The organism is Gemelliphila sp. 1F1 (assembly GCF_056897515.1).
Genome location: NZ_JBXHBE010000006.1, coordinates 1 through 115,343 on the forward strand (window position 1 = coordinate 1; position 115,343 = coordinate 115,343).

Below are 115,343 nucleotides of genomic sequence, written 5' to 3' on the forward strand. Positions count from 1 at the left end.
TGCCGCAGCTTGTACTATCTCGTCTATTTTTTCTTGTTCCGTTATTTTCAAGAACTCTGATAGTGCTACCTGTGCTTTTTCTACTAGCACATTTACTTCTTCTACAGGATTTAATGTCACTTCTTTTGCTTTTGCCATATTATGACACTCCTTTTTATATAAATATTAAAATATAAGTAGAATAATACTATCAAAAAACATTAAATACTGGCCAGTAATAATTTAAATTTATAATAATATGTTTCTCTTTATTTCCATTAATAAAAATATCTATTTAACAATCAATTAAGGAACTATCTAGTGTACTTTTATTTTATAATATATTTTTAAATAAATATTTTAACTCCTATTTTTAATTGTTATATTTGAAAATATTTTATAAATAGTACAGTTCTATGTTACCGCTATCTACATTTACATTATATTATGAAAACAGTTTCTTTGTCAATAGTATTATTTGAATTTATTTTTATTTTTGTGTTTTATAAAATTTAATAAATAAACTTATACAGTTTGAAACATTGAAATATAGAGATTATTAACAGTAAAAAGTTTTAGAAATTTAGTAATAATTATAAGTCCGTTATATTATCTATTTTGAAATTGTTTTATTGATAAATTTTGTAACAGTTCTATTCTCAATTTATCTTTTTATAATAATTCTGCAAAGTATCTTCATTATTAACGATAAAACACTTTTTTATCTAATTAATTATAGATTTGTTAAAATTTAATAAATATATTATTCTTCATTTTTTATCTATAATTTATCAATTTTTCGAAGTATGATATAATATATACAAACTATTAGGAGGTTTTTATGATTTCTATAATTATACCTATTTATAACGAAGAAAAAATTTTACACGACTTTATTTATAATCTTTATTGTTTAGAACATATAAAAAATTGTGAAGTAATTTTTGTCGATGCTAACAGTAAAGACAACACATTAAATATTTTGAAAGACTTAAGTTATTTTAATTATAAATACTATATATCAAATAAAAAAGGTCGTGCTAATCAAATGAATTATGGTTCCACTATTGCTAAAGGAGATATATTATGGTTTCTCCATGCTGATAGCGTATTACAAAAAAATGCTATTACTAAAATTTTAAATAGCAATTTTGATGTAGGTTGTTTCAAAATAAATTTTAATCCTGGTGGTTTTAAAATGTTCATCAATAAAAAGATGTCAACGTATAGAGTTAAAAAGAAAAATATAGCATTTGGGGATCAAGGAATATTTATTAAAAGAAGTATATTTGAAAAAATAGGTGGTTTTAAAAATATCCCAATAATGGAAGATTATAGATTATCTGAAGACCTTACAAAAGCTGGATATAAAATACAGGTTTTAGATAGTAAAATTACTACATCTAGTAGAAGATATAAAAATAATACACTCAAAACTATGTGGCAAATGCAAAAATTACAAAAAATGTATCGTAAAGATGTATCCCCAACTAAAATTGCAAAATTATATAAAGATATACGTTAGATACATTGTAATATTTCTATAAAAATGTTAGAATATGTATAAATATTAGCGGAGGTTTTTATTATGACTGGATATTACAAAAGAATACATTTACAACAATTTGGAGAAGGAAAATTAGGAGAAGATGCTCCTGAACTATGGAAAAAATTTCTAGATTACTATGGTAGCACTATGGAAGAAGGCGAATTGACAACTAGAGAAAAATCACTTATTGCATTTGGAGTTGCTGTGGCAGAAGCCTGTCCTTATTGTATCGAAGCATATACAAATGCTCTTCTTGAAGAAGGGTGTGATCAAGATCAAATTGCAGAAGCTATGCACGTAGCCGCTTCTATGAAAGCAGGTATGACTCTTGCTATCGGTCTTCAAAGTAAAGAATTATCAGACAAGCTTAGTCATTAGAGGTAACTTATTGTGACTAATCAAATAGATAACATTCCTTCATTTTATGAAAATGTTCAAAATAAAGAATATTTAACAACGAATGAACATCCAACTATTATGCAAATTAATGTCGGTAGTCTTTGTAATATAGTTTGTAGCCATTGCCACGTTGATGGTGGTCCTCATAGAAAAAATAATATGACAAAAGAAACATTTGATCATATTATAGAAGCTTTTAAAATAGGAAAGTATAAAACTATTGATATTACTGGTGGTGCTCCGGAAATGAATCCAAATTTTAGGTGGTTCATAGAAGAAATAAGTAAATATGCTGAAACTATTATAGTTAGAACTAATTTAATAATTCTTACTGTTAAAAATTATAAGGATATCCCCGAACTATACAAAAAATTAAAAGTACAAGTTGTAGCATCACTACCTTATTACAATGAAAAAGTTGTAACAAGGCAACGCGGAAAAGGAGTATTCCCTAAATCTATTCAAGCTTTACAGAAATTAAACGAACTAGGATATGGAACAGATGAGAATTTAATATTAAATTTAGTCTACAATCCCAACGGAGCATATTTACCTCCTAAACAAGAAGTTTTAGAAAAAACATACAAGAAAAAACTATTTGACAATTTTGGAATTGTATTTAATAATCTTTTTGCTATAACTAATAATCCTATTGGTCGTTTCTCTGAATTTTTATATAAAGAAGAAATTTACGGAGATTATATTACCAAACTTTACAAAGCATACAATGAAGAAGCAGTTAAAAATGCTATGTGTAGATTTATGATTTCTGTTGGACCTGATGGCTCTCTTTATGATTGTGACTTCAATATGATAGAAAAATTAAAAATCAATAGTGATATAAACAATATAGAGAAACTTGCAAAAACTCCATTAAATTCTAGAAAAATTGTTACTGGTCTTCATTGCTACGGCTGTACTGCTGGAAGTGGTTCTTCTTGAGGTGGCGAGACAGTTTAAAACTCTTAGTTTAAGAGTAAATTATAAGATAAAAAAATTCCCATAAATATGGGAATTTTTTTATCTTATCTCCGCTCCATTAGGTACAGCATCATTAATTTCAACTACTCGTAAAATTCCATTTTTTTCTGCTGAAAGAATCATACCTTCACTTAATTCACCACAAAGTTTTACAGGTTTTAGATTCGCTACTATCGCAACTTTTTTCCCTATTAATTCTTCTGATTTGTAATATTTAGCTATTCCTGAAACTATTTGTCTTGTATGATTACCGACATCTAGCTTGAATTTCAATAGCTTAGAACTTTTCTTTATTTTCTCACATTCTAAAACTTGAGCAACTCTTAATGAACTTTCAAAAAATTTATCTATAGTTATTTCTTCTGCTAAAGGAACAAATTCATCAACTTGATCTTCACTATTTTCTAAATTTTCTAGAGCTTTTGGCGACATTTGTGATTTTATGTAGTCCACTTCTTCTTGTTTATCAAATCTTGGGAATATTGGCGTAGGTTTATCGACAACTTTGTTATTACCTTCAAATACTCCAAAATTATTAACTGTGCTGTAATTCAAATGTTTTTCTTCCAAATTAAGTTGTTTAGCAATTTCTGTCGGTGCTTTAGTCAAGAAAGGAGAAATTACTATGGCTGCAATACGTAAAGATTCTGCCAAATAATTCATAACTTTATTTAACTCATCTTGTTTACTTTCATCTTTGGCTAATATCCAAGGAGTCGTTTGGTCTATATATTTATTAGTCCTTGAGATAAATTTCCATACACTTTCTAATGCTCGTGAAAATTGCATAGTGTCCATATATTGCTCATAGTTTTGAAGCATTTCTTTGGCACTATCAATTAAATCATTATCTACCTCATCAGCAGGTTGAACAAACTTAGGTATAACACCGTTACAATATTTATTTATCATTGACACAGTTCTATTTAGTAAATTACCTAAATCATTAGATAAATCTGAATTTATTCTATCTATAAAACTTTCTGGTGTAAATATACCATCTTGACCAAATGGTACTTCTCTCATCAAGTAATATCTTACTGCATCCAAACCATATCTTTCTATTAGCATATATGGATCTACGACATTACCTTTAGATTTACTCATTTTTCCATCTTTCATAAGTAACCAACCATGACTAAACACTTGCTTTGGTAATGGTAAATCTAACGCCATAAGTAATATAGGCCAATAAATAACATGAAATCTTACTATTTCTTTTCCTACAACTTGAACATCTGCCGGCCAATATTTGTTAAATAGCTCTTCACTATCTCCCGTTTGGTATCCTAATGCTGTAATATAGTTAACTAAAGCGTCAATCCACACATAAATAACATGTTTAGGATCTGATGCTACCTTAACTCCCCAATCGAACGTTGTTCTTGTTACCGCTAAATCTTCTAATCCAGGCTTTATAAAATTGTTAAGCATTTCTGTTTTACGAGCTTCTGGCAAAATAAAATTAGGATTTTCTTCATAATATTTTACTAATCTATCTGCATACTTACTCATTCTAAAGAAGTAACAATCTTCTTTTACTAATTTAACTTCATTCCCACTAGGTGCAATACCACCAATCATTTTTCCATCTTTATCTCTAAATACTTCTGCTAATTGAGTTTCTGTAAAATATTCTTCATCACTAATTGAGTACCACCCCTCATATTGTCCTAAATAAATATCACCTTGTTTTAGTAGCTTGTCAAATATTTTTGCAACAGCCTTTTCGTGGTAATCATCAGTTGTACGAATAAACTTACTATAATTTATATCCATTGCTGACCACAATTTTTTTATATCGGCAATCATTCCGTCTACATATTCTTGTTCACTTAATCCTTGTTCTTTTGCTTTTTGCTGTATTTTTTGTCCGTGTTCATCAGAACCAGTCAAAAAGTATGTATCATATCCTTTTTCTTTTTTGTATCTAGTCATAGTATCACATGCAACAGTAGTATATGCATGACCTATATGCAATTTTCCACTAGGATAATATATAGGCGTTGTTATATAAAATGTTTTATTTGCCATTGTTATACCCCTTTTCCAATATTTAATTATAACTGTTAATATTTTACCACAAATTAGCACTATATGTATATACAAATTAAAGATTATAATAAGATAAAAAAGAACTTTATTGTATATTTTCATACAATAAAGTTCCTTGAAATTAAATCTTCGTAATTTTATCAAAAGCAAAATGCTTTATAAATTGTAAAATATTAATTAATACCAAATAAATAACAACATAATAATAAATAAACTCAATATCTACATTAGATTTAAAAATAAACGTTATAGAAACTAACAATAATAATATATTAATCGAAATTTCTACTTGTCCTATAAATGCTAGTTTAGATATTTTTGTAAGTTGAAAAATTACTAATAAAATTAAAATCACTACAATTAAATACTTTATATTGTCTGAAAAAATATTAGGAAATTTCTTTGTATTCCAAAAAGTTATGTGCCTTACTATTCCCATTTTTGCATCTTTCAAATTATTCCAATAAAGTATAGCAACAGTTAAAACAACTTCCAATGCTGTTATTATAAAATATAAATACTTATTCTTTATATGCTTCATTATTCCTCCTAATATATTTAAATTTGCAAAAAACTGCTGACTAAGTCAACAGTTTTCTATTCTATTTAAAATCATTTTTAGCGTCAGGTTTGGTAGTTTTGTCTTTGTTGATATCAACTGGTAAACTACTGTCCATTTGCCAATCATTCCATCCACCGTCATAGAAGTATGTGTTGGCTCTACCTGTTAATTGTGTCATAAACCAAGGTATTCCATTTCTCCAACCTGTTCCACAATATAATGCTATTTTGTCATTTTCTGAAATTCCTTGTGATGCCCACAAATTATAAATTTCTTGTGGATTTCTTATTGTTCCGTCTGGATCATAATAATCGTCCATATTGATTGCACTTGTTCCAGAGAATCCATATATCGCACCCTGTGGCTCTCCTGCTCGTTCTATATAATCATAACCACTAGTCTTACCTGTATACTCATCCCAAGAACGAATACTTACAAGTTTGATCCCTTCTTCTTTTGCTTTCTCAGCCATCTCCTGAGCTCTAGCTATTGTATATTCTGGATTAGCTGGCACATTCAGACCAAATTCTTTTTCTTCTGTAGGTGTATTTACTGTAGATTCTGTCTCACCACCAGCATCTTTCCAAGCTTTTAATCCCCCGTTTAAAATTCTAACATCTTTTACTCCTAGCCATTTTAATGCATAATTTACACGAAAAGCTGCAGAAGCATCGTCAGAATAAAGAACAACTGTCGTATCACTAGTAATTCCTTGTTTTAGAACATTTTCTTTTATTTTTTCAGCTGTTTGCAAATTCCAAACTGGCCCTTCTTCTATCCAATCTGTATTGAAATGATATGATCCTTTTATATGCTCTTGATTGTATGCTTTAGATTTATCAACTTCTCCCCAAGAAACTTCAAATATTTTATAGTTATCGTTAGTATAAGTTTCTGGTTTGTTGCCATTTGTTAATTGTTTTACCCAATTAGCCGACACCAATGAATTGTAATTACTATAACTTACAATATTTTCTTTATTAGTATCATTATTAGCATAATCTTTATAATCTTCAAATTTAAAAACTTCGTAACCTAATTTACTAAATTCATCAGCAACTTTTGTTAAATTTTCTTTATTAGTATCATAAAGAACTATTTTTTTACTCATATCTAATCCTTTATCACTAACATATTTTTTCAATTTATCTTTTGACACATTACCTACAAAAGTAGCGCTGTATTGAATAGCGTTTTTCAAATGCCCACCATATTTAACTTCACCATTAGTGAATCCATTAAATAAATCATCACTTCTCGTATCAACAAATTGATATTCTGAATTATTTAGTGCATTTTCAAAATCTGTTAAATTAATAGTTTTTACTTCTTTAACCTCTACTTTATCATTGTTACTAGTACTTGTATTACTAGATGTAGAACAACCTGTAACAACCAATCCCGCTGCTACCAAAATAGGTGTTAATTTTTTGAAGTTAATCATTGTTTTTTCTGTGGTAACCTACCACTTTACCTCCTAGTTTTTTACAAAATTAATTATAACATTTAAGTTATTTTTTGTAAATATATTATAGAAAAACAAAAAATACTTAGTACAAATATAAAATTTATCTGTACTAAATATTTTAAAATTTATTATTTAACTTGTGATTTCAATGCTGTTAATGTATTACGCATTAGCATAGTAATTGTCATGGGACCAACACCTCCTGGTACTGGAGAGATATATTTTACTTTATCTTTAACGTAATCAAAATCAACATCTCCTACTAACTTATCATCTTTATAGTTATTACCTACATCGATAATAAGAGCATCTCTTTTATAATCATAATCGTTATTTAAGAAATGAGCAATTCCTACACAACTAACTATAATATCTGCATTTTTTATCAAATTATTTAAATTTGTAGTTTTCGAATGTGCAATTGTTACAGTTGCATTTTCATGAATTAATAAATTTGCTATCGGCTTCCCTACTATATTAGATCTCCCTATTACTAACGCATTTTTCCCCTCTATATTTATTTCGGTAGACTTTATTAACTCAAGTATTCCCAAAGGCGTACAAGGTACTAATTGGGCTTTTCCTACAGATAATTTCCCTATATTAATTGGATGAAAACCGTCAACATCTTTTATAGGTGATATCTCTTCCAAAATTCTGTCAGAATTTATATGTTTTGGCAAAGGTAATTGAATTAATATTCCATGTACTTTCTTATCATTATTTAATTTATTAATTTCTACCAACAGTTCTTTTTCTGTTGTGGCTTCTGGCAATTCTATTTTTATTGAATTAATATCATTTTCTATACAGGCTTTATGTTTAGCATTGACATAGCTTTTAGATGCTCTATTTTCTCCTACTAAGACAACAGCTAAAGTAGGATTAATACCCAAATTTTTAAATTCATTTGCTTCTTGTTTTATTTGTTCTCTATGTTTAGCTGCTATTTTTTTCCCATCTATTATATAAGCCATATTACTACCTCCTAAAATGTATTTTTAATTTAGAGACATTTTCTGTTCCATTTAGAATCCTTTTTATATTTCCTCTATGCATATAAATTACTAAAATACACATAGCTATCAAGATAAATCTATAATTACCTATTCCATACAAAGTTATATAAATAGCTCCTAATGTAGAAATTATTATACTTCCTAAAGATACATAACCAGTTAATAACAATGTTGCAAAAAATACTATAACCAAACATAGTGCTAAATAAGGATAGAAATATACAAATAATGATGAACCTGTAGCAACTGATTTCCCACCTTTAAAATTTGCAAATATCGGAAACATATGTCCTATCATTGCAAAAGCTCCAAAAATAATTAAATAATCTACATCTCCCAAAATAATATTTGCTACTTTTATACTTAAGTATCCCTTAAAAAAATCTAAGAAGAATACTACCAAACCTGCTTTTTTTCCTAGTATTCTAATCATATTTGTAGTACCTAAATTACCACTACCTAATTTTCTAATATCTGTTTGAAAAAATATCTTTCCTATTATTAATGCAAACGGAATAGACCCTAGTAAATAAGAAAATAAAATTAATAAAATTATATTTATCATAATCGTTACCTTATAGTTACTCCATAATCAAGTAATGCTTTCTCTACTTTATTATGTATTCTATTTATATCTTCTTCTGTTAAAGTTTTATCTTTATCACTATAAGTAAGGGTAATAGCTATAGATTTCTTACCTACTGGAAGACCGATTCCTTCATAAATATCAAATAATTCAACATTATAAATAAGTTTATCTCCTAAACTAATTATTAAATTATAAATATTTTGATATTCATCTGTGCTATCTATTAACATTGCTATATCTCTATTAACTTTTGGATATTTAGATATTTCTTCATATTTAGGTTTTACTTTTTCTTCAAATATTATTTTATCAAGATCAATCTCAAAAATATATGATGTACTTATATCATTTTCTTTGCTGTAAGATGGATGTAGCTCTCCAATAAACCCTATTTCATTATTTTTATACAATACTTTGGCTGTTCTTCCAGGATGCATATTTTCAATAATATCTTTCGAGTAACTTATATCTCCCAAAATGCCTAATTTTTCAAATAATAATTCTAAATAACCTTTTGCAGAATAAAAATCAAATTTTTTCTCTTCTTTTAGCCATTTAGTTGTATATTCATCTCCTGTTAATAGAGCTGATAAATATACTTTTTCTTCAGGTTGAATATTATCATCACCACTTCCAAAAAATACTCTTCCTATCTCCAACAATTTTAAGTTATTTTGACGTCGTGCCAAATTATATTTAGCAGTATTAACTATACCCGGTATTAAGCTTTGTCTTAGTGTAGAATGATTTTCGCTCATAGGCATTAATAATTTTACATTAGGATAATTAGTAGTAGTAAATTGTTTAGATTCTATTTCTGATACTAGAGAGTAATTTATAGTATCCATAAAACCTAAATTCATATACATTTTTCTAATATCTCGTAATACTTTTTGTTTGTAAGTAAAACCGCCTCTTGTAGCTTTAGAAAATTTTGGCAATGTTGCGGGTATATTATCATAACCGTATATACGTGCAACTTCTTCTACTATATCTTGTTTTATAACTATATCCTGTCTGCGTGATGGAACATCCACTATAATATTATTTCCATCAGTTTGAACTTTAAAGCTAAGACTCTTTAAAATATTTATAATATTATCTACAGTCAAATTAATTCCTATTAAACTATTAATATAATCAGCAGTTACTATTATTTGGTTATCTTTATTTTCTACTGTACTACCTACATAACTTTCAATTTTTGATTCTGGGCATAATTCTTTTATTAATTCTACTGCTCTTTCTAAAGCTAACAATTGTAAATTTTTATCTATGCTTTTTTCAAATCTAGTTGATGAATCACTGCGTAATCCATGATAACTAGATGTTCTTCTAACAGATATAGGATTAAAGTATGCTGATTCTAAAACTATATCTACTGTATCATCATTAACTTCTGTATTTTTTCCACCCATTACTCCTGCTAATGCTACTGGACTATTACTATCAGCTATAACTAAATCATCTTTTGTTAATTTTCTTTCTACGCCATCAAGTGTTATTAATTCTTCCCCTTCATGTGCTTGACGAACTACTATTTTTTCTCCAAGTAGATTTTTATCAAAAGCGTGCATAGGTTGACCGTACTCCAATAGAACATAATTAGTAACGTCTACTATATTGTTAATAGGTCTTATTCCACTATTTATTAATCTATTTTGTAACCAAAGAGGTGATTGTTCAACTTTAATATTTTTTATTACTTGTCCGTAATATGTTGTACACTTATCGCTATTAATATCCACAGTTAATTCAGTTGTTTCATACACATTATTATCCAATGTTTCTTTAAAATTAACTGGTTTATTATACAAAGCTGAAACTTCATATACTAATCCTCTAATACTTAAAGCATCAGCTCTATTTGGTGTTATTGCAATATCAATAATACTATCATCTAAATCTAACAATTTTATTACATCTGTCCCTATTATTTGTGGTTTTTCAAATACATAAATTCCTTCTTCACTATTTTTTGGCAATAAAGATTTACTTATTCCTAATTCTCCTAATGAACAAATCATTCCATAAGATTCTACTCCACGTAACTTCGCTTTTTTAATCTTTATACCTGGCAACTTAGCTCCTACCTTAGCTACTATAACATATTGATCTTTATCTACATTTTTTGCACCACAAACTATTTGAACTATCTCATTACCTATATCTACCTTACAAACACTTAATTTTTCAGCATCAGGATGTTTTTCTTTTTCCTTTACATATCCTACTACTATATTAGATAAATTTTCATTTAATTTAATAACTTCTTCTACTTCTAGACCACCTCTAGTAATTTTGTCTGCTAGAACTTTTGGAGTATCTTCTACATTGACATATTGTTGTAACCATTTATAACTTACTAACATCTTATCCTCCTATTAATCATTTCTCGTATTGTTAAATTGTTCTAAAAATCTTACATCATTAGTATAGAAATTACGAATATCACTTATTCCATATTTTAACATAGCAATTCTTTCTGGTCCCATACCAAACGCAAATCCAGAATATTCATTAGAATCAAAACCTGCCATTTCCAAAACATTAGGATGAACCATACCAGCTCCTAATATTTCTAACCATTTTATATTATCTTCGTCATCTTCATTTCCCCAAGATATATCAACCTCTACAGATGGTTCAGTAAATGGGAAGAAACTTGGACGTAATCTTATTTTTTTGTTTTCTCCAAACAATGACTTAATTAGATATTCTAAAGTACCCTTCAAATCAGAAAATGTAATATTTTTATCTACTACTAATCCTTCAATTTGTGTGAATTGATGTGAATGAGTAGCATCATCATTATCTCGTCTAAAAACTTTCCCTGGACAAATAATTTTTATAGGACCTTCTCCATTAGCTTTTAACATTTCTCTAGCTTGAACTGGAGAAGTTTGAGTTCTCATTAACAACTCATTAGTAATATAGAAAGAATCTTGCATATCTCTTGCAGGATGATCTTTTGGCAAATTTAACATTTCAAAATTAAATTTATCTGTTTCTACTTCTGGACCTTCTGCTACCGAGTATCCTATATTAACAAACAATTCCTCTATTTCTTCAATTACTTTATTTAATGGATTCATTCCACCTAATGAATATTTTCTAGCAGGTAAAGTAACATCAATTTCTTCACTAGCCAACTTTTCGGCTGTAGCTTTTTCAATAAGAAATTGCTTTGTTTCTTCGATATTATCGTTTATATAATTTTTAATTTCATTGACTAACTTACCAAACGTTGGTCTCTCTTCTGGAACTACATCTTTAGCTCCTTTCATTATTTCTGTTAGTATCCCTTTTTTCCCAAGAAATTTAACACGTAGTTCATATAACTCTTTTTCGTTAGTTATTTCTTGAACTAATTGTTGATATTCTTTTTTTATACTCTCTAAATTCATTGTTATCTCCTTTTTAATCTATAAAATAAAAAATCCCTAGAGTGTACTAGACACTCTAGGGACGAATTAATCGTGGTACCACCCTAATTTAAGAAATCAAAATTTCTCCTTAAATTTGATTTTTAACGCAAATCATACGACTATACTCACACAATGTATTTATATAGTTACTCATAAGCTGAAAATATATAACAATTAATATAGTTTCTCTCAGTCTAGAAAACTATTCTCTGTAAAAAATTCATTATATACCGTCTTAATCACAGCACTTAAATATTTATAATTCTTCTCCGCTAAATATATATTCTAAAAAGTATTCTTTTTGAACTTTTATATATGTCCCCTTCATACCTAGAGATTTTGATTCTATTATTCCAGCACTTTCAAGTTTTCTTAAAGCATTAACTATAACAGATCTAGTTATCCCCACTCTATCTGCAATCTTGCTAGCTATTAACAGTCCTTCTGTTCCATCAAGATTTCTAAAAATGTGTTCTATTGCTTCTTTCTCAGAATAAGATAATGAATTAATAGCCATAACTACTAAATCTTTATCTCTAGCTATATTCTTCTCTTTATCTTGTTTTTCATGTAATATCTCTATTCCTACTACTGTAGACGCATATTCTGATAATACTAAATCATCTTCACTAAAATTTTCACCTATTTTCCCTATTACTAAAGTACCTAATCTCTCTCCTGCTCCTCTAACTGGCAAAATAACTGTGTAGGTACGTCCATCAAATCTCTCTTCTTCTTCTATTGGAAAAATTGATAATTCATGTCTAAAAGGAATATCGACCTTAGTTGAATAAACTTTCAAAGCTGCTGTTATATAATCTTTTGACACCTTTCCAGTTTTTATCATATCATCTAAACGTTCATTCGAATAATCAATACTAGAATCATATCCTAATATTTTTCCTTCATTATCAATTATATACACAACAGAATCAAGAATAGCACTAAGACGCATAGCCATAGCTTCAAAATCTACTTTAGAATGCCTACCTTCTTGTAGAATAGCACTTATTTTCCTAGTTTTTTGTAATAAACTTGCCATCTTGTTCTCCCATAATTTTTAATCATTCTTCCATATTATACAGTTAAATCTAGATAATGTAAACAATTTTTAGAAAATTTAACCTATATTTTCTAAAAATTCATCTAAAATATCTAGAGAACGTTCTGCATATTTAGTATATTTCTCTTTTTTATCTTTTATTCTGACATTAAGAGGTTTTATAATACCAAAATTAGCATTTATAGGTTGAAAGTTTTTGCTAGTATTGTCTACTATATAATTGGCCATTGCTCCTATCATTGTTTCTGTTGGAAAGACTATTTCCATTCCTTTATAATTATTTATTGCATTTAATGCTGCAACAATCCCTGATGCTGCACTCTCTACATAGCCCTCTACTCCTGTCATCTGCCCTGCAAAGTAAATGTTATTATTATCTTTTAATTGATAAGTTCTTTTTAACAATGATGGTGAGTTTAAGTATGTATTTCTGTGCATAACTCCATAACGAACAATGTTTGCATTTTCTAATCCAGGTATTAAACTTATAATACGCTTTTGTTCTCCCCATTTTAGATGTGTTTGGAATCCTACTATATTGTATAATGTTCCCTCTGCATTATCTTGTCTTAATTGCACAACTGCATAAGGACGTTTCCCTGTTTTTGGATCCTCTAATCCTACTGGCTTCATAGGACCAAATAACAATGTTTTTTCTCCTCTACGTGCCATTTCTTCAAATGGCATACATCCTTCAAAATAAATTTCTTTTTCGAAGTCTTTTAACGGTGCTACTTCTGCATTTAATAATTCATTATAAAACAATTCAAATTCTTCCTTTGTCATAGGACAATTTAAATATGCCGCTTCTCCTTTGTCATAACGTGACTTCAAATATACCTTTTCCATATCTAAAGAATCTTTTTCTATTATTGGGGCTGCTGCATCATAAAAGTACAGTCCTGTCTGTTTTGTATATTTTTTTATATCTTCACTCAAAGCATCTGAAGTTAACGGACCAGTTGCTACAATAACAGGATAATCTACTTTAGGAATCTGCGTAAGTTCTTTTTCTACTACTGTAATATTAGGATGATTTTTTAGTTTATCAGTAATAAGCTCAGAAAATTTATCTCTATCTACTGCCAAAGCTCCTCCAGCAGGGACTTGAGTTTCATCGGCACAAGATATTATTAAAGAATCTAATCTACGCATTTCCTCTTTCAATAATCCTACTCCATTTGTAATACTATTAGCTCTCAAAGAATTAGAGCATACTAACTCAGCAAAATTTTTCGTTTTGTGAGCTGGAGTCATTTTTGTCGGTCTCATTTCATAAAGTTCTACTTTTATTCCTCTTTTTGCTATTTGCCAAGCTGCTTCACTTCCAGCTAACCCAGCTCCAATAACTAATACTTTTTCCATTTAATTCTCCTTATTCTTTTTATAATAATGTAGAAAAATCTTCTTCTTGAGATTCTTCTATATCTTCATCTACTAATAATGTTACTGAATCTTTATTTACTAGATATGTCTTTACACTATCAATAGTTTCTAAAAGTAAATCACTATAATCATCTCTATTTTCATATTCTACTATTTTTTCTAATTTTGGTTTTGTTTTTGGCGCTTTAGGAGTAAAAATAGTACAGCAATCTTCAAATGGTAAATTAGATATCTCATAAGTACCTATTTTAGTAGCAATTTTTATTATATCTACTTTATCCATAGTAAGAAGCGGTCTTAATACAGGCAAAGTAGTAACATTATTTATACAATGCATAGATTCCAAAGTTTGACTAGCTACTTGACCTAAAGACTCTCCAGTTGCTAAAGCTAAACAGCCTTCTTTTCTTGCTATTTCTTCTGCAACTTTTAACATAAATCTACGCGTTGATGTCATCGTATAATTAGATGGAATTCTTTTTACTATTTCTGTTTGTAATTTTGTAAAATTAACTACATTTACCCTCACTGTTCCTATAACTTTACTAAGTTGTTTCGCTAAATTAAATATTTTCTCAAGCGCATCTTCTGAAGTAAATGGTGGAGATTGAAAATGTAGCATATCTACTTCTACCCCTTTTACTTGTAACATATGAGCTGCAACTGGCGAATCTATTCCGCCTGAAAGTAATAACAATGCTTTAGATGACGTGTTTACTGGAAAACCTCCCACTCCTTTTATGAAATCTGTAAAAATAAAAATACCTTCACTACGCACTTCTACATTAACAACAAAATCAGGATTTTTGACATCTACGGATAAATTTTTATAATTAGTTAAAACATATCCACCAAAAATATTATTAAGTTCATTAGTATTATACTGAAAGTTTTTATTCGGTCTTCTAGTTTGAATTTTAAACTTATAATTTTTATCTTTTTTTGCATCCAACAATTTTGAAATATGTAATTTAGCATCTTCTACATCCAATTTCGCTCTAAGAACTGGAGAGAATGTATGAATGCCTGGTATAATTTTTAGTTTATTTAATATTTCTTCAATATAATCATTACTATCAAGATTTATATACATTCTATCTCTCTTTGTTTGGATATGATAACCTTTATATTCCTTTAAATTAAGTTTAATATTCTTAGTAAGTTTTTTCAAAAATTCATTTCTATTACCTGATTTTAGTGTAAGTTCTCCGTATCTTACTATAATATGACTATATTCCACTTTCTATTACCTCTTTAAATTGTTTATATTTTTCTTCAAATACTTCAACAAATTTTTCAACTTCTTCTTTTGTAGTTAAATATGAAAAACTTATTCTTATACTCCCTTTAATATTATCTTCTGTAAGTCCTCTTGAATTTAATGCTTCATTAACATTGTATTTTTTAGATGAACAAGCACTAGTTGTTGATATCATTATATCTTCTTTACTTAAAGCATTAACTATCGCTTCTCCTTTAATTTTAGGTAAACTTATATTTATTATTGAATCTACATAATTAAATGATAAAGGCGAATTTATTGCTACATAATTTAACTTCGACAATCTATCTGTTATATATCGCTTAAAATTATTGTGATTTTTTTTGACCTCATTAATTTTTTCAGAGCATAACCTAAGTGCCTTTGCCATAGCCACTATTGATGGTAAATTAATTGTTCCACTGCGCAAATTATCCTCTTGTCCTCCACCATAGTTTATGTTACTTACTGATCTTCTTGATTTTACGTATAGTAATCCTATTCCTTTAGGTCCATGGAATTTATGCGCAGATATCGAATAGCTATCTACTTTAGATAAATCAATATTATCTTTTAGAACGCCTTGAACTCCATCAACATGAAAATGTACTTTTGGATAATCTTTTAATATTTCTACTATTTCATTTATTGGTTGAATAGCACCAAAAACATTGTTAACTTGCATAACACTTAGTAATACTGTATCTCTTGTTAATAATTCTTTTAAATGATTTAGGTCAATTTGCCCATTGGGTAATACATCGAGATAGTCAAGAATAAATCCTTGCTTTTCTAGTTCTCTAAAAGTCTCTAATACTGATGGATGCTCCAAACGTGAAGTTATTATACGATTACCAAAATCTTTTTTATGTTTAGCAGCTCCAAGAATTGCTATATTATTACTTTCTGTAGCTCCCGAAGTAAAATATATTTTATCACTAGGAATTTTAAGTATGTTACCTATTTGCTTTCTACAAGCATCTAACAATTTTGAAGCTTTCTTTCCATAAGTATTTATACTTGAGGCATTTCCGAAGTAATCATTATTAACTGCAATATACGTTTCTAAAACTTCAACAAAAGGTTTAGTAGTAGCTGCATTATCTAAATAAATCAAATTAATATCTCCTTTCAATTAATAAAAGAGTGTCTTATCTTTAAACTAAACTAATTAATTATTTATAAAAAATAACTTTTAGCATCGACACTCTCTTATAAACTGTTTATTTATCTACTTTTACAATTCATTATTAACAACATCTTTTAATATTTGATCCCACTTAGGCAAATATCTATCCATTCTAACTGCACGATTACTATCTGAACTTAAAATATTATGTGAAGATATTGCTGTGAATATTACCTTACCATCTATGCTAGCTTCATATAAAAATATTGATTTAACCCCGCTATGCTTAGAAAGTGAAACTTTTATATACATATCTTTGTTAGTTTGTTTTATATTTTCGTGAATCATTATCTTTATTTCATTATCAGCATAGTAAAATCCATATTGACCTAAAGTATCTATATCCACACCTAAACTAATTAAAAAATATTTTTTTGCTAATGTCAGCCAATCATAAATATACTTATTATCCAAATACCCTGATTCGTTAAAAAATTTATTCTTTAATTGAAACTTAATAACTTTTTCGTACATTTTATCTCTCCTTATCTATAATATTTTGTATAGAATCCATTATTACTTTCGTAATTTCATCGTGCTTGTATCCTTGTTTTTTCAAATCAGCAGTATTAATTCTATCCCCTATAACTATTTTTATTTCCGAAAATAGTCTAAAATTATTTTTAGGAATTATAGCAAACGTCAAAACATCTGCTTCTGCACGTGTTGATATTAGCGATACTCCATTATGTGATTCTCCTAATTTCAAATCTTTATCTTTTGATCTAGTTCCTTCTGGGAAAATCCCTACATTTTCTCCATTTTTTAATGCTTTTATAGATTCGTTTATACACGCTCTATCAAACGTCCCCCTTTTTACAGGTATCGATCCAGTAGATAATAAAAAATTCTTTAACAAAGGAACTTTAAACAACTCTTCTTTAGCTATGAATCTAATTCTATTGTCAAAAAATGGAACAAATAACAAAGGATCATGATTACTTAAATGATTTCCAGATAATACTATTCCGTGTGCATTCTCTAGTTTCTCTTTATTCAAAATCACTACTTTGTAAAATAACTTATAATAAATTTTCAATGTCCATTTAACAAAATTATACACTTTATTACCTCTTAATTTTCTCAATTATAATTCTTTTTATTTCTTTTACAACTTGTTCAACTGTCATATTTGTAGTATCAACTAAGATAGCATCTTTACTTTGAACTAAAGGAGCTATCTTCCTATTAGTGTCTTGATAATCTCTTTCTGCAATTACTTTTTCTAATTCTATTAAAGAAATATTCTTATCATTTGCTGACAGTTCAGTATACCTACGTCTTGCTCTCTCTTTAATTGATGCCGTCAAAAATATTTTTACATTTGCATTAGGCAAAACATAAGAACCTATATCTCTACCATCCATAATAACATTATAATCTTTTGCTAAATTTCGCTGAATATCTATCAAATAATTACGCACAGCCGGACTAGTCGCAAAAAGAGAAGTATATTTAGAAATTTCATTAGTTCTTATATTATCTGTAACATCTATATCATCTACTATAACTGACTGCTTATTATTATCAAAATTAACTTCAAATTTTGTTTTAGATAAAATATCTGCTACTTTTCTTTCGTCTAATTCAAATAAACTATTTTTTAAAAATTTATAAGTTAAAGCTCTATACATTGCTCCTGTGTCTACATAATTATATTTCAAATCAGCAGCTACTCGTTTTGTTATCGTACTCTTACCCGAACCTGCTGGACCATCAATAGCAACAGATATATACATATACAAATTAACTCCTTACAATTATTCATTCTAAATAATTATACTATACAAACATAAAAATGGCAATAAATCAATAATATTAGAAAAAATAATATTTTCTTCATATTAATCTAACATATAAAAATATCTTAAAACAAAAATACTCATTCGTTAAAATAAAAAATTAACAAATGAGTATTTTATTTATAATTATTTGTTTAAAGCTGCTTTAGCTTGTTCACATAAAGTTGTGAATGCTACTGCATCGTGAATAGCTATTTCAGAAAGCATTTTTCTGTTTATTTCAATTCCCGCAACTTTAAGACCATTCATTAAGCGGCTATATGATAGACCATTTAATCTAGCTGCTGCATTTATACGCACAATCCATAATCTTCTAAAGTTACGTTTTGTTTGACGACGATCTCTAAATGCATACATTCCTGATTTCATTACTTGTTGTTTAGCAACTTTGAATAATGTATGTTTTGAACCAAAATATCCTTTAGCTAATTTTAAAACTTTTTTACGACGACGACGAGTCACTGTTCCACCTTTTACACGTGGCATATCAAATTCCTCCTTACAAATACATAAAATAAATTATAAATTATTTTATAACTAATATATTATTTTACTAATAAAGTTCTAATACGTTTGTAGTCACCACGTGATACTAAAGACGCTTTACGTAAATGACGTTTTTGTTTAGTAGTTTTTCTTGAAAACCAGTGAGATGTATAAGCACGGCTTCTTTTTAATTTTCCGCTAGCTGTTCTTTTCACACGTTTTGCTAAACCGCGATGAGATTTCATTTTTGGCATTATCAAATTCCTCCTATATTAAACCTTTATTTTTCTTTCTTTGGTGCTAGAACTAAAAACATACTGCGCCCATCCATTTTAGGTTTTTGCTCGACAGTAGCTATATCACTAGCTTCATTAGAAAATTGATCTAAAACTTTCTGTCCAATTTCTTTGTGCGTTATTGCACGTCCTTTAAAACGAATTGATACTTTAACTTTATCTTCTTTCGATAAAAACTTTCTAGCGTTTTTAAGTTTTGTTTCAAAGTCATGTTTATCAATTGTTGGCGATAATCTAATTTCTTTTACAGTTACAATTTTTTGTTTTTTACGTGCTTCTTTCTCTTTCTTTTGTTGCTCAAATTTATACTTACCATAGTTCATTATTTTGGCAACTGGAGTTTTAGCATTTGGAGCTACCATAACTACATCAAGATTCATTCTCTCTGCTAATTGAATAGCTTCACTCTTAGATTTAACACCTAATTGTTCTCCGTTCTGACTTATTAAAAGAAATTCTTTCGCTTTAATACCCTCATTTATTTGTGCAGTATCTTTACTAATAACTAGCACCTCCTATTTATAATTTCATTAAATACTAAAAGTAAATGGACTGAATATACATACATGTACACCCAGTCCACAAATAATATAATTCATCTATTACTAACCATACAGTCTAACAACTGTAGGTGAGAAACTGGTGCTTCTACTTTTGTATTCAACTATTATATTATACAATTTAAATATTCTATTGTCAATACTTTTTCTTAATTTTCTACAACTTCAGTTACTTCTTCATCTATTATTTCAGATTCTTCTTTTTCTAAATAATCTACTTCAATATTATTATATTTTGGCATTCCTGTTCCTGCTGGAATTAATTTACCAATAATAACATTTTCTTTTAGACCCATAAGTTTATCAGTTTTACCTTTAACTGCAGCATCTGTAAGAACTCTTGTAGTTTCTTGGAATGAAGCAGCAGATAAGAAACTTTCTGTTTCTAAAGAAGCTTTTGTTATACCTAAAATTACTGGTTTCGCCGTAGCCATAGTTCCACGTTCGGCTAATATCTTAGTATTTTCATCCGTAAACTTATGAATATCAACTAACGATCCTGGTAGTAAATCTGTATCTCCAGAATTTATTATACGTACTTTTCTAAGCATTTGGCGAACCATTACTTCTATGTGTTTATCGCTAATTTCTACCCCTTGCATTCTATAAACTTTTTGCACTTCTGTTAATAGATAACTTTGCACAGCTTGTATACCTGCAACAGATAATAATTCTTTTGGTTCAATAGATCCTTCTGTTAGAACTTGACCTCGAACAACACGATCACCTTCTTTAACTAGTAATCTACTAGCACCATAATCTTGATATTCTCTTTCTTCTTCAATATCACTAACAACAAATATACGTCTAACATGATTCATATCTATATCTATCTTTGTTACGATACCATCAACTTCTGATATTAGCGCTTTACCTTTAGGATTACGTGCTTCAAATAATTCTTGAATACGAGGAAGACCTTGCGTGATATCGGCTCCTGCAACTCCTCCCGTATGGAATGTACGCATCGTTAATTGCGTCCCTGGTTCTCCGATAGATTGTGCAGCTATAGTTCCCACTGCCTCTCCTACTTCTACTTTTTCTCCAGTTGCTAAGTTTTTACCATAACATTTTTCACAAACACCATGTCTACTATTACATGTGAATGCAGAACGAATAACTACACTTTCAATTCCTGCTTGTTCTATTTCTTTTGCTTTGTCTAATGTAATAAGCTCTCCATCAGAAATTATAACGTCTCCTGTTGAAGGATTAATTACCATTTCTTTAGCATATCTTCCTTCTAAACGTTCTTGAAGTGATTCTATTTCATCAGTACCATTTTTTAGTGCCGAAACTTTAAGTCCTCGTGATGTACCACAGTCCTCCTCACGAACTATTACATCTTGAGCTACGTCAACTAAACGTCTAGTTAAGTATCCTGAATCCGCAGTTTTTAGAGCTGTATCTGCCAATCCTTTACGGGCCCCGTGTGATGAGATAAAGTACTCTAATACTGTTAACCCTTCTTTGAATGACGAACGAACAGGCATTTCCATAATACGTCCTGATGGTGAGGCCATTAATCCACGCATACCTGCAAGTTGTGTAAAGTTAGATGCATTACCACGAGCTCCAGAATCGCTCATCATATAAATAGGATTAGTTACTGGTAATGAGTCCATAAGCTGATCTTGAATAATATCTTTTGCTTTTGCCCACTGAGCAATAACATTTTGATATCTTTCTTCTTCTGTTAACAATCCTCGCTTAAATAGATTTATTATCTTATCAACATTTTTTTGTGATTCTTCTAAAATTTCATATTTATTAGGTAATACGAAAACATCACTTACCCCTACTGTAATTCCTGCACGTGATGAATACTTAAATCCTAAGTCTTTCATTCTATCTAACATCGTAGAAGTTTCTGTAATATGGAATCTATTAAATATTTCAGAAATTATTTTTGATAAGAATCCTTTTTTAAATGGTGTTACAGGCTCTAATGTAGAGATATATTCTTTCAGTCCTCCTGATGTTAAATCTTTCGATGAAATGAAATATTTATCAGGAGTCGCTATTTCTAAATTGTCTTTTGTAGGCTCATTTAAATATGGAAACTCTTCTGGTAATATATTATTAAATATTACTTTACCTATTGTAGTAACAAGTATTTTTTTGTTCTGTTCTTCTGTAAAGGTAATATTGTTAAATGATTTTGCTAAAATACCTATTCTAGTATGTAAATGTATATATCCATTTTGATATGCTATACTAGCTTCATTAGTATCTTTGAAAATCATACCTTCTCCTACCGCATTAGGTCTTTCTAAAGTTAAATAATAATTACCTAAAACCATATCCTGAGAAGGAGTAACTACTGGTTTACCATCTTTTGGATTCAAGATATTTTGAGCAGCCAACATTAACATTCTTGCTTCCGCTTGTGCTTCTTTTGATAAAGGAACGTGAACTGCCATTTGATCCCCATCGAAGTCAGCATTAAAAGCTGTAGTTACTAATGGGTGAAGTCTTATAGCTCTTCCCTCTACCAAAATAGGCTCAAATGCTTGAATACCTAATCTGTGAAGTGTAGGTGCACGGTTAAGTAGTACTGGGTGTTCTTTGATTATATCTTCTAGAATATCCCAAACGTGATCTTCCATTTTTTCTATTTGTGTTTTTGCATTTTTAATATTATTAGCTAATTCACGTTTTACTAATTCACGCATAACAAATGGTTTAAACAATTCTAAAGCCATTTCTTTAGGTAGTCCACATTGGTACATCTTCAAGTTTGGACCTACAACGATAACTGAACGTCCAGAATAGTCAACACGTTTACCTAATAAGTTTTGACGGAAACGTCCATGCTTACCTTTTAGCATATTAGATAATGATTTCAACGTTCTATTTCCTGGACCTGTTACTGGTCTACCTCTACGTCCGTTATCAATTAAAGCATCTACAGCTTCTTGTAACATACGTTTTTCATTTTGAACGATAAGTCCTGGAGCTTTTAGCTCAATTAATTTTTTCAAACGATTATTACGATTTATTACTCTACGATATAAGTCATTCAAATCACTAGTTGCAAATCGTCCACCATCTAATTGCACCATAGGTCTTAATTCAGGCGGAATAACCGGTAATGCTGTAAGGATCATCCATTCAGGTTTATTACCAGAATTTTTGAATGCTTCAAATACTTCTATACGTTTTATAATCTTAACTATCTTTTGACCAGATTTATAGTTACTTTCACTTAATTCTTTAAGCTCATTTCTAAGCTCTCTAAGTTCTTTTTCTATATCTAATTCTGCCAATAAATCTCTTATAGCTTCCGCACCCATTTTAGCAACAAACGCTGAAGCTCCAAATTTACTTCTAGTTTCTCTAACTTCTCTCTCAGAAATTATTTGTTTTTTTATTAAATCCGTTTCTCCTGGATCAACAACTATATAAGAAGCAAAATAAATTACTTCTTCTAGTTGTCTAGGTGTCAAATCTAATAATAACCCCATTCTACTAGGTATGCCTTTAAAATACCATATATGACTTACCGGAGCTGCTAGCTCTAAGTGTGCCATTCTTTCACGACGCACTTTTGCTAGTGTAACATCAACACCACATTTATCACATTTTATATTTCTATATCTTACACGCTTATACTTTCCACAAGAACACTCCCAGTCTTTTGTCGGCCCAAAGATTCTTTCACAAAACAATCCGTCATTTTCTGGTTTTAAAGTTCTATAATTTATAGTTTCTGGCTTAGTTACTTCTCCATAAGACCAACTTCTTATTTTCTCTGGAGAAGCTAAGCTAATTTTCATATATGAAAAATTATTTACATCTATCAAGAAGCCTACCTCCTTTATTTAATAACAATAACTCTTGATTAGTTCCTATTGTAAGTCTTCTTCGATTTCTTCATCGTCTATTTCTTCAACATCATCATAATCTTCACTATCACTCATTAATCTTGATAATAAATCTTCTAATCCTGACTCTTCTACACTATCTACATTTTCTGTATCTACTTGAGAATCATCTGCTACAACTTCTTCATTAATTTTCTCATCCACTGTATTTTCTGAGTTTTTAGATTGAACGTGATGCTCAACTGTATCTAAAATTTCAATTTGTGATAAGTCTACTTCATTATCTTCACTATCCATAACTCTAAAGTCCATACCTAAAGATTGTAATTCTTTCATCAATACTCTAAATGACTCAGGAACTCCAGGTCGTGGAATATTTTCGCCTTTAACTATTGCTTCATATGTTTTTATACGTCCGTTAGTATCATCAGATTTGTAAGTTAAAATTTCTTGCAATGTATAAGCAGCACCATATGCTTCTAATGCCCAAACTTCCATCTCACCAAATCTTTGTCCACCAAACTGTGCTTTACCTCCAAGAGGTTGTTGAGTTACTAATGAATAAGGTCCAATTGAACGAGCATGTAATTTATCATCGACCATGTGAGCAAGTTTGATCATATACATTACTCCTACTGAAACACGACTATCAAAAGGCTCTCCAGTTCTTCCATCATATAAAACTGTCTTGGCATCTTTTGCCATTCCAGCCTCTGCTATAGTATTCCAAACATCTTCATCAGTAGCACCATCAAATACTGGAGTCGCTATGTGAATTCCTAATTTTTTAGCAGCCATACCTAAATGAAGTTCTAATACTTGTCCTATATTCATACGTGACGGTACCCCTAAAGGATTTAGCATAACATCTACTGGTGTTCCATCTGGTAGATATGGCATATCTTCTTCTGGAAGGATGTTAGAAATAACACCTTTATTACCGTGACGACCAGCCATTTTATCTCCAACACGTATTTTACGTTTTTGAACTATAAACACTCGGACTAATTCATTAACACCATTTGCAAGTTCTGCTCCATTTTCACGTTTGAAAACTTTAACATCTGCAACTACACCGTCTGCTCCATGAGGAACTCTTAATGATGTATCGCGAACTTCTTTAGATTTTGCACCAAATATAGCATATAGTAATTTTTCTTCAGGTGTTTGTTCGGTAACTCCTTTCGGCGTTACTTTTCCTACTAATATATCACCGTCTTTTACTTCTGCTCCTATTCTTATAATTCCTCTTGAATCTAGATTTTTAAGAGCATTTTCTCCTACATTAGGTATTTCTCTAGTTATTTCTTCTGGCCCTAATTTTGTATCACGAGTCTCTATCTCATATTCTTCTAAGTGAATAGATGTATAAACATCATCTTTCACTAAACGTTCACTCATAATTACGGCATCTTCATAGTTATATCCATCCCAGTTAACAAAAGCAACTACTAAGTTTTTACCTAATGCTAACTCTCCCTTGTCCATAGAAGGTCCATCAGCCAAAATATCTTTAGCATCAACTCTTTCCCCTACTTGAACTATAGGTCTTTGATTATACGAAGTACTGTGATTAGATCTAGAAAACTTATGTACTATATATGTATCCAAGTCTCCTTTGACTTCTTCTCCATCTAAAATTTCAATTCTACGTACTTTTATTTTTGTAGCATCAACATATTCTACTATACCAGGATATTTAGCTACTACTGCTGCTCCAGAATCTCTGGCTGCCACGTGTTCCATACCAGTACCTACAAACGGAGCTTCTGTAATCATTAACGGAACAGCTTGACGTTGCATGTTTGCACCCATAAGCGCACGGTTCGAGTCATCATTTTCTAAGAACGGTATACAGGCTGTTGCAGCAGAAACTACTTGTTTTGGCGATACATCCATATAATTCATCATTTCTTTTGGCTTAGTAGTATTGTCCCCTCTATATCTACATACTACTTCATCCTCTAAGAAATAACCATTATCATCAACTTTTGAGTTTGATTGCGCTACTACATATTTATCTTCTCTATCTGCAGTTAGATACTCAACTCTATCAGTTACATAAGGACGTCCATCCTTATCAACCTCTACTTTTCTATAAGGTGTCATAATAAATCCAAATTCATTGATTTTCGCATACGAAGATAATGAGTTTATTAATCCGATATTAGGTCCCTCTGGCGTTTCAATTGGACACATACGCCCATAATGAGAGTAGTGAACGTCACGAACTTCCATTCCAGCACGTTCTCTAGTTAATCCTCCAGGTCCTAATGCTGATAATCTTCTCTTGTTTGTTAACTCACTTAATGGATTAGTTTGATCCATAAATTGCGATAATTGAGAACTTCCAAAAAATTCTTTAATTATAGCTGTGACAGGTCGTACATTTATCAGTTGTTGTGGAGTCAACTCTTCAGAATCTTGAATACTCATTCTCTCACGAACAACTCTTTCCATACGTGAAATACCAACTCTTATTTGATTTTGCAATAGTTCTCCTATACAACGTAATCTCCTATTACCTAAGTGATCAATATCGTCAGGATTTCCTATTAATTCATATTCAAATCCATCACTATTTCTTCTATTTCTAATAAGTAATAAATAGTAATTAATACTTGCTACAATATCAGCGATTGATAATGTCAATAAATCTTCGTTTGGTGACGCATTACCTATAATATGTAAAACTTGATCTGCAGTAAGCTCATCCAAGTCATACGTATTTCCTACTTTTACAAAATTAACTACTTTAAATAACTGCAATCTAAGAACATCACTACCATCTAAAGATTCATTCATATCAAACTCTTTTATATTTGCAGTTGTATTAAGTTGCTCTTGTATTTCATCTAATATTTTTCTAGTTAATTTTGTACCTTTTTCTACTAAAACTTCTCCTGTTTCTGTATCAACTATAGGTTCTACCAATACTTGATTTTCTAATCTTTCTGAAACGTTCAATTTGTTATTAAGTTTATAACGTCCTACCTTTGCCAAATCATATCTACGTGCATCAAAAAATCTTCCACACAATGTAGCTTTGGCAGTTTCAACATTTGTAGGTTCTCCCGGTCTTAATTTATCATAAATAACTTTTAACGCAGTTGCCGTATCTCTATTTTCATCTTTTTCTAGAGTATTTAATAACTCCGCATCTTCCCCAAATAAATCTACAATTTCCTCATCTGTATTAAATCCTAAAGCTCTAATCAACGTAGTTAAAGGTATTTTTCTAGTTCTGTCAATTCTTGCATAAACTAATCCTTTAATATCCTTTTCAAACTCCAACCACGCTCCTCTATTAGGAATAACAGTAGTTTTATATGCATTAGAAATATTTTTTACTTTTAATTTATCATCTTCTGTAAAGTAAACAGAAGGAGAACGAACAAGTTGAGAAACTATAACACGCTCTGCCCCATTGATAATAAAAGTACCCGTATCTGTCATAAGAGGCAGCTCACCCATAAATACTTCTTGTTCTTTTATTTCACCAGTCTCTTTATTAAGTAATCTAACTTTTACTCTTAAAGGTGCTGCATAAGTAGCATCACGTTCCTTCGATTCATCAACATCATATTTTGGTGTACCTAACTTATAATCAATAAATTCTAAACTTAATTTATCATTATTTCCTTCAATAGGTGAGACGTCCTTAAACACCTCTTTTACACCTGTTTTCAAAAACTTATCATAAGATTCTGTTTGAATTTCTATTAAGTCTGGCAGATCGATAACTTCAGAAATTTTTGCATAGTTACGTCTTTCTCTATGTTTACCAAATTTTACTTTTTGCAACTGTGTCACCCCTCAAATTTTATAAAAATAATCTCAACAAAATATAGAGAAATTACTACATTTCTTCTAGTTTTGTTAATGACTTTTCGTAATCAGATTATAAAAATAATTAAATTACTTGCAATATATCATTTTATCATTTTTTTTTGATTAAGTCAATTTTTTATTGATTTTAATATATAATATCCTTTATTTTTTGCTACAACTTCTACATTAGAAAAAAGTTCATTCATTAATTTTTTGCAACTGGCCATTCCTTGTTTTTTTTGAATAACTACCCACAACTCACCACTGACTGTCAAATTGTTATAACTTTGTCTCATCATTTTATGAACCACTTCTTTTCCGGCTCTAATCGGTGGATTAGTAAGTATTATATCAAAACTTTTTTCTACATTATCTAATGAATCATTTTCTAAAAATTCAACAGAAGATACTATATTATTCAAAACAACATTTTTTCGTGATAAAGATAAACTTCTGCCATTAATATCAATCATTGTATAATTATAATCTTTATATATACTAGCTAAATAAACTGTAACTACACCATAGCCACAACCCAAATCACAAACATCAGCTTTTTCTTTATCGCTAGAAAAATTTTCAAGCATAGTTCTCGTTCCAAAGTCAATGTTCCCTTTGGAAAATACTCCATTATCTGTATAAAAATAATATTTTTTGTTATTAATATATCCACTAATCTGACGTTCATCACTATTTGAATTTGGCTTATTAGTATAATAATGTTCCATAATATCACCTACAATTAAAAAAGTATATCTCCGTAGCTTAGCTAACTTGAGATATACTTATTTGTTATTATCATCTTATCAATATTCTCAAATAGAATATTTATGTTAATTTTACATCTATCTAATTAGTTAAAATTCAATTATTTAACTTCTACTGAAGCTCCAACTTCTTCTAATTTAGCTTTGATTTCTTCAGCTTCTTCTTTAGAAACTCCTTCTTTAAGAGTTGATGGTGCACCGTCAACTTTTTCTTTAGCTTCTTTTAATCCGTCTCCAGTGATTTCACGAACTGCTTTAATTACTTTGATTTTTTGATCTCCTGCTGATGCTAATACTACATCGAACTCAGTTTTTTCTTCTGCAGCTCCTGCTCCAGCTCCTCCAACTACAGCTACAGGTGCAGCAGCAGTTACTCCGAATTCTTCTTCAATAGCTTTTACTAAGTCGTTTAATTCTAAAACAGACATATTTTTAATTGCTTCTAAAATTTGTTCTTTAGTCATTATAAATTCCTCCGATTTTTTCTTAATTAAATTAATTTTATTTTTTATTAAGCTTCTTGTTCAGCTTTTTGGTCTGCAACAGCTTTAACTGCTAAAGCAGTATTTCTCATAGGTGCTGTTAATACAGATAGTAACATAGAAAGTAACCCTTCTTTGCTTGGTAATGTTGCAATAGCTTTAACTTCATCTAATGAAGCAACTTTACCTTCAATAACCCCTGCTTTAATTTCTAAATTTTCGTGTTCTTTAGCAAAATCATTAAGAACTCTAGCTGGAGCTACTACGTCTTCAGTTGAAAAAGCAACGGCATTAGGTCCAGTTAATACTTCATCTAAACCTTCAATTCCTGCTTGTTCCATTGCACGACGTACTAGTGAGTTTTTGTAAACTTTGAATGTTAATCCTTCTTTACGCATATTATCACGTAATTCTGTTACTTCAGCAACATTTAATCCACGATAATCTGCAATAACGATTGATGAACTTGCTTTAATTTCTTCAGCAATTTGGTTTACAAGTTCTTGTTTTCTCTCAATAGCTTTTGACATTGAATTTCCTCCTAATTAGATTTATCAATCTCAACTGTACCAAAAAATAACCCTTTTATATGTGAGAACATATAAAAGGGCATACTATAATACTCTTTAATATTGTCCTCGGTAGGATATATTAAGGATTTCTCCTCCTACTGTCTTAGGTACATCTTAACTGACTTAAACATTATATACTATTCAATTGACAATTGTCAAGAGTTATTTTTATTTTTCAAATATTTTTTCCAAATTAATAGTTTTATGTAATATCTCTGTTATTACGACACCTATTGCCATTACTATAACTTGAGATAATAACAAACTACCATAAATTGATAAAAATATATTCCAGTCAAAATCTATTTTTGCTCCATTGTCTCCAGAAAATATCGTAATTTCATAGGCTATTATAGGCATACATACTACTAAATATATAATAATGTTAATTATATGTTTCAAAATTCTATTTTTTATAAATTTAAAAATAAATACACTTATAAGTAATGCTAATCCTGTTCCTAAAGTACCAAAAAACACATCAACTAAGCCTAATGGACTAAATAAATTAGCTAGTGCTACTCCTAAAGTCAATGGTAACCAAAACAATTTATTAAACACTACAAGCTGTGTCAATGATTCACTAAATCTAAATTGAATAGGTCCGTAAGAAAAACTCAAATTAGATACAGTTAATACTACATATATAGCCGTTACCAACGCTTGAATAGTCAAAATTTTAATTTTGTTATTTCTCATTTTATCTCCTTTATTTGCTCAAGAGAAAAAACAAAAGAAGCTCTTATTAAACAATAAAATTTAATAGAGCATCCTTATCTATAGTTTTTTTTATAGATGGATCTCTCAAACATCTTATTTATTATAATATACGATAATAACATTATATTATTATTTAGTCAACTACATATTAACTCAATAATACAAAAAATAATAACCTTATCCCTAAATAGAATAAGATTATTACTTAATTATGCATGTAAATCTATAACCTCATCACACAATTCTTCTATATCCGTTCTTATATGCGATGTTAATATTACAAGTTTATCATCGCTAATATATTTTTTTATATAATCTCTTGTTTTTTGTGCAGACTTCTCATCTAAACCACTAAAACACTCATCTAATATAAGTGTTGTAGGATTTGTCATAAATGCTTGAATTAACAACATTTTTTGTTTTGTTCCTAATGAGAGATGCTTATATTTTTTATCTTTATGTTCCCACAAATTATAGAAATCTATCCAATAATCTAAGTTCACTTCATCTTTCTTATCAGATAAGTTTTTTATTATATTCAAATTTTCGAATAATGTGTAATCTTCCATAAAACTAGGATTTTCTATAATTATCCCTGCATCTTCTATAAAATTAAGAGGATCTCTTATTTTTTTACCATTTTGGAAAACATCACCCTTATCAAAAGCTATATAACCACAAATAGCTTTCATTATTAATGTCTTTCCGCTACCATTCTTACCTACTATACCGTATATTCTACCTTCCGAAAAACTCATATTAATATTATCTAAAATAGTTTTTCCACGATATTTTTTTGTTCCATTTTTTATTTCTATCATATTTTCTACTCCCTATAAATCATTTTTTGCTAGTAATTGTGTAACACATAGTATTATTAACAAAATATACAAAATTAATAAATGTGAATACGATATATACTTTACAAAAAAAATGTACAATGTAATCATTCCATATATACTCGAAAACACTACTACTCTCTTTATATTAAAAATTACACTAAAAATAATTGCTCCAAAAATCATTAAAGGCAATTTTAATAATTCTAAAAAACCTAACAGATAATTTTTATAATTGTAATCTCTACTAAAAATTACATAAGTAAATGTAATTAGCATTAAAAATGCAATAGCATTTTTAAAAAATATTTTCCCGAAAAATAATAGAGAATTTTTGTAAAAACTTAAAATATTTGTACTATTGAACTTTATTATTTTTTTAAAACTTTCAACATTTACAGAAAATACACTACTGAAAACATAGAAAAATATTAAATATAACCCAAAAAGTACCAAAACTTTATCAATTATCAATTGTTTATCTTCTACCGTATATATTACTTGCAAATAATCCATTATAAAATTATCAAAACTTTTGAATTCTTCAACAAAATATTTAGTTAATAATTCTTTTAATATTATTATAATTCCAATTATATAAGTTAATAAATATACCTGTAATCTCTTCATAATATTAAAATTCTTTCTTATGAGTAAATCTAAAGAGTAGATAAATTAAAATCATATAAATATAGGAAATAAATATTTGAATATTATTAACTGGACCAATAGCTAAAAAGCTATAAGAACTTACAAAAGTTAAATATTTAGATATATAAATATATATAAAGTCATTTGATATACTCATTATTAAAAAATATATAAATGCTATTACTATATAGTTGTATTTGTAGTCCACAAATGTCGTTAAAAATAAAACTGTTGCTACTATATAAATTATTCCTATTAAATACATTAAAAATATGTGACCAAATACAGAAGCATTGAACATTTTTAATATAGTATCTTCTATGTAGTGATAATCAAAATTAGCCAAAGGTCTAACTCGTAAGTCTCTAATATACCAACTAACAAATGTATAAATAGTTAAAGGAATTATATAAAATAAACAAGGTAAGATAGCTACTTTAAATTTTAACTTCAGTAAATATTTATTTATATTTTTCGTTTTCCCAATAAGAAATTTTAAATTTTTATTTTTAATTTTATTGTAATAGTATAATGAAATTAAAAACATTAATGGAAATAAAGTTAACGTACTTCCAATAAGTGTATTATATAATATTACAGGATCATAATAAGATCCAAAAAAATTATTTCTAGATTCCACACCATCACCAGTTAAATCTGGATCATTAACATCAAATTCAAAAAATGTTATTAATTCTTTTAAGTCATGAAGAAGAAAGTAGAGTATAACAAATACAAATATTAAAAATAATATATTTTTCTTTTTTATTAACATAGTAATTATCCTTTCAAATATTAAAGGACAATTAGAGGAAGTTTATTTTATTTAACTTTTTTCTAATTTATCTTATTTTAATAATGATCTGGCGACCAAGTTCCATATATGTCATCATATCCGTAGTTACCATTATAAAGAGCTAATTTATAATAGTATCCAGATTTACAATTTATTGTATAATAATTATCTCTAGTTCCTCCTCTAGTTAAATTCCACTCACTTCTTTTTTGGTTGTTACTATTTACAAGAATACTTTTTACGACAGAGTTTCCAGATGTACCTGCTAAGTTAACCACATACCAACCATTCCATACAGTTTTTTCAAGTAAACCTGTATATGTAGCTCTGCTATTATTAACCCATATACCATTTAAAGAACCAATATGCCTTGCATTAGCTACATCCACACTTGTTCCAAATAACCCTAATAAAAATAATGAAATTAATACTTTTTTGAAATTTTTCATATTATAATTACTCCTTTTTTATTTACTCCCTCTTAATAATTGTCCCATGCCTTAATTATATATAATTATTTTAATTAAGTATAGTCATATATCCAACAGTTTTTGATTTTTTTTACAAAAAATAAATAATAGTTTGAACGAAATAATCATTCAAACTATTATTTTATAATTTTATAAACTTTCTGTTTTGTAAGCATCTTTGCTATAAATTTTTAATACGTCAGAGCATATTTTATCAAAAATAAATGCTGATACAAATGGTATAACAAAGAATGCTAATACTACATAAGGTACTTGAGTTGATAACTCTGCTGCTTTAACAGGCCCTATCAAACCTATTATCCCAAATCCTGCACTACTCTTATCCCCTAAAACATTAAATGTCCATCCAGCTATTCCTGTAGTTGCAGCTGTCAAGAATATTGGAATTAATAATTGTGGAGTTCTTGCACAGTTAGGCATCATTAATTTAATTGCACCTAACAATATAGCCCAACTCACACCTTTTGGATTTTTAACTTTTATAGAACCTAACATAAGTACAGCCGCTGCAGACACCACTCCTAAAGCCGCTGCTCCAGCTCCTAAGTTGTTAGCGTTAGAGAACAACACTATTCCCATTGCTACTGTAGACACCGGCGTTACTATAAATAAAGAAAATGACATTGCAATTAACATACACATTAATAAAGGTTGTAGTGTAGTAAATGTCAATACACCATCAGCTAATAAAGTAGTTAGCTTTTTCATATATGGTAAAGTTAAAAGTCCAATAAATGCTGGCACTGCTCCACCTATAATAGGTAAAAATATAATAGTAAGCGAGCCAAATTTTCCACTAACTGCTCTAATAATAACTACAGCAACTAAAGAAACTAATAAGACATTAAATAAATCACCCATAGGGGTAGCTGTATATAATTTTGTTTCTGCATTATAGACTATTGAGCCACTACCTGCCAAAATTGCACTTCCTAATACGGCAGTTTCTAACGCAGAAAATTTAAGCGTCATACCGATAGCAACTCCAACTAATACAGGTACAGCAAATTGTAATAAATAAACTGCTTGACCTAACATTGCAAAAACATCAGCTAAGAAATATTTGCCTAAATATTTGAAAACTGCTGATAAAACTGCATTAGCTATTAAGCCGGCTACAATTCCTAACGCCATTCCATTTAAAACTGTGTTAAATAATTTTTTAAAACCTAGTTTTTCCTGCATATTATTCTCCTTTACATTAAAATTATTATAGTAAATATAATAACATATTTTCTGAAAAAAGCAAGATTAATTCTAAAAATTCAAAACAACATAACTATAATGCGAATTATTCCAATTCAAAAATTAGCTTTTTTTACTATAAAGTAAATAATAATAGTGTCTCAAATAATATTTATATTTGAAACACTATTGAATTAAAATATCTTTTATATTATCGGACTTTTATTCGGCGTTCCTGATTTTCTAGGATATTTTTTAGGGGTATTTTTAAGTTTTTTTATTTTTAGGATATGACGTTCTTCTCCTTCAATATAGAATAACTCATCATTTTCTAATTCTCCACCCAAAACATTGATAGCTTTCTTGGCTTCTAACTTTTCCTCATTAGATTTTTGTGCTTTTAAACTCAAAAAATAACCGTCTATCTTAACTAGTGGTAGGCATAACTCAGTCAAGACATTAAGTCTAGCTACTGCTCGGGCTGTTACTACATCAAAACTCTCTCTAAATTCTTTATTTTGTCCAAAATCTTCCGCTCTACTATGGATAAAGTTACAATTCTCTAAATTTAATTCTTCTGCCAGTAGATTCAAAAATTTTATACGTTTATTAAGAGAATCAACTATCGTTACTTTTAAATGAGGATAAATTATTTTTAATGGTATAGAGGGAAATCCCGCACCACTGCCTACATCACAAATACTTTCAATGTTTGAAAAATCAAAATAAAATGATGTAGCAACCGAGTCATAAAAGTGTTTTGTATAAAATTCATCTTCATCAGTTATCGCCGTTAAATTTATTCTCTCATTCCAATAAGAAACTAGTTGAAAATATTTTTTAAATTGATTTTTTTGATTGTCTGTCAAGTTTATTCCATTGTTCTTTAATTGTTCATAAAATTGATCTTTATTCATATTTTTACCTTGTTTTTCTTTGTTCTAAATATACTATCAAAATTGAAATATCTGCAGGATTTACTCCCGATATTCTAGATGCTTGCCCAATAGTTAATGGTGAAACTTTTTTTAATTTTTCTCTGGCTTCTAATGCTAAACTAGGAACTTCATCGTAATCTAAATCCTTAGGAATTTTCTTTTCTTCCATTTTTTTCAATTTTTCAACTTGTTGAAGTGATTTTCTAATATATCCTTCGTATTTAACCTCTATCTCTACTTGCTCTATAATATCTTTTGCTAAAGTAATTTCTTGATTAGCCAAATTTATTATATCGTAATAAGTTAATTCTGGTCTTCGTAATAAATCTATTGCCAAAATACCGTCCCTTAACTCAGCAGTATTTAGTTCTTTCATTTTTTCTACTACTTCTTTTGTTGGAGTTATACGGAAAGTTTTTAATCTAGTTATCTCTTCTTCTATAAGTTTACGTTTTTTACAAAATCTATTGTATCTATCTTCAGAAATTAAGTTATATTTATAAGCAATTTCTGAAAGTCTCATATCTGCATTATCATGTCTAAGTAAGAGTCTGTGTTCTGCTCTTGATGTTAATAATCTATAAGGTTCATTAGTACCTTTCGTTACTAAATCATCAATTAGAACACCTACATAAGCCTCATCTCTTCCTAATATTAAAGGCTCTTCTCCTAAAATTTTACAAGCCGCATTTATCCCGGCTATTATTCCTTGCCCTGCAGCTTCTTCATACCCACTAGTTCCATTTAGTTGCCCCGCAGTGTACAGTCCAGATATTAATTTAGTTTCTAATGTAGGCCACAAAGTTGTAGGATTAATTGCATCATACTCTATGGCATAACCATTTCTCATAATTGTTGCATTTTCTAATCCTGCTATGGAATGTACCATATCACGTTGAACATCATCTGGAAGAGAAGTGGATAATCCTTGAACATATATTTCTTTCGTATTTCTTCCTTCTGGCTCTAAAAATAGCTGATGGCGTTCTTTATCACTAAATCTAACATACTTGTCTTCAATACTAGGACAGTATCTAGGACCTGTTCCTTTAATTACTCCTGAATACATAGCTGATCTTCCTAAATTTTTATCAATTATATCGTGTGTTTGGCTATTCGTATATGTTAACCAACAAGGAACTTGATCTTTTACATACTCTGTAGTTTCGTAACTAAATGAATATTCTTTATCATCTCCCGGTTGAATTTCTGTTTTTGAAAAATCTACTGTGTCTGCATTAACTCTAGGAGGCGTACCCGTTTTAAATCTAACTAAATCAAACCCTAACTCTTCTAATTGTTTTGCTAAATCTATTGATGGCATTTGGTGATTAGGTCCTGAAGAATATTTTATATCACCTATTACTATTTCTCCCCTTAAATATGTTCCGGTAGTTATTACAACTGCTTTCGCTTTATATCTTGTTCCTAGCATAGTAGATATTCCAACCACTTTATTTTCTTCTATTAGTAACTCTTTTACCATAGCTTGTTCTAAATCTAAATTAGGTATGTCTTCTAGCAATTTTTTCATAGCTAGTTGATACTGTACTTTGTCTGATTGAACACGTAGAGCTCTAACTGCTGGTCCTTTGGCCGTATTAAGCATTCGCGACTGAATATTAGTCTTATCTGCAATAACTCCCATTGCACCACCTAAAGCATCAATTTCTCGAACTACTATACCTTTTGCAGGTCCTCCAACACTAGGATTACAAGGCATAAAACCTATAGTATCCAAATTAATGGTAACTAATAATGTTTTTACACCTTTTCTGCTTGCAGCAAAAGCCGCTTCTATCCCTGCATGTCCTCCTCCAATTACAATAATATCATATTCTTTTAAGAATTCAGTCATAATTCCTCCAAATATATTTTAAAATATTGTTAATTATTTATTAACTATATTAATCGTTAAACGATAATTATAAATTTCAAAATTATGCTTTCACCAAAATTTTGATTTTCTAACTATAATATATTAACATAATATATTTTTTTTATCTAATATTTCAAACAAAAAATGAATAAAAGTCTTTTCATAAAAACTTTTACTCATTTTTATACATTATAAAGCACTAAAAAAATCTTCTATAAATTTATCAATATTTTCAAAATCTTCATCACTATCAGCTTCTATCTCTATTTTTAGATTTTGAGTAGGATTTACTGCTCCTGTTTTCTTAATTTGTTCATCAAATTGATCAACGCATACACAATACTCTTCATAAAGCGTATCTCCTGTTCCAATAACACCATAAGTTTTTCCTGCTAATGAAAGTTCTGGAATAGATTCGAAAAACTCTTCCATTTCATCAGGTAAATCTCCTTCACCATAAGTGTATGTTGCAACAATAAAAGCATCAGCTTCTTCTAGAAAACTAAAATCATCTAAATCTTCAACAAAATTCATATTAATATCAAGATTTTTTTCACTTTTAAATTTATCAACGATCAACTCGCAAAGAGCTTCTGTATTCCCAGTTAAACTGGCATAAACTAATTGTATGTTCACAAATTTTCCCCCTTTTATTTTTTATCTAGTTGTCTATATATTCTTTCAAACTCTTCTTGCCAATTATTCCAATCTAATCTAATTGTTGAATTTTCTTGCAAGATGTTACGTGCTATATCTTCTACCGTTACACCTAATAAAGCTTGTTTCAAGGCTTTATTAATTTCTGCTGTTGCAGTTAAATATTCTTCGTATCTTCTATCTATTTCTTTAGCACCTTTAAATATTTTCGATACATAATCTGTTTTTAAAACAAACAAATCTATAGGTCCGTTCACCGCTTCGTATATTTCATATAAAGAAACTTTTTTGTTTTCCCTATATCTATATCCTCCACCTACACCTGTGCTAGCTTTAACTAGACCACTTACTACTAATTTTCTCATAATTTTCTTCAAATAAGTAGGTGAAATTTCTAAACGATCACTTATTTCTTTAGAATTTAAATATATTCTTCTTTCCTGAAAATATAACATTACCATTATACATATTGCTTGTTCTGTACTTTTTGTTAAATGCATTTTATTCTCCTTAATTACACAGAAAAATTAATTAATAATCTTTTTTTCTTTCTCCCCAATATTGATAATATGTACATTCTATAGAACCATTAAATAATTTTCGTCTTTTTGTAGCTTTTTTTCCATATAAATGTTCAAACATTTTATAAGAAGTTAATAAATATAAAGACCAATATTTCTTATCTTTCAATTGTTCGCCTAAAAATCTATACATTTTTTCAACTTCTTTTTTCTCACCTATACGTTCTCCATAAGGTGGATTAGCTATGATACAACCTTCTTCTTTTTTTGGTACAAAATCATAAACTGTCATTTGTTTAAATTCTATAACATCTACCAAACCAATTTCTTCAACATTATTTTTGGCTGTTTCTATCATCTTCGGATCAATATCTGATCCATAAAGTTCTAACTTTTTGTCGTAATCTATAACTTCTTCCGCTTTGTTACGTTCTTCTTCTACTAAAGTTTTTGGTATCCAATGCCATTTTTCAAAATCAAAGCGTCTGTTAATTCCCGGTGCCATATTTTGTGCCATCATTGCAGCTTCTATTAATAACGTTCCAGATCCACAGAATAAATCATAAAAAGGAATATCTCCTTTCCAATTAGTTAATTTTACCATTGCTGCGGCTAATGTTTCTTTTAATGGGGCTGTTCCTTGCTTAGCTCTATATCCTCTCTTATGCAAAGCATCACCTGATGTATCCAAAACAATCGTAGCTATATCATTAAGCATAATAATCTCTAAACGATATCTAGCACCTGTTTCTTTTAGCCAGCCACTAACATTATAAGATTTCTTCATTTTCTCTACTATTGCTTTTTTTACTATGGACTGACAATCCGAAACACTAAATAGTTTGGATTTATGACTACGTCCGTCAACAGGGAAGTTAGCATCTTCTGGCAAATATTTATCCCAATCTATATCTTTCGTCTTTTCAAATAATTCTTCAAATGTATAAGCAGGAAATTGAGCAACAACAATTTTGACACGATCTGCACAACGTAACCACAAATTAGAACGTACTATTGCACGCTTATCTCCCGAAAAATATACTCTACCATTTTCTACTTTAGTTTCATACCCTAACTCTTGTACTTCTTTTGCTACTATTGACTCTAATCCCATAGGGGTTGTCGCTACTAATCTATATTGCATTTTTTTCTCCTAACTTAACAATACTTCTCAATAATTATAAAAATAAGGCTCAATAAGAGCCTTGCTAGTTAATTTACTTTATCATAAGCCATATTCTGTTCCTATCCTTACTCTAACGAGCAACTAGAACTCTCGTAAAAATAGGTGTAATCATCTGTCTAAATAATAAATTATTTCTCATCTTTATATTCATTTCTACAAGATGAGTGCTTCTACCAAAATTTGAATTGCTCGCTCAAGGGGTTTACCGCGTTCCACTTTTTATATTTCTATAAAAACTTCGTCACTGTGGCACTTTCAAGATACATTTTTCCATATGAAAACACTTAGGAAAAATCGTCTGCCGTTACTATAAATTTAGTACCTAAACTTATTTTTTCGTTTAGCATGAACACTACTAGCATCTCAGCTAGTGCGAGTATGGACTTTCCTCACCAAAAATTAATTAGCGCGATTACTCAAAAGTAAATACTCCTAATTATAACATATAAAGTATTATTTTAAAACATTTATCTTTCCAGCTGCTATTTCTTCTAATGCTTTTCCAACTTCTTTATGTGACACATACTTTTCTAATTGATTAGATTCTGGTTCTGCGAAAATCACTCGAGCTCTTTTACTAGCTAATGAAACTAACATATACTTTGAATCTACTTTTTCTTTTAATACATCTAATTTTGGATATAACATTTATATTCTCCTTTTTATACTTCTTCTAATTCTAACAATGCTCTACGATATTTCATCTCTACTCTATCTCGTCGTAAATGTTCACTCTTAATAATAGCTTTTATTCTATCTACTGCTAATTCTACTTCATCATTTTCAACAACATAGTCGTAAAGGTGCATCATTTGAATTTCTCTTTTAGCTTTTGAAATTCTTTCTTGGATAACTTCTTCACTTTCTGTTCCACGACCTTTAAGTCTACATTCCAAATCAAAAATACTAGGTGGAGCTAAGAATATAAATAATGCTTCTGGAATTTTATTTTTTACTTGCTCTGCACCTTGCACCTCTATTTCCAAAAATATATCCTTACCTTTTTCCATAGTCTCACGAACATATTTTACAGGTGTTCCATAATAATTATCTACATATTTTGCATATTCTAGAAGTTCTCCTTGCTCAATTAATTTTTCAAACTCTTCTTTTGTTTTAAAAAAATAATCGACTCCTTCTTCTTCACCTTCTCTTTTATTACGAGATGTCATAGATATAGAATATTCAAAATCTACACTATTTTCGAATATGGCTTTTCTTACAGTACCTTTCCCTACTCCTGATGGCCCTGATAGTACAATTAATAATCCTTTCTCAATCATTGCTATGTCCTTTGTAGTTTTATTTATTTATATATATTATCATAAAACATATAAAATTTAAACCTATATATACTATAAATTTTAATAATATGTTATACTAAATTAATATTTTAAATATACTTAGAAGAAAGGAGAAAATTTATGGCTTTCGATGGATTTTTTACAAGAAAAATAATGAAAGAACTAAATGATGAATTATCTTACGGACGCATTAATAAAATAAACAATATATCAAATAATGAAATTATTTTTACCATAAGAAAAAATAGCAAAAAAAAATTACTTATTTCTATTAATCCCCAAAGATCAAGAATACATATTACAAACAATAACTACGAAAATCCAAAATATCCATCTAACTTTTGTACAGTACTTAGAAAATATTTAATAAACGGCTATATAATAGAATTTTCTCAAATAAATAATGATAGAATAATTTGGGTGAAAATTAAAAATAATGATGAATTAGGATACGAAAAAATATATTACCTAATAGTAGAATTAATGGGAAAACATTCTAATATTATTCTAACAGATAATGATAATAAAATTATTGAAGCAATTAAAAATAATTACTATATAGAATACTCTAGATCTACTATTGCAAATATTGAATATAGACTACCTCCTACAACAAAAAAATTAGATCCTTTCAAATTAGATAGTTATAATAATTTAATCTTTGATAAAAACAATTCTAAGTTTTTACTTAACAATTTTTTCGGAGTATCTAATAACCTAAATAACTATTTTTTACGTTATGACGATAGTCTATCACAATTTAAAAATTTTTGTGGTAATTTCAATGATTATTATAAACCTATATGTGTAACTAAGCAGAAAAAAGATTTTTACTTTTTTGATATCTATACAGAAGATGACAATAAAGAAACATTTGATAACTTATCTCAATTACTAGATTTCTATTACAATATAACTAATTTTGACAATGAAACAAATAAAAATACTAATAAGAAAATATATAATTTTGTAAAAAATAAAATATCCAAATTAGATAAAAAAATAGTTATTTTAGAAAATGAACTAATCAAAGCAGAAAACAATACCGAAAATGAATTAAAGGGAAACTTACTTCTTGCAAACAACTATCTATATAAAAATTATGTTCCCAGCGAAGTAACTGTGCAGAATTTCTACGATGAAAATTTAGAAAACCTAACAATAGAACTAGATTCTACATTATCTATTGAAAAAAATGCAGAGTTATACTTTAATGAACATAAAAAAAATAAGAGAACTATACAAAACTTAATACAACAAATAGAAATCAGCAAAAAAGAGTTAGAATATTTTAATAATATAAATGTTCAACTAAATAACGCAGATTTAACTGATATAGAGGAAATAATAGAGGAACTATCGACTTACGGATATATTAAAGAAAAAATAAACAAGAAAAATAAAAAAACTAAATATAGTATATTGAATATTAATGGTACTGCTATTTATATCGGAAAAAATAATATTCAAAATAATACAATTACCAATAAACTAGCAAAAAGAAGCTATTTTTGGTTTCATGCAAAAGATATTCCGGGAAGTCATGTAGTTATTTTTAATGATGATCCTAGCGAAGAACAAATAAACATAGCAGCTACTTTAGCAGCACATTTCTCTAAAAATAAAAATGAAAAATATGTATATATAGATTACACCCAGATAAAAAATGTCAAAAAAATAGCAGGAGCCAAACCGGGAATGGTTACTTATACAAATCAAACTACCATAAAAGTAGAAATAGATAATCATCAAATCCAAAATTTGATTCAACAAATAAAAAAATGATCCTGTTCTAATCTAACTATGATACATAAAATAAAAAAGTTTGTTAAGTATGAAAATACATATATTTTCTTCATACTTAACAAACTTTTATTTTATTATATAATCTAAAATATAAGCTATAGTCATTATTATCGAAACTAAAATAGTAAGTTTAGCTGTTAATACCATATACGGTGCCATTGTTTTCTTATCATTATTAGCCAAGAAACCTTTTATTATTTTCGAAGATAGTGGAACAGTTAAAAGAACTAACAAATTATATACCGATCCTATTTTAGTAACACTATAAATAACATTAAGTAAATATACTAACACAAATGATAATGCTAATGTCATTATCGCAAGTCTTCTTCCAACACTTATTGCGTAGGTATATCTTCCAGATAGCTTATCATTGTCCAAATCTCTTATACTATTAGATAACAATATGGCGCCTATCATAATAAACAGAGGTAAAGATACTAAAATAACTCCTATATTTACAAATTCTGTTTGAATATAAAACGCTATACACATTATTACAGTTCCCATAAAAAATCCTGCTGTTATTTCACCGTAAGGAGTATAAGCTATTGGATGCTTACCACCAGTATATAGATAGCCTACTAACATACAAATCAATCCTACAAATAACAAGTAATAACTAGTTATACTCGACAAATATACACCTAAAATTACTGCTAATAAATAAGATATAAATGCTCCATACAAAACTTCATTAGCTTTAAGTTTTTCATGTAATATTGATCCTGATATTCCTTGAGAATCCTTTTTATCTATTCCATTTTTAAAGTCATAATATTCATTAAATAAGTTAGTTCCTGCTTGAATAAGAATACATGCTAACAAAAATATAATAAATTTTAACCAACTAAATGATATTATATATTTTAATGAAAAGCTACTACCTACTAGAACAGGTCCTATCGAAGCTGGAAAACTATGCGGTCTGCTACATAATAAAAATTCCTTGAATTTATTCAATAAAAACACCTTCCATCTAAATTTAATTAATATCAAATTATATTATATACTATTTGACTAAAAAATACTTAATATTTATTAATAAACCTTAATATATAAATTTTGAAAAGTCAAATAAGCAATATAAATATAGTTATCTTTATATATTACTTATTTGACTTACTAAATAAATTATTAAGTACTTCTTTATATTTACTTAATATTAACAATTACATAGACGATTCCCAGTTCCCTTTAACTGCTACACCTGTTTCTCTAGCAATGCTCTCCAACATTGATACTTCATCAGAACTTAAAATAATATTTGCTGCTTGACTAGCATCAGTTACTTGTTCTTCTTTAGTAACTCCTATAATAGGGATTGTTCCTTTTGCAATGGCATGACTTATAGGTATTTGAGCAATATTAACCTCATACTTATCTGCCAGCTTTTTCATATAATTAAATAATGGATCTAATTTTGCTAATATCTCTTTAGGAAAAGCATCTCCCCTTCTTGTCCCTTTGGGAAGAGGATTATTAACTGTATACTTACCTGATAGTGCTCCCTGCTCCAAAACCATATAAGTAAATACTGAAATATTGTTGTCTTTACAATAATCTAATAATCCACTATCTTCTATAGTAGTATAGATTAAAGAGTAATGATTTTGAATAGCATGCAACTGATATCCTGCTTTCTTAAGAACATTATTAACATATTTAACTTGTTCCAAATTATGATTAGATACCCCTACCTTCTTAACTTGTCCTGTTTCTAATAATGGAATTAACTTAGAAGTCCATTTTTCAACGTTTTGTGTATTGTGAATCCAATAGATGTCAATTACATCGCGATGTAATCTTTCTTTTGAAACATCTAATAGTTCCTGCATTGCATTTTCTCCAAGACCTTCTGCCAAAAATGGAGTAAATTTAGTTGAAACAATAACGTTTTCTTGATCTTTTATAAATTCTCCTAAAATAGTTTCAGATTGACCGCTAGCGTACACACTAGCCGTATCCCACATTGTTAAGCCACTATTCATTGCACTATCAAAAACTGGCTTCAAATCATTCTGTGATAATTGATTACCAAAAATAGAATCTCCTCCAGCAACTCCACCAAATCCCCAAGACCATGTTCCTAAAGCAATGGCAGGAACTTCTAACTCTTGAATTTTCGCTTTTTTCATATAATTATTTCTCCTATCTATTTTCTAATAAATTTAACATCATGAGAAGGAACATTATCTGGAATATAACGTTCTACTTCCATCTTTAAATCATATTTTTCTCTTAAAGTTATAATTTTTGACATAATTTCAGATTGATGATGCAAATCCAATGCTTCTTGATTTTTCCAAATATCAACTAACAACACTGTTTCATTATTATATCCACAAAAATAATCGTATTTTAAATTTCCATCTTTAGCACGAATAAAGTCAGCAATACCAGTATTTTCCATCTCATCAACAAATTTTCTCGCTGAACCATTTTTTCCAGTATAATAAATATTAAAAGTTATAGTCATTATATCACCTCTTAATTTTTATTAAATAATTATAGCATAATTAATTACAAATTTATATCTAAAATAAAAATTTTTATTTTAACAAAAAAGCGACCATTTTACTGGTCGCTTAATGTAAAACTAAAAATTCTATTGTTACAAATTTAAGTAACGTAATATTATTAATTAAATTACTATATCATCTTTTGTTATGTTTGTTCCATATAGTATTCTATCTTGATAAGAAACTGAAGCAGCACTATTTTGGTCCCAAATACTATCAAACCAATTTATAAAATTATTAATATTATAATCTACTTTAACTAGTTCAACAAAAATATTGTCTATTTCTTTGGAAATTAGAGCTTCCTTATGTTTATTATTTGCTATTCTAGTTATTAAACCAAAAGTAGAATTCTTTATATTAGCCATGCCTGCTGCTCCATTATTAATTACAAGTTTATTATTTAAATTAAGAATTGCTGGTAAACAAGTGTGAGTTGTGGCTAATACATCTATTTCATTAGTTTTTAACCAATTTTCTATTTCTTTTTGTCTTTCATAATTTCTCAAATTTTCGTTAGAACATTGCCAGCCTGCCATATTTTTTTCATCACCATGGGTAATAGCAATTTTCTTATCAAAATATTCTAAACAAATTGTAGACTTTCTATTGTAAAGTTTTTTTAATATTTCTTCATTACTAATATTATTTTTTAGCAATGAGTGTATTACATTTGAACGATTAACTATACCTTCATCTACATCTTCTGGGTAATTGCAGCCACATCCTAAAGAATTATGTTTATTCAACAACTCATACTCTACATTACCAATTAACTTAATATCAGATTCTATAAAATTTTCTACGTTTAAAAAATCTTCTTCATATATATCAAACCAATGTATATCTCCATTGAATACTAATAAAGGTTGTTTAGTTTCATTATTAGCTAGTTCTTTTATTTTTATCAATGATTGATAATTACCATATAGTCCCCCGATAATATAAATAGGTCTATCTACAACTAATTCTATATCTTCTGCCCATTTTTTTGATAATAAATATTCTAGCGAACAATTTTTACCTTTAACCATTATTTATATCCTTTTTAACAAAAAAGCTAGGAACTATGTATAAAACTGTACAAAGTATTAATCCATATAAATTCACACCCAAAGTTAATGCTTGTTTCCCTGTTCCTATTGCAAGACTATTTGGGATAGCATTCAATACTAACAATACTCCTAAAACAATACCTAGCCAAAAACTTAAATGGAAACCTACTTTAGTCGGTTTAACAAAACCGTGTAATAAAAATATTGGTGCTAAACCTATTACCATAGTTCCACTAATCGTCGTTGCTTTCAAAATATCTGTTCCCATTATCATAGGTAAATTACCTAATATAGCGAACAAAATCATAGTAATTATCGCTATTAATTTAGCATTTTTTAATTTCGATTTACCTGCAACTTCTAGAAGTTCTTTGGCAGTTAATTTTCCTAAACTTGAAAAAGTAGAATCAAGCGTAGATCCCGCTGCTGAAACCATAACTACAATCATTGCAAAATAACCTGCTGTTCCCAAAGTCTTTCCTAAAGCTGCTGGAACATTACTAGATAACTCCATACCTATCAAATTGGCATGAATACCAATAAAACTAAAAATTAATATTGAGAAAAATCCTAAAATTCCCGAAACCGTAAATGCTTTTACCATCTCTTTTTCATCAGATATAAAACCTCTATCAGTAAGAACTGGATCATGAAATGGATAACTAAATAATTGGAGTATTGTTACTAATAACATATCAACTCCAGTATCTAATGCCCAAGATCCAGATGTAACAAAATCACCGATACTATGCTTTGGCAAAATTAATAATACAACCCAACCTACAAAAAATATAAATATTATAGCTTGAATAACATCTGTTACTATAGAACTTCTTAGACCACCCATTACAGAATAAACTAATGTTATAAGTGTAAAGATTATTGCTGATATAATAAATTCCTTACTACCCGATTTACCATAATAACCACCTACAACAGATGTATTACTCCAAACTTCATTAAACAAACGTATCAAAATTGCCGCTGAAAAAGCTACTGCAGCAACACGACCATAATTATTAGTTAAAAAACTAACTAACCCTTTGGCTTTATATTTTACACGTAATCTATATATAGCAAATCCAGCTAAAGGAATACATAGCCAATAAGTTGCGTAAGCCAAGCCACCTACAAATCCATACTGTGCTCCAAGATTAGCTGCATTAGTAACAGATTTAGCAAAAATCCAACTAATAAAAATACTAAGCATTAACATCATTTGTGTAGGCTTTTTTCCACTATTGCTTTCTCCTTCAAAAAAACCTTTATCTGTTACCTTTTTGGGAGATAGTATAAACATTATTAGTCCATAAACAATCAAAAATCCCCAAAATAAATAGCCAGTATATGAATTCATTAAAATTCCTCCTAATATTTTATATAATTTACCCTACTAATATTATATTATAACAAATATACAGTATTATTGTAAATATCCGTTATATCTATATTGATTGACGATAAATAATGTAATATAATTAAAATATTATTATATAATTGAGGGACAACTAATGCAAAAATCCATATTTAATAAATACATATCATTAGTAATTGTTTTAATAATATGTACTACAATATTCTATTTTTCTCACCAAAATGGTGTTGATTCTGCTAAAGTAAGTAACAATATAATAATCCGGAAATTAGGACATATAAGTGAATATGCTTTATTAAGTTTTTTTACTAGTTCATTCATATCTAACTATGCTAAAAATAAAAAACTAATTTTTACTTACAGTATTATGTTCGTAGTTTTTTTCGCAACTACTGATGAAATACATCAATTTTTTGTAATTGGGCGTAGTGCTAAATTTACAGATATCATTATTGATTCAGTAGGAGGAATTATAGGAATAATAATCTATTTAGCTATACTTAAATTATTTAATAACTTGTTATCAAAAAAATAAAAAATATTTTAATAAATATATTTCAAAATTTTATATAAACATTTACTAATTTTATTTAATTTTATAGAATATTTTATTGATTAGAATTTAGTAAAATATATGAGTTTGCCATTAATAACAAAATAAATTTCTTCAAAACAAACAAATATTTGCTTTCGAATAAATATATATTTAATTTATTTTTTTAACTTATCATTTGTAATTTGTTTAAAAAAAATGTATACTATTCTTTAATACTAAAAAAATATAGAAAGAGGTCTAAAATGTTAAAAGCTCTTATTGTTGAAGACGATAAACTGTTAGCTTCTTTATTCCAGAAATTTATTGAAGAAAAATTCATTTCTGAGATTTGTAGTAATGGTTTAGAAGCGATTGATAAGATTAAAAATGAACATTATGATTTAGTTATAGCTGACAGTATATTGCCAAAATTAAATGCTCTCGGTATTATTAGAGAACTTAAAAAAAATAATTTGTTGATTCCTATAGTAGTTATCGCATTTACAGAATTTATGGACGATAAAACAGAAATTATGGAATACCCTATGGCAGATTATTTCCTTAGAAATTATGGTAAAGAAACTTTCTTAATAATGGTTGATAACTTATTACAACGATTCAACAACAAAAAAGATAATGCTGTAATTTCATACAAAAATCTAAAAGTAGACTTAACTAATGAAGTTGCATCATTTAATGATGTTGTTTTAGAAAATATAAAAGGTAAATATCTTGATTTACTGTACTTCTTCGTTCTTAACAACAATATAATTTTGAAAAAAGAGGAGATTTTTGATAGAGTTTGGGGGGTAAATTCTGAAACGACTATCAACGCTATTGAAGTATATATTTCTGGCCTACGTAAAGAATTAAAAAAAGTTGGCTGTGACAAATATCTAAAAACTATTCGTGGTATAGGATATTCTCTTTCATAATGGAAAATTTAGAATTTGACTATCCAATAGATTACACCTTATACTCTGTTGAAGAAATAACTATTATTATAAACTTCCTTGATATTATCGAAAAATGTTATACAGAGGGTGTATCATTAGACGATTACAAAAAGGTGTATAAACAATATAAAACTATAGCTAAAGCAAAATCAGAAGAAAATAATATGTTAAGAAATTTCAAAAAAGTTTCAGGATATGATGGCTACTTAACTACTAAGGAAATGAAAAATGAAAGCCCAATTATTAGAGTGAACCTCTAGTAATTGAGCTTTTTTATTTATATTTATGTATATTATTCTAAATACAAAACAACACTTTCCTTACTACTTTTCTTTAAATCAATAATTCTTTGATTGCAGCTTCCTCTAAATTTCAAAGATAAATCTTTTAAAGCTAGAATAAAAGGTCCGTCAACTAAAACGTCGCACAAAGATAATAATTTTATTTTATCTTCATCCACCGAGTTAATTAACTGTTCATAAGTGTAACCACTATACACCCAAATGTCTTTTTTGTTTCCGAACTCTCCTCTAATTCTTTCGCATAACTTTATGGCTACTGTGGTATTTAAAAAAGGTTCTCCTCCTAAAATAGTTAATCCCTGAACATAACTTTGGCTTATATCTTCTATAATTTTATTTTCTATTTCACTATTATATTCAGCTCCTACATTAAAATTCTGAATACTTTCATTAAAGCATTCTTTACACCCGAACAAACAGCCACTAAGATAAATTGAGCATCTAACTCCTTCACCATCAACAAACTGAAATGGCTTGTAGCTAGCAAATTTATTTTTAGAATATTTTTTTGCAATCCAATTTGGCTTAGGAGATCTATAAGTTTTTAAATCACTTTTATTTGCATTTTCTATATTTTTTTTATAGTCAATATTATTTATTATAGTCTTAAAATTCTCTTCTCTTGACACAATATCTCCTCCTAATAACTATTATAATATAACACTTTATAAATAAATATTCAAACGATATCTTGACTATAAAATTAAAATTCCATATAATAACATTATATTAGGAGGTCATTATGAAAATTTTAATAACTGGTTTTGAACCTTTTGGTGATGAAAAAATTAATCCATCATCAGAAGCAATAAAATTATTACCTGCTATCATCAACAATTACAAAATTATAAAAAAAACTATTCCTACAGTTTTTGATTTATCTGCAAAAATATTGCAACAAGAAATAGCAAAACATAATCCTAATGTAGTAATTTGTGTAGGTCAAGCTGGTGGTATTAGTAGTATTAATGTTGAGCGTATAGCTATAAATATAGACGATGCTCGTATCCCTGATAACAACGGTAATTCTCCTATTGACAAAAAAATTAAATTAGATGGAGATAATGCATACTTCTCCACATTACCTATAAAAGCTATAATTACCAAATTAAAAGACAATAATATTCCTGCCACTATATCCAATAGTGCAGGAACATTTGTGTGTAATCATATAATGTATAACGCATTATATTTTGCAAACAAAGCTAAAAATAATTTTAAAGCAGGATTTATTCATATACCATTCTTACCTGAGCAAGTAATCAATAAAATAGCTCCTTCTATGAATTTAAAAGACATTGTAACTGCTCTGGAAATTATAATAAAAACTACGATAGAGTATTTAGATAAAGACGACCTGACTATTTCTTATGGAAAAGAATTTTAAAATAAAATAGTTAATCAGAAAAAGACTAATTTCTGAAATAGAAATTAGTCTTTTTTTTTATCTAGTTTTTACATAAGTTAATTTATCTTTATTTTTTTCTAAGAAATCTGATAATTCACTATCTGGAATTTGTCTCAAATAAAGATTAGATCTTATTGTTACATCTTCTTCACGGCAAGTTGATAATACTAAATATTTATCATTTGAATCAATTTTTATATTGTTATTTTTTGTAGTTGCATCTTTACTTACATCTGTTAATTGTTGAGCAAATTCAGCATCACTACTAAATGAAGTTTTATAAAATGCTGTTGTTTCTGGAACAATAATTAAAAATGCAGCTTCGTAATAATACTTTCTCTCTGGAGTTTCTACTACTACATAAGGATGTTCGTCAAAATAACTTTGTTTATCATAAAAATTCACATCATTGAACATTCTATTGTCTGCTACTTGACTACCTCGTGCATGTCCAAATAACCAAGTTAATTTATCGCTAAACATCTTATTATTATCCATATCCATAAAAACAGTTCCCATAAGTGGCTCATTTCCACCTTCGAATGTTTTGTCAAGGTAAGTTTCGTTATCTGTAGTTTGAACTACAGGCTCATCTAATTTTGTACCTGGTGCATAAATATAAGCTATTGTATCTTTATTAATACTCGATAAATTATCAAATCTTTCTTTTAAATAAGCTTTTTCTTCTGCACTTACTTTATAAGAACTTTCTGATTGATTACTACTATTATCAGAGCTGTTACTACATCCTGATAATGTAAATGTTATACCAATAGCTAAAAATAGTACTATTAGTAATGAAAAAATTTTTTTAAAATTGTTTTTTAATAAACTCATTTCATAATCTCCTATTGCTATATTATTAATTTAATTATCTAACTATTACTGCAGTTCCTGTAACTGCTACAAAAAGCATAGAACCATTTGCTCCTAAACTTTCAAAGTCTATAGTAACACCTATTACGGCATTTGCCCCTAATTTTGAAGCATTATCTTTCATTTCTTCCAAAGCAGCATTACGAGCAGCTACTAATTCTTTTTCATAACCACTACTTCTTCCACCAAAGAAATTTCTAAGTCCTGCACCAATATCTTTAACAAAATTGATACCAGAAACAACCTCTCCTGTTGCTAATCCTTTATATTCTACTATTTCCATACCTGGTACGTTGTTAGTTGTTGAAATTATCATCTTAATCCTCCTATATATTTAATTTAATCTACTATAATATCTATTACTTCTTCTAGAGTTGCTCCTAAAAAGTAAGAATTTATATCTGTATTTTCTAAAATTCTAGTTATATCTGCTTTATTATATTTTATATTGATTAATTTTTTAGCTATATCTTCCACGTCCATAACTCCAAAGAAATCTCCAAAAAACTTAATATCAGTTATAATACCATTATCTACTTGAATATTTGCCTCTATTTTTCCGGTAGATAGTCTTCTATTTCTCTTAATATTAAATTCTGGATTTTTACCATAAACCCAATCCCACGAATCATTTTTTTCTGCTTGTATTTTCTTTATATTAATTATATCTTCGTTACTAAAAGTATAATCCACCATATTATATTTATTATTCATATATTTTTTTAAAGATGTTTTAAAATCTATAACAGTCATGTCTTTATTAGGTAAATGTTCTTTAATATTAGTAACTCTTGATCTAACCGACTTTATCCCTTTTGATTCTATTTTGTCCTTAGAAACTTTCAATGCTTCAGAAAGAACACTAGTATCTACATCAAACATTAAACATCCGTGATGCATAATTCTTCCTGAACGAATATATTGTGCATTTCCACAAAATTTTCTTCCTTCAATTTCTAAATCGTTACGCCCAGTAAAATTAGCATCAACACCTAAAGAAGCCAATGCATCTATTACTGGTTGCGAGAAACTTTTAAAATCAAATGCTTCATCACTTCTACCGTTAGATATAATAGTATAATTTAAATTATTTAAGTCGTGATAAACTGCTCCCCCACCACTAACACGACGAATAATCTCTATTCCTTTATCATCACAATATTTTTGATTTATTTCTTCTGTAGTATTTTGGTTTTTTCCCACTACAATACAAGGTTTATTAATCCATAAGATAAAAACATCATCTTGTTTAGCCAATTCATTAAAAGCATAAAATTCAACCGCAGTATTAAATTTTGGATCATTACTATTAGTTTCTATGTATATCATCTACATCCCCCTATGATTTGATATTTTTATTATACTAATAAAATAATAAATTAAAATAAGATTTATTTTAATAATTATATTATAAAAATAAAATAAATTCAACGTTATTATTTAAGCTATAAAATAAGTAGTGAATATTCTACAAACAATTATATTACAAAAAACATATAATGTAAACTCGATAAATTATATATTAATTTATCGAGTTTATTTTAATATTTAGTTTTACTTACCTAATTCATATCCAGCATCAATCCAAGATATAATACCACCCGGCTGACGATAAACTTCTGTAAATCCTGCTTCTTTAGCAATAATTGCTCCTACATTACTTCGTTCGCAATCCACAAATCCACAATAAATAACTATTTTTTTATTCTTATTATCTCCTAATAATTTTAAAAATGCTTCTTTTTGTTCATTAGTTACTTCATCTAACTTTGATGGCAAAGTTGCGTTTACTGCAGTAGGTATTTTTTGTTTATTGTATAAGTCAGATGGCATAGTATCTACAACTATCATATCCTCTTTATTGTCAATCCATTTTTTTAGTTCTTCTGTGCTGACAAGTTTATATTTATTCTTCTCAACAGCTGTAACTAATTTCATTGATGCTTTTTCTATTTTTTGTTCATTACCATCTTTTGCTGTTCCTACACCTTTAGAACAAGCTGATAAAGATACTGTCAATAATCCTATAATTGTAATCATTAATAATTTTTTAAAATTTTTCATCTTTTTGCTCCTATCTTCAATCTCCCTAAGTAAAGTATAGTATGAAAAAATATATTAGTCAAACGTTTTCCAAAAACATATATAACTAAAATAAAAAAGACTTAATAGAAATTAAGTCTTTAGTAAATTTTATTTAAAATAATTAATTCCCATAGCATCCTTAACTTCATCTAAAGTTTTAGCTGCTACATCTCTTGCATCTCTACTTCCTAATTCAATCATTTTGTAAACTTCGTCTTTATCTTTTGCAAATTCTTCTCTACGTTCTCTTATTGGACGTAATATTTCTTGCATTACATCATTTAATCTTAATTTTAATTTAACATCACCTAAACCACCTTTTTGATAATGTTCTTTTAATCTAGCAACTTCCTCTTTGTTAGGATCAAATATGTCTAAATAAGTGAATACTACATTACCTTCTACCTGTCCTGGATCTTCTACTCTAATATGATTAGGATCAGTATACATCTTCATTATTTTTGCTTTTATTTCATCAGGAGAGTCAGATAAATAGATACCGTTATTCAATGATTTACTCATTTTTCCATTCCCATCAATCCCTATTAATCTTCCTTGATTTTTTTCTGGTAAAACTATCTCTGGTAACGTTAAAACTTCTTTTTGATAAATTCTATTAAAATCACGAACTATCTCTCTAGTCTGTTCCAACATAGGTTTTTGGTCTTCTCCAACAGGAACATGAGTAGCACCAAATGCAGTAATATCTGCCGCTTGACTAATAGGATAAGTTAGGAATCCTGTAGGAATACTTTCTCCAAAATCTTTACTAGCTAGTTCTTGTTTTACTGTAGGATTACGTTGCAATCTAGCCAAACTAACTAAATTCATATAATACATCGTTAATTCTGCCAATTGAGGTATTTGTGATTGAATAAATATAGTTGTTTGTTTAGGGTCTAATCCGATAGCCAAATAATCTAAAGCAACTTCCGTCACACTTTCTATAATTTTTTTTTGATTATCAGCATTATCAGTTAATGCTTGTTGATCTGCTATCATAACAAACATTTTTGTATTCTCTTCATTTTGTAGTTTTATTCTATTTTTCAAAGAACCTACATAATGCCCTAAATGTAGTTTTCCCGTTGGTCTATCACCTGTCAAAATAATCTTTTTATTCATTAGTTAACTCCTTAGTGTCTAGTTATGACAATTATACAATAATTATATAATATTTGCAATATTACTAAAACTAAAAAAGACTAGAGAAATCTCTAGTCTTATGTCTTGTAAACACTAATTATTTGATTATTTCAGTAACAACACCTGAACCTACTGTACGTCCACCTTCACGAATTGAGAAACGAGTTCCTGATTCGATAGCGATTGGTGAAATAAGCTCTACGTTGATTGATACGTTATCTCCAGGCATTACCATTTCAGTTCCTTCTGGTAATGTAACTACTCCTGTTACGTCAGTTGTACGGAAGTAGAATTGTGGACGATAGTTTGTGAAGAATGGAGTATGACGTCCACCTTCTTCTTTTGATAATACGTACACATCTGCTACGAATTGAGTATGTGGAGTAATTGTTTTAGGAGCTGCTAAAACTTGTCCACGTTCGATATCTTCACGAGCAACACCACGTAATAAAGCACCGATATTATCTCCTGCTTCAGCGTAGTCTAATAATTTACGGAACATTTCTACTCCTGTTACTGTAGTTGAAGCTGGTTCTTCTGTTAATCCAACGATTTCTACTACGTCTCCAACTTTAACTTGTCCACGCTCAACACGTCCTGTTGCAACAGTACCACGTCCAGTAATTGAGAATACGTCCTCTACTGGCATCATGAATGGTTTAGCGTTATCTCTTTCTGGAGTTGGGATGTATTCGTCAACAACATTCATTAACTCTACAACTTTATCTTCCCAAACTTCTTCTCCTTCAAGAGCTTTAAGAGCTGAACCTTTGATTACTGGTACATCATCTCCGTCGAATCCGTACTCAGAAAGTAATTCACGAACTTCCATTTCTACTAATTCTAATAACTCTTCGTCGTCTACCATATCACATTTGTTTAAGAATACAACAATTTTTGGTACTCCAACGTTACGAGATAGTAGGATGTGCTCACGAGTTTGAGCCATTGGTCCATCAGTTGCAGCTATAACTAGGATAGCTCCATCCATTTGAGCTGCACCAGTGATCATATTTTTAACGTAGTCAGCGTGTCCTGGACAGTCTACGTGTGCATAGTGACGAGAATCTGTTTCGTACTCGATGTGAGAAGTATTAATTGTAATACCACGTTCTCTTTCTTCTGGTGCGTTATCGATAGCATCGTATGATTTAGCTTCTCCTTTACCAGAACGTTTTGCTAAAACTGTAGCGATTGCTGCAGTTAAAGTAGTTTTTCCGTGGTCAACGTGACCTATTGTACCAATATTGGCATGTGTTTTACTGCGGTCAAATTTTTCTTTTGCCATTGTTTAATGTTCTCCTTGAAATAAATAGATTTTTTACAAGTTACATAGAGTACATCTATGATAACTATATTTTATAATTTTAATGCATAAATTGCAACTATAAAGAATAAATTTATTAATTATCCTTTATTTTTTTTGATAATTTCTTCTGAAATTGATTTTGGTACTTCTTCATAATGATCAAATACCATTGAATAAGTTCCACGTCCTTGAGTTGCAGAACGTAATGATGTAGCATATCCGAACATTTCAGATAGTGGTACTTGTGCACTAACTACTTGTGCATTACCACGAGCTTCCATACCTTCTACACGACCACGACGTGAAGTGATATCTCCCATAATATCTCCTAGATATTCCTCAGGCATTACTACCTCTACCTTCATAATTGGTTCTAAGATTACTGGGTTACATTTTTTAGCTGCTTCTCTAAGCGCTAAAGAAGCTGCAACTTTAAATGCCATCTCAGATGAATCGACATCGTGGTATGATCCATCGAATAATTTAGCTTTAACGTCTATTAGCTCATACCCTGCTAATACTCCATTAGCCATAGAATCTTTAAGACCTGCTTCTACTGCCGGAATATATTCACGAGGAACAACCCCTCCGACAATCGCATTTTCAAATTCAAATCCTGCACCTGGCTCATTTGGTGTAAATTCAATCCAAACGTCTCCATATTGTCCACGTCCACCTGATTGACGAGTAAACTTACCTTGAACTTGTGCTGCTGTTTTGAATGTTTCACGGTAAGATACCATTGGAGCACCTACTGTACATTCAACTTTAAATTCACGGCGCATACGGTCTACGATAATATCCAAGTGAAGCTCTCCCATACCTGCGATGATAACTTGACCAGTTTCTTCGTCAGTTCCTGCACGGAATGTTGGATCTTCTTCTTGTAATTTTTGTAGCGCTGTTGTCATCTTATCTTGATCAGCTTTAGATTTAGGTTCAACAGAAAGTTGAATAACTGGCTCTGGGAATTCCATAGATTCTAAGATAACTTCGTGTTTTTCATCACATAAAGTATCACCAGTAGTTGTATCTTTTAGACCAACTGCTGCTGCTATATCTCCAGCATAAACTTCTGATATTTCATTACGTGAGTTAGCGTGCATTTGTAGAATACGTCCTACACGTTCACGTTTACCTTTTGTTGAGTTTTTAACATAAGAACCAGATGATAAAACACCTGAATAAACACGGAAGAATGTTAATTTCCCTACATATGGGTCAGTCATTACTTTGAAAGCAAGGGCTGCAAATGGCTCATCATCAGATGCATGTTTTTCAACTTCTTCTTCTGTGTCTGGATCAATACCTTTAATTGCAGGTACATCTAATGGTGATGGTAAGTAGTCTACTACTGCATCTAGCATTGCTTGAACACCTTTATCTTTAAACGCAGAACCACAAACTACTGGATAAAATTCTACTTTACAAGTAGCACGACGAATCGCCGCTTTAATTTCATCAACAGAAAGTTCTTCTCCACCAAGATATTTTTCCATTAATTCTTCATCAGTTTCAGCAACTGCTTCAATTAATTTTTCACGATATTCTTCTGCTTTTTCTTGATATTCTGCTGGAATTTCAGCTATACGAATAGTCTCACCTTTTTGACCTTCGTTGTAGATAGCTTTCATTTCTAATAAGTCAATAACTGCTTCAAAGTTATCTTCAGCACCGATAGGTATTTGAATTGGGTGAGCATTAGCTTGAAGACGATCATGTATTGTTCCTACTGAGTAGAAGAAATCTGCTCCTGTTTTATCCATTTTGTTGATGAATACGATACGAGGAACTCCATAAGTTGTTGCTTGACGCCAAACTGTTTCAGTTTGTGGCTCAACTCCTGATTGTGCATCAAGAACCGCAACTGCTCCGTCAAGTACACGTAATGAACGTTCAACCTCAACAGTGAAGTCTACGTGTCCCGGAGTATCGATAATATTAATACGGTGATTATTCCACTCTGCAGTTGTTGCTGCTGAAGTAATTGTTATACCACGTTCTTGCTCTTGTTCCATCCAGTCCATTTGAGAAGCACCTTCGTGTGTTTCTCCTATTTTATGAATTTTACCTGTATAAAATAGAACACGTTCAGTCGTAGTAGTTTTCCCAGCATCAATGTGAGCCATAATACCGATATTACGAGTATCTTTTAAAGAAAACGCTCTAGTCATGAGTCACTTTTCTCCTTTCAATGTTATATATAATTAAGTTTATTTTGTTTACATAGTGAAAAAGTCAAGCTAATGACTAGCTTGATATATCACCAATTTTAGATTACCAACGGTAGTGAGCAAATGCTTTATTTGCCTCAGCCATTTTGTGTGTATCTTCACGTTTTTTAACAGCTGATCCTGAATTGTTAGCTGCATCTAAAATTTCATTAGCTAAACGTTGTTCCATAGTTTTCTCTCCTCTTAAACGAGCATAGTTAACTAACCAACGCAATCCTAATGTAATTCTTCTTTCTGCACGAACTTCTACTGGTACTTGGTAGTTAGAACCACCAACACGACGAGCACGTACTTCAAGAACTGGCATAATGTTATTTAATGCTTCATCAAACACTTCAATAGCATCACGACCTGACTTTTCTTTTACTATATCAAACGCAGAATATAAAATTCTTTGTGCAGTACCGCGTTTTCCATCTATCATTATTTTGTTAATCAATTTTGTAACTAATTTTGAGTTATAAATTGGATCTGGCAAAACATCACGTTTCGCAACTGGACCTTTACGTGGCATTATGTTGCCTCCTTTCGTATATTTTATCAAATTAATTTTCTGTTATTATTTTTTCTCTTTTGGTTTTTTAGCTCCGTATAGAGAACGACCTTGCATACGGTTGTTAACTCCAGCAGTATCTAACGCACCACGAATAATATGATAACGTACCCCTGGTAAGTCTTTAACACGTCCTCCACGAATAAGTACAACACTGTGTTCTTGTAAGTTGTGTCCGATACCTGGGATATATGCTGTAACTTCTATTTGATTTGATAAACGTACACGGGCATATTTACGTAAAGCTGAGTTAGGTTTTTTAGGTGTCATTGTCCCAACACGAGTACAAACTCCTCTTTTTTGTGGAGAAGAAATATTAGTTTCTTTCTTTTTTTGAGAGTTATAACCTTTGTTAAGTGCTGGTGAATCTGATTTCACTAATTTTGATTTACGAGGTTTACGAACTAATTGATTAATAGTAGGCATTCCTAGAATTCCTCCTTTCTTTATCTTTATTAACTATAAATTTCTTTTTTATTATCCCACAAATCCGGGTGGGTCATTTTTAAATAAAAAATTAAAAGCAAAAATGCTTAATTTAGAGAGCATAGAAATACTCACAAGGAATATAATATCATTTTACAAATACTTTGTCAATACTTTTATTTAAAAATTTTATCTATAATCCCCTATACAACTGTAACACTTATCCAGGTGAATCATTTTTTATCTTAGATAGCTTAAATTTATAAAAGGACAAAATAAAAACTCATCGCCTGATAAACGATGAGTTTTTTAAAAAATTATTTAGTTTCTCTGTGAAGAGTTACTTTTTTTAATCTTGGACAGTATTTTTTTAACTCAATACGGTCTGGATTATTTCTTTTGTTCTTTTTAGTAATGTAGTTTCTATCACCACATTCTGTACAAGCTAATGTTACATTTACGCGCATTAATATAACCTCCTATTTAATATCTTACAACTTTTTCATACAACGATAGATATTATACCACTTTTTATTTCAAAAATCTAGTATTTTTTTCATTTTTATTCATTCAGTTGCTTTTTCTTATTTTTTAATTCTTTTATTTTATCTAATCGTTTTTCTTTTCTTTCTTTTTTCTCTTGTCGAGAACTACTCTTAATAGGCCCTCTAGCAACATGTTCTTTACTATCATTAGTTATTAGAACTTTTTCTTCTTCTTTAATTTCTACTTCTGTTTGTTGCTCTATTTTAATCTTCAATATTCCTTCTGTTACACTATCTTCTATTTCATCAATCATATTTTCGAACATTATATGACCTTCATTCTTATATTCACGAAGTGGATCAATTTGTCCATAAGAACGTAAGAATATTCCTTTTCTTAACTGATCCATTTGATCAATATGATCTGTCCAATGCTTATCAATAGAATTTAATAGAATGTATTTCTCGAAATTATTCATAGTTTCATCGGTTAGTTGTTCACGTTTCTTTTCTAATTCTTCTTTAGCATTTTTAATAGCTAACTCTATTATCTCTTCTGCATCAGCATTATCAGAATAATTTCCTACCAATATTTGATTATTTGTCAAATATTTTTCATTTAAAGTTTTTACTACATCTCTAACATCTACTTCATCATCGTTATAAATATTATTGAATGAATATTCTACTGTTTTTGTAATTGCACTATTTATCATATCACCTACAATATCAGATACATATTCACTTTCTAAAACTTCATTTCGTTCTCCATACATAATTTCTCTTTGTTTTCTAAGAACATCATCATATTGTAAAACTTGTTTCCTAGAATCAAAGTTGTTACCCTCAACACGTTTTTGAGCACTTTCTACGGAACGACTTACCATTTTGCTTTCGAACGGAGTGTCATCATTAGCATCCATCAAACGTTTTAGTCTATCTGCTCCAAATCTTACCATAAGTTCATCTTCTAAAGATAGATAAAATCTAGAATACCCAGGATCTCCCTGACGTCCTGAACGTCCTCGAAGCTGATTATCAATACGTCTTGATTCGTGTCTTTCTGTACCAATAACGGCTAATCCTCCTAGTTCTCTAACACCTTCTCCTAATTTAATATCTGTTCCACGCCCTGCCATATTGGTAGCTATCGTTACAGATCCTAATTGTCCAGCTTGTTTTATAATTTCGGCTTCGCTTTCATTTTGTTTAGCATTAAGAACTTTATGTGGTACTCCTGCTCTATACAATAATTTTGAAATTAATTCACTTGTTTCTATGGCAACTGTACCTAAAAGAACGGGTTGCCCTTTAAGATATCTTTCTCTAACTTCTTCTACCATAGCACGATATTTTGATTCCATACTTCCGTATATTAAGTCGGGAGCATCTTCACGTACTATCGGTTTATTTGTAGGTATGGTAGTTACGTACATATTGTAAATATTTCTAAATTCTTCCTCTTCTGTTTTAGCAGTACCAGTCATACCACTAAGTTTTTTGTACATTCTAAAGTAATTTTGGAATGTTATAGTTGCCATAGTTTTGCTCTCACGCTGAACTACAACTCCTTCTTTAGCCTCTATAGCTTGATGTAATCCTTCAGAAAATCTACGTCCCGGCATTGTACGTCCTGTGAACTGATCAACTATTAATATTTCTCCATCTTCAACAACATAATCAACATCTAATTTCATTGTATAATTAGCTTTTAATGCTTGATTAATGTGATGTGTTAAATCAACATTTTTTAGATCATATAGATTATTTAGACCAAAATAACTTTCAGCTTTATCTATACCATGTTCTGATAATTGAATATTTTTCGTTTTTACATCTAAAGTATAATCTCCATCACTTCCATCTTCTTTCTCCGCACGGTGTAAAGTTTTTACAAAAGCGTTGGCTACTTGATATAAAGGTGTAGATTCTTGTCCTTCACCAGAAATAATAAGTGGTGTTCTCGCCTCATCAATAAGTACAGAATCAACCTCATCTATTACTGCATAACTTAATGGCCTCTGAACTCTTGCTTCTACTGTACGAACCATATTATCACGTAAATAGTCAAAACCTAATTCATTATTAGTAGAATATGTTATATCACATTTATAAGCTTCTCTTTTTTCTTCAGGAGAAAGGGAATTTAAGTTTAATCCTACTGTTAATCCCATATACTCATAGAATACACCCATTTCTTCTTTATCACGTTTAGATAAATATTCATTTACTGTAATAACATGAACACCTTCTCCGTATAGTGCATTCAAATAAACTGGCATAGTTGCAGTCAAAGTCTTACCTTCACCTGTACGCATCTCTGCAATGTCTCCTCTATGAAGAGCTAGTCCACCCATAATTTGAACTTTGTAAGGTTTCATACCTAGTGATCTATTCGCACCTTCTCTAGCTGCAGCCATAGCATCAACTAAAATATCATCCAGAATATCATCTTTAGATCTACCTTTTTCTCTTTGTTCCGCAATATAATTTCTAAATTCTATTGTTTTATTTTTTAATTGCTCTTCTGTTAATAGAGCATATTCTTCTTCTTTTGCAATAATTTTATCAGCTATTTTTGATAAACTTTTTAACTCTCGTCTATTTGCATCAAAAACTTTACTAAATAAACCCATATTAGTTTTCCTCTCATTTAATTACCTAATATATATTTTGTCATAATATTTCAATTATATCATCAAAGTATATATTTATCAAATTCAAAATTTTATTACTAAAAGAGTTTAGAGAAATTCCCCAAACTCTTTTATTTTAATATTTAAATCTTATTACTTCAATTTTGTAACCATCAGGATCAGTTATAAAATAATAACCTGGTTTTGTTCCTGGTAATCCTTTTAAGTCTGTGACGTTGTAACCTAACTCTACATGTTTTTTATGTAAAGCTTCAAGGTCTTCTACAGCTATTGCAATATGACCATAACCATTTCCTAATTCATATTCTCCGTGATCATAATTATAAGTTAATTCTAACTCATAACTATCGTTAGGTAATGTTAAATAAACCAACGTAAATTTATACTCTGGAAAATCTCTCTTTCTACTAACCGTAAAGTCAAAAGCTTCTGTATAAAACCTAATAGATTCTTCTAAATTCTTAACTCTATAACAAGTATGTACCATTTGTTGTTTCATCTTATTATCTCCTTTTACAAAATAGTCCATCCGATAGCCACAGAACCCAATCCTAAGTGAGTAGCTATTACTGGACCAATAACTCCGGTAGTTACTTTTATATCACTATAATTAGCTTCAAAATATTCTTTTAATTCTGCAGCTCTATCATCAGCCTCTACATGAATTACACAAACATTAATATTTTTACCTTTATTTTCAGCATAAAATTCATCAAACAATTCCAAAATTCTTGCAACAGCTTTTTTATAAGTACGTATTTTTTGATATGGAACTATTATTTTGTCCTCAAAATGCAATATAGGCTTAACTTGTAGTAAATTACCTATTAAGGCTTGTGCTCCATTTAATCTTCCACCACGATGTAAATGCGTCAAATCATCAACAACAAAATATGCTTTAGAATACTTCTTCATATCATTTAAAGCATCTATAATTTCATTTGATGATTTTCCTTGTTTTATTAATTCTAATGCTTTAATGACATAAAACGTTTCTGCTTGACACGACACTTCTGAATCAAACGAATGAACTACAATATCTGGAACCATCAACGATGCTACAGAATAAGAAGAGAATGTTCCACTTATTCCACTAGATAAAGCAATAGCAATCACATCAGTATAACCTTCTTCTTTTAGTTTTTCTAAAGTAGCAACTACTTCTCCAATTGAAGGTTGTGATGTAGTTGGAAATGTATTGTTATCGTCTGTTAAATACTCTTTGTATTCATCTAAAGTAATATCTATTAATTCTTTTCTAGTCGAATTATTTATAGTAGCACTTAAATATACAATTTTCAAATTTTTATTTTCTTTTAATTCATCGCTCATATACGAGGTAGAATCAACTAATACTGCTATTTTCTCCACTAAATCAACCTACTATTAAATAATTAATAGCTTTTCCTTTCTAAGTTTAATTAAACTTCTCAACATGATATAGTTCTAACTCAACTTTAGTTTCTCTTCCCATAAGTTCTATCATAACATCAACCTTATAGTTAGTTAAATCTATATCTGCTACTTTTCCTTCCATACCTACGAATGGTCCAGAAATAACATTAACATAGTCTCCTACACTTATATCTACTTCTGTAACACTTGCTAATCCCATTTCTTTTAAAATAAAGTTAATTTCTTCTGGTAACAATGGGCTAGGTTTACTTCCAGATCCGTGAGATCCTACAAATCCTGTAACTCCTGGTGTATTTCTAACAATAAACCAAGAATCATCAGTCATTACTAACTCTACTAATACATAACCTGGGAAAGTTTTTCTAGTAACTTCTTTTTTCTTACCTGTAGGTGTTACTACAATCTCTTTTTCCTCAGGAACAACTATTCTAAATATTTTATCTTCCATATTTAGAGTTTCTACACGCTTTTCTAAATTATCTTTTACTTTGTTTTCATAACCAGAATAAGTATGTATAACATACCATTCTTTATTTACTGTATTTTCCATTAATTTCTATCACCTTACTAGCTATTTTCTTAATATATCTTAATATATCTTAACAATGCTGTTATACCTAAATCAACTACATAAGTAAATGCCATCAAAACACCTACAGCGAAAATAACTATAGCTGTTTTTTTTAGTAATTCTGGACCTGTGGGCCAGCTTACTTTTCTCATTTCAGATACAACACCCTTTAAAAATTTAAACATTAAAGAATTACTCCTCCATAAATATATTTTTATTCAAATATACTAAATTATACACTATTACTGCTTAAATATCAAGGTATTAATTATATATATTAACAGCCAAAAATTTATTTTCAATATAAATAAGCCTTATTATAGCTGATTTACTCTAAATTACAAAAAGTCGATACACTTATTGTATCGACTTTTTCATTAAGCAATCTGCAAATTATACAGTCTATATATTAATATACTAAAAAATAAAATCAAAATAATTATTATAGTATAAAATTTATAATTTTTCATAATCTTATTTTATATCACACCTGATAATTTTTTCTCAAGAATATTTCTAACATGTTCACAAATACGAGTAAAATGTGTAATTAAATCTATATACACTACTCCAGCAGAAATCCCACAAGAACCTTCTCTCATTCTACTTGTATGACCTTTTCTCGCAGATTTTTCTAAAGAATACATTTTATTACAAATAGCTAATGCTTCACCTGCAATCACATTGTCATTTTCTTCTAAACTTTTGATTGTTAATTCAATCATCTTGACAGATTGCTTATGCATTTCTTTAACTTCATCAACTGCGTCATCAGAAAATTTAATATTTTTATTAATCTGATTTTGTACAGATGTTATTATATCTCTTGAATGATCTCCTATACGTTCAATATCTCTTGTACCATCTAATAAACCTGAGGCTTCTATACCTTCTTTTTCACTTAATTTTTCTCTAAACAATAAAGATAAATAATTTGTCATCTCTTCATCTATTGAATTTATCGCTTCTTCTATTGTAACGCCTTTATTATACAATTTTTCTTCTTTTGTTAAGAAATACTTAACAGCATTGTTAACACTCTTTTGTGATAATTCTAGCATACTTATAAACTCTTTTTTTACTTGTCCTAGTGCTACTGCCGGAGCACTAGTTATTAATGAAGTTTCCAAGTGTTGAGATCTGTACTTAATAACCTCATCTTCACCAGGAATAATTTTAGTAACAATCGCCGCTAATAACCAAATGAATGGAAATTGTAATAATGTATTCAATACATTAAAAGTACCGTGAGCAAATGCTATAGTCATCTTAGGATCTAGTCCTAAAGATGTTTCTATATATTGAATAAACATAGTATATGGATATAATGCTATAAGACATATAATAGTACCAATAACATTGAATAATACGTGTGAGGCTGCTACACGTCTAGCTGCTATTGTCGATCCTAAAACCGCCAAAACTGCTGTAATAGTTGTTCCTATATTATCCCCAAATAAAACAGGTAACGCTGCTGATAATTCCACAGCACCATCTGCATACAAATTTTGCAAAATAGCAATAGTTGCCGCAGATGATTGAATTAACATCGTTAATACTGTACCCACAGTAACACCTATTATTGGGCTATCAGCTAAATGTCCTAAAGCTGCCATAAACCAATCCATATCTTTCATCGGCCCCATTGCAGAAGACATAAGTTTTAATGAATAAAAAATACCTCCTACACCGAACAAAACTCTACCTATATTGTTAATATTTTTTCTTTTAGTAAAAAATAAACACGCTGCTCCTATAAACAATACCGGTAAAGCATAAGCAGATAAATTAAATCCTATAATAAATGACGTTACAGTTGTCCCTATATTTGCACCCATAACTATACCTATAGCTTGTTTTAAACTTAGTAATCCTGCCGCTACTAAACTTACAGTTATAACTGTAGATCCTGAACTAGATTGTATAAGCACCGTAACAAAAATACCTACTAAAACAGCTCTAAGTGGTGTTGATGTATATTTATCAAGCACACTTCTCATCTTATCCCCTGCTATTAATTGAAGACCATCTCCCATATATTTAATACTAAATAGAAAAAGACCTAGTCCTCCAAAAAAAGTAAATAAAATATTTTGCCATATCTCTGACATGACTTTTTCCTCCTAAAATATGTATAGGCATTTGCAGAATTACCACAAATACCCTTAAATTATAACAAATATAAATTATAAATACAACTATATTATAAACAATTAATATCTATAATATTCAAAATTTGAGAACTTATTTTTAAATTTTTATAAAGTTTCATTTATAATTTATTTCTTATTTTTTACACAAAAAATATAATTAGTATCTTTTTCTATATTTACTTTTTGCCAAGTATGTATATTTTTTTATAAAATCTGTTTTTGCTTCGGTATATCCACTTCTATCATACTCAAATTCTTTCCAAAGAGATAACTTTAATTTTTCATATTCTTTTGCTACATCGCTATGTTCATTCAAATAATCTCTGAAAAATAGTTCATCATTATCACCAACAATTCTAATATGAAGATGAAATACTTTATCGGCAAAACCTTGTTCTGTGTATCCTTTATTAAGAATAATTTGTTTCCCATCTTTGTTCATAAATATCCACCCATCATTTACAAGCGAATTTTTAACAATTTCTAAATATGATTCATCATTTACTTCTACTAATATATCTACAATATTTTTAGCACATATTTCTAAAATAGCTGTACTTCCAATATGAGATATTCTTTTTATAATTTCATTAGAAAACAATGATAAAATCTTTTTTCTTTCTTCATTGTACCATTTAGCCCACTCTTTGTTATGTTCAACCAAAAATATAGGGAATAGTTGCTTACTTTCTTTTAGATTAATTTCATTTAATTTTTTATTCATACTCAATAATCTCCTCTCAACAAATTTAATTTATCTATCCAATCAATATTATTATTTTTATTCTATATAATAATTTTATTCTTTACAAATATTTTTAATATTCTATTAAAAAACATCGTACACACCTTATTAGAATAGGGATAAAACATATATTTCGGAACACTTTTTATTATTTTTAGCCGTAAAACCAAGAAAAAACACCCCTTAAACATTTGTTTAAAGGGTGTTAAACTATTAACGTGAGTAGTACTCAACTATTAATTGTTCATTTATTTCTTGGTTTAATTCGCTTCTTTCTGGAACTCTTACTAATGATCCTTCTAATTTATCAGCATCGAAAGTTAGGTACTCAGGCACAAAGTTAGTTATTTCAACTGCTTCTTTAATAATTTCTAAGTTACGAGATTTTTCTCTAACTGAAATTACTTGTCCTGGTTTTACTTGATATGAAGCTATATCAACTTTCTTACCATCAACCAATAAATGTCCGTGATTTACTAGTTGACGAGCTTGACGATTAGTTCTAGCTAATCCTAGACTGTAAACTACTGAATCCAAACGAGTAGCCAATAAAGCCATAAAGTTTGTACCATGTAATCCTTGTAATTTACCAGCTTTATCAAATAATTTACGGAATTGTTTTTCGTTCATACCGTGTAAGTAACGAAGTTTTTGTTTTTCTTGTAATTGTAATCCGTATTCAGATAATTTTTTTCTTTGATTTGGACCGTGTTGTCCTGGTGCGTAAGGACGTCTTGCTAACTCCTTACCTGTTCCGCTTAAAGATATTCCTAAGCGACGTGATTTTTTCCAAGTTGAACCTGTAAAACGAGCCATTGTATGCTCCTCCTTATTTTCTTTTTGTTTTGTTGGTAAAACAAAAAGCACAAATATTCATTGTTGTATATGTTATAAAAACTGGAACTTCGTCTAGCAGCATAGACTACGAGTTGCCACATTAAAAAATGTATAACATAGAGGCAATAATAAATATTTCACTGCTATTATATTTTACACTGTTTTATATCTTATCATTATTTTTAAATTAAGTCAATAATTTTCTTTAAAATCCTTGTTTCCTTAAAATATTTTTTGTTTTATCGCTACTTTTTTCGTATACATCTGCAAATTTCTGACTCCAAATTTTAGTTTCTCTAGCTTCAGCAAAAATTTCCAAAGTTTCATTATACTCTTCTATATGTTTAAGAGTTGCTATTGGATAGGCATTATAACCTACATTTACCTCATTTTTAAACCTCGGTTTCACTCTTTCAGTAGTTAATTTTTCATCTAGCTTACCGATACTAAGTCCGCATATCGGAAAACTATATTTAGGAATATTTAACATTTCTATTATTTCCTCGGCTATAACACGCACTCCTCCACAAAAAACAGTACCATAACCCAAAGATTCTGCAGCTATTGCTGCATTCTGCATAGCGAGTGAAACATCAGTAGTAGCATTAATTAATATATCAATATTATCTACAATATCAAAATTTTTATTGTGCTTTTGGCTTGCTAAACTTTGTCTAGTTATGTCTATACAAAATATAAGAAAAACAGAACTAGTTTTTATATGAGGATTTCTCGGAGTAAGTTCAAATAATCTATCTTTTATAATTTGATCATCGACAACTATTATATTATAATGTTGACCATTCATCCAACTAGGTGCTTGCTTAGCACAAGTCAAAATACTTTCTAAATCTTGTTTAGGTAATTTATGTCCCTGAACAAAATTACGATTAGATTTATGTTCTTGCAAAGCTTTTATTATTTCATTCATTTTCTAATACTCCTATAAAATAAATTATTCATTCTTAATTACTATCTTTCAATATTAAAACCTATAACTTTTACTTTATTAACATACTTTAATTTTTCAATTTTCAATTTCAAAGTTTCTATAGTAGTAATTTTTAGATCAATATTTAAAGAAAATATAATTGTTGCTCTATTGTTTATTGGTACTGTTTGGTGAATAGTTATTACACTACACTTTTCTCCATTAACAATAGATAATATTTCACCTAAAATACCAGGAATATCATCAACATTTATTGACATAGATAAAATTGATTCCTTTTTAAAATCTTCGATGGGAAATATAGTATCTTTGTACTTATAAAACGCACTCCTGCTCAAATCATAGTTCTTAACAGCTTCTAATATAGATAAATCAGGATTTTCTTCCAAAGCTTTCTTTATTTTTAACGTTTTTTGAATAGCCTCTGAAAGAACATCTTCTCTAATAATATAATATTTTTTGTCATCAAATTTCATAATTATTTACTCCACAAATTCAAATTCGCCTTTTAATATCTTTACTGTGTCCCCGTTAGAACACCCTCTAGCTCTCAATGCTTCATCAACACCCATAGAACGCATTTGTTGTGCAAATCTTCTAACAGACGCATCTCTGTTGAAATCTGTCATCAAAAAGGCTCTTTCTATACCGGCTCCACTAACTACGTATGCACCAGTATCATCTCTTGTAATAGTAAATGTTTCATCTTTAGGTTTATGCTTATAAAGCACTCTATTTTCCATATTTTCTTCTTCTGTATCTAATTCATAAAGAAGATTAGGATCAGTATTTTCTAGTATATCACTTATCTTATAAAGCAAATTGTCAATATTTTCTCTAGTAAAGGCAGATATCTCTACTATTTCTATATTTTCATTATTTTCTGTCAAATCTTTTTTGAATTTTTCTAAATTTTCTTTAGATTCTGGCATATCCATTTTGTTAGCAACAACAACTTGTGGTCTTTCCAAAAGTCTCATATTGTATTTTTCTAACTCGTTATTAATTATCTTATAATCTTCGTAAGGATCTCTACCATCCGTCGCAGACATATCAATTATATGAACTATAACTTTCGTTCTTTCTATATGACGTAAAAATTGATGACCTAATCCTACACCTTGACTAGCTCCTTCTATTAAACCTGGTAAATCTGCCATAACAAAACTTTTATGATCTTTTGTTTCTACAACCCCTAAATTTGGAACCAATGTTGTAAAATGATATTCAGCTATTTTAGGCTTCGCTTTAGACGTTATCGATAATAATGTTGACTTTCCTACTGACGGAAATCCTACTAGTCCAACATCTGCCATTAATTTCAACTCTAATGTTAAGTTTCTTTCTTCTCCTGGTTCGCCATTTTCGGCAATTTCTGGAGCTGGATTAGATGGTGTTGCAAAGCGACAATTTCCTCGTCCTCCACGACCTCCTTTAGCAATAACAACTTCTTGATTATGCTGAGTCAAATCACCTAAAATTTCTCCTGTATCAGTATCTTTAATTACAGTACCCGGCGGAACTATTAAGTATAAATCTTTAGATTTTCGACCGTGCATTCCTTTACTCATACCATTTTCACCATTAGGCGCTACAAATTTCTTTTGATAACGATAATCCATAAAAGTACGTAATCCTTCATCTACTTTGAAAATAACATTAGCACCACGACCTCCGTCTCCTCCAGCTGGTCCACCCTTAGGAACGTACTTTTCACGACGAAATGCTACCAATCCATTTCCACCGTCTCCTGAACGGACATAAATTTTTACCTCATCTATAAACATTACATTTCTCCTATAAATTTATTTAACAATTAATATATTTTTAAAAACCAAGCACTAATATTATAACATAATATACACAGTAAAAAAAATAAACGGCATAATGGCTAAGCACTATACCGTCAATTTTACTCCACAGGCAGGACTCGAACCTGCGACCCTCTGATTAACAGTCAGATGCTACTACCAACTGAGCTACTGTGGATCAATGGAGGAGGAAAGGGGATTCGAACCCCTGCGAGCTTTTACACTCCTGTCGGTTTTCAAGACCGATCCCTTCAGCCGGACTTGGGTATTCCTCCTTAACAAAAATGGAGCGGGTGATGAGAATCGAACTCACAACATCAGTTTGGAAGACTGAGGTTTTACCACTAAACTACACCCGCTTAAATATTCAATTAACTTATTGTTTACAAAATAAATTATATTAAAAATAAAATTATATGTCAATACTTTTCTAAAAAAAATTCTCAACCTAATTAATAAAATTGTTATTCTGTTTACAATTACTATGTTACTATAAAAATATTAGAGTTACATACTTTCTTTTAGTACATAACTCTAATGTCTATAAATTTATTCAACTTCTTTAATAGTTAAAAAATCAGTTGGCACGAAATTATTCTTTCTAGAATCTCCACCTAATGTAACTAGTATATAATCACCTTGACTAGCCATATTATTTTGTTTAGAAAATTGTGGAGCTTTTTCTATCATCTCTTCCATCGTTAGTTTATTAGATTCTATATATGTATGTATTCCCCACGTCAACGATAATTTTCTTGCTATGTTACTATTTGGCACAACTGCTAAAATAGCTGCTTTAGGTCTATATTTAGCTATAAATTTAGCTGTTTGTCCTGATTTAGTATAAGTAACAATATTTTTAGCTTGAGTTTGCTCTATCAAATATCTTGATGACATACTCATAGCATGAGCTATACTCATTTCATTATTTTTCAATATACGTTTTTCTACATCTGTATCAAAATTTTGGTCTATGTAGCATACTATTCTATTTAATGTTTCTAGTACTTCTTCTACATAATATCCTGTTGCTGTTTCTTCTACAAGCAGTATAGCATCTACTCCGTCAATAGTTGCATTTGCTACATCGGATACTTCTGCACGTGTAGGTCTAGGATTATAGACCATAGATTGCAACATTTGTGTCGTTATTATTACTTGTTTGCCCGATACATTAGCTTTTTGAACTATCTCTTTTTGAATTATCGGCAAATCTTGCAAATCAAAATCCATTCCTAATTCATCACGATTAATCATTATAGCATCTGCACATTTCAAAATATCATCAATATTACAATAAGCCTCTTTTGAATCTATCTTTACTATAATCCCAGTGTTACTTTGTTTATCATTAATAAGTTGCTTAACCTTATGTATCTCATCCATATTACTAACAAAAGGACAAGCAACAAAATCAACATCTAATGATAATGAATATTCTAATTTTTCAAAATCTATTTTTATAAGTTTATATTTACTTTGAGAATAAATATGATCTAAGTCATATATTACTGCTATATTAGTATTATATTTTTCATTTAACTCTTTAATAACATCTATCCTTGATGAATTTTCTTCATTATTTCCATAATAATCATCAATTAATACTGCATCTACAAATTGTTCCTTAATAATACTTTCTATTTTGGAATCTGTACTTTGACCTAATGTTGCTATAATTTTGACTTTTCTTTGCTTCATAAATAAACCTCCCGATTTGTATGCATTTTCATTTTATCATATTATATAAAATTTTTCTAGACATTTTAACTATTAAAAAATAAAAATAGATTAATAAAATCACAACTAAAAGCAAAAACATTCTTTACTAGTTGCAATTTTATAATCTATTAACTAAATCAATATTTTCTTTTCTTTAGATTCTACAAAATTAACATAATCCCCTAGCAAACTCTCCATCTCAGAGTAAGTGTTTAGCTCATTTAATTTAGCTTTTACTTTTGCTCCGCCTTTTATACCTTTCATATAATAAGCTGCATGTTTTCTCATTTCATGAACTGCTACTTTTTCTGGCTTGATTTCCATAAGTCTTCTAAGATGTAATAAACAAACATCAATCTTTTCTCTAGGAGTAGGTTCTTCCATCAATTCTCCAGTTTCTAAATATCGAACTGTTCTATAAAGCATCCAAGGATTTCCTAAAGCTGCCCTTCCTATCATTACAGCATCGCATCCTGTCTCTTCTAATCTTCTCTTTGCAATCTCTGGAGTGGTAATATCTCCATTACCTATTACAGGTATTTTTAAATTTTCTTTAGCCAATTTAACATAGTCCCAATTAGCTTCTCCACTATACATCTGTACTTTTGTTCTTCCATGTATCGCTATCGCTGAAGCACCTGCTTTCTCACAATTAAGTGCATTCTCAAGAAGATAAATGTGATCATCATCCCAACCAATTCTCATCTTTACAGTTACGGGCTTAGATACCGCATCTACAACTCGTGATACAACATCATAAATTTTATTAGAGTCTAACAATAATTTACTGCCTGAATCACTTTTAGTAATTTTTGGAACAGGGCAGCCCATATTTATATCAATAATATCCGCTTCCGTATTTTTATCAACATATTTTGCTGCCTCTACCAAAGTTTCTGCTTCTCCTCCAAATATTTGCAAACTCAGAGGTCTTTCTCTAGGATCAATATAAAGCATATTCATAGTTTTTTGATTATTGAACAAGATCGCCTTATCACTAACCATTTCTGCACAAACAAGACCTGCACCAAATTCTTTAGCAGTAAGCCTAAACGCAGCATTACACACTCCTGCCATAGGAGCTAGTACCACTTTATTTGGAATTTCTATTTCTCTAATCTTAAACATCTTATATCCTTTCTTTACAATACATTCTTATAAACTTCTATACTTTCAGAAATGTCAGATAGCCATTCACTTAATTTTTTATTTTCATAAACTATATCACCACATACATCTATCAACGGATAAAGTACAAAATTTCTTTGTGTTATATAGGGGTGTGGAATTGTTAGCCTATTGTTATTAAAATTAAGATTTCTAAAATACAAAATATCTATATCAATAGTACGATCTCCCCAATGTTCTAATCTAATACGTCCAAGCTTCATTTCAATATCTTGAGTTATATCCAACAAACTTAGTGTATCACCATCAAATTCTATACTAACACAAATATTCAAAAAATAATTTTTTGCTACTCCTCCCCAAGCAAGTGTTTTATAAACTTTACTTACTTTCTTAACAGTTATACTGTTATTTTCGGATAACATACTTATAGCATTTTTTAGATGCTCTTCGCGTGGTTCAATACTGCTTCCTATCCCCAAAATTATCATAGTTTAAACGCCTCATAAAATTCATCTCTACTAAATACAACTTCTGTTCCGCAAGCTACAAAATTTCTCTTTACAGGTGCGTTAGGTTTATTAATTCTTAGTTTTATCTTGTTGATGCTAGAATATTGTGCAAAAATATTTCTTAGAATTTCAAATGATAATTTTTCAAGCAAATTATATTGGTTACTAGTAGCAACCTCGTATACTATTTCTGCAATATCTCCATAACTAACACTACTATCCAAATTATCCGTCAACATAGCTTCTATATAATTTAGCTCACAACTAATATCAAAAATAAATTTCTGTCCTAATTTATTTTCCTCGCTAAATACTCCATGATAAGCGTATAGCTCTAGCCCATTAACATATATAACATTCTTCATTCAAATATTCCCTCAACTATCAAATTATTTTATTATTCTATCACAAATACAAAAAAAAATACAACGACATAGCATTGTATTTTATATATAGAATTTTAATAAAATGTATTATTTAATGTAATTAATGACCTATCGTAAAAACATCGTCATCTGCTTCTTCTTTTTTATTACTTTTACTCAAAAAATTAACCTTATTAGCTATAACTGATAATTGATAGTGATTAACTCCTTTTTTATCAGTATACACATTATTTGTCAAAGTACCTATAACATTTATCATACTACCTTTATCACAATATTTTGCGGTATTTTGAGCCGTCTTACCAAATGCAGTAAATTCAATAAATTCTACTTCGTAATTTCCATCTTTATTTTTATAATGCGATTGTACAGCTATACTTGCTTTTAGATAATTTAGTCCCCCTTCACTCTCACGTAATTCTGGCTTTTTCACTAATCTTCCTATTAACATAACTTGATTCAACATAAATAATCCTCCCTTTTATTCAGTTATTATCTTAATTATATCGTTATCACAAACAATAAACAAAATACGAAAAAAATATTTTCAACACAAAAAAGGTATGAAAATAAATTTTTCACACCTTATTTATCTATTCTAAAATTAATTAACTGTCTTAATCATATTTTCAATAAATTTAACTAAACAAAATAACTAATAAAGTAATTATTGCTAAGCCACCTTGTTTTAGTAATATTTTTTTGTCAACAGTAATTGCACCATAAAGTGCAACCATTATTATATACGCCAAAAATGTTAATACTAATTCTTTAGGATTTGTTGAAATATAAGCACCATAAAGAAGACCAACACCTATCAATCCATTATAAACACCTTGATTTTTGAACAGCAAACTAGTTGATTCTCTTCTTAATTCTTCTTGCGACATATTAAAAACTTTAGATGTTGCTTTTGAAGATGTCGAAAAAGTTTCTAAATACATTATGTAGAAAAATTCTAATGCTACTAATGTCGTTAATATAGTCGATAATAAATTCATTTCTTTCTCCTTAATAGCTAAATAAACTTAGTAATTTCTTCTGCCGGAATTCTATACGTAACTCTAGATTCTTTAGCAGGTTTTCCAATAGCAATTATAATAACTGGAACATAACGTTCTTTATCTAAGCCTAAAGATTCAGCAATATTTTCGTAATCAAACCCGCCTATTGCATTCGTTTCATAACCATAAGCTCTAGCTACAAGCATAAGTTGCATAGCAAATAAACTTGAATCAATTTTTATTACTTCTCTCATATTTTCTTTAGAAAAACTATCATACATTCTTATGAAAGATGGCAATATTTGATCTTTTACTTCTTTAGGCATATATCCATTTTCTACAGCTTTATTATAAATAATATCAGCATAGACTTGTGGTTTCATATCAGCAAATATTACTACCATAGCAGAAGAAGTATCATTTTGTCTACTGTTAAAGCTAACTAATTGACGTAACTTATTTTTCCCTTCTTCACTAACCACAACAACAGGACGCCAAGGTTGAAAATTAACAGAAGAAGGTGCAGTCATAGCATCATTTAGCATACTTAACATTTCTTCCTCAGGTATTTTATATGTAGCATCAAATTCTTTAACAGATTTTCTACCAAAAACTACATCTTTAAAATCATTATTAACTATAGTCATTTTATTCTCCTATTCTATATTATTCTCAAATTTTTCTAATAACATTAATAGCTGATTTGCATCATCTTTAGTAAATTTATTTCCAAAAAATTCTTCAATTTTAGGACAATTTCTCTCATATCTTAGCATATCTTCCTTTGCTTTATCCGTTAAACTAACAAAAATTTCTCTGTTATTTTTCGGATTTCTTATACGATCTACATAACCTTTTTCTTCTAATATTTTTATATGCCTTGTAATTGCCGCTTGATCTATGTGCAAATATTCTTGCAAATCACCTTGTGCTAATTTTTCATTCTTTAATATAGCTTGTAATATCTCATATCTAGTTAAACTAACTCCGAATTTATCCTCAAAATTTTTCTTGAATTTTTGTTCAACAAGTTTTATTTTATATATTAATTTACTTATATCTTTTGTTTTCATGTTATCTCCGAATTTGATTTATCAATTATTGACTAGTCAATTATACTCCCAAAAATTTCTATTGTCAATAAATATACAAAAAAATAAATGTTATTTTCATAACATTTATTTCTCTAATACTAATTTTTCTATTGCATAACTAAAACCATCTTCATCATTAGATAACGAAATAAAGTCAGCATTTTCTTTTAACGTATTATTCGCATTCCCCATTGCAACACCACAACCTGCAAATTTTATCATACTAAGATCATTAAGACCATCGCCTATTGACAACATTTCCTTGTTTGTTATTCCTAACCTTTCACACAAGAACTCCAATGCCTTTCCTTTCGAAATATTTTTGTCATTTACTTCTATAAAGAATGGTTTGGACATTGCTACTTCATATTCATTACCTATTTCTTTAGTCAACTTATCCTTGATTTCTAATGCTTTATCTGGTTCATTTAATATTATAGCTTTTGCTGATTTTTCTACAATTTTATTTTCAATATCATCAGTTATTATCAAATCTGTTCCTAAAGCATTAGCTTCCCACAAAGCATAAGGATTATCCTTATTTGTTAAAACTTTATTATCTTGATAAGTCAAGACATTACAATTATGTTCGTACGCCTTATTTATCAAAAATTTTATGCGATCTACTTCTAACATTTTGTCATAAATAACTTCTCCTGTTAAAAGATTAGTCATCTTTGCTCCATTGTAAGATAACAAATAGTTGTCATAACTATCTAATTTTAACTCTTTTACATATTGAAACATTCCAAAATCTGGTCTTCCAGACGCCAATATAACTTTTATCCCTTTATCTATACATCTTTTTATCGTATTTCTCGTTTTTTCAGTAAGTTTTCCCTCACTATCTAGCAACGTATCATCTATATCTGTAACTACAACTTTTATCATACAATTTTCTCCTTTTTTTGTCATTAGGGGTGCAAATTTTAATCCTCCTTATTAACTTTTCTATTATATCAAAAACTATTATTTTCTTCCACATATTAAAGTAACCAGATCATATTTCTATGACCTTTTTGTTTTTATCTATATTAGGAATAAATACATTAAATCCAAAATCTTTACTTTTAATTATACACTGTATATTAATATCTATTGGAATTTGATTATCTTCATTATAAATTAATATTCCACAATACAATAATGAATAATCATTTTCTTTTTCTTCTACAAGTGTCAAACTACCGTGCACTTCAAAACAGGGCAAGTCATATCGATTTTATGTGGGTTTAATCTAGGATTTAAAACTATACGTTCTATTCATATAAAACAAAAAAGATTGACAACGATAAAACTTAGTGGTAAAATAAGATTATAAATAAACGGAGGTATATAAAATGAACTTATTAGATTTACAAAAAAAATCATCAAGTACAAAACCATTATGGGCTAGTTTGATTAGTATTTCATGTAGTAGTAAATCATCAATAGCATTATAATAAAATCCGCTGTCATTTAAGGTAGCGGATTTTAACTAATACCAGATAAGTTCAGTTTGAAAATGACTATGCATAAAACAAGCAATAAACATTTAAATAAAATAATGCAGGAAAATGAGAATTTTTTTCTTTTTTTATTTTCAGAAGTTCCATATAGTGGGTGGAAGATCCATATTTCTTGTACATTTAGAAACTATAATTTAATTTTTAATATAGTAAGTGAGTATTGTTATGAGAAGAGATTATCGTTTAAAGTAATTAAAAATATTGATTTATATTTTAAAAATGGAGATAGATCTAGTTATGGTAAATTTATAACTATATATATAAAAACAGAAGAATCATTTGTTAATCATATGGAAGAATTTTATAAAGATGTATTAAATACATTTAAAGAAGATAATTTTTATGATGCAAATCAAGAAAACCATGAAAAATCTTTTTTAGGAGGAAAAGAAGAAATATTATGTATTTTGAATATGGTAGATAAAAAATTAGCTATACAAAAAATATTTCCTTTCATATTATAAAAATGAATTATATTATAAAAAATCAAATAAATTATTTTAATGAGGCTCTTTTATTAGCAATGCATGTTTGTAATGTAGAAAAGGATAAAGACTTTGATATTTCTATTAAAGGGCGTAATATTGAAGGTTTCGGAGACAGTATAGGAAATCAATACCAAGATTTAATATATTTCTTAAAAACTATTAGACATGAAGCTAGAGGATACTTTGAAAAAAGAAGTGAGTTAGGTATATATTTTAGGAATTTTAGAGAAAGTAATTCTCCAGAAATTTTATATTTTTTAACATATTCTAAATTAGAACAAAGTATAGAAGATTATAAAAAAGAAGAGCTATTTACAAAGATTAAAGTTGAGTTTGTAAAAAATATGCTATCTATGGGTTATGATTTAACTGAAGAACTTAGTTTTGAAGAAATTGATAAATTAGTTGTTTTTACAGAAAGACAGAGGTACGCAATATATAAATTGCTACATGATATAAACGGAACTTTTGACTTATTATATAATCTTGTATTGTTTTTTGAAAAAATAATTAGAAAAAATACTAAAGGTCTAAAAAAAATATTAACAAATACCTATAAAAAACTTGAAGACACTGACTTATTTAGGTTGGATACAGAAAAAATTCTTGAGCCTATTATAAAAAGTAACAAAATAGTAAATATTGAAGTAACTTGTTTAATTCAATTTTCAGAAGTTTTTGGATTCTCTATGTTTGAAGAAGATAAAACAAAAGATATCACAGGTTATCTTTTCCTAGGGTTAGTTCCTTTTGAATTACATGGAATTACAAATACTAGTGAGGATAATAAAAATGAAATGTTTAATAAATTTACCTTACTTTCTGATACGACGAGGTTTAACATTATTGTTCTTTTATCAAAAGGTGCTATGTTTGGTAGGGAAATTTCAGAACATTTGAATATCTCAACAGGAACGATTAGTCATCACTTATCTAATTTATTACAAGAACAAATTATTACTTCAGAAGTAAAAGGAAAGAGAATTTATTATAGACTTAATACTCCTGAATTGAAACGTATGAGTCAATTTTTGAAACAGTTAGGAGAGAAATGTTATGAGAAATAAATTATTTCTAGTTATTATAAAAGAAAATTTTAAAGAAACATTTTTTGCAATATTCTTTAATATATTATTTGGATTAGCTGTTATTATTTCTTCTTATTCACTAACGATTATGTTTGATTCTTATAGTTTGGGGCAGAAAGAATTTTATAATTCAATAGTGTTGGTATCTACTCTCTTTGTTATAACTGTACTACTATCATTAGTATCAGCTTATTTTAAAGCAAGGTATATAAAGAAAAATAACGAATCATTGAAATTAAAGATGACTAAAAATGTGATTGATAAATCTCATGATTTGATTACAACTCGTGATACAGGAAAATCAATGTCTTGGTTTATCAATGATGCTGGGCAAATAGAATCACAAGCATTTGCAAATTTAATAAACTTTGTGTACACAATTACTATTGTTGTGAGTGCTCTCGTATCTATGTTCATTTTACACTGGCTTATTGCAGTAGTTTCAATATTACTTTTAGGAGTATCGTTATTACTACCAACCTTAACTCAAGCCTACATAATGAGATCACAAGAACGATATACTAAAGCTAATGAAAAATATACAGAATCAATAAGGGATAATTTAGAGGGACTTAGCGTATTTTTTATAGGAAATGCAATTTCAAAATTCTATTCAAATATGAAAGGTGTTATATTAGCCAAAGAAAAAGAATATTTTAAATTTGAAATAGCACAGGCTAAAGTGAATAGTGTTATGTTATTTGTATCATTGCTTTCTCAAATAGGATTAATTGTCTTTGTTTTATATATGGCAAGTTTAGGTATGACAACAGCAGGAAGTGTTCTAAGTGTTGCATCACTTGCAGGAAATCTTTTTAATGGAGTGCAAGGACTACTAGGTTCAATTACTACATTCAAAACAGCACATGTATTATTAAATAAATTCCAAGAAAATATTAAAAATGATAATAAATTATCGTTTGAAGGAAATGTAGAAAAATTAAACTTAAGCAATGTAAGTTTTAAATATGATGAAAATATTATATTTAATAATTTTTCTATAGAATTTTATAAAAATAAAAAGTATGCTATTGTAGGAGAATCAGGAAGTGGTAAATCAACTTTACTAAAACTTTTACTTGGATTGAATAAACCGCAATCAGGACAAATTAATATTAATGATATAGATTTGCAGAATATTGATTTGAAAACATATTATGGGAAAGTCGCATATATTGACCAATTTGTGTATTTAACAAATGGTACAGTTAAAGAAAATATTACTTTAGGTTTAGAAGTCTCAGAAAAAAGCTTGGAAAAAGTTATTAAACTAGCACATCTAGGTTCATTTATAGCTAAACAAAATTTAGGACTTGACACTCTTATAAATTCCAATGGACAAGAAATTTCTGGAGGAGAGAAACAAAGAATTGCTTTAGCACGTGCCTTGATAAGAAATGTTGATTTTATATTTGTAGATGAAACAACATCACAACTAGATAAAGAAACAAGAAATATAATTGAAAATGCAATATTGAACTTAAAGGATACAGGATTGATTTATATCAGCCATAATACTGACAGTCAAATACTTACTAAGTTTGATGAAGTTATAGATAGTTCTACGTTTAAAGGCTCTATGTCAAATTCTGGGGGTGGAATAAATTAATGATAATCTTATGCAGCAGAATTCTGCTGCATAAGATTGTTTTTAATGTTATTTTTCTTATCATAATTCGCCAATAATCTAAAAAACAACTAAAATGAATAATCTAAAATTATAAAATCTACGGTAACCATAATAAACCATTTTAAGAACCTTAACCTTATTATTAATACCTTCTAAAGAACCATTAGAAATATCATATCTAACACTATTAAGCATATACTCTTTATACTTTCTCATAGTATTAATATCTATCTATTTTTTATAAAAGTAGTACTAGTAATTATTCCTTTCTCTTTTGTTGGATATTTTCCAGTAGTAAATCTAATAAATTACACAAATGTTTTTAATTTAGAAACCTTGCTAACATATTTTTTAACGATTACTAATAATTTAACGATTTACTTTTTGAATTTTTATTACTATAAATTAATGATCATCAATCTTACATAACAGTTACAAGAACCCTTTATATAACTCTTTTCACACACTAATTTGTATTACCAACTACACGCCGATTTCTGTAACTACAACTTTTATCATACAATTTTCTCCTTGCGTGGTGCATTTAGTTTTTTCGTGGTACATACATTTTAACGGTTATGCAACCTATCCAGTCATAAACATTATTATATCAAAAAAGATTACCCTTTGCTACAAATAGTATATTAACTAATTTATAACTTTGGATAATCTTCTTTTAACTCTTATAAGATAACCTATCTAATTGAAAACCATGCCGATATCAACAATACTAAAGATGCAATTATAAATATATAGCCAACAATTTTTGATTTTTTTATAATTTTTTTTCTTCTTCAGGATTGTTTTTTATTTCTTCTGCTAATTCTTCAGTAATCCCTGCTAATATATTATAACTTTTTTTGACAAACAATAAATAAGATGTAAGCAAAAACAATAAAGCAATAAGAATTAGATTGATACTTAATACTAAATTTTCATATTTTGTATTATCATATATGTATATAAGTACAAATTGTGGGATTGTGATTATTAATACAATTATCGCATATATTTTTCTTTTCATATTTAATTTAATCCTTTCTATTAAAATAGAAAAACAATATCTAAACACGATTTATTAGATGTAAATACGCTAATAATAGCATAAATAGACCAATAAAAATAGCTATATAACCTGCAGTTTTCGCTAATTCTATTACTTTCTTTTCTTCTTCAGGATTGTTTTTTATTCTAGATGCCTTTTCTTCTGTCATACCTGCTAATAAATTATAACTTTTTTTAACAATTAGTAAATATGCTGTATATAAAAAATATATACCCAGAGTTCCTTCAGACATACCAACTACTAAATTTTCATATTTAGTATTATCATATATATGTGCTAATACACATAATATAAAAGTAATAACTAACCCCATAATTATATACGTTTTTCTTTTCATAGTATAATTTAATCCTTTCTATAAAATAGAAAGTTAATATCTAAACACGATTAATTAACTGTAAATACGCTAACAATAACATCAATAAACCAATAAGCATAGCTTTATTTACTATCATCTATATATTCATTTTTTAAAATAGAATATTGCTTAACTGAAATAAATTCTCCTTTTACAAGCCTACATTCTCTCATAGTACCTTCGTATTTCATTCCTAATTTTTCCAGTACTCTACCAGATGATGTGTTTTCAACGTGATAAATAGCCTCTATACGATTTAATCCTAATTTATGAAATCCATAATTTAAGAGTGCTTTCCCAGCTTCTACTACATATCCATTTCCCCACCAATTACTTCCTATTATATATCCTATTTCCGCAACTCTATGTCTTTCAGATAATCCTACAAAAGTTATAGTACCTATTAGTATATTTTCTTCTTTAATCACTATTCCCCAATTATATATTTTTTCAGTTTTATACTGCTCTTCTAACATTTTTAAATATTCAATAGTAACACTTATTTCAGTATGTCTATCCCAAGGCATATACATCGTTGCTAGTTCATCTGATGCCCAATTATTAAACATTTCTACTGCATCATCTACTTTTAATGGTCTTAGAATTAATCTATCTGTCTCGATTAATATTGTATCTAATTTATTCATAATCAACAACACCTTTCTTGAATATAATTATTTAATATAGGATTAAGTATATCAAAAAATTTTACTTTATTCTATTATTAGTTTAATAAATTTATACAAACAAAATTTTTCTATATAAATAAGAAACACAAGAAAAAAGTTTATAAATTAATAATTATAAATATTTCGAAAGTAATAAAAGGTATATTTATATTAGTCCCCTACTCTTAACCTCAACCAAATATAATCATCTTCGATATTATCCGAAATAGAAAAACCTAATTTCTGCCAAAAATTTATAGCTCGCTCGTTATATTGATATACTGGCAGAGAAATCATCTTAGCATCAAATTCTGTTATCAAGTAATTAATAACTAACTTAGCCGCTTGTCTTCCGTATCCTTTATTTTGGAAAGAGTCATCAATCAAAAAATTTATTATTTGATAATGATTTTCTCCTATATAAAGAGAAACAAAACCAATAACTTTATTTTGTAAATTAATTGCAAACAAACGGTAATTTTGATGGTCAAGCCAAGCCTCTGCAAAAGAGTAGCCAACATCATCAACATAATTTTTGTCTATAACAGAAACTTTTAGCGAAAAACAATCTTCTAAATTATTACTATTTATATTTTTTAATTCAATCATATATAACTCCTTAACAATATAGTAATTTTCATATTATCTACAAAAATTATATCATACAATGCACTAATTATTATTAATATGTTTTCACTAATTTATATTTATTAATAATATTTTTTAAATACTTTCCAGAAAAATTTTCTTCTGTTATATTATCACTCTCTAAAATATTTAAGACTTTTCTTAGACTGCAATACCCAGTTTTTGCAACTACTATATGATCTAAAACCTCTATACCTAACAAATTTCCTACGTTTAATAATTTATATGTAGTAGTTACATCTTCTGATGACGGCGTTGCATCGCCAGACGGATGATTATGAACACATATAATACTAGCAGCACTGTTTTTTATTGAATTTTTGAACACTTCCCTAGGATGAACCAATGACATATCCAAACTTCCTCTAAATACTTCTCTTTCCTCTATTATTCTACCTTTCACATCTAAATCTATAACCAAAAATACTTCTTGCTTTAATTCTTGTAATTTATAACGCAAATAGTTAGCTACTATTTCCGGACTATTGCAAGTAATTTTATTAGTAATATCTTCTGTAAAAATACGCCTTACAAACTCTATACTTGCCAAAATATCTATTGCCTTTACATGACCTATACCTTTATGCTTAACTAATTCATTATAAGTAACATTTCTTAAATTGTTAATACCACCAATATCTTCCAAAATATTATCTGCCAATTCTATTACATTAATATTCTTTGTACCTGTTCTTAACATAATAGCTAATAATTCTTTATTACTTAAATTAGCTGCTCCGTATTTTTTCAATTTTTCTCTAGGTCTATCTTCATATTTAAAACTCTTAATATTTCTACCTATTACCATAAACTTATCTCCTTTTGCAAAAGTACTGTAATATACGCCAAACAAATATAAGGTGCTAATGCTACTTTATATCCTTTGCTTTCCTTTTTTACTATGATTAAATAAAGAGCTACAAAGCCTGCATATACAAACGTATAAGCAAATAAATATACCCCTTCAATTAATGACAATGATAGTGATAAACTAGAAAATAACTTTATATCTCCGTAGCCTATTCCTTCTCTAGTTAATAAATAAATTATGTTAAAAAATAATGTTAATATAAAAAATATAATAATTTGTTGAATATTGAAATTGCAGAAAAAATTGATTACTAAGATTAGTAATAAAATAAGTTGTAATTTGACATTTATTTCATAAGTATTAATATCTTCTATTGCGATAAAAATTAAAATTAATACTATCCAATAATCTATATAATTTATTAAAAAAACGTGATTGTATGTAAAAATATAAACGAGAGCAACTATAACAGATGATAATTCGTATAAAAAAATGGTAATCGGTATTTTATTACTACAATACCTACATTTCCCTCGTAAAAACAGATAACTAAAAAATGGAATTAAATCAAAAAATGATAGATTAGTATGACAATTAGTACATCTACTTCTCCTAACAAAAAAATCTTTATTAATTTTACTGTCAACGATACATTTAACAAAACTTGCCATTAATACAAAAAGTATCGCATTAAAATAAATCATAATACTCCCCGCCCTTACTAATTACTAAGCTAATTATATTGTAGTATATACAAAATATATTAGTCAAATAAAAAAAGAATTAAAATAAAAAATATTTTAATCTACTACTCATACTTTTTTAAAAATAAAAAACACGAAAAATGATTTTTAAGTCATTTTTCGTGTTCTAATTAAGATGCACATAATCAAAATTTTAGTTAATTCAATACAACATACTTTTTAATAGGTTTTATAATAATAAATATTAAAATTTAATTAGAGATTGTACAAATTATTTAAACTAGTAAAATTATTTTAATTTTTTAATTAACACTTTCAAATTATTCCTTGAAGTAAATTCTTCTATCAAATCAAAACCAAATTTTTTATAAAATTTTATTAACTTTTCGTTATCAATACATTCTAACCAAACGTACCTGGCACTAACCAACTTCTTAACTTTCAATAAGGTATTATATGCTAACGTTAATATATCTTGACCAGATATATCAAACTCTAAAGCAGCTTTGGAAAAATTTCTGCCCAATTGCCCTATTAAGTAACTATTTATAATATAGCTCCCATTTTCTCTTTTATCACCCTTTTTACATAATTGTTTCTTTTTACTATTACTTAGCCTATTATATTGTTCACTATTAATATATAGTTGTTTATTAGCTAATGAAAAATATCCAATTAACACTAATTCTTTAAAAACAAGATGGGTTGTTGCAATAGCAGCTTTTTCAAAATCAATCGCTTTATAATGCAAAAAGTATTCCACATCGTTAACTTTTTTTCCGTTATCAATAGGAATACTTTTAAATGTTTGTAATAACTCTCTTACTTCGTCTTCTTCGTATGCATCCAAAAAACTTTGTAAACCTATGATTTTTAACGACATTTAATTCCTTTCATAATTGACCTTATAACACTCTTATCTTCTGTAATATCAGCCTTAATGTTTGTTGTATTAGCTTCTTTGTCGTTATTCAAGGCTTTTAACAAATTATCTACATCTTTTTTATTGAACTTTAAATCTGTAGTAAATGATTTTGTAGCCATAATAAAACCTCCAAATAAATTTTTAATAAATATCCTACCTTTATTACATAGTACTATACATTAAGAACAAAAGCAAATAATTTGATAATAAAATAAATAAAGCTGTATGAACAAAAAAAACGAGAAATGATTTTCAAATCACTTCTCGTATTATAATTAATTATTTTACTTAATAACAAATATTATTTATGTTAATTTATAAAGTTTTTATACTTCGTTCTTTAGCTTGAATTATTAATTTTAATCCTACAAAAAAGTAAATTATACAACTAATAAACAAAATTCCAAGAGTAAATATTAATATTGCCACAGAATAAACTAACAGTACAAAACCAAACAAATATAAATTTGTAGATTTTAGCTGCAAGAATATTACTATTATTAACAATAAAACAAAAACAGCTATATACAAATATGATAATTTCCCCATAACTTCAAATATGTAATTCATATCTTTAGTTGAGACATTGGCACTATCCATAGTTAATTTAGTCTGCTCTCGAATTTGATCAACTAATCTAACTCTTAAATAATCAGTACTAGCATACTCTCGAAAACTTCTTATCCAAATTATAGAAAAAATAATATAAAGAAAGTATATTGAGTTAGCTACGAATAATAAAAATTTTTCTAGTTTTGTTAAATTCATAATTATATATTCTCTTCTTTACAATTTTTACACGTACCGTATATAGCAATAGTATCATCTTGAATTTCAAAATTATACTCACTATTTACATATTGTATTAATTTATTAAAAATAACATTAGAAATTGTAGTAATATTATGACACTTAGTACAAATTAAATGATGATGCGTCCCATTATCTAACTTTTGGCGAAGATGATATTTTGATATACCATTCCCAAATGTAATCTTCTCCAAAATCTTTAAGTCATAAAATATATCCAACGTTCTATATACAGTAGCTAGCCCTATTTCGGGATTAATATTTTTTAAAATAAAATATAATTCCTCTGCACTTAGATGCTCATCTTTGTTGTCTACCAATATCTTTACTATTGTTTCTCTTTGTGGAGTAAGTTTATATGCAGATTGTTGAATAGTAGATATTATATTATCATAAATAGACATAATCGCTATCCCTTTCTCCTTAACCATTCTAAAGCTATTATAGTTTTACTATCAGTTATTATATTCTTGTCTAACATAGCATATACTTCATCTAAAGAATATCTCTTTACATTCAAAAATTCATCATCGTCAAGATCCAACTCTCCAAGACTAGAACTATCAACATTATCAACAAAATATATTGATATTAGCTCCGAACTATAACCTATTGCGACGTGCGTATCATATATTTTAGAAAAACTTTCTTTTGCAACAGAATATCCTGTTTCTTCTTTTAATTCTCTGACTGCACATTCTAAAGGATTCTCTCCTAAATCTAGCTTTCCTGCTGGAATTTCCAAAGTAGTTTGTTCAGCTGCTTTTCTGTACTGCTCTACTAACAAAACTTCCTTTTCAGATGTAACTGCAAGAACAGCAACAGCCCCGTTATGTTTCAAAATTTCTCTCTTAGACATTGTACCATCAGGAAGTTCTACATCGTGAACTTCTACATTCAAAATTTTACCTTTAAAAACAGTTTCTTTTTTTATAGTTTTTTCTTCTAAACTCATATAATACCTCTCAACTATATACTATATTCATCTAAATCACTAACTACCATAACATTACTTGGCAAATTATTTTTTATTCTATCAACAGTAACCTTATCGTATCGTGAACTAATATGCGTTAAATATATTTTATCAAAATTTTTTAATTTTACAAAATTATACACATCTAATATATTTATATGCTTATATTTTCGTGCCAAGTCATATTCGTTCTCTTCTAAATATGTACACTCTGTTATTAATATATTAGCATCCCAAATAAAATCCAATAAATCATCAAAATAACAAGTATCAGGTATTATTACAATACATTTAGAAGCCTTATCTTCGCCCAAAAATTCCTTAGACCTATACTCTACATTATTATAAACAAAAATTTCTTGCTCTTTAATACTTCGATAAAAAGGTCCAGGCTCTATCCCTATTTCTCTTAACTTATCTACCAAGAGAGTTCCTTTTTTATTTTTGAAAATTATCTTAAAACCGTAACACTTTATCGTATGTTCCAAAGAAAGAACATCTACCTTAACATCACTATTTTCAAAAATTGTCTCATTATCGTCATATTCAACATAATAAATAGGATAATTCAAACTAGAGTTAGTCATCTTAATATTAAATTCAACAAATTCTTGGATACCCTTTGGTCCATATATAGTAAGAGGTAACTCTTCCTTATTCAAAAGAAAACTTCGTGATGATAAGAAACCTATCAAGCCCAAAATATGATCACCGTGAAAATGACTAATAAATATTCTACTTATTTTCGCTGGTTTTATATTTGTACTCATAATTTTGTGCTGACTTGCTTCCCCACAATCAAACATCCAACACTCTTTTAATTCTTGCATAAAATTAAAAACTATACTTTGCGTATTTCTATATTTTGATGGTAGCCCTGCACCCGTTCCTAAGAAATGTACTCTCATTAACTATACCTATTATACTTTTAATACAATTACTTGTGCATCTTGAAGACAAGTAATAACATGCATATTATTCTTCTCTATCTCTAACATTTCAAAAGAATTCAACATTTCAACAGTATCTTCAGTAGCAACAGTAATTTTTCCTGAAATATTAAATATTATAATATCTCTATCGTTGCTATAATTATCAGTTTGATTACCACTCTTTAAATTCATATGGACTACCTGATAATTATCATTTTCTGCAACTATACCACCTAACAAAATATCTTTATCCAATGTTGTCTTTTTCATAATTAGTGCCCCTTTCTTATATACAATCCGTCTTGTTCAATCGTTATTTTTTTATTTTTAAACAAACGTCCTACTGCTTTCTTAAAGCTACCCTTACTCATACCAAACACCGCTTTTATCTCTTCTGGCGATGACTTATCTGTAAAATCACAATAACCATTATTGTTATTAATATAATCAAGTATAGTCTGACTATCATCATCTATTCTCTCGTGTGCCCTAGGCAAGAAAGAACCATTTAACTCACCATTATCTTTAACACCTATTATACGAACAGTTACCAACTCACCTAATCTAGGCTCTTTGATTCTCTCTGATTCGTGTACAAAAATCTTATATCCATCTTTTGTAAGCAAGAACGTTCCAACTTTCATAAGTCTATAAGGATAAGCTTCTACCTCTTTGTTAAACAAGTCTTTACTAGCTTCCGTATACATGCTTTGGACAATAGTTTCACTAGCCAACCTTGCATAAAGTTGCCCCTCATAATCTCTTCGTAAAGTTATAAAAAGTTCGTCCCCTTCTTTTGGCCACACACTTCGTAACTTCGGTAAATCCTCTGCAACTAACAAAATTTCTCTAGAAAATCCTATATCAAGGCCTACCCCATCATTACTAACCTTGACAACCTTACTAAATCCATAATCTCCGTACAAAACATCAGGAATATTAGGAGTTGCAAACAACTTGCCACTTCTAGACGGATATACAAACATAGAATACTCTTCGCCTGTTTGATAATCATCTATATTACTAACATCCGACTCATTACAATTAACTTCAAGACCATCCTCCGTCTCAAAAACTAATGATGAACTACGCTTTTCTACAAAAGTCAAAAAATGTACTTCTCCCGTTATAAATTTATCTTCTTTTTTCATCTATTCTCTCTTTCTTTCTAAAATAAAAAGGCTGACTTAAAAATATCAACCTCACATATATTCAAAGCATCACAGCTCAAACTAATATACAATTACTTAATTACTCTATTTTTAATCTCTTTTAATTGATTTATCCTAACTTCTTTAGGCAAAAATCTCCTTATTTCATCCTCGTTATACCCTACTTGTAACCTTTTATTATCAACAATAATAGGTCTTCTTAGCATACCTGGGTTATCTTGAATTACCTTGTATAATTCTTGTAATGACATTGTATCAATATCTATATTCAACTTTTGAAATGTTTTCGATCTAAACGATATTATATCTTCTGTACCATATTCTGTTATGGCTAATATATTTTTTATTTCTTCTATCGTTAGTGGTTCCGAGAAAATATTTCTCTCTAAAAATTCTATATTATTTTCCACAAGCCAAGCTCTCGCTTTTCTACAAGAAGTACAACTAGGCGACGTAAATAATGTAACTACCATCGACAATCACACTCCTCTATAAAAATAACTTATATTTTCATACCTACCTATACTACTACATTATACTATACTGTTATTATTTTTGCAATATGATTATAAAATATAGTTTAATAATTTTGTTAAGGTTTAACAGAAATATTGCCAAAACGCTTTAAGAAGTACGTTATTATTATAATGGAGATATAAAAGAAAAAACTTGTTTTTTATTATTTTTAATTAACATTTTATTACAGTCACATTATAACAATTAATATCTAATCTTTATATTTTTCCAAAACTGATTTCGCTATATGTTTTATATCTGGATAAATAAATCCTTCATCAAATCCTAGATATCTTAATTCTTTTAAAATATCTATTTTTTTATCACTTGGTATTGTTATAATTGATATAGTTTTAATACTATCATTAATAGAGTTATTTATATCATATTGTATTTGCTCAGTTCTTTTTCCTTTTGTGGAAATATAACCAGGTATAATAAATGCTCCTTGTTGATTTTTTATTCTCTCATTAATTTTTATAGTTTTAACGATATAGCTTTTTTTAATATCTTCGTAAATAGCATAAGGATATTTAAAAACCTCAGATTTTACCAATGCATCATTTAAAGCTATTAAAAAACTTTCTAATTCCTCACGTAATTTTTCTAACATATAATCTTGATAAATATTTATTCTAAATTCTGCATCATCATATTTCGTTTTTAAATAATTAATATAATAATCCTTTTTAAAGCATTGTTCCATAAACTCAACTATTTCTTCTTTAGCTTCCTTTTCCGTTTTTACTATAGCTACTTGTTCTTGCATGTTCTTTATATCTAATTTTTTAAATGCTTCTGTAAATTTTTCTTCACCATATTCTTCAATGTTTGCTTGAGTAATGGTTTGTTTAAAGTTTTTTTTCAACAATGAAGTTATTACCTCAGATGTATTTGTACGAGATAAACATAATGCTTGCGAAGAATTTTCAGGAATAATCTTTTTCAAATAATCAAAAATATACAAAAATCGTTCAATTTTTTCTCTATCCATAAAATTAAGAGCAGTTATCAGTGATACAGTATGCCCCGAATACCTTTTCTCACAAAACTCATTATTAGGCTCATATACATATACTTTACCATCATGTCCTTCTCCTCCTAAACATGCAAAAAATAGAGATACCAATGGAGTTAAAGTAATATCTAAAATATTTGTTACTGCTCCATAATGCTGTAAATCTGTTAATTTTAAAAAATATTTATCATACTCCCATCCTAACTTTTCAAACAAATCTAAATAATATGATTTAGTTCCATATTTTATTAAGTCTCTATAAATAAACTCTGTTGTATTATCATTTTTTTGAGACCTAAATATTCCAGGAATACGATGTGAAAATTCTTGATTTTCTCCTCTAAAATATATATTTTTATCACTATCATTTTTTAGTTTTATGCACAACTCAACAAATTATGATACTTTTTTTATTGTTTTTTGTTTTATCATTTATATTCTCCTTATATATTTTTTTTAGAATCAATTTATAATAAAAGATTATCGTTATGTCAACAAATAAATATTTATAATAAATCATTAGTTAACAAGTAACCATCTTTTATTTTAAATTTGACTGGTCTTTTGGCTGTTTGTTCAATAATTCCTTTGGATAATAATATATCTATTCCCCTCATTACCTCATTTTTACTAATATTATTAGTTTTCGTCAAGAAGTCACACAACTCTGACCTTACAACTTCTTTGTTATAGCCGAAAAGAGTTTGTTGAGCAAATACATAGACAATTTTTTGTTGTGTAGAATTTTCAAAATCATTTTTTATTTTTTTCTCTGCAATTTCTAATAACTCTTTTTTCTCTATTAATCTATCTAGCAATTTCTTCTGACCACTTAATATTACTTCCAAAAACATAGTTATAAAACCATTTAATTCTCCATAATTTTTGAAACTATTTGTCTTTTCAAAAGATAAGAAATAATTTTTGTTGTTCATTAAAATTCCTGTGGATAATGAAATTGCTGTTAATAGACTAAGTTCTTTTTCTAAATACAAACTTGTTATAAATCTAGCAGTTCTTCCATTTCCATCATAAAAAGGATGAATATACCCAAAATAGTAATGAAAGATTGCTAACTTAATTATTAAGTTTATTTCCTCTTTTCCCAGAAAATTAAGCAATTCATTTATAGCTATAATAATTTTATTTTCACCTAGGATACCTTTATGAATTACTTTTCCAGTTCCACTTTGTTTTGTCACTTCTACTTCTTCTAATCTAAATAATTTTCCGTCAATTTGGTTATCAGAAGAAATCTCATCATCTACTATAAAATCGTATATCTTTCGTATATCCCCTACACTTTCCGGTAATTTAAGTTTACCCGATAGCAAGTTTCTATAAGAGTTTATCAAACTTTTAAAACGAATTTTCTTACCACTATTTTTCTCCTTATGCTCCATAGCAGTATATATTTCTTTTCTACTACTTCTAACACCTTCTATCTCATTAGTTATATACAACTCTTCTAATAACGTATCTTCCATAAAACTATTGTACGCTATTTGAGGCAAACTATAGTTAAGATTTATTAATTTTTGATCATTTTTATAAATTTCCGCTAGAAGATTAGTATGTTTTATTTCTGGCAAATAGTATAGATGATAACTTTTTCCTTGTTTCATCGGAGTTATTTTTAGATTTAGTTTGACTACTAATTCATTGTTTATTCTATTTTTATAAATTTCTTCTATATTATTTATTTTATGATATTTGTCATATATAGATTCCATATCATTCACTCTTTCTTTTTAAATTATGTATTTTAAAAATAAATATTTATATTATTCAATTAATTATTAACAAAATGCTTATTTTAAGAATAATTATAATATTAAATAAGATATATTGCAATAAAAAACTATTATTGAACATTTTTAACAATAATATTAAATAATTCTTTATCAAACTATCCTTTCAACATCAGATTTCATCAATATTTGCACAAAATTCTAGCTGTTTATATACAATTTTTTTCTAATTTCTTCCATATAATGTAGTAGCAATTTTATTTGATAATTTTTTAGTATATTTATAAAGTAAAAAGATACTAAACATATCAAGAAACACAATAATATATATTCCATTTTTCTACTAAATATGATATACTTTAAAGTGTAAGAGGGATTTGCCCCTTACATTACTTCTTTTTTAAAGTCTTCTTTCGAGAAGGCTTTTTTTATTTGTAGCAATTTTTATATTTGCTATTCATGTTAAAAAACAAAAAAAGCAAGGTCAAAACCTTGCTAAGTAATACCAGTAGTCGGGGTCGAACCGACACGTCCAAAGGACACTGGATTTTGAGTCCAGCGCGTCTGCCAATTCCGCCATACTGGCTAAATATTACTTTAATATAATAACATATATCTTTTATAAAATCAATAATTATTAGTAAAAATATTAATCATAAATTTAACTGCTAGATATTAAGATAAGAGTGTTCTCTAAAACTTTCTAGCAACTACTATAACTTTGAAAAAATATATTAACTTTAATTTATACTTCCAAATATTAGAAATAAACAATATTATCTTAATGATATAATAACTATACCTGTAAATAATAGTTATTATATGTGTATTGGTAACGTTTCTTAATCAATGTACTTTTTTTGCTGTTCGTTTTTGATATTATTATTATTTATAAATCGCTTTAATTGTGCTTTTTGTAGCTATTTAAACATTGACAAACATTTTATTTTTTCTTATAATTTATCTTGTCTTTTTATTTTTTTGACAATATTTTTATTAAGGAGGACTTATAATGAAAGACAGTAAATTTTTTGGAATACTGCAACGTGTCGGTAGATCTTTTATGCTTCCTGTTGCTGTATTGCCTGTTGCTGGTCTTCTTCTTGGTGTTGGGGCATCATTCACTAATCAGACTACTATTACCCAATACGGATTAGAAAGTATTTTAGGATCAGGAACATTTTTGAATATAATATTAACAGTTATGAGTAATGCCGGTAGTGCAATATTCGGTACTTTACCACTTATTTTTGCAGTGGGAGTAGCTATTGGTATGGCTCAAAAAGAAAAAGAAGTTGCTGCATTGTCAGCAATGATTGCATTTTTTGTAATGCATACTTCTATCAATGCTATGTTAGTAACTCATAACAAAATACTTGCTGACGGAACTGTCGCAAAAGATGTTTTAGAGGGAACTATTACAACTACTGTTGGTATTCAATCGTTAGAAATGGGAGTATTTGGAGGTATTATTGTTGGTCTAGGTGTTGCATATTTGCACAATAAATTTTATAAAATTCAATTACCTAATGCTCTATCGTTCTTCGGCGGTAGTAGATTTATTCCGATAATTTCTACAATAGTTTTTGTTTTTGTTGGAATTCTTATGTATTATATATGGCCATCTATTCAAAATGGTATTTATGCTACTGGTGGATTAGTAACTAAAACTGGAGTATTTGGTACATTTATATTTGGTATTATCAAACGTGCTTTAATACCATTTGGATTGCATCACGTATTTTATATGCCATTCTGGCAAACTGGTCTTGGTGGAACAATGGAAGTTGCTGGAAAACTTGTTCAAGGTGGACAAAATATTTTCTTCGCTCAATTAGCTAATCCTAATACAACTCACTTTAGCGCAGATGCTACTAGATATTTCTCTGGAGAGTTTATCTTTATGATTTTTGGGTTACCGGGAGCTGCGTTAGCAATGTACCACACAGCCAAAGATAATAAGAAGAAAGTTGCTGGAGGATTATTATTATCTGCAGCGTTAACTTCTATGTTGACAGGTATTACTGAGCCAATAGAGTTTTCATTCTTATTCGTTGCTCCTATCTTATTCGTAGTACAAGTAATATTAGCTGGTGCTGCCTATATGATAGCTCACATACTAAATATAGCTGTCGGGCTAACATTCTCTGGTGGATTCCTAGATTTATTCTTATTCGGAATTTTACAAGGACATTCAAAAACTAGCTGGCTATACATTATCCCAGTAGGAATTATTTATTTCTTCTTATATTACTTCATTTTCAGATTCTTAATTACAAGATTAAATCTTAAAACTCCTGGACGTGAAGATGACAATGACGATGTAAAACTTCATTCAAAACAAGATTACTTGGATAAACAAGGTGCAAATAACATTAATACGAAAACTTCTGCTAGTGACCAAATATCACTAATAACTGAAGGTTTAGGTGGATTAGATAATCTTACTGGCATTGATGCTTGCGCAACGAGATTAAGAACAACAGTCAAAGATCCTGAATTAGTAAAAGAAGATATGTTAAAACAATCAGGTTCTCTTGGAGTTGTCAAAGTCGGTAATGGAGTTCAAGTTATTTATGGACCTAAAGTATCTGTAATAAAAACTGAACTGGAAGATTACTGGGAAAATAACAAATAGATTTAAAATAGTTGACATATAATTATGTCAGCTATTTTTTATATACTAAATACTATGATATAATTAAAAGAAAAGTGTGGAGGTAAAAAGATGAATATAGCTTGGATTGGCGTTGGTGTAATGGGAGAGAGCATAATTAATCATCTAATAAACGAAGGTCATAAATTATTTGTTTATAACAGAACTGTTGCTAAATGTAAAAATGTAGTTAAAAATGGAGCGATTTTGCTAGACAGTATTGATGAAGCACCCAAAAATGCAGATATTATTTTTACAATGGTTGGTTACCCTAAAGATGTAGAAGACGTATATTTAGGAAATAATGGTTTATTATCAACAGCAAAAAGTGGTCAAATTTTTATTGATTTAACTACATCATCTCCTGAATTAGCAGAACAAATAGCACAAAAATTAGAAAAAATTGGTGCATTTGGTTTAGATATTCCAGTTACTGGTGGGGATATTGGCGCAAAAAATGGAACATTAACTTTACTTGCAGGTGGGAATGAACAAGCACTAAATAAAGTTACACCTATTTTAAAAACATTTTCTAGTACTATTAACTATTTTGGAAAATCTGGTAATGGACAACGTGCCAAACTAGGTAATCAAGTTGCTATTGCTACTACTATGATTTCTCTTGCAGAAAGTTATACATTTGCAAAAAGTCAAGGTCTAGATATAGAAAAATTTTTAGAAACTATTTCTAAAGGAGCTGCGTCTAGCTTCTCTATGACTGCATACTATCCTAGAATATTAAAAGACGATTATAAACCAGGATTTTTTGTCCATCATTTCTTAAAAGATATGAAATTAGCTCTTGATGAATGTGAAAAATCTAATATTAAGTTACCGGGATTAGAGTTAGCATATAAGATGTACAATGAACTATCAGAAGAAACAAAACTAACTGACGGAACACAGGCTATAATTAAATACTATCAATAACATAAAGGATAATTAAAAACCAACTAGTAATTTTCAAAAAATTAATCTAGTTGGTTTTTATTTCTATATTGGAGAAAAATCCATTTTATTTATTTTCTCACACTTTTCTTTTTTTACTTTTGCTACTTTATGCTTAGGCAAAAATTTAAAAATAAATTTTAAAAATAAAATTTTGTACGGATTCCTAAAAACATACATATGACAATTTAAACTTAAATACCACCTCAATATACTTCTATCCATACTACTTCCATTTTTTATCATATTTTTAAGTTCATTTCTTAATTCATTTTCTATATTATCTGGTAGATTTCTACTATATTTTTCCAACTCTATAAATGTAATACTTTTATCGGTAATACCATACACATTATTAACTATTCTATAAGTATTAGGATAATTATTTTGTAAAGAGTCAATATCAGATTGCTTAAATCTTGCTGTGTATAAAATGTTTAAAAAAGTATGTTCCATTAGTACCTGCAAATTCCTTTTCTGCAAATATACGTATATTCCTAAAATAAAAATTAGAATAGTGAAATAAAGTGAAATATTCATTGTTTCTTACCTCTCTTTTGATTCATAACAAGCAAATTTTCCAAATGCTTAATTCTAATATTTTTTTCCTTTATATCTCTATTTTTATCGGATAATTGTAACCTATAATTTTCAAGATGATGTTTCATTTGTTGTTTAAAATTTTCTCTAGTTTGAGTTAACAAAGAATAAAAAGCGTAAACAGTTAAAACCCAAATACCCACCGCTACTAGAGCGTTTATATTATGATTTGCCAATTCTCGTAATTGATATATATTCATTTAACTACTCCCTTATTATAATTCTTTACCTAAATATTATAATATAGAGAGTTGAAAATCAATATTTTAGTTTTTTAAAAATATATATTAATCAAAAAAAGAATAATAATTTAATAATAAATAAATGAGATTAATTAAGAAAAATATTATATATTATATACCTTAAATTATTAAAAAAAATAAAAGAGCTAAAGTATACACTCTAACTCTTTTTAGAAATTAATTATTTTTTCTTTTGAAATAAGCAAATATACTCATAAATAAACCTAGTAAGCCATACATTCCAGTTTGTGTATTTTCTCCTGTATTAGACAATTTTTTTTGTTCTTTAGTTTCTGTATTGTCTTTTACTTCAGCACTATATTCTAATTTCATAAGTTTATTGATTTCTGAGTGTTGTTCTTTTGATTTCTCAAATTTAAGTTTTTCTTGTTTTTGAGTTTCTTTTGTGTTTGTATCTTTTACTTTATCTGTTTCTTGTTTCTTCAAATCTTCTTGACGTCGTTGCTCTTCTTTTTTAGCTATCTCTTGCTCTTGTTTTATTTTTTCGGCTTCTTTTAATTCTTTTTCTTTCTTATCATTATTAGAATTATGGAATTTCAACCCTATTCTTTCTATTTGTCCAACTAAATATTCTAGGAAGCCATAGCGTCTTTTTAAGTATTGATCATATTTTTTGTATTCTTCTAAAAATAATTTATCATCTTCATTTAATTTTTCTTTTAAATCAGAAATTTCTTTTTTACTATGTTCAATAGATTTAAGAATAGCTGCTAAAGTTGTCCCCAAATCTCCACCTTTTTCATCTTTCTGTTTTTCTAAATATGTTTTTAAATTATCATAATTTTTAATTAGTAATTCATATCTTTCTAATAAATTCTGTTTTAATTCATTTGAAATTTGTACTGTATTTACACGTTTAATAATAGCATCTTTATTAACAATTACCAAATCTTCTGTCTTTTATCCTTTAGCCCAATTTTCATATTCTCTACTTATAATCATATATCTTCTGCTATCTAAATAATTATAAACTTTTTCTACTCCATAATATAAATCATAACTATCTACTACATATCTATAAAACGATTCCCTATTATAAGACGAACCATTTGCTGTAACATCGATTGTGTGCCATAGGTTGTTGTAGTATGCACGTACAGTAGTATGTGGACCTGCTGCACCTGAGTGACCTGATACCATATAGGCTGGAATTCCCATTAAATTTGGCGCTCTTGATATTTCCAAACTAAAGCCAACACACATATTGATGTTTTTCGTGTTGCTAATGAAAAAATACTAGAATTTTGGGCATATTCTGAATATTTACCATAAGGAATATTATTTAAAGCATGCAATGATAACTTAACAACTTTTTCTTCATAACTATCATTTTCATCTATACCTGCAGCTTTAATGAATTCATGCATATTCTCATCATTTTTCTTATATGAGACTAAATAGCATGTTACTTTAAGCGGCTCTCCTAATTTAAAGTTTGGATAATCACATGAAAGACCTATATACTGTGTATATACCTTATGGTTATGATGAACAGGTATTTTCATATTTGCAAGTGTATGAACTTTTTTATATTTTCCTATTTCCATACCATACTTTTTGAATAGTTCATTATACTCTTCTGCAGTATTTACAACTTCATCTTCTTTATCTACAAAAACTACTCTATCTCCACTAATTTTTTCAACATTTATGGTAACAAAAGACATATTTTGAGGTAATTCAGTATATAAATCTTCTAATTTTACAGCTTTATTTTTATATTTATTTTCACTACCTAGTTTGCGCAAATAAACTGATGTAACTTTATTACCATTTTCTTTAATAACAGCTTTAATAAATTCTTCTATACTTAAAGTTGATTTTTCAAATTTAACATTAGTTACTTCTTAATTATTAAACTGTAGAATCTTCTCCGCTTTAACTTGCTCTAAAGTAAACTGTTGTAGTATCACAGAAGTTGATAAAACTACTCCTGATATAACAAATAATTTTTTTATGTTCTTTTTCATTTCAATTTATTCCCTCTATAATTATAATCTACCGAATACACTATAATTTTATACATTAACAATTTTCAATATATCCCTTTATATAGTTATTTAATAATAAGAAGTTTATATCCAACAAGCAAAATCATTTACATATAATAATAGAGAATTTGTCAATAAATGTAGAAAATATTTTTAAAATTTTTTCAATAAGAAAAGATAAAATAGTATATAAGCAATTAAAACTTCTATGCTATCCAAACATCTAATTATAAAAAAATATATTTCTTAGTACTTTTTATATCTCTATTATTTAATAAATTTTCTATATATTCCAATAATCAAAGCAAATAATAATGCTAATAATCCTGCTATGTAACTTGCTAAATTATTATTTATACCTGTTTTTGATAGTTTTTTATCAGTTTTATTACTATCCGGTTGCTCTGATTTTAGTATTGATTTTACTTCCGGTTTTTTTGGTTGTTCCGGTTTTGGCATTGGTTTTACTTCCGGTTCTTTCGGTTCCTCTGGTTTTGGCATTGGTTTTACTTCCGGTTCTTTCGGTTCCTCTGGTTTTGGCATTGGTTTTACTTCCGGTTCTTTCGGTTGTTCTGGTTTTGGCATTGGTTTTACTTCCGGTTCTTTCGGTTGTTCCGGTTTTGGCATTGGTTTTACTTCCGGTTCTTTCGGTTGCTCCGGTTTTGGCATTGGTTTTACTTCCGGCTGTTTTGTACCTACTTCTATAATTTTAGACATAGGAAGTTTTGTAACTTCATTAGATACAATTTCTTTTGATAAAATTTTATCCCCTTGCTTACGAACTTTGTAAGTTATTGTTCTTTCTCCGTACACTCCTTCCGTCTTAACACGACGAACACCTAATTCTAAATCTGGATTTTCTATTTCTTGTATAGTATAGCTAATTTTACTAACTTCTTTTTCTACACTTTCTACAATCGCAGGTGTTAACGGAGTAATTGGTACACTCTTAATAACATTTTCTTTTAAGAACTTATCTACCTCTGTACTAATATTTTCAAGAGTTTTAGGAATAAATGTTTTATAATCAAATTCTCCTGAAAGAGTAGCTTTATCCAATTCTGCTATTTTTTGTTTTAGCCTAGTTGATAGTTCTTTTGCTTTTTCATCATTTTCTGGTAATTTTTTAATAAGATTATTAGCATCCGATTTACCTTTTTCTAATGCAGATTTGTAAGAATTATACGATTCTTCGTATTTTCTTACTTCATCTTTAGCATGTTTAAATAATATTTCTGCTAAACCTTCTACACCATCAACTATACTTTGAATTTGCATTTTTATTTTTTCTAACTTGAATACTACATCATTAGATAATGGCTTCTTACTTACTTCTTCAATAAGTTTATCCATTTCTTTTAGAATTTCGTTTTTCTGTTCTTTACTTTTTTCGATGTTTTTAACAATTTGTTCTATTTGATTAAATGCATTTAATAATTCTATCTTAACATAATTATCCAAACTACTGCCCTCTTGTGTAGCATGATTATTATTTTCTGTTTGTCTGATATTTTTGTTAAAATATTCTTCTATATAATTATTGTTAGGATATTTTATTCTATACTGAGCTACCCGTCTAGTAACTTCCTCTATTTTCGCCTCATTTATAAAGTCACGTATATACTTATTTAATTTTTCAATAGTTTCTAGTCTTTCAGCTTTAGGATTATTTAATAATATTTTGTCAAATTTATTAATAATATTCTGACCTGAGTTTAAATTTTCTTCCCACAATTGATGTTGAACATTGTAATCGTTCGTTTTTGGAGCTTTGGTTAAACTATCTACAACTTTTATACTTTCTTTAGCTTTTTCTATATTAGGTTTCATTATATTTATTAGACCTTTATAGTTTTCTAAATCAGCTTCTTCTAATAATTTTTCAGCCATATCTTCATTAGTATTGTCTAGTAATCCATTATATTTACTTCTTTGATCAGCAGTCAAATATTTCATTGCTTGTATTTGCTTTCTAACCTTATCTACTGCCTCAAAAGTATTTTTATCCCTTTCAGATTCTTGTTTAACTTGTTCTAAAATGTTCTTAATCTCTTCTTTAGATGAAGCTTTTTCTAATTGCTCTATATATTTATTCTTTTCCTTTAAATATGCAGCTTTATTAACTATGTCTTTCGCTAATTCAATTTCATTTTCTAACTCTTTTCTATCCGATTGAGCAATTTCTTTATCAAAATTAGTTGAAAGTTCTTTTACTTTTGACAAATTAACTTCTTGTTCTACAAGTTGTTTATGTTTATCTTTAATTGCTTTTTCCACTTTATCAGTTTTTTCAATTTTATCTGTTAACTCTTTTTTTGCTTTTTCTAATGCATCTTGATAATTTTTTTCTAATGCAATCTTAAATTCATCAACTGTATTAAACATTTTTTGAACACCATTCTCAAAAATAAGACCATAATTAGAATATGATAATAACCTATCTTCTAATTCTTCCTTAGTAGCATTTACTTTTTTAAAAGTATCCGTCATTTCTGATCCTGGTGCATCTCCTATTGTTGCACCATAATTTCCATAACCAGCTTCTGCTAATTCTTGAATTTTTTTGTACATTGCACGATATTCATCAATCTTTGTTTGTGCCTTATCTTTAGCCATAGCTACATTATTATTTGTATTAATAGTTGTTGGTATTCCTGTTATTAATAAAGTAGATGCAATAGCTATAGAACCGACACCTAACTTCTTCTTTCTAATAGAATACTTTAACATTTTGTTTTGTTTTGAATCTTTCATTAGTTTTAGTAGAAAATTGTAAAATTTAAGAAAATAATACTTATTTCTACATTGCCTCCCTTATTTTTTATTTATCCACATGAAATAATTCAACATAATTATATTTATATTGTAATTTATTTTCCGTATGAATCACTATCTAAAATTATATAATAATGCCCAAACGTTGTCAATTTCAAATAAAGTCATATTACTTATGTTAAATCTTAATTACACAATATTTGTTTTATGTTTGAAATGAGATTTTTTATATGAAAACTACATATAATATAGTTTATTAAAAATATAGAAAATTAAATATTTCAAAAATGGATATTTTTTTTATTAATACTTTTTTTGAAAAAATTTTTCTTAAAATCCCTATTTAAAGCTTATTTAAGGTATAAAAATATTTTGCACATATATTTTTTATTTGAAATTTTATTTTTATTAGTATAAAGAAATTTCTGTATTTTGATGAAATTATTTATTAATTTTATAAATTTTTCAGAAATAGACAAATAAAATTAAAAAAAGCAACCCTCTAAGGTTGCTAGGTAATATTTAATTATTTAACATCTAAAACTTGTCTACCTTTGTACATACCAGTTTTTTTGTCAATACGGTGACCCATAACGTAGTTACCACTTTGTGCATCTAAAGTAATAGCTGGTGCAGACAATTTTTTATGAGTTCTTCTTTTTCTTTTAGCTGTTTTCGATGTTCTTCTAAAAGGAACTGCCATAGTTAATTTCCTCCAATATATTTTAAATTATGAGAATTATTTCTCTTTAAACATATCACTTAAAGCCGAAAAAGGATTATCCTTTATCTTTTCTTCAACGTAATCTTCATCAGATACTAAACTCCAACCTTCTCCGCTTGATTTTTCAACGAATTCATCTTCTAGATAGTAACTCGTTGGCGCATTAATGATTATTAGTTCATTTACTAAATTTGATATATCTACAAACACATCCATAGTATTTACGTCATAATCACTACTGTAAAGGGTAGCTTTATCAACAAATTCTTCTCTTTCTTTTATTAAGAAAGGCACATCCAAAATATTTAACGACCTACTAGAAAGTACTTTATAGAATCCAGTAATTTCTAAATTAACTATTATCTTATCCTGACCATTTCTAATCAGCGTACCTTTAACTACTATGTCATTAATTTTCTTTATTGATGTATCGAGATTGTCAATTTTAATATCTATTTCTTCTTCAAAAACAAATGTATCATTGTTATTTTTGAACAAAGAAGATCTTAACCATTTCATTAAATATCACCTCATAAACACAATAATGATTATATAATATATTATTAAAGATGTCAACATAAAAAGTTGATAGTTAATATTTTTTATTAATAAAATTCATAGAAACTTATATTATCGAAATATCAATTTTCTTTAATTTTTCTAATAATTCATCATTTTCATTAGTCTCTGGTTTTAGTTGATCTATAGCCTCTCTTATAGCCTGCATTCTAATATCCGTTTGAGAAATAATTTCTGCACAATCTATAAGTTCTTGAGATATAAGGTTATCATCATCGAGTTGAACTTTTTTGTACTTCATTTGATGTTCCAAACTAGCCCAAAAATCCATAGCTATCGTTCTAATTTGAATTTCAACTTTTACATTTTTTGTCATTTCCGCAAAAAATATCGGAACTTTAACTATAAGATGAAGACTACGATAACCATTTTTTTTCGGTTCTTTTATATAATCTTTCTTGTATAATAATTGAACGTCACTTTGTCTAGTTAATGCAGTTGCAATTTTATAGATGTCATCAATATAGTTACAAATGACCCTAACGCCAGCTATATCTTCTATATGTTCTTCTATACTTTCTCTATCGGCAGAAAGACCTTTTCTTTCTACTTTATCAAAAATACTTATTGTACTCTTAAGACGAGTTTGTATTGAACTTATAGGATTGCGCTTATGCTTTATTTTAAATTCAGAATTTAATATATCTAATTTTGTCCTAATTTCTTTTATGGCACAATCATACGCTAACATCATATCCTTATAGTCGATGACCGTATCTAAAATATCTTCAAATTTTGGAGTTAGCTTATTTTCTAAACTTAGTGCTAATTGATTTTTATCTTTATTCATAATATTTACCTCTTATCTCAAAAAGTAAAGTGGCCCTAACGCTGTTTCCAAACTATTGTTATAGCTATTATCATTAATACCAAAAATATCTTCTTCGTATTGGTCCATATTTTCTAAATCTAATAAACCACTATAAAATTTAAAATGAGCTTTAAAAGTTAAATTTTGCTCTGGAACTATATTATAAAAATCTTGTAAGGTAATCTTTTCTCCTATATTTACTACTTTCATTTCTCCGTTACCATAATTGACTATTACTGGCAAAGTTGAAGTGAAGTGAGAAAAATTGTAATGTGATTTAGGGAAGATTAGTAATTTTTTATTAGTTAATGAATTTTTTATATTATAATCTTGCTTAACTGTAAAAATATTACTAGAATTATTATTCGTTAATTCTACCGTTCCATTACCATCAGTCTCTAAAGTAATGTCATAATTTTGGGCATAAACAGCTGTAAAAATTAAATTCTTTCCTTTTTCGACAATAACATCTTGTATATCAATAGTTTTTAAAATAGAATCTTTATCTTTTTTTATAATTTTATTGTTTATCTCTATATTATAATCTATATTAGCTACCCAACCTAAGAAATCTTTATTATTTGTTTGACTAGTAGGTAGATTGATATTATTTATTTTCTTACCAACATAAACATCTTGTCCATCTGATAAAAATTTGTCAATTCCTGTACCGACAAATTTTACATTAACCCAATCTTCTTCGATTTTTTTGAAATATATTTCAACGACTGTATCTTCGGTTAGCTTTGTATTCTCTTCAATAGGTTTTCTATTAATTCTATATTGTAATTCATAGCCTTCTTTAGGAGATATTTTAGATTTCAAGTCGTCTAAAACACTATTTATCGATTGATTTTCTGGAATATCTATATCTTTATTTTCTAACTCTGACGATACCGTACCGAATCTTTTGTTATAATCATCTTGTCTAAGCATTAACTTTTTGGTTTTTACTTTGTAAATAGGCTTTATAGTAATACTATTTTCTACTGCTATATCATCTAATGAAGATACCTCTTTTTCTGTCTTTGTTTCGTTATCTATTATTTTATAACCAACGATATTATAATATCTCTTTTCGTGATTAGCAAAATTTAAGGTAGATAATTTTTCTCCTGTTTGTAAATACGACTGTTCAGTTTTTACATCAGATTCAATAGTTACTTTAGTGTTGTATTTAGCTAAGATTTTTATATCACTATTTATTGCTCCCGTATATTCTTCGATATTTTGATTACCGATAAAATAACCTAAAAAAGTATAGTTTTCTGAATTTTGTTTACGTCCTAATTCTTGATAATTTCCAATATTATTAAGTAATTCTTTTGTCGTACTTCTATTTTTTATAGCAAAACTACTATCGTTATTTTTAAAAATATTAGGATAAACAATATCCACTCTAGACCAATTTTCTTCTTGCTTTTTTAAATTAATCGATATTTTTTGAGTAAAGTAGTTAATTGGTAAAGTATTATCTAAAATGTTATTTTTATTATCATCTACTAATATAGTACTACCATCATAAGTATAATACCTATCTACATTATATTTTCTTAAATCTGCTGATGAAATATTTATTGTATCATCTACTATGTCTCTATTATTTACTAATACTTTTTCTGTATATACAACTTTATTATCTTCTAAAATTTCTAAAGTATATTCTTTTGGTGTATATACATAATTACTATTTTTACTTTCTTGTATTTTTTCTATATTACCATTTTCTAATGAATAACTTTCTATTCTAGCAAAAATTTTGCTATTATTAGTTAATTTATTCAATGTACTTTTGTCAGAAATAGTATATTCTCCATTATTATTTACATTTAATCTAACTATTTCTTCTAAAGTATCTTTGTTAATTTTGTATATTACTATGCAATTATATATATTTTTTTGCAAATTCAAATTACTAACAGTGTAACTTAATGTTGTTATATTATTTTGTGAATTAATTGTTAATTTAGGAGTAAAATTATCATCCTTATCACTAGGTATCATTATAGTTTTTGAATTATTGCTCAAAGTTTCTAATTTATTATCTCTATCATAAGTTTCATAAGATGCCTTTACGTAATTTTCAATTAAAACAAATGATAATGATAATGTCAACAATGAAATTAGCTTTTTCTTAATAGGATTCTCCTCCTTTCATGCTATATTAATTATAATGTTTTCGTTTTTTTTGGTCAATAGATTTACAGTTATTTTATATTTATTACTATAACTATACTTAAATTTAGAATATATAACTTAGTTGAAACAATTTAAATCATTTACCAAATATAAAAAAATAACGATAGAATATCACTATCGTTATTTTTTGTATTATTTCGAATAGTTAGGAGATTCTTTAGTAATTTGCACATCATGTGGGTGTGATTCAATAAGTCCCGCTCCAGTCATGCGTACGAACTGTGCTTTCTCACGTAAATCTTCTAAATTTCTAGAACCTGTATAACCCATACCTGCTCTAAGTCCTCCAACTAATTGATAAATAGTATCGCTAAGTGGTCCTTTGTACGGTGTTCTTCCCTCTATTCCTTCTGGAACTAGTTTCTTGCCATCTTCTTGGAAGTATCTATCTTTAGAACCTTTTTCCATCGCTGCCAATGAGCCCATGCCTCGATACGTTTTGAATCTTCTTCCTTGGAATATTTCAAATTCTCCCGGTGATTCATCACAACCTGCTAGCATAGATCCTAACATAACTACATGACCTCCTGCAGCTAATGCTTTTACTATATCCCCAGAATATTTTATACCACCATCTGCGATAATAGTTTTCCCATATTCTCTAGCTACTGTTGCACAATCATAAATAGCTGTAATTTGAGGTACTCCCACACCTGCTACAACACGTGTCGTACAAATAGATCCTGGCCCTATTCCTACTTTTACTACATCTGCTCCAGCCTCAAACAACTCTCGTGCTGCCTCTCCTGTTGCAACATTTCCTGCTATTATATCTAATTCTGAATAGTTGTTTCTTAAAGCTTTTACTAATTCAATAACCCCTTTTGAGTGACCATGTGCTGTATCAACTACTACCGCATCAACTCCCGCTGCTACAAGAGCTTCAACTCTATCAAATGTATCTGATGTAATACCTACAGAAGCTGCAACCAATAATCTTCCATACTCATCCTTTGCAGAGTTAGGATATTTTGCTAATTTTTCTATATCTTTTATTGTGATTAATCCTGATAATTTTCCTTCGGCATCTATAAGTGGCAATTTTTCTATTTTGTGTTTACGCAAAATATAACTCGCCTCATCCAAAGTTGTGTTTGCTGGAGCTGTAACTAAGTCCTCTTTAGTCATAACGTCAGCAATAGGCGTACTATATTCTGTTAAAAAGCGTAAATCACGATTAGTCAAAATTCCTACTAATTCTCTATCTTCTTTATTATTTACTATTGGAACTCCAGAAATTCTGTAACGTTGCATTAAATCTTCCGCATCTTCAACCAAACACTCTGGTGTTAAATAAAATGGATCAGTTATTACTCCACTTTCAGATCTTTTTACTTTTAGAACTTCCTCTGCTTGTTCTTCTATTGTCATATTTTTGTGTATTACACCTACCCCACCTTCACGAGCTATTGCAATAGCCATTTTATGTTCTGTTACTGTGTCCATTGCAGCGGACAAAATTGGTACTGATAGTTTTAGTTTATTTGTTAAATTAACTTTTAAATCAACCTTTTTAGGTAATACATCACTTTTAGCAGGTACTAAAAGTACATCATCAAATGTTAGTCCTTCTTTTTGAAATTTATTTTCCCACATAATATAATCTTCTCCTATCTAATTTCATCGTCGGCTGTGTTAAATTCAACACTTTCATTCTCTAAGGAAGCAATTCTACATAAAGAACAAACTTTAATATTATTATCCTCTAGTAATTTTCTTCCATCCTGAAAACTCTTTTCTATCAAAATTCCTGCACCTACCACAGTTCCTTCTGATTGTTTAACTAATTGTGACAATCCCAAGACTGCTTGGCCATTCGCTAAAAAGTCATCTATTATTAATACTCTATCATCTTTTGACAAGAAATCTTTTGATACTATTACAGTATTTGTTATATTTTTAGTATAACTATGGACATCTGCTGAATAAAAAGAATTTTCGTTTAATGTTATTGGTCTACTTTTTTTTGCAAAAACCATAGGTACATCAAACAGACTTGCTACTAAGATAGCAGGGGCTATTCCACTTGCTTCAATAGTAAGTATTTTAGTAATATTTTCTTTTTTAAAATAATTATAAAAAGATTTGGCCATTTCTAGCATAAGATTTGCATTTATTTGATGATTAATAAATGAATCAACTTTCAATACGTTTCCTGGGTACACTTTGCCATCATTTTTTACCATTTTTTCTAAAAGTTTCATAATTACTCTCCTAAATCTGTTATAGTTATTTCCCTATATAATATCAAAATATTATTAAAAACTCAATAGTAATTAAAATTATTTTTATTGTCCGCTTATTGTTCTAAACTATCAATCAATTCTTGAATTTCTTCTCTTGTAAAAATGTATTTATTATTACAAAACGAACATACAGTTTCTATCTGCTCTTCATCTAACATATCTACCAATTCATCTTTTCCTAAAGTTAGTAGTGCAGATGCATATTTTTCTTTTGAACAATTACATTTAAATTTGATATCGTTACTATGTAATATTCTATAATCATCTTCAAACAACATTTCTACTATATCTTCTAAATTATGACCTTCGTGAATTAATGCAGATATTGGTTTTATATTTGATATCACTTTTTCTAACTGACTAATAGTCTCTTCACTAGCTTGTGGTAAAACTTGAACTATGAATCCTCCAGCTGCCAAAATTTTATTATCAACATCTACCAATACTCCCAAAGAAACTGCTGAAGGAACCTGCTCGCTCATAGCAAAATAGTAAGTAAAATCTTCGGCTATTTCTCCAGAAATTATAGGTGAGGTAGTAGTATATTTTTCTACCAATCCTAAATCTTTAATAACTACAATTTCTCCTGATGTCCCAACAACACCTTTGACATCTAACTTTCCTTTGTCATTACTAGGAATATGAAGTTGCATATTAGTTGCATAAGCTCTAACATCCCCCGATTCATTAGCTGTAGCTAATATTTGTCCTATATCTCCATTTCCTCTAACTCTTACATCAACAGTATCTCCACTTTTTTGCATAGCTCCCATCATAGCCGTTACAGTAGCTACTCTACCTACTGCTGCCATAGCAGTAGGATACCCGTTATGGCGTGTTCTTATTTCTTCTACTAAATCTGTAGTTTTTATTGCAAAAAATCTAACCTCATTATTTAATGCTAGACCTCTTATTAAATAATCTTTCATTTTTTACCTCTTCCTATTTTCCATAATATATAAGAGCTTACTACTAACTTATTACTACTTGTTACAAATTAGCTAGTAAGCTCTATATTAAATTATTTCCACAAATCTTCTAATAAATGTGTTTGTTTTCTATCAGGTCCTGTTGAGAATACAGAGATTTTTACTCCTACTAGTTCTTCAATTTTATTTAGATAATTTTTTGCATTATCAGGAAGTTCTTCTAAAGAAGTTACTCCTGTAATATCCTCTTCAAAACCTGGTAATGTTTCGTATATAGGTTTACAATCTTTAATAATATTTTCATTAGCTGGATATTCTGTAAGTATTTCTCCATTATAATCATAAGCCGTACATATTTTTATTTCTTTTAGACCACTAAGAACGTCAAGACAGTTAACTGATAAATTAGTTATTCCTGATACACGTGCAGAGTGACGCATTACCACTGTATCAAACCATCCTATTCTTCTTGGACGTTTAGTTACTGTCCCATATTCATTTCCTATATCTCTAATACGATCTCCTATACTATCAAATAGTTCGGTAGGGAATGGACCATCTCCTACTCTAGAAGTATATGCTTTGCAAATACCTAAAACTTTTAGTCCATCTGTTGGAACAAAACCATTTCCTATTGTTATTCCCCCTGCACTAGGGTTTGATGATGTTACGTAAGGATATGTTCCGTGATCAATATCTAACATAACTCCTTGTGCACCTTCAAATAAAATATTTTGTTTGTTATTTTTTGCATCTTCTAAAACTTTAGAAGTGTCCGTTACATATTCAGCAAGAATTTTTCCATATTCAAAATATTCATCAAATATTTCAGCAACAGAAAATCCTTTTTCTTCATATATTTTTTCAAATATTTCATTTTTTTCTGCTAAATTTTGTTTTAATTTTCTGCTAAATAAATCTGCATCTAATAAGTCAGCAATTCTTATCCCACAACGTTTATATTTATCTACATAAGCTGGACCAATACCTTTTTTTGTAGTACCAATTTTATTCTCACCACGTCTTAGTTCTTCTAATTCATCAAGTTTTAGATGATAGGGTAACACAACGTGTGCACGATTAGAAATTCTAAGAACTTTGCAACTAACTCCTGTTTCTTTCAGTCTAGTTATTTCTCCTACTAGCCATTTTGGATCTATAACTACACCATTACCAATAACAGATAGCTTTTCTTCGTTAAAAATACCTGAAGGAATTAATTGCAATTTATAAGTTTTGTTATCAAACTTTATAGTATGTCCTGCATTATTTCCTCCTTGATAACGTGCTATAACATCAGCTTTTTCTGCAAGAAAGTCAGTTATCTTTCCTTTTCCTTCATCTCCCCATTGTGATCCAACTATTACTATTGTAGACATAAACGCCCTCCTAAATAAAATATATATCGCTATTAAATTATAACAATTTCCTGACATGTTTGCAATATTAATAGTCACAGTTATTATTAATTTTTGAAATAAATATAACAACTAGAATTAACTAGTTGCTATATTAGATTTTAAATAATATTTTTGGAAAGTTTCTTTTTTAAAGCCTATATGCTGATACATATATTTCGGAGTGTCGTCAGAATCTGCTACTAATATGACATTCTCTTTATTAAATTCATTGATAGCAAATTTCAAAATATGAGATGCTATTCCTTTTTTCCTATAATTTTCTTTTACATATAGAGCATCTATTTCAAAATAGTCATCACTTAATATTACGTTGACACTCCCGATTATCTTATTCTTATCTTTAGCTACTATTTGTATAATATTTTCAGAGCGAATACTATCATAAATATTATCCTTATTATAATCTGCCCATTCTTTATTAGCCATTTCTAAATCAATAGCATAATTAAACTCAATATATTGAGTATAATCAACTTTATCCAATTTCTCAATAGTATAGTCACTATCCTTTATAAAATTTATATCATTTGTATTAAGTACCAGAAGATCAAATGATATTTCGTTAAATCCCTCATTTTTTAAATATTTCACTAATTTTTTAGGAATTTCTTTTCCTTCTGGTAATGCTAAATGAACAAAACTAACTCCCTTATCACGAAAGAAATCTCTACATGAAGAAATATAATAATCTATATCTTCTGTACTCTCTGGCAAAACTTTTATTTCTAAATAATTATCACTATATGATAAATTAGACTTTACTCTTCTATGTATTAAATATTTATCTGTTTCTAAAACTACTTTAGATTTAGAATGTGTGTTTATAAAATTATAATTCATTACTTATCCTCTCTACTGATACTTATTCAATATTATAACACAAAGAATATTATTTTTACGTTATAAAGCTATATAAACAAAGAAAATAAAAGATAATAGTTAAATTTCTATTACCTTTTATTAAATATATTCAAAAAATACTTTATTTATAAAGACTAACCATTCATTCATCTCAGATAGTTGCCTTTTCTCATAATACCAAATAACCATAATCAAACTTTGGAATACTATATACCATTTCAATTTTAAACGATAACTAAGTGTAATATCTAAACCATACTCTGACAACCACGTTGCCCAATTTTCTTGAGGTATATATTTATAAAGGATAAATGATATATCGATAGCAGGATCCCCAAGTATTGCATGTTCCCAATCTACCAAAAATAATTTATTTGAGTTTGATAATAACCAATTATTTTTATGCAAATCTGCGTGACAAGGAGCAAAAGTCTCATCTTCTGGTATATTATTTTCTAAATAATTAAAAGCCATAGCTATATCTTTATTCTCCAGTAATTCTTTAGAAATCACACCCTTTAAATTGCTAAATGAATTTAAGGCTGTTTGCTCCTTATATCCTTGAGATAACATAATTCTTTTTATCTTTTTCGAGCTATGAACTTTATGCAAAATTTTTGGTATTCTATTGTCTGTCATTTCTTCTGTCTTAAGATTCCTACCATTTTCGAAATCTTGTGCCGTAACCACATCACCATTACTAAGACGTTTAGTCCACTTAAGTCTAGGGACTATTTGTTCTGCAGAGAGTGCTGCTATGAGAGGCGTAGTATTTATTTTAATAAAGTAATTACTGTTTGACCTAGAAAAATAGTAATCTTCACTATAATCTCCTAAGGTCCAACCCATTTGATAATATTCTTTTGTCAAACTAGCCCCTCCTCTCCTTAAACTTACGTAAATATTGCATACTTATTTTACAATTTTTATAAATTTTTTTCAAGGTTACTTTACTGAATTAATATTAAAATTATCAAAAATATTTCAACAAAAACTATTACAAAATATATTCAAATACTAAAAAACTTTATTTTAGATTTATTTATAATAATCATTATAAAATATTTTCCTAAAAATTTATTTTTTATAAAAAAAGGTAATTAAAAATGACAAACAATATCATTTTTAATTACCTTTTGGATTATTTACAACATAATTCGTATATAGATTCTGCAAATATTGCTACCGATAAAATCAAATCATCTACAAACATATATTCATTTGCTTGGTGCATAGTATCTTCTCTACCAGGTAATAACACTCCGAATGCAACACCTTTCTTTAGACATCTTGCATAAGTTCCTCCACCTATTACCATTGGTTCACTTTCATTATCACCAGTATGATTTCTATATGATTTCAATAATGTTTGAACTAATTGATCACCTTTTGGCACATAGTGCGCTTCTTTATTACTATAAACTTCTATATCAAAATTGTCTATATTCAATGAGCTTAATTTTGATAATAAATCAAATTTTGCAGGATAACGAGAATCTGTTTCTACTAACGCTTCATTTGAATTATAGTTAAATATACCATAATTATAAGTTGCTGCTCCCATTTCATCATCTTTATAATTTAGATTTAATTTCTCTCCAAATGGATCATTTGCTATATTTTCTACAATAAATCTAACATAATTTCTACCATTAATATCTAAAGATATATTTGCCAAAAATTCTGCTAGTTTTGTAGCTGCATTTTCACCTAATTGTGGTGTTGAACCGTGTGCTGCCTTTCCATAAACTATAAGAGTATTATTTTTTATTTCTCCTGTAAGATTTTCCTTAGATAAAAATTCATTAAATTTATCTACTAAATTAGAAATATCTCCTTCTAATTCTGCTACGGCTTCACTAGGAACCATATTTTTTACTAGTCCTGCATTTAATCTAACTAACTTATAGTCGCTATCTTTATAGTCTCCTACAAATTTTAGATTGTATCTAAAATTAGCATGGGCTTTTTCTCCGTATATCAAAGGAAACATTGCATCTGGAGTAAATCCTATACTAGGTTGTTCTTCTTTTGCAAAATATGCTTTTACACATCTAAATCCTGTTTCTTCATCACTTCCAATTATGACTCTGATACGTTTTTTCCATTCAACACCTAATTTATCTAACAATTTTACTGCATAATATGCTGCTAGAGTAGGACCTTTATCATCAAGAACTCCTCTTGCAAAAATCTTTCCATCTCTTATCTCTGGAGAGAATGGTGGTGTTGTCCATTCACTTTCTGTTACTGGAACTACATCAACATGTCCCAAAATACCAAATAAATCTTCTCCGCTTCCTACTTCTATATGTCCTGCGATATTATCTACAAGTTTAGTTTTATAACCATCACGTTCTCCAAACGACAAAAATAGATCCAAAGCTTCTTTCGGTCCACTTCCTACAGGAGTTTCTTCTGTAATATCATTTCCTAGAATAGAACGAACTTTTAATAATTCGAACAAGTCTGCTAATAGTTCATCTTTTTGT

At 28.4% G+C, this 115,343-nt stretch carries 121 protein-coding genes, 4 tRNA genes, 1 other RNA gene and 1 other annotated feature (1 of these 127 running past the window's edge); of the genes, 13 read left to right on the forward strand and 113 right to left on the reverse strand.

All coding sequences use genetic code 11. From position 1 onward, the window contains the following. The first annotated feature begins 820 nt into the window (after positions 1-820). The 3 genes from AC1XWJ_RS06165 (at position 821) to arsS (ending at position 2,869) form a co-directional block, all read left to right on the forward strand. Positions 821-1,504 carry a TIGR04283 family arsenosugar biosynthesis glycosyltransferase gene (locus tag AC1XWJ_RS06165; protein ID WP_483335017.1) on the forward strand — a complete coding sequence of 228 codons (684 nt, stop codon included), beginning with the start codon at positions 821-823 and terminating at the stop codon, positions 1,502-1,504. Between the two features lie 63 nt (positions 1,505-1,567). Further along, entirely contained in the window at positions 1,568-1,906 is a 339-nt protein-coding gene (locus tag AC1XWJ_RS06170) for an arsenosugar biosynthesis-associated peroxidase-like protein (protein ID WP_483335018.1), read from the forward strand. Between the two features lie 12 nt (positions 1,907-1,918). After that, positions 1,919-2,869, forward strand: a complete 951-nt coding sequence (gene arsS / locus AC1XWJ_RS06175) for an arsenosugar biosynthesis radical SAM (seleno)protein ArsS (protein ID WP_483335019.1) — start codon at positions 1,919-1,921, stop codon at positions 2,867-2,869. A 78-nt stretch (positions 2,870-2,947) separates the two neighbouring features. On the opposite strand, the gene metG is transcribed toward arsS, so the two are convergent. The 36 genes from metG to gmk all read right to left on the reverse strand — a co-directional run bounded on the left by metG (position 2,948) and on the right by gmk (position 40,697). Beyond that, positions 2,948-4,948, reverse strand: a complete 2,001-nt coding sequence (metG, locus tag AC1XWJ_RS06180; protein WP_483335139.1) for a methionine--tRNA ligase — start codon at positions 4,946-4,948, stop codon at positions 2,948-2,950. Between the two features lie 136 nt (positions 4,949-5,084). Next, entirely contained in the window at positions 5,085-5,504 is a 420-nt protein-coding gene (locus AC1XWJ_RS06185; protein WP_483335020.1) for a hypothetical protein, read from the reverse strand. Between the two features lie 61 nt (positions 5,505-5,565). Further along, positions 5,566-6,969 (reverse strand): rhodanese-like domain-containing protein, encoded by a 1,404-nt coding sequence (locus tag AC1XWJ_RS06190; protein ID WP_483335021.1) that lies wholly within the window; start codon positions 6,967-6,969, stop codon positions 5,566-5,568. A 152-nt stretch (positions 6,970-7,121) separates the two neighbouring features. After that, on the reverse strand, positions 7,122-7,970 hold the full coding sequence (locus AC1XWJ_RS06195) for a bifunctional 5,10-methylenetetrahydrofolate dehydrogenase/5,10-methenyltetrahydrofolate cyclohydrolase (RefSeq protein ID WP_483335022.1): 849 nt from the start codon (positions 7,968-7,970) through the stop codon (positions 7,122-7,124). A gap of 4 nt (positions 7,971-7,974) precedes the next feature. Continuing rightward, positions 7,975-8,577, reverse strand: coding sequence for a glycerol-3-phosphate 1-O-acyltransferase PlsY (gene plsY / locus AC1XWJ_RS06200; RefSeq protein WP_483335023.1), 603 nt, complete (start codon positions 8,575-8,577; stop codon positions 7,975-7,977). 5 nt (positions 8,578-8,582) lie between these two features. Further along, entirely contained in the window at positions 8,583-10,973 is a 2,391-nt protein-coding gene (pheT, locus tag AC1XWJ_RS06205; RefSeq protein ID WP_483335024.1) for a phenylalanine--tRNA ligase subunit beta, read from the reverse strand. Between the two features lie 12 nt (positions 10,974-10,985). After that, entirely contained in the window at positions 10,986-12,008 is a 1,023-nt protein-coding gene (gene pheS, locus AC1XWJ_RS06210) for a phenylalanine--tRNA ligase subunit alpha (protein WP_483335025.1), read from the reverse strand. 277 nt (positions 12,009-12,285) lie between these two features. Then, complete coding sequence (gene codY, locus AC1XWJ_RS06215; protein ID WP_483335026.1) at positions 12,286-13,071, reverse strand: GTP-sensing pleiotropic transcriptional regulator CodY; 786 nt, start codon at positions 13,069-13,071, stop codon at positions 12,286-12,288. Positions 13,072-13,149: 78 nt separating this feature from the next. Beyond that, positions 13,150-14,457 carry an FADH(2)-oxidizing methylenetetrahydrofolate--tRNA-(uracil(54)-C(5))-methyltransferase TrmFO gene (gene trmFO / locus AC1XWJ_RS06220; RefSeq protein ID WP_483335027.1) on the reverse strand — a complete coding sequence of 436 codons (1,308 nt, stop codon included), beginning with the start codon at positions 14,455-14,457 and terminating at the stop codon, positions 13,150-13,152. A gap of 19 nt (positions 14,458-14,476) precedes the next feature. Then, positions 14,477-15,718: a tRNA uracil 4-sulfurtransferase ThiI gene (gene thiI / locus AC1XWJ_RS06225; RefSeq protein ID WP_483335028.1), complete on the reverse strand. Its 1,242-nt coding sequence runs from the start codon at positions 15,716-15,718 to the stop codon at positions 14,477-14,479. Further along, positions 15,708-16,856: a cysteine desulfurase family protein gene (locus tag AC1XWJ_RS06230; RefSeq protein ID WP_483335029.1), complete on the reverse strand. Its 1,149-nt coding sequence runs from the start codon at positions 16,854-16,856 to the stop codon at positions 15,708-15,710. Before AC1XWJ_RS06230 ends, thiI begins: the two co-directional genes overlap by 11 nt. Before the next feature lie 120 nt (positions 16,857-16,976). After that, a complete protein-coding gene (locus AC1XWJ_RS06235; RefSeq protein WP_483335030.1) occupies positions 16,977-17,402 on the reverse strand; it encodes a hypothetical protein in 426 nt (141 codons plus the stop codon). A 1-nt stretch (position 17,403) separates the two neighbouring features. Further along, positions 17,404-17,991 carry a lysophospholipid acyltransferase family protein gene (locus tag AC1XWJ_RS06240; RefSeq protein ID WP_483335031.1) on the reverse strand — a complete coding sequence of 196 codons (588 nt, stop codon included), beginning with the start codon at positions 17,989-17,991 and terminating at the stop codon, positions 17,404-17,406. A 4-nt stretch (positions 17,992-17,995) separates the two neighbouring features. Beyond that, on the reverse strand, positions 17,996-18,661 hold the full coding sequence (gene cmk / locus AC1XWJ_RS06245) for a (d)CMP kinase (RefSeq protein WP_483335140.1): 666 nt from the start codon (positions 18,659-18,661) through the stop codon (positions 17,996-17,998). A 195-nt stretch (positions 18,662-18,856) separates the two neighbouring features. Next, entirely contained in the window at positions 18,857-19,216 is a 360-nt protein-coding gene (gene rplT / locus AC1XWJ_RS06250; protein WP_483335032.1) for a 50S ribosomal protein L20, read from the reverse strand. 59 nt (positions 19,217-19,275) lie between these two features. Next, positions 19,276-19,470 (reverse strand): 50S ribosomal protein L35, encoded by a 195-nt coding sequence (gene rpmI / locus AC1XWJ_RS06255; RefSeq protein WP_179942437.1) that lies wholly within the window; start codon positions 19,468-19,470, stop codon positions 19,276-19,278. Positions 19,471-19,496: 26 nt separating this feature from the next. Beyond that, positions 19,497-20,024: a translation initiation factor IF-3 gene (gene infC, locus AC1XWJ_RS06260; protein WP_483335033.1), complete on the reverse strand. Its 528-nt coding sequence runs from the start codon at positions 20,022-20,024 to the stop codon at positions 19,497-19,499. A gap of 197 nt (positions 20,025-20,221) precedes the next feature. Beyond that, complete coding sequence (gene rpoC, locus AC1XWJ_RS06265) at positions 20,222-23,878, reverse strand: DNA-directed RNA polymerase subunit beta' (protein WP_483335034.1); 3,657 nt, start codon at positions 23,876-23,878, stop codon at positions 20,222-20,224. 45 nt (positions 23,879-23,923) lie between these two features. After that, on the reverse strand, positions 23,924-27,703 hold the full coding sequence (gene rpoB / locus AC1XWJ_RS06270) for a DNA-directed RNA polymerase subunit beta (RefSeq protein ID WP_483335035.1): 3,780 nt from the start codon (positions 27,701-27,703) through the stop codon (positions 23,924-23,926). Between the two features lie 155 nt (positions 27,704-27,858). Then, complete coding sequence (locus AC1XWJ_RS06275; protein ID WP_483335036.1) at positions 27,859-28,458, reverse strand: class I SAM-dependent methyltransferase; 600 nt, start codon at positions 28,456-28,458, stop codon at positions 27,859-27,861. 140 nt (positions 28,459-28,598) lie between these two features. Next, the gene (rplL, locus tag AC1XWJ_RS06280) at positions 28,599-28,961 is read right to left on the reverse strand and encodes a 50S ribosomal protein L7/L12 (RefSeq protein ID WP_483335037.1); all 363 of its coding nucleotides are present in this window, start codon (positions 28,959-28,961) and stop codon (positions 28,599-28,601) included. A 47-nt stretch (positions 28,962-29,008) separates the two neighbouring features. Further along, complete coding sequence (gene rplJ, locus AC1XWJ_RS06285; protein ID WP_483335038.1) at positions 29,009-29,509, reverse strand: 50S ribosomal protein L10; 501 nt, start codon at positions 29,507-29,509, stop codon at positions 29,009-29,011. A gap of 35 nt (positions 29,510-29,544) precedes the next feature. After that, positions 29,545-29,677, reverse strand: a sequence feature (ribosomal protein L10 leader region). 42 nt (positions 29,678-29,719) lie between these two features. Beyond that, complete coding sequence (locus AC1XWJ_RS06290; RefSeq protein WP_483335039.1) at positions 29,720-30,250, reverse strand: QueT transporter family protein; 531 nt, start codon at positions 30,248-30,250, stop codon at positions 29,720-29,722. A 230-nt stretch (positions 30,251-30,480) separates the two neighbouring features. Further along, positions 30,481-31,092 (reverse strand): ABC transporter ATP-binding protein, encoded by a 612-nt coding sequence (locus AC1XWJ_RS06295; protein WP_483335040.1) that lies wholly within the window; start codon positions 31,090-31,092, stop codon positions 30,481-30,483. Positions 31,093-31,104: 12 nt separating this feature from the next. Beyond that, positions 31,105-31,740 carry a hypothetical protein gene (locus AC1XWJ_RS06300; protein WP_483335041.1) on the reverse strand — a complete coding sequence of 212 codons (636 nt, stop codon included), beginning with the start codon at positions 31,738-31,740 and terminating at the stop codon, positions 31,105-31,107. A 4-nt stretch (positions 31,741-31,744) separates the two neighbouring features. Continuing rightward, positions 31,745-32,536, reverse strand: a complete 792-nt coding sequence (locus AC1XWJ_RS06305) for a hypothetical protein (protein WP_483335042.1) — start codon at positions 32,534-32,536, stop codon at positions 31,745-31,747. Positions 32,537-32,613: 77 nt separating this feature from the next. Then, complete coding sequence (locus tag AC1XWJ_RS06310) at positions 32,614-33,006, reverse strand: hypothetical protein (RefSeq protein ID WP_483335043.1); 393 nt, start codon at positions 33,004-33,006, stop codon at positions 32,614-32,616. 171 nt (positions 33,007-33,177) lie between these two features. Beyond that, positions 33,178-34,233: a PTS sugar transporter subunit IIC gene (locus tag AC1XWJ_RS06315; RefSeq protein ID WP_483335044.1), complete on the reverse strand. Its 1,056-nt coding sequence runs from the start codon at positions 34,231-34,233 to the stop codon at positions 33,178-33,180. A 206-nt stretch (positions 34,234-34,439) separates the two neighbouring features. Then, the gene (rsmG, locus tag AC1XWJ_RS06320; protein ID WP_483335045.1) at positions 34,440-35,150 is read right to left on the reverse strand and encodes a 16S rRNA (guanine(527)-N(7))-methyltransferase RsmG; all 711 of its coding nucleotides are present in this window, start codon (positions 35,148-35,150) and stop codon (positions 34,440-34,442) included. Between the two features lie 4 nt (positions 35,151-35,154). Then, the gene (mnmG, locus tag AC1XWJ_RS06325) at positions 35,155-37,029 is read right to left on the reverse strand and encodes a tRNA uridine-5-carboxymethylaminomethyl(34) synthesis enzyme MnmG (protein ID WP_483335046.1); all 1,875 of its coding nucleotides are present in this window, start codon (positions 37,027-37,029) and stop codon (positions 35,155-35,157) included. Between the two features lie 210 nt (positions 37,030-37,239). Next, positions 37,240-37,686, reverse strand: a complete 447-nt coding sequence (locus AC1XWJ_RS06330; protein ID WP_483335047.1) for a flavodoxin domain-containing protein — start codon at positions 37,684-37,686, stop codon at positions 37,240-37,242. A gap of 14 nt (positions 37,687-37,700) precedes the next feature. Beyond that, positions 37,701-38,207, reverse strand: coding sequence for an RrF2 family transcriptional regulator (locus AC1XWJ_RS06335; RefSeq protein ID WP_483335048.1), 507 nt, complete (start codon positions 38,205-38,207; stop codon positions 37,701-37,703). A gap of 31 nt (positions 38,208-38,238) precedes the next feature. Continuing rightward, positions 38,239-39,372, reverse strand: coding sequence for a THUMP domain-containing class I SAM-dependent RNA methyltransferase (locus AC1XWJ_RS06340; protein WP_483335049.1), 1,134 nt, complete (start codon positions 39,370-39,372; stop codon positions 38,239-38,241). 79 nt (positions 39,373-39,451) lie between these two features. Continuing rightward, positions 39,452-39,838, reverse strand: an RNA gene (gene rnpB / locus AC1XWJ_RS06345) — RNase P RNA component class B. Positions 39,839-39,867: 29 nt separating this feature from the next. After that, a complete protein-coding gene (rpoZ, locus tag AC1XWJ_RS06350) occupies positions 39,868-40,062 on the reverse strand; it encodes a DNA-directed RNA polymerase subunit omega (protein ID WP_483335050.1) in 195 nt (64 codons plus the stop codon). 14 nt (positions 40,063-40,076) lie between these two features. Next, a complete protein-coding gene (gene gmk, locus AC1XWJ_RS06355; RefSeq protein ID WP_483335051.1) occupies positions 40,077-40,697 on the reverse strand; it encodes a guanylate kinase in 621 nt (206 codons plus the stop codon). 141 nt (positions 40,698-40,838) lie between these two features. Between gmk and AC1XWJ_RS06360 the strand changes: the two genes are divergently transcribed. Further along, entirely contained in the window at positions 40,839-42,503 is a 1,665-nt protein-coding gene (locus AC1XWJ_RS06360) for an Rqc2 family fibronectin-binding protein (protein WP_483335052.1), read from the forward strand. A gap of 87 nt (positions 42,504-42,590) precedes the next feature. Here the strand turns inward: AC1XWJ_RS06360 and AC1XWJ_RS06365 are convergent, their stop codons facing one another. The 5 genes from AC1XWJ_RS06365 to AC1XWJ_RS06385 form a co-directional block, all read right to left on the reverse strand. Beyond that, a complete protein-coding gene (locus AC1XWJ_RS06365) occupies positions 42,591-43,487 on the reverse strand; it encodes a 1,4-dihydroxy-2-naphthoate polyprenyltransferase (protein ID WP_483335053.1) in 897 nt (298 codons plus the stop codon). A 209-nt stretch (positions 43,488-43,696) separates the two neighbouring features. Next, the gene (locus tag AC1XWJ_RS06370) at positions 43,697-44,662 is read right to left on the reverse strand and encodes an aldo/keto reductase (protein ID WP_483335054.1); all 966 of its coding nucleotides are present in this window, start codon (positions 44,660-44,662) and stop codon (positions 43,697-43,699) included. Positions 44,663-44,679: 17 nt separating this feature from the next. Further along, positions 44,680-45,003, reverse strand: coding sequence for a putative quinol monooxygenase (locus tag AC1XWJ_RS06375; protein ID WP_483335055.1), 324 nt, complete (start codon positions 45,001-45,003; stop codon positions 44,680-44,682). 165 nt (positions 45,004-45,168) lie between these two features. Then, positions 45,169-46,080 (reverse strand): metallophosphoesterase, encoded by a 912-nt coding sequence (locus AC1XWJ_RS06380; RefSeq protein ID WP_483335056.1) that lies wholly within the window; start codon positions 46,078-46,080, stop codon positions 45,169-45,171. After that, positions 46,073-47,458 carry a sodium:solute symporter family transporter gene (locus tag AC1XWJ_RS06385; protein WP_483335057.1) on the reverse strand — a complete coding sequence of 462 codons (1,386 nt, stop codon included), beginning with the start codon at positions 47,456-47,458 and terminating at the stop codon, positions 46,073-46,075. The genes AC1XWJ_RS06380 and AC1XWJ_RS06385 overlap by 8 nt, the downstream gene beginning before the upstream one ends. A gap of 154 nt (positions 47,459-47,612) precedes the next feature. Here AC1XWJ_RS06385 and AC1XWJ_RS06390 point away from each other — a divergent pair, with 154 nt between their 5' ends. The 3 genes from AC1XWJ_RS06390 to AC1XWJ_RS06400 all read left to right on the forward strand — a co-directional run bounded on the left by AC1XWJ_RS06390 (position 47,613) and on the right by AC1XWJ_RS06400 (position 49,227). Next, a complete protein-coding gene (locus AC1XWJ_RS06390) occupies positions 47,613-48,011 on the forward strand; it encodes a VanZ family protein (protein WP_483335058.1) in 399 nt (132 codons plus the stop codon). A gap of 263 nt (positions 48,012-48,274) precedes the next feature. Beyond that, a complete protein-coding gene (locus AC1XWJ_RS06395; protein WP_483335059.1) occupies positions 48,275-48,946 on the forward strand; it encodes a response regulator transcription factor in 672 nt (223 codons plus the stop codon). Next, complete coding sequence (locus tag AC1XWJ_RS06400; protein WP_483335060.1) at positions 48,946-49,227, forward strand: UPF0223 family protein; 282 nt, start codon at positions 48,946-48,948, stop codon at positions 49,225-49,227. Before AC1XWJ_RS06395 ends, AC1XWJ_RS06400 begins: the two co-directional genes overlap by 1 nt. Before the next feature lie 32 nt (positions 49,228-49,259). Here AC1XWJ_RS06400 and nrdG read toward each other — a convergent pair whose 3' ends face one another. After that, the gene (nrdG, locus tag AC1XWJ_RS06405) at positions 49,260-49,841 is read right to left on the reverse strand and encodes an anaerobic ribonucleoside-triphosphate reductase activating protein (protein ID WP_483335141.1); all 582 of its coding nucleotides are present in this window, start codon (positions 49,839-49,841) and stop codon (positions 49,260-49,262) included. 170 nt (positions 49,842-50,011) lie between these two features. On the opposite strand from nrdG, the gene pcp reads away from it, so the two are divergent. After that, on the forward strand, positions 50,012-50,656 hold the full coding sequence (pcp, locus tag AC1XWJ_RS06410) for a pyroglutamyl-peptidase I (protein ID WP_483335061.1): 645 nt from the start codon (positions 50,012-50,014) through the stop codon (positions 50,654-50,656). Positions 50,657-50,713: 57 nt separating this feature from the next. On the opposite strand, the gene srtB is transcribed toward pcp, so the two are convergent. From srtB to AC1XWJ_RS06580, 34 genes are all read right to left on the reverse strand, one after another. Next, positions 50,714-51,514: a class B sortase, LPKTxAVK-specific gene (gene srtB / locus AC1XWJ_RS06415; RefSeq protein WP_483335062.1), complete on the reverse strand. Its 801-nt coding sequence runs from the start codon at positions 51,512-51,514 to the stop codon at positions 50,714-50,716. A gap of 34 nt (positions 51,515-51,548) precedes the next feature. Next, positions 51,549-51,869 carry a YbjQ family protein gene (locus AC1XWJ_RS06420; RefSeq protein WP_483335063.1) on the reverse strand — a complete coding sequence of 107 codons (321 nt, stop codon included), beginning with the start codon at positions 51,867-51,869 and terminating at the stop codon, positions 51,549-51,551. Positions 51,870-51,892: 23 nt separating this feature from the next. Next, the gene (lplA, locus tag AC1XWJ_RS06425; protein WP_483335064.1) at positions 51,893-52,882 is read right to left on the reverse strand and encodes a lipoate--protein ligase; all 990 of its coding nucleotides are present in this window, start codon (positions 52,880-52,882) and stop codon (positions 51,893-51,895) included. A gap of 225 nt (positions 52,883-53,107) precedes the next feature. Next, on the reverse strand, positions 53,108-53,617 hold the full coding sequence (locus AC1XWJ_RS06430) for a rhodanese-like domain-containing protein (RefSeq protein WP_483335065.1): 510 nt from the start codon (positions 53,615-53,617) through the stop codon (positions 53,108-53,110). A gap of 129 nt (positions 53,618-53,746) precedes the next feature. Further along, the gene (gene trpS, locus AC1XWJ_RS06435) at positions 53,747-54,763 is read right to left on the reverse strand and encodes a tryptophan--tRNA ligase (RefSeq protein WP_483335066.1); all 1,017 of its coding nucleotides are present in this window, start codon (positions 54,761-54,763) and stop codon (positions 53,747-53,749) included. A 118-nt stretch (positions 54,764-54,881) separates the two neighbouring features. Continuing rightward, complete coding sequence (gene tuf / locus AC1XWJ_RS06440; protein WP_483335067.1) at positions 54,882-56,072, reverse strand: elongation factor Tu; 1,191 nt, start codon at positions 56,070-56,072, stop codon at positions 54,882-54,884. Positions 56,073-56,191: 119 nt separating this feature from the next. Continuing rightward, positions 56,192-58,267 (reverse strand): elongation factor G, encoded by a 2,076-nt coding sequence (gene fusA, locus AC1XWJ_RS06445; RefSeq protein ID WP_483335068.1) that lies wholly within the window; start codon positions 58,265-58,267, stop codon positions 56,192-56,194. Between the two features lie 103 nt (positions 58,268-58,370). After that, positions 58,371-58,841 carry a 30S ribosomal protein S7 gene (rpsG, locus tag AC1XWJ_RS06450; RefSeq protein ID WP_179942471.1) on the reverse strand — a complete coding sequence of 157 codons (471 nt, stop codon included), beginning with the start codon at positions 58,839-58,841 and terminating at the stop codon, positions 58,371-58,373. Between the two features lie 45 nt (positions 58,842-58,886). Continuing rightward, entirely contained in the window at positions 58,887-59,306 is a 420-nt protein-coding gene (gene rpsL / locus AC1XWJ_RS06455; RefSeq protein WP_483335069.1) for a 30S ribosomal protein S12, read from the reverse strand. A gap of 317 nt (positions 59,307-59,623) precedes the next feature. Continuing rightward, positions 59,624-59,773, reverse strand: a complete 150-nt coding sequence (rpmG, locus tag AC1XWJ_RS06460) for a 50S ribosomal protein L33 (protein WP_003145675.1) — start codon at positions 59,771-59,773, stop codon at positions 59,624-59,626. Positions 59,774-59,868: 95 nt separating this feature from the next. Then, on the reverse strand, positions 59,869-62,427 hold the full coding sequence (secA, locus tag AC1XWJ_RS06465; protein ID WP_483335070.1) for a preprotein translocase subunit SecA: 2,559 nt from the start codon (positions 62,425-62,427) through the stop codon (positions 59,869-59,871). 136 nt (positions 62,428-62,563) lie between these two features. Further along, positions 62,564-62,947, reverse strand: coding sequence for a lactoylglutathione lyase (gene gloA / locus AC1XWJ_RS06470; RefSeq protein ID WP_483335071.1), 384 nt, complete (start codon positions 62,945-62,947; stop codon positions 62,564-62,566). A gap of 14 nt (positions 62,948-62,961) precedes the next feature. Further along, positions 62,962-63,819 (reverse strand): DegV family protein, encoded by an 858-nt coding sequence (locus tag AC1XWJ_RS06475; protein ID WP_483335072.1) that lies wholly within the window; start codon positions 63,817-63,819, stop codon positions 62,962-62,964. A 46-nt stretch (positions 63,820-63,865) separates the two neighbouring features. Beyond that, positions 63,866-64,414, reverse strand: coding sequence for a transcription termination/antitermination protein NusG (gene nusG, locus AC1XWJ_RS06480; protein WP_483335073.1), 549 nt, complete (start codon positions 64,412-64,414; stop codon positions 63,866-63,868). A 29-nt stretch (positions 64,415-64,443) separates the two neighbouring features. After that, on the reverse strand, positions 64,444-64,620 hold the full coding sequence (secE, locus tag AC1XWJ_RS06485) for a preprotein translocase subunit SecE (protein ID WP_483335074.1): 177 nt from the start codon (positions 64,618-64,620) through the stop codon (positions 64,444-64,446). A 294-nt stretch (positions 64,621-64,914) separates the two neighbouring features. Beyond that, complete coding sequence (locus AC1XWJ_RS06490; RefSeq protein WP_483335075.1) at positions 64,915-66,546, reverse strand: Na/Pi cotransporter family protein; 1,632 nt, start codon at positions 66,544-66,546, stop codon at positions 64,915-64,917. A gap of 199 nt (positions 66,547-66,745) precedes the next feature. Continuing rightward, entirely contained in the window at positions 66,746-67,312 is a 567-nt protein-coding gene (locus AC1XWJ_RS06495) for a GrpB family protein (protein WP_483335076.1), read from the reverse strand. Positions 67,313-67,546: 234 nt separating this feature from the next. After that, on the reverse strand, positions 67,547-68,149 hold the full coding sequence (rpsD, locus tag AC1XWJ_RS06500; RefSeq protein ID WP_483335077.1) for a 30S ribosomal protein S4: 603 nt from the start codon (positions 68,147-68,149) through the stop codon (positions 67,547-67,549). A gap of 226 nt (positions 68,150-68,375) precedes the next feature. After that, positions 68,376-69,101, reverse strand: a complete 726-nt coding sequence (locus AC1XWJ_RS06505; protein WP_483335078.1) for a nitroreductase family protein — start codon at positions 69,099-69,101, stop codon at positions 68,376-68,378. A gap of 41 nt (positions 69,102-69,142) precedes the next feature. Next, on the reverse strand, positions 69,143-69,598 hold the full coding sequence (locus tag AC1XWJ_RS06510; protein ID WP_483335079.1) for an ACT domain-containing protein: 456 nt from the start codon (positions 69,596-69,598) through the stop codon (positions 69,143-69,145). A gap of 6 nt (positions 69,599-69,604) precedes the next feature. Next, positions 69,605-70,909: a GTPase ObgE gene (gene obgE / locus AC1XWJ_RS06515; RefSeq protein WP_483335080.1), complete on the reverse strand. Its 1,305-nt coding sequence runs from the start codon at positions 70,907-70,909 to the stop codon at positions 69,605-69,607. A gap of 128 nt (positions 70,910-71,037) precedes the next feature. Next, positions 71,038-71,111: transfer RNA gene (locus tag AC1XWJ_RS06520), tRNA-Asn, on the reverse strand. 4 nt (positions 71,112-71,115) lie between these two features. Further along, positions 71,116-71,208: transfer RNA gene (locus tag AC1XWJ_RS06525), tRNA-Ser, on the reverse strand. Positions 71,209-71,218: 10 nt separating this feature from the next. Next, a tRNA-Gly gene (locus AC1XWJ_RS06530) sits at positions 71,219-71,292 on the reverse strand. A gap of 190 nt (positions 71,293-71,482) precedes the next feature. After that, a complete protein-coding gene (locus tag AC1XWJ_RS06535) occupies positions 71,483-72,634 on the reverse strand; it encodes a pyruvate kinase (RefSeq protein ID WP_483335081.1) in 1,152 nt (383 codons plus the stop codon). Positions 72,635-72,787: 153 nt separating this feature from the next. After that, positions 72,788-73,783, reverse strand: coding sequence for a tRNA dihydrouridine synthase DusB (gene dusB, locus AC1XWJ_RS06540; protein WP_483335082.1), 996 nt, complete (start codon positions 73,781-73,783; stop codon positions 72,788-72,790). 14 nt (positions 73,784-73,797) lie between these two features. Then, complete coding sequence (folK, locus tag AC1XWJ_RS06545) at positions 73,798-74,274, reverse strand: 2-amino-4-hydroxy-6-hydroxymethyldihydropteridine diphosphokinase (RefSeq protein WP_483335083.1); 477 nt, start codon at positions 74,272-74,274, stop codon at positions 73,798-73,800. Then, positions 74,271-74,660: a dihydroneopterin aldolase gene (folB, locus tag AC1XWJ_RS06550; protein WP_483335084.1), complete on the reverse strand. Its 390-nt coding sequence runs from the start codon at positions 74,658-74,660 to the stop codon at positions 74,271-74,273. The genes folK and folB overlap by 4 nt, the downstream gene beginning before the upstream one ends. A 121-nt stretch (positions 74,661-74,781) precedes the next feature. Further along, positions 74,782-75,147 (reverse strand): single-stranded DNA-binding protein, encoded by a 366-nt coding sequence (locus AC1XWJ_RS06555; RefSeq protein WP_483335085.1) that lies wholly within the window; start codon positions 75,145-75,147, stop codon positions 74,782-74,784. Positions 75,148-75,319: 172 nt separating this feature from the next. Beyond that, positions 75,320-75,682 (reverse strand): DUF1304 domain-containing protein, encoded by a 363-nt coding sequence (locus tag AC1XWJ_RS06560; protein ID WP_483335086.1) that lies wholly within the window; start codon positions 75,680-75,682, stop codon positions 75,320-75,322. Positions 75,683-75,699: 17 nt separating this feature from the next. Next, the gene (locus AC1XWJ_RS06565; RefSeq protein ID WP_483335087.1) at positions 75,700-76,332 is read right to left on the reverse strand and encodes a nitroreductase family protein; all 633 of its coding nucleotides are present in this window, start codon (positions 76,330-76,332) and stop codon (positions 75,700-75,702) included. A 9-nt stretch (positions 76,333-76,341) separates the two neighbouring features. Then, positions 76,342-76,758, reverse strand: a complete 417-nt coding sequence (locus AC1XWJ_RS06570; RefSeq protein ID WP_483335088.1) for a MarR family winged helix-turn-helix transcriptional regulator — start codon at positions 76,756-76,758, stop codon at positions 76,342-76,344. Between the two features lie 105 nt (positions 76,759-76,863). Beyond that, the gene (locus tag AC1XWJ_RS06575) at positions 76,864-77,670 is read right to left on the reverse strand and encodes a Cof-type HAD-IIB family hydrolase (protein ID WP_483335089.1); all 807 of its coding nucleotides are present in this window, start codon (positions 77,668-77,670) and stop codon (positions 76,864-76,866) included. A 109-nt stretch (positions 77,671-77,779) separates the two neighbouring features. Further along, on the reverse strand, positions 77,780-77,962 hold the full coding sequence (locus AC1XWJ_RS06580) for a hypothetical protein (protein ID WP_483335090.1): 183 nt from the start codon (positions 77,960-77,962) through the stop codon (positions 77,780-77,782). Between the two features lie 321 nt (positions 77,963-78,283). Here AC1XWJ_RS06580 and AC1XWJ_RS06585 point away from each other — a divergent pair, with 321 nt between their 5' ends. The 3 genes from AC1XWJ_RS06585 to AC1XWJ_RS06595 are packed head-to-tail and all read left to right on the forward strand — an operon-like array spanning position 78,284 to position 81,472. Further along, entirely contained in the window at positions 78,284-78,751 is a 468-nt protein-coding gene (locus AC1XWJ_RS06585; protein ID WP_483335091.1) for a class III lanthionine synthetase LanKC N-terminal domain-containing protein, read from the forward strand. 59 nt (positions 78,752-78,810) lie between these two features. Continuing rightward, complete coding sequence (locus AC1XWJ_RS06590; protein ID WP_483335092.1) at positions 78,811-79,842, forward strand: ArsR/SmtB family transcription factor; 1,032 nt, start codon at positions 78,811-78,813, stop codon at positions 79,840-79,842. Then, positions 79,832-81,472, forward strand: a complete 1,641-nt coding sequence (locus tag AC1XWJ_RS06595; RefSeq protein WP_483335093.1) for an ATP-binding cassette domain-containing protein — start codon at positions 79,832-79,834, stop codon at positions 81,470-81,472. Before AC1XWJ_RS06590 ends, AC1XWJ_RS06595 begins: the two co-directional genes overlap by 11 nt. Before the next feature lie 78 nt (positions 81,473-81,550). On the opposite strand, the gene AC1XWJ_RS06600 is transcribed toward AC1XWJ_RS06595, so the two are convergent. The 19 genes from AC1XWJ_RS06600 to AC1XWJ_RS06690 form a co-directional block, all read right to left on the reverse strand. Further along, entirely contained in the window at positions 81,551-81,709 is a 159-nt protein-coding gene (locus AC1XWJ_RS06600) for a transposase (protein WP_483335094.1), read from the reverse strand. Between the two features lie 559 nt (positions 81,710-82,268). Further along, on the reverse strand, positions 82,269-82,517 hold the full coding sequence (locus tag AC1XWJ_RS06605; protein ID WP_483335095.1) for a hypothetical protein: 249 nt from the start codon (positions 82,515-82,517) through the stop codon (positions 82,269-82,271). Between the two features lie 40 nt (positions 82,518-82,557). Then, positions 82,558-82,896 carry a hypothetical protein gene (locus AC1XWJ_RS06610; RefSeq protein WP_483335096.1) on the reverse strand — a complete coding sequence of 113 codons (339 nt, stop codon included), beginning with the start codon at positions 82,894-82,896 and terminating at the stop codon, positions 82,558-82,560. A 104-nt stretch (positions 82,897-83,000) separates the two neighbouring features. Continuing rightward, positions 83,001-83,564: a GNAT family N-acetyltransferase gene (locus AC1XWJ_RS06615; RefSeq protein ID WP_483335097.1), complete on the reverse strand. Its 564-nt coding sequence runs from the start codon at positions 83,562-83,564 to the stop codon at positions 83,001-83,003. 192 nt (positions 83,565-83,756) lie between these two features. Further along, the gene (locus AC1XWJ_RS06620; protein WP_483335098.1) at positions 83,757-84,194 is read right to left on the reverse strand and encodes a GNAT family N-acetyltransferase; all 438 of its coding nucleotides are present in this window, start codon (positions 84,192-84,194) and stop codon (positions 83,757-83,759) included. A gap of 73 nt (positions 84,195-84,267) precedes the next feature. Further along, positions 84,268-85,041 carry a RadC family protein gene (gene radC / locus AC1XWJ_RS06625; RefSeq protein WP_483335099.1) on the reverse strand — a complete coding sequence of 258 codons (774 nt, stop codon included), beginning with the start codon at positions 85,039-85,041 and terminating at the stop codon, positions 84,268-84,270. Beyond that, positions 85,035-85,748: a prepilin peptidase gene (locus tag AC1XWJ_RS06630; RefSeq protein ID WP_483335100.1), complete on the reverse strand. Its 714-nt coding sequence runs from the start codon at positions 85,746-85,748 to the stop codon at positions 85,035-85,037. The genes radC and AC1XWJ_RS06630 overlap by 7 nt, the downstream gene beginning before the upstream one ends. A gap of 289 nt (positions 85,749-86,037) precedes the next feature. Further along, complete coding sequence (locus AC1XWJ_RS06635) at positions 86,038-86,631, reverse strand: GNAT family acetyltransferase (RefSeq protein ID WP_483335101.1); 594 nt, start codon at positions 86,629-86,631, stop codon at positions 86,038-86,040. Then, entirely contained in the window at positions 86,622-86,792 is a 171-nt protein-coding gene (locus AC1XWJ_RS06640) for a hypothetical protein (protein WP_483335102.1), read from the reverse strand. Before AC1XWJ_RS06640 ends, AC1XWJ_RS06635 begins: the two co-directional genes overlap by 10 nt. A 196-nt stretch (positions 86,793-86,988) precedes the next feature. Continuing rightward, positions 86,989-87,441: a hypothetical protein gene (locus AC1XWJ_RS06645; RefSeq protein ID WP_483335103.1), complete on the reverse strand. Its 453-nt coding sequence runs from the start codon at positions 87,439-87,441 to the stop codon at positions 86,989-86,991. Between the two features lie 2 nt (positions 87,442-87,443). Beyond that, complete coding sequence (locus AC1XWJ_RS06650) at positions 87,444-87,887, reverse strand: Fur family transcriptional regulator (protein WP_483335104.1); 444 nt, start codon at positions 87,885-87,887, stop codon at positions 87,444-87,446. 5 nt (positions 87,888-87,892) lie between these two features. Then, positions 87,893-88,438 carry an NUDIX domain-containing protein gene (locus AC1XWJ_RS06655; protein WP_483335105.1) on the reverse strand — a complete coding sequence of 182 codons (546 nt, stop codon included), beginning with the start codon at positions 88,436-88,438 and terminating at the stop codon, positions 87,893-87,895. Positions 88,439-88,452: 14 nt separating this feature from the next. Further along, positions 88,453-89,367 (reverse strand): ribonuclease Z, encoded by a 915-nt coding sequence (rnz, locus tag AC1XWJ_RS06660; RefSeq protein WP_483335106.1) that lies wholly within the window; start codon positions 89,365-89,367, stop codon positions 88,453-88,455. Between the two features lie 12 nt (positions 89,368-89,379). Beyond that, positions 89,380-89,661, reverse strand: a complete 282-nt coding sequence (locus AC1XWJ_RS06665; protein ID WP_483335107.1) for a hypothetical protein — start codon at positions 89,659-89,661, stop codon at positions 89,380-89,382. 2 nt (positions 89,662-89,663) lie between these two features. After that, positions 89,664-90,542, reverse strand: coding sequence for a CvfB family protein (locus AC1XWJ_RS06670; protein ID WP_483335108.1), 879 nt, complete (start codon positions 90,540-90,542; stop codon positions 89,664-89,666). A gap of 92 nt (positions 90,543-90,634) precedes the next feature. Continuing rightward, on the reverse strand, positions 90,635-91,036 hold the full coding sequence (gene spxA / locus AC1XWJ_RS06675; RefSeq protein WP_483335109.1) for a transcriptional regulator SpxA: 402 nt from the start codon (positions 91,034-91,036) through the stop codon (positions 90,635-90,637). A 254-nt stretch (positions 91,037-91,290) separates the two neighbouring features. Then, complete coding sequence (locus AC1XWJ_RS06680; protein WP_483335110.1) at positions 91,291-92,484, reverse strand: FRG domain-containing protein; 1,194 nt, start codon at positions 92,482-92,484, stop codon at positions 91,291-91,293. Positions 92,485-92,603: 119 nt separating this feature from the next. Next, a complete protein-coding gene (locus AC1XWJ_RS06685) occupies positions 92,604-93,830 on the reverse strand; it encodes a Fic family protein (protein ID WP_483335111.1) in 1,227 nt (408 codons plus the stop codon). A gap of 521 nt (positions 93,831-94,351) precedes the next feature. Next, positions 94,352-94,434: transfer RNA gene (locus tag AC1XWJ_RS06690), tRNA-Leu, on the reverse strand. Between the two features lie 426 nt (positions 94,435-94,860). Between AC1XWJ_RS06690 and AC1XWJ_RS06695 the strand changes: the two genes are divergently transcribed. Together AC1XWJ_RS06695 and AC1XWJ_RS06700 are read left to right on the forward strand one after the other, a co-directional pair. Then, a complete protein-coding gene (locus AC1XWJ_RS06695; RefSeq protein ID WP_483335112.1) occupies positions 94,861-96,486 on the forward strand; it encodes a PTS transporter subunit EIIC in 1,626 nt (541 codons plus the stop codon). Between the two features lie 90 nt (positions 96,487-96,576). Next, positions 96,577-97,434 (forward strand): NAD(P)-dependent oxidoreductase, encoded by an 858-nt coding sequence (locus tag AC1XWJ_RS06700; RefSeq protein WP_483335113.1) that lies wholly within the window; start codon positions 96,577-96,579, stop codon positions 97,432-97,434. A gap of 63 nt (positions 97,435-97,497) precedes the next feature. On the opposite strand, the gene AC1XWJ_RS06705 is transcribed toward AC1XWJ_RS06700, so the two are convergent. From AC1XWJ_RS06705 to pepV, 18 genes are all read right to left on the reverse strand, one after another. Then, positions 97,498-97,908 (reverse strand): hypothetical protein, encoded by a 411-nt coding sequence (locus tag AC1XWJ_RS06705; RefSeq protein WP_483335114.1) that lies wholly within the window; start codon positions 97,906-97,908, stop codon positions 97,498-97,500. 80 nt (positions 97,909-97,988) lie between these two features. Further along, positions 97,989-98,252: a hypothetical protein gene (locus AC1XWJ_RS06710; RefSeq protein WP_483335115.1), complete on the reverse strand. Its 264-nt coding sequence runs from the start codon at positions 98,250-98,252 to the stop codon at positions 97,989-97,991. A 219-nt stretch (positions 98,253-98,471) separates the two neighbouring features. Further along, on the reverse strand, positions 98,472-99,203 hold the full coding sequence (locus AC1XWJ_RS06715; protein ID WP_483335116.1) for a hypothetical protein: 732 nt from the start codon (positions 99,201-99,203) through the stop codon (positions 98,472-98,474). Positions 99,204-99,215: 12 nt separating this feature from the next. Continuing rightward, complete coding sequence (locus AC1XWJ_RS06720) at positions 99,216-99,473, reverse strand: hypothetical protein (protein WP_483335117.1); 258 nt, start codon at positions 99,471-99,473, stop codon at positions 99,216-99,218. Then, a complete protein-coding gene (locus AC1XWJ_RS06725) occupies positions 99,473-100,063 on the reverse strand; it encodes a hypothetical protein (RefSeq protein ID WP_483335118.1) in 591 nt (196 codons plus the stop codon). The genes AC1XWJ_RS06720 and AC1XWJ_RS06725 overlap by 1 nt, the downstream gene beginning before the upstream one ends. A gap of 99 nt (positions 100,064-100,162) precedes the next feature. Then, the gene (locus tag AC1XWJ_RS06730) at positions 100,163-100,285 is read right to left on the reverse strand and encodes a hypothetical protein (protein WP_483335119.1); all 123 of its coding nucleotides are present in this window, start codon (positions 100,283-100,285) and stop codon (positions 100,163-100,165) included. A gap of 288 nt (positions 100,286-100,573) precedes the next feature. Beyond that, entirely contained in the window at positions 100,574-103,060 is a 2,487-nt protein-coding gene (locus tag AC1XWJ_RS06735) for a GAG-binding domain-containing protein (protein WP_483335120.1), read from the reverse strand. 547 nt (positions 103,061-103,607) lie between these two features. Next, a complete protein-coding gene (rpmF, locus tag AC1XWJ_RS06740; RefSeq protein ID WP_179943112.1) occupies positions 103,608-103,784 on the reverse strand; it encodes a 50S ribosomal protein L32 in 177 nt (58 codons plus the stop codon). Between the two features lie 36 nt (positions 103,785-103,820). Further along, positions 103,821-104,324, reverse strand: coding sequence for a YceD family protein (locus AC1XWJ_RS06745; protein ID WP_483335121.1), 504 nt, complete (start codon positions 104,322-104,324; stop codon positions 103,821-103,823). A 106-nt stretch (positions 104,325-104,430) separates the two neighbouring features. Further along, positions 104,431-105,174: a GTP pyrophosphokinase gene (locus AC1XWJ_RS06750; protein WP_483335122.1), complete on the reverse strand. Its 744-nt coding sequence runs from the start codon at positions 105,172-105,174 to the stop codon at positions 104,431-104,433. Between the two features lie 12 nt (positions 105,175-105,186). Continuing rightward, positions 105,187-107,313 (reverse strand): hypothetical protein, encoded by a 2,127-nt coding sequence (locus tag AC1XWJ_RS06755; protein WP_483335123.1) that lies wholly within the window; start codon positions 107,311-107,313, stop codon positions 105,187-105,189. 213 nt (positions 107,314-107,526) lie between these two features. Further along, entirely contained in the window at positions 107,527-108,990 is a 1,464-nt protein-coding gene (gene guaB, locus AC1XWJ_RS06760; protein WP_483335124.1) for an IMP dehydrogenase, read from the reverse strand. Between the two features lie 14 nt (positions 108,991-109,004). Further along, positions 109,005-109,598, reverse strand: a complete 594-nt coding sequence (locus AC1XWJ_RS06765; protein WP_483335125.1) for a xanthine phosphoribosyltransferase — start codon at positions 109,596-109,598, stop codon at positions 109,005-109,007. 95 nt (positions 109,599-109,693) lie between these two features. Continuing rightward, positions 109,694-110,569 (reverse strand): Hsp33 family molecular chaperone HslO, encoded by an 876-nt coding sequence (gene hslO / locus AC1XWJ_RS06770; protein ID WP_483335126.1) that lies wholly within the window; start codon positions 110,567-110,569, stop codon positions 109,694-109,696. Positions 110,570-110,661: 92 nt separating this feature from the next. Continuing rightward, entirely contained in the window at positions 110,662-111,948 is a 1,287-nt protein-coding gene (locus AC1XWJ_RS06775) for an adenylosuccinate synthase (protein WP_483335127.1), read from the reverse strand. Positions 111,949-112,065: 117 nt separating this feature from the next. Then, positions 112,066-112,830, reverse strand: coding sequence for a GNAT family N-acetyltransferase (locus tag AC1XWJ_RS06780; RefSeq protein ID WP_483335128.1), 765 nt, complete (start codon positions 112,828-112,830; stop codon positions 112,066-112,068). A 120-nt stretch (positions 112,831-112,950) separates the two neighbouring features. After that, the gene (locus tag AC1XWJ_RS06785) at positions 112,951-113,721 is read right to left on the reverse strand and encodes a phosphotransferase family protein (protein WP_483335129.1); all 771 of its coding nucleotides are present in this window, start codon (positions 113,719-113,721) and stop codon (positions 112,951-112,953) included. A 271-nt stretch (positions 113,722-113,992) separates the two neighbouring features. Continuing rightward, a protein-coding gene (gene pepV / locus AC1XWJ_RS06790; RefSeq protein ID WP_483335130.1) for a dipeptidase PepV crosses the window boundary here: on the reverse strand, positions 113,993-115,343 show its 3' portion. Its footprint extends 32 nt past the window's final position; only the last 1,351 of its 1,383 coding nucleotides appear in the window; the start codon falls outside the window, past its right edge; it ends in the stop codon at positions 113,993-113,995.

Coding starts and splice junctions, on each gene's coding strand:
- rpsG (WP_179942471.1), bottom strand. CDS start 58,841: ATGCCACGTAAAGGTCCAGTTGCGAAACGTGATGTTTTGCCAGATCCA.
- dusB (WP_483335082.1), bottom strand. CDS start 73,783: ATGTTTAAGATTAGAGAAATAGAAATTCCAAATAAAGTGGTACTAGCT.
- AC1XWJ_RS06650 (WP_483335104.1), bottom strand. CDS start 87,887: ATGTCTATTTATGATAATATAATATCTACTATTCAACAATCTGCATAT.
- AC1XWJ_RS06720 (WP_483335117.1), bottom strand. CDS start 99,473: ATGGGAATTCCAGCCTATATGGTATCAGGTCACTCAGGTGCAGCAGGT.
- AC1XWJ_RS06730 (WP_483335119.1), bottom strand. CDS start 100,285: ATGAAAAAGAACATAAAAAAATTATTTGTTATATCAGGAGTAGTTTTA.
- rpmI (WP_179942437.1), bottom strand. CDS start 19,470: ATGCCAAAAATGAAATCTCATCGCGGTTTAGCAAAACGTGTGAAAAGA.
- AC1XWJ_RS06305 (WP_483335042.1), bottom strand. CDS start 32,536: ATGTTAATAAAAAAGAAAAATATATTATTTTTAATATTTGTATTTGTT.
- pcp (WP_483335061.1), top strand. CDS start 50,012: ATGAAAATTTTAATAACTGGTTTTGAACCTTTTGGTGATGAAAAAATT.
- rplJ (WP_483335038.1), bottom strand. CDS start 29,509: ATGTCAAAAGCTATTGAGAGAAAACAAGAACTTGTAAACCAAATTGCT.
- AC1XWJ_RS06595 (WP_483335093.1), top strand. CDS start 79,832: ATGAGAAATAAATTATTTCTAGTTATTATAAAAGAAAATTTTAAAGAA.
- AC1XWJ_RS06670 (WP_483335108.1), bottom strand. CDS start 90,542: ATGAAAAAAGAAGATAAATTTATAACGGGAGAAGTACATTTTTTGACT.
- AC1XWJ_RS06400 (WP_483335060.1), top strand. CDS start 48,946: ATGGAAAATTTAGAATTTGACTATCCAATAGATTACACCTTATACTCT.
- folK (WP_483335083.1), bottom strand. CDS start 74,274: ATGATAATTTTGGGGATAGGAAGCAGTATTGAACCACGCGAAGAGCAT.
- codY (WP_483335026.1), bottom strand. CDS start 13,071: ATGGCAAGTTTATTACAAAAAACTAGGAAAATAAGTGCTATTCTACAA.
- AC1XWJ_RS06765 (WP_483335125.1), bottom strand. CDS start 109,598: ATGAAACTTTTAGAAAAAATGGTAAAAAATGATGGCAAAGTGTACCCA.
- rpoZ (WP_483335050.1), bottom strand. CDS start 40,062: ATGTTATATCCAAAATTAGATGTATTAAAAGAAAAAGTAGATTCAAAG.
- AC1XWJ_RS06170 (WP_483335018.1), top strand. CDS start 1,568: ATGACTGGATATTACAAAAGAATACATTTACAACAATTTGGAGAAGGA.
- AC1XWJ_RS06395 (WP_483335059.1), top strand. CDS start 48,275: ATGTTAAAAGCTCTTATTGTTGAAGACGATAAACTGTTAGCTTCTTTA.
- AC1XWJ_RS06300 (WP_483335041.1), bottom strand. CDS start 31,740: ATGAAGAGATTACAGGTATATTTATTAACTTATATAATTGGAATTATA.
- srtB (WP_483335062.1), bottom strand. CDS start 51,514: ATGAGTTTATTAAAAAACAATTTTAAAAAAATTTTTTCATTACTAATA.
- AC1XWJ_RS06195 (WP_483335022.1), bottom strand. CDS start 7,970: ATGGCTTATATAATAGATGGGAAAAAAATAGCAGCTAAACATAGAGAA.
- AC1XWJ_RS06295 (WP_483335040.1), bottom strand. CDS start 31,092: ATGATAGAAATAAAAAATGGAACAAAAAAATATCGTGGAAAAACTATT.
- pheS (WP_483335025.1), bottom strand. CDS start 12,008: ATGAATTTAGAGAGTATAAAAAAAGAATATCAACAATTAGTTCAAGAA.
- AC1XWJ_RS06630 (WP_483335100.1), bottom strand. CDS start 85,748: ATGATTTATTTTAATGCGATACTTTTTGTATTAATGGCAAGTTTTGTT.
- AC1XWJ_RS06735 (WP_483335120.1), bottom strand. CDS start 103,060: ATGAAAGATTCAAAACAAAACAAAATGTTAAAGTATTCTATTAGAAAG.
- secA (WP_483335070.1), bottom strand. CDS start 62,427: ATGGGTTTATTTAGTAAAGTTTTTGATGCAAATAGACGAGAGTTAAAA.
- AC1XWJ_RS06315 (WP_483335044.1), bottom strand. CDS start 34,233: ATGCAGGAAAAACTAGGTTTTAAAAAATTATTTAACACAGTTTTAAAT.
- mnmG (WP_483335046.1), bottom strand. CDS start 37,029: ATGACTGAATTCTTAAAAGAATATGATATTATTGTAATTGGAGGAGGA.
- AC1XWJ_RS06635 (WP_483335101.1), bottom strand. CDS start 86,631: ATGTCGTTAAAAATCATAGGTTTACAAAGTTTTTTGGATGCATACGAA.
- AC1XWJ_RS06430 (WP_483335065.1), bottom strand. CDS start 53,617: ATGAAAAATTTTAAAAAATTATTAATGATTACAATTATAGGATTATTG.
- rnz (WP_483335106.1), bottom strand. CDS start 89,367: ATGAGAGTACATTTCTTAGGAACGGGTGCAGGGCTACCATCAAAATAT.
- AC1XWJ_RS06575 (WP_483335089.1), bottom strand. CDS start 77,670: ATGATAAAAGTTGTAGTTACAGATATAGATGATACGTTGCTAGATAGT.
- AC1XWJ_RS06535 (WP_483335081.1), bottom strand. CDS start 72,634: ATGAAGCAAAGAAAAGTCAAAATTATAGCAACATTAGGTCAAAGTACA.
- AC1XWJ_RS06570 (WP_483335088.1), bottom strand. CDS start 76,758: ATGAAAACAAAAGATATAAGTAAATTAATATATAAAATAAAACTTGTT.
- plsY (WP_483335023.1), bottom strand. CDS start 8,577: ATGATAAATATAATTTTATTAATTTTATTTTCTTATTTACTAGGGTCT.
- AC1XWJ_RS06335 (WP_483335048.1), bottom strand. CDS start 38,207: ATGCATTTAACAAAAAGTACAGAACAAGCAATATGTATAATGGTAATG.
- AC1XWJ_RS06665 (WP_483335107.1), bottom strand. CDS start 89,661: ATGAAAAAGACAACATTGGATAAAGATATTTTGTTAGGTGGTATAGTT.
- spxA (WP_483335109.1), bottom strand. CDS start 91,036: ATGGTAGTTACATTATTTACGTCGCCTAGTTGTACTTCTTGTAGAAAA.
- obgE (WP_483335080.1), bottom strand. CDS start 70,909: ATGTTTATAGATGAGGTAAAAATTTATGTCCGTTCAGGAGACGGTGGA.
- AC1XWJ_RS06710 (WP_483335115.1), bottom strand. CDS start 98,252: ATGAATATATATCAATTACGAGAATTGGCAAATCATAATATAAACGCT.
- AC1XWJ_RS06420 (WP_483335063.1), bottom strand. CDS start 51,869: ATGATAATTTCAACAACTAACAACGTACCAGGTATGGAAATAGTAGAA.
- AC1XWJ_RS06310 (WP_483335043.1), bottom strand. CDS start 33,006: ATGAAAAATTTCAAAAAAGTATTAATTTCATTATTTTTATTAGGGTTA.
- trpS (WP_483335066.1), bottom strand. CDS start 54,763: ATGAATAAAAAGATTATTTTGACAGGTGATAGACCAACGGGAAAACTA.
- lplA (WP_483335064.1), bottom strand. CDS start 52,882: ATGATATACATAGAAACTAATAGTAATGATCCAAAATTTAATACTGCG.
- AC1XWJ_RS06275 (WP_483335036.1), bottom strand. CDS start 28,458: ATGGAACATTATTATACTAATAAGCCAAATTCAAATAGTGATGAACGT.
- AC1XWJ_RS06190 (WP_483335021.1), bottom strand. CDS start 6,969: ATGATTAACTTCAAAAAATTAACACCTATTTTGGTAGCAGCGGGATTG.
- AC1XWJ_RS06290 (WP_483335039.1), bottom strand. CDS start 30,250: ATGAGAAATAACAAAATTAAAATTTTGACTATTCAAGCGTTGGTAACG.
- AC1XWJ_RS06375 (WP_483335055.1), bottom strand. CDS start 45,003: ATGACTATAACTTTTAATATTTATTATACTGGAAAAAATGGTTCAGCG.
- pheT (WP_483335024.1), bottom strand. CDS start 10,973: ATGTTAGTAAGTTATAAATGGTTACAACAATATGTCAATGTAGAAGAT.
- rplL (WP_483335037.1), bottom strand. CDS start 28,961: ATGACTAAAGAACAAATTTTAGAAGCAATTAAAAATATGTCTGTTTTA.
- AC1XWJ_RS06340 (WP_483335049.1), bottom strand. CDS start 39,372: ATGCAATATAGATTAGTAGCGACAACCCCTATGGGATTAGAGTCAATA.
- AC1XWJ_RS06495 (WP_483335076.1), bottom strand. CDS start 67,312: ATGAATAAAAAATTAAATGAAATTAATCTAAAAGAAAGTAAGCAACTA.
- AC1XWJ_RS06645 (WP_483335103.1), bottom strand. CDS start 87,441: ATGAATTTAACAAAACTAGAAAAATTTTTATTATTCGTAGCTAACTCA.
- AC1XWJ_RS06695 (WP_483335112.1), top strand. CDS start 94,861: ATGAAAGACAGTAAATTTTTTGGAATACTGCAACGTGTCGGTAGATCT.
- gmk (WP_483335051.1), bottom strand. CDS start 40,697: ATGATTGAGAAAGGATTATTAATTGTACTATCAGGGCCATCAGGAGTA.
- AC1XWJ_RS06640 (WP_483335102.1), bottom strand. CDS start 86,792: ATGGCTACAAAATCATTTACTACAGATTTAAAGTTCAATAAAAAAGAT.
- secE (WP_483335074.1), bottom strand. CDS start 64,620: ATGTTTAAATTTTTAAAGGGTGTTGTATCTGAAATGAGAAAAGTAAGC.
- AC1XWJ_RS06185 (WP_483335020.1), bottom strand. CDS start 5,504: ATGAAGCATATAAAGAATAAGTATTTATATTTTATAATAACAGCATTG.
- hslO (WP_483335126.1), bottom strand. CDS start 110,569: ATGAAAGATTATTTAATAAGAGGTCTAGCATTAAATAATGAGGTTAGA.
- fusA (WP_483335068.1), bottom strand. CDS start 58,267: ATGACTAGAGCGTTTTCTTTAAAAGATACTCGTAATATCGGTATTATG.
- AC1XWJ_RS06750 (WP_483335122.1), bottom strand. CDS start 105,174: ATGAATAAAGATAAAAATCAATTAGCACTAAGTTTAGAAAATAAGCTA.
- AC1XWJ_RS06605 (WP_483335095.1), bottom strand. CDS start 82,517: ATGAAAAGAAAAATATATGCGATAATTGTATTAATAATCACAATCCCA.
- AC1XWJ_RS06615 (WP_483335097.1), bottom strand. CDS start 83,564: ATGAATAAATTAGATACAATATTAATCGAGACAGATAGATTAATTCTA.
- AC1XWJ_RS06565 (WP_483335087.1), bottom strand. CDS start 76,332: ATGACTATAGTTAATAATGATTTTAAAGATGTAGTTTTTGGTAGAAAA.
- tuf (WP_483335067.1), bottom strand. CDS start 56,072: ATGGCAAAAGAAAAATTTGACCGCAGTAAAACACATGCCAATATTGGT.
- rpsL (WP_483335069.1), bottom strand. CDS start 59,306: ATGCCTACTATTAATCAATTAGTTCGTAAACCTCGTAAATCAAAATTA.
- nusG (WP_483335073.1), bottom strand. CDS start 64,414: ATGGAAAATACAGTAAATAAAGAATGGTATGTTATACATACTTATTCT.
- AC1XWJ_RS06370 (WP_483335054.1), bottom strand. CDS start 44,662: ATGAAAAAAGCGAAAATTCAAGAGTTAGAAGTTCCTGCCATTGCTTTA.
- AC1XWJ_RS06490 (WP_483335075.1), bottom strand. CDS start 66,546: ATGTCAGAGATATGGCAAAATATTTTATTTACTTTTTTTGGAGGACTA.
- AC1XWJ_RS06555 (WP_483335085.1), bottom strand. CDS start 75,147: ATGTTGAATCAAGTTATGTTAATAGGAAGATTAGTGAAAAAGCCAGAA.
- rpsD (WP_483335077.1), bottom strand. CDS start 68,149: ATGGCTCGTTTTACAGGTTCAACTTGGAAAAAATCACGTCGCTTAGGA.
- guaB (WP_483335124.1), bottom strand. CDS start 108,990: ATGTGGGAAAATAAATTTCAAAAAGAAGGACTAACATTTGATGATGTA.
- rsmG (WP_483335045.1), bottom strand. CDS start 35,150: ATGAATAAAGATCAATTTTATGAACAATTAAAGAACAATGGAATAAAC.
- AC1XWJ_RS06705 (WP_483335114.1), bottom strand. CDS start 97,908: ATGGAACATACTTTTTTAAACATTTTATACACAGCAAGATTTAAGCAA.
- rpmF (WP_179943112.1), bottom strand. CDS start 103,784: ATGGCAGTTCCTTTTAGAAGAACATCGAAAACAGCTAAAAGAAAAAGA.
- AC1XWJ_RS06685 (WP_483335111.1), bottom strand. CDS start 93,830: ATGGAATCTATATATGACAAATATCATAAAATAAATAATATAGAAGAA.
- AC1XWJ_RS06780 (WP_483335128.1), bottom strand. CDS start 112,830: ATGAATTATAATTTTATAAACACACATTCTAAATCTAAAGTAGTTTTA.
- trmFO (WP_483335027.1), bottom strand. CDS start 14,457: ATGGAAAAAGTATTAGTTATTGGAGCTGGGTTAGCTGGAAGTGAAGCA.
- AC1XWJ_RS06505 (WP_483335078.1), bottom strand. CDS start 69,101: ATGAATGAAATAATAAAAGCTTTGCAAGAACATAAATCTAATCGTAAT.
- AC1XWJ_RS06560 (WP_483335086.1), bottom strand. CDS start 75,682: ATGAATTTATTATCGACTATATTAACGACATTAGTAGCATTAGAATTT.
- rpmG (WP_003145675.1), bottom strand. CDS start 59,773: ATGCGCGTAAATGTAACATTAGCTTGTACAGAATGTGGTGATAGAAAC.
- AC1XWJ_RS06165 (WP_483335017.1), top strand. CDS start 821: ATGATTTCTATAATTATACCTATTTATAACGAAGAAAAAATTTTACAC.
- AC1XWJ_RS06620 (WP_483335098.1), bottom strand. CDS start 84,194: ATGATTGAATTAAAAAATATAAATAGTAATAATTTAGAAGATTGTTTT.
- AC1XWJ_RS06655 (WP_483335105.1), bottom strand. CDS start 88,438: ATGAGTTTAGAAGAAAAAACTATAAAAAAAGAAACTGTTTTTAAAGGT.
- AC1XWJ_RS06590 (WP_483335092.1), top strand. CDS start 78,811: ATGCATGTTTGTAATGTAGAAAAGGATAAAGACTTTGATATTTCTATT.
- AC1XWJ_RS06600 (WP_483335094.1), bottom strand. CDS start 81,709: ATGAGAAAGTATAAAGAGTATATGCTTAATAGTGTTAGATATGATATT.
- AC1XWJ_RS06380 (WP_483335056.1), bottom strand. CDS start 46,080: ATGGTTAAAGGTAAAAATTGTTCGCTAGAATATTTATTATCAAAAAAA.
- AC1XWJ_RS06700 (WP_483335113.1), top strand. CDS start 96,577: ATGAATATAGCTTGGATTGGCGTTGGTGTAATGGGAGAGAGCATAATT.
- AC1XWJ_RS06390 (WP_483335058.1), top strand. CDS start 47,613: ATGCAAAAATCCATATTTAATAAATACATATCATTAGTAATTGTTTTA.
- gloA (WP_483335071.1), bottom strand. CDS start 62,947: ATGAAACAACAAATGGTACATACTTGTTATAGAGTTAAGAATTTAGAA.
- AC1XWJ_RS06585 (WP_483335091.1), top strand. CDS start 78,284: ATGACTATGCATAAAACAAGCAATAAACATTTAAATAAAATAATGCAG.
- AC1XWJ_RS06385 (WP_483335057.1), bottom strand. CDS start 47,458: ATGAATTCATATACTGGCTATTTATTTTGGGGATTTTTGATTGTTTAT.
- AC1XWJ_RS06235 (WP_483335030.1), bottom strand. CDS start 17,402: ATGTACGAAAAAGTTATTAAGTTTCAATTAAAGAATAAATTTTTTAAC.
- AC1XWJ_RS06745 (WP_483335121.1), bottom strand. CDS start 104,324: ATGAAATGGTTAAGATCTTCTTTGTTCAAAAATAACAATGATACATTT.
- AC1XWJ_RS06360 (WP_483335052.1), top strand. CDS start 40,839: ATGGCTTTCGATGGATTTTTTACAAGAAAAATAATGAAAGAACTAAAT.
- AC1XWJ_RS06610 (WP_483335096.1), bottom strand. CDS start 82,896: ATGAAAAGAAAAACGTATATAATTATGGGGTTAGTTATTACTTTTATA.
- AC1XWJ_RS06510 (WP_483335079.1), bottom strand. CDS start 69,598: ATGAAATTTGATGACAAAAAATATTATATTATTAGAGAAGATGTTCTT.
- folB (WP_483335084.1), bottom strand. CDS start 74,660: ATGAAGAATGTTATATATGTTAATGGGCTAGAGCTATACGCTTATCAT.
- rplT (WP_483335032.1), bottom strand. CDS start 19,216: ATGCCACGTGTAAAAGGTGGAACAGTGACTCGTCGTCGTCGTAAAAAA.
- AC1XWJ_RS06775 (WP_483335127.1), bottom strand. CDS start 111,948: ATGTCTACAATAGTAATAGTTGGATCACAATGGGGAGATGAAGGAAAA.
- radC (WP_483335099.1), bottom strand. CDS start 85,041: ATGGTAATAGGTAGAAATATTAAGAGTTTTAAATATGAAGATAGACCT.